Source organism: Collinsella sp. Sow4_D11 (assembly GCF_052116465.1).
GTDB lineage: Bacteria > Actinomycetota > Coriobacteriia > Coriobacteriales > Coriobacteriaceae > Collinsella.
Genome location: NZ_JBQKLA010000006.1, coordinates 1 through 115343, shown reverse-complemented (window position 1 = coordinate 115343; position 115343 = coordinate 1). Strand labels below are relative to the sequence as shown.

The 115343-nt window shown below is 58.3% G+C and carries 106 protein-coding genes and 2 tRNA genes (1 of these 108 running past the window's edge); 18 read left to right on the top strand and 90 right to left on the bottom strand.

The window, feature by feature from the left end; genetic code table 11:
- The 27 genes from ACTQ40_RS04400 to pyrR form a co-directional block, all read right to left on the bottom strand.
- Window positions 1-343: the 5' end (the start) of a polyribonucleotide nucleotidyltransferase gene (locus ACTQ40_RS04400; RefSeq protein WP_441563430.1), read on the bottom strand. 1904 nt of this gene lie to the left of the window's left edge; only the first 343 of its 2247 coding nucleotides appear in the window; the start codon lies at window positions 341-343; its stop codon lies off the left edge, out of view.
- 150 nt (window positions 344-493) lie between these two features.
- The gene (rpsO, locus tag ACTQ40_RS04395; RefSeq protein WP_154516313.1) at window positions 494-772 is read right to left on the bottom strand and encodes a 30S ribosomal protein S15; all 279 of its coding nucleotides are present in this window, start codon (window positions 770-772) and stop codon (window positions 494-496) included.
- Window positions 773-910: 138 nt separating this feature from the next.
- A complete protein-coding gene (recO, locus tag ACTQ40_RS04390; RefSeq protein WP_441563429.1) occupies window positions 911-1660 on the bottom strand; it encodes a DNA repair protein RecO in 750 nt (249 codons plus the stop codon).
- Window positions 1661-1675: 15 nt separating this feature from the next.
- Window positions 1676-2749: a GTPase Era gene (gene era, locus ACTQ40_RS04385; RefSeq protein WP_441563428.1), complete on the bottom strand. Its 1074-nt coding sequence runs from the start codon at window positions 2747-2749 to the stop codon at window positions 1676-1678.
- Between the two features lie 12 nt (window positions 2750-2761).
- A complete protein-coding gene (locus ACTQ40_RS04380; protein WP_441563427.1) occupies window positions 2762-3139 on the bottom strand; it encodes a diacylglycerol kinase family protein in 378 nt (125 codons plus the stop codon).
- A 9-nt stretch (window positions 3140-3148) separates the two neighbouring features.
- A complete protein-coding gene (ybeY, locus tag ACTQ40_RS04375) occupies window positions 3149-3658 on the bottom strand; it encodes an rRNA maturation RNase YbeY (protein ID WP_154516304.1) in 510 nt (169 codons plus the stop codon).
- On the bottom strand, window positions 3655-4641 hold the full coding sequence (locus ACTQ40_RS04370; protein ID WP_441015490.1) for a PhoH family protein: 987 nt from the start codon (window positions 4639-4641) through the stop codon (window positions 3655-3657). Before ACTQ40_RS04370 ends, ybeY begins: the two co-directional genes overlap by 4 nt.
- Window positions 4622-5914, bottom strand: a complete 1293-nt coding sequence (locus ACTQ40_RS04365) for a MiaB/RimO family radical SAM methylthiotransferase (RefSeq protein WP_370450600.1) — start codon at window positions 5912-5914, stop codon at window positions 4622-4624. Before ACTQ40_RS04365 ends, ACTQ40_RS04370 begins: the two co-directional genes overlap by 20 nt.
- A 9-nt stretch (window positions 5915-5923) precedes the next feature.
- On the bottom strand, window positions 5924-7072 hold the full coding sequence (gene dnaJ / locus ACTQ40_RS04360) for a molecular chaperone DnaJ (protein ID WP_441563426.1): 1149 nt from the start codon (window positions 7070-7072) through the stop codon (window positions 5924-5926).
- 81 nt (window positions 7073-7153) lie between these two features.
- Window positions 7154-8257 carry a DnaJ domain-containing protein gene (locus ACTQ40_RS04355; protein WP_441540763.1) on the bottom strand — a complete coding sequence of 368 codons (1104 nt, stop codon included), beginning with the start codon at window positions 8255-8257 and terminating at the stop codon, window positions 7154-7156.
- A gap of 58 nt (window positions 8258-8315) precedes the next feature.
- Entirely contained in the window at window positions 8316-9548 is a 1233-nt protein-coding gene (gene hemW, locus ACTQ40_RS04350) for a radical SAM family heme chaperone HemW (RefSeq protein ID WP_441563425.1), read from the bottom strand.
- 2 nt (window positions 9549-9550) lie between these two features.
- Complete coding sequence (gene dusB / locus ACTQ40_RS04345) at window positions 9551-10594, bottom strand: tRNA dihydrouridine synthase DusB (protein ID WP_441563424.1); 1044 nt, start codon at window positions 10592-10594, stop codon at window positions 9551-9553.
- A 4-nt stretch (window positions 10595-10598) separates the two neighbouring features.
- A complete protein-coding gene (gene lepA, locus ACTQ40_RS04340; RefSeq protein WP_154516289.1) occupies window positions 10599-12410 on the bottom strand; it encodes a translation elongation factor 4 in 1812 nt (603 codons plus the stop codon).
- A 96-nt stretch (window positions 12411-12506) separates the two neighbouring features.
- A complete protein-coding gene (rpsT, locus tag ACTQ40_RS04335; RefSeq protein WP_022094714.1) occupies window positions 12507-12773 on the bottom strand; it encodes a 30S ribosomal protein S20 in 267 nt (88 codons plus the stop codon).
- A gap of 133 nt (window positions 12774-12906) precedes the next feature.
- On the bottom strand, window positions 12907-13869 hold the full coding sequence (gene holA / locus ACTQ40_RS04330) for a DNA polymerase III subunit delta (protein WP_441563423.1): 963 nt from the start codon (window positions 13867-13869) through the stop codon (window positions 12907-12909).
- 78 nt (window positions 13870-13947) lie between these two features.
- The gene (locus ACTQ40_RS04325) at window positions 13948-16251 is read right to left on the bottom strand and encodes a DNA internalization-related competence protein ComEC/Rec2 (protein ID WP_441563422.1); all 2304 of its coding nucleotides are present in this window, start codon (window positions 16249-16251) and stop codon (window positions 13948-13950) included.
- A complete protein-coding gene (locus tag ACTQ40_RS04320) occupies window positions 16248-16958 on the bottom strand; it encodes a helix-hairpin-helix domain-containing protein (RefSeq protein WP_441563421.1) in 711 nt (236 codons plus the stop codon). The genes ACTQ40_RS04325 and ACTQ40_RS04320 overlap by 4 nt, the downstream gene beginning before the upstream one ends.
- Window positions 16959-17172: 214 nt before the next feature.
- On the bottom strand, window positions 17173-18417 hold the full coding sequence (gene thiI / locus ACTQ40_RS04315) for a tRNA uracil 4-sulfurtransferase ThiI (protein ID WP_427726849.1): 1245 nt from the start codon (window positions 18415-18417) through the stop codon (window positions 17173-17175).
- Complete coding sequence (locus ACTQ40_RS04310) at window positions 18418-18699, bottom strand: DNA-directed RNA polymerase subunit omega (protein ID WP_370450597.1); 282 nt, start codon at window positions 18697-18699, stop codon at window positions 18418-18420.
- A gap of 5 nt (window positions 18700-18704) precedes the next feature.
- Window positions 18705-19274, bottom strand: a complete 570-nt coding sequence (gmk, locus tag ACTQ40_RS04305; RefSeq protein ID WP_441563420.1) for a guanylate kinase — start codon at window positions 19272-19274, stop codon at window positions 18705-18707.
- Entirely contained in the window at window positions 19275-19583 is a 309-nt protein-coding gene (mihF, locus tag ACTQ40_RS04300) for an integration host factor, actinobacterial type (RefSeq protein WP_006236130.1), read from the bottom strand. It abuts the gene before it with no gap.
- 240 nt (window positions 19584-19823) lie between these two features.
- On the bottom strand, window positions 19824-20540 hold the full coding sequence (gene pyrF / locus ACTQ40_RS04295; protein ID WP_427747926.1) for an orotidine-5'-phosphate decarboxylase: 717 nt from the start codon (window positions 20538-20540) through the stop codon (window positions 19824-19826).
- The gene (locus tag ACTQ40_RS04290) at window positions 20534-21442 is read right to left on the bottom strand and encodes a dihydroorotate dehydrogenase (protein WP_427717595.1); all 909 of its coding nucleotides are present in this window, start codon (window positions 21440-21442) and stop codon (window positions 20534-20536) included. The genes pyrF and ACTQ40_RS04290 overlap by 7 nt, the downstream gene beginning before the upstream one ends.
- 14 nt (window positions 21443-21456) lie before the next feature.
- A complete protein-coding gene (locus ACTQ40_RS04285; RefSeq protein WP_154516544.1) occupies window positions 21457-22224 on the bottom strand; it encodes a dihydroorotate dehydrogenase electron transfer subunit in 768 nt (255 codons plus the stop codon).
- Between the two features lie 116 nt (window positions 22225-22340).
- On the bottom strand, window positions 22341-23630 hold the full coding sequence (locus ACTQ40_RS04280; protein ID WP_441563419.1) for a dihydroorotase: 1290 nt from the start codon (window positions 23628-23630) through the stop codon (window positions 22341-22343).
- Complete coding sequence (locus ACTQ40_RS04275) at window positions 23614-24558, bottom strand: aspartate carbamoyltransferase catalytic subunit (RefSeq protein ID WP_441563418.1); 945 nt, start codon at window positions 24556-24558, stop codon at window positions 23614-23616. The genes ACTQ40_RS04280 and ACTQ40_RS04275 overlap by 17 nt, the downstream gene beginning before the upstream one ends.
- A gap of 4 nt (window positions 24559-24562) precedes the next feature.
- Window positions 24563-25147 (bottom strand): bifunctional pyr operon transcriptional regulator/uracil phosphoribosyltransferase PyrR, encoded by a 585-nt coding sequence (gene pyrR / locus ACTQ40_RS04270; RefSeq protein WP_138374176.1) that lies wholly within the window; start codon window positions 25145-25147, stop codon window positions 24563-24565.
- 450 nt (window positions 25148-25597) lie between these two features.
- On the opposite strand from pyrR, the gene rpmB reads away from it, so the two are divergent.
- Window positions 25598-25786 carry a 50S ribosomal protein L28 gene (gene rpmB / locus ACTQ40_RS04265; RefSeq protein ID WP_022094725.1) on the top strand — a complete coding sequence of 63 codons (189 nt, stop codon included), beginning with the start codon at window positions 25598-25600 and terminating at the stop codon, window positions 25784-25786.
- Window positions 25787-26014: 228 nt separating this feature from the next.
- Here rpmB and ACTQ40_RS04260 read toward each other — a convergent pair whose 3' ends face one another.
- On the bottom strand, window positions 26015-26791 hold the full coding sequence (locus ACTQ40_RS04260; protein ID WP_441563417.1) for a transposase: 777 nt from the start codon (window positions 26789-26791) through the stop codon (window positions 26015-26017).
- Between the two features lie 425 nt (window positions 26792-27216).
- Between ACTQ40_RS04260 and adhE the strand changes: the two genes are divergently transcribed.
- Together adhE and ACTQ40_RS04250 are read left to right on the top strand one after the other, a co-directional pair.
- Window positions 27217-29865 (top strand): bifunctional acetaldehyde-CoA/alcohol dehydrogenase, encoded by a 2649-nt coding sequence (gene adhE / locus ACTQ40_RS04255; protein ID WP_441563416.1) that lies wholly within the window; start codon window positions 27217-27219, stop codon window positions 29863-29865.
- 87 nt (window positions 29866-29952) lie between these two features.
- A complete protein-coding gene (locus ACTQ40_RS04250; RefSeq protein ID WP_154516259.1) occupies window positions 29953-30717 on the top strand; it encodes an aminoglycoside phosphotransferase family protein in 765 nt (254 codons plus the stop codon).
- A 173-nt stretch (window positions 30718-30890) separates the two neighbouring features.
- Here the strand turns inward: ACTQ40_RS04250 and ACTQ40_RS04245 are convergent, their stop codons facing one another.
- The 26 genes from ACTQ40_RS04245 to rpsP form a co-directional block, all read right to left on the bottom strand.
- Entirely contained in the window at window positions 30891-32612 is a 1722-nt protein-coding gene (locus ACTQ40_RS04245; RefSeq protein ID WP_229770666.1) for a proline--tRNA ligase, read from the bottom strand.
- Window positions 32613-33695 carry a flavodoxin-dependent (E)-4-hydroxy-3-methylbut-2-enyl-diphosphate synthase gene (gene ispG, locus ACTQ40_RS04240; RefSeq protein ID WP_441563415.1) on the bottom strand — a complete coding sequence of 361 codons (1083 nt, stop codon included), beginning with the start codon at window positions 33693-33695 and terminating at the stop codon, window positions 32613-32615. It abuts the gene before it with no gap.
- A gap of 13 nt (window positions 33696-33708) precedes the next feature.
- Window positions 33709-35070 carry a M50 family metallopeptidase gene (locus ACTQ40_RS04235; RefSeq protein ID WP_441563414.1) on the bottom strand — a complete coding sequence of 454 codons (1362 nt, stop codon included), beginning with the start codon at window positions 35068-35070 and terminating at the stop codon, window positions 33709-33711.
- Window positions 35071-35095: 25 nt separating this feature from the next.
- Window positions 35096-36283 carry a 1-deoxy-D-xylulose-5-phosphate reductoisomerase gene (gene dxr, locus ACTQ40_RS04230; RefSeq protein ID WP_441563413.1) on the bottom strand — a complete coding sequence of 396 codons (1188 nt, stop codon included), beginning with the start codon at window positions 36281-36283 and terminating at the stop codon, window positions 35096-35098.
- Entirely contained in the window at window positions 36283-37182 is a 900-nt protein-coding gene (locus tag ACTQ40_RS04225) for a phosphatidate cytidylyltransferase (protein ID WP_427717552.1), read from the bottom strand. The genes dxr and ACTQ40_RS04225 overlap by 1 nt, the downstream gene beginning before the upstream one ends.
- A gap of 2 nt (window positions 37183-37184) precedes the next feature.
- A complete protein-coding gene (locus ACTQ40_RS04220; RefSeq protein WP_441041581.1) occupies window positions 37185-37979 on the bottom strand; it encodes an isoprenyl transferase in 795 nt (264 codons plus the stop codon).
- Between the two features lies 1 nt (window position 37980).
- On the bottom strand, window positions 37981-38517 hold the full coding sequence (frr, locus tag ACTQ40_RS04215; protein ID WP_006236112.1) for a ribosome recycling factor: 537 nt from the start codon (window positions 38515-38517) through the stop codon (window positions 37981-37983).
- 2 nt (window positions 38518-38519) lie between these two features.
- A complete protein-coding gene (gene pyrH / locus ACTQ40_RS04210) occupies window positions 38520-39242 on the bottom strand; it encodes a UMP kinase (RefSeq protein WP_427717558.1) in 723 nt (240 codons plus the stop codon).
- Window positions 39243-39359: 117 nt separating this feature from the next.
- The gene (gene tsf, locus ACTQ40_RS04205; protein WP_409064982.1) at window positions 39360-40229 is read right to left on the bottom strand and encodes a translation elongation factor Ts; all 870 of its coding nucleotides are present in this window, start codon (window positions 40227-40229) and stop codon (window positions 39360-39362) included.
- Between the two features lie 45 nt (window positions 40230-40274).
- Window positions 40275-41003 (bottom strand): 30S ribosomal protein S2, encoded by a 729-nt coding sequence (gene rpsB / locus ACTQ40_RS04200; RefSeq protein ID WP_055285135.1) that lies wholly within the window; start codon window positions 41001-41003, stop codon window positions 40275-40277.
- Window positions 41004-41233: 230 nt separating this feature from the next.
- On the bottom strand, window positions 41234-42142 hold the full coding sequence (locus tag ACTQ40_RS04195) for a tyrosine recombinase (RefSeq protein ID WP_441563433.1): 909 nt from the start codon (window positions 42140-42142) through the stop codon (window positions 41234-41236).
- A gap of 8 nt (window positions 42143-42150) precedes the next feature.
- Window positions 42151-43488, bottom strand: a complete 1338-nt coding sequence (gene trmFO, locus ACTQ40_RS04190) for a methylenetetrahydrofolate--tRNA-(uracil(54)-C(5))-methyltransferase (FADH(2)-oxidizing) TrmFO (protein WP_441563412.1) — start codon at window positions 43486-43488, stop codon at window positions 42151-42153.
- 14 nt (window positions 43489-43502) lie between these two features.
- A complete protein-coding gene (locus tag ACTQ40_RS04185; RefSeq protein ID WP_427793438.1) occupies window positions 43503-44435 on the bottom strand; it encodes a DNA-processing protein DprA in 933 nt (310 codons plus the stop codon).
- Complete coding sequence (locus ACTQ40_RS04180) at window positions 44435-45958, bottom strand: YifB family Mg chelatase-like AAA ATPase (RefSeq protein ID WP_441537005.1); 1524 nt, start codon at window positions 45956-45958, stop codon at window positions 44435-44437. The genes ACTQ40_RS04185 and ACTQ40_RS04180 overlap by 1 nt, the downstream gene beginning before the upstream one ends.
- Entirely contained in the window at window positions 45958-46443 is a 486-nt protein-coding gene (locus tag ACTQ40_RS04175; protein ID WP_441031093.1) for a YraN family protein, read from the bottom strand. The genes ACTQ40_RS04180 and ACTQ40_RS04175 overlap by 1 nt, the downstream gene beginning before the upstream one ends.
- 188 nt (window positions 46444-46631) lie before the next feature.
- Window positions 46632-47420, bottom strand: a complete 789-nt coding sequence (locus ACTQ40_RS04170) for a ribonuclease HII (RefSeq protein ID WP_441563411.1) — start codon at window positions 47418-47420, stop codon at window positions 46632-46634.
- A gap of 93 nt (window positions 47421-47513) precedes the next feature.
- On the bottom strand, window positions 47514-47855 hold the full coding sequence (rplS, locus tag ACTQ40_RS04165; RefSeq protein WP_117583231.1) for a 50S ribosomal protein L19: 342 nt from the start codon (window positions 47853-47855) through the stop codon (window positions 47514-47516).
- A 209-nt stretch (window positions 47856-48064) separates the two neighbouring features.
- Complete coding sequence (ppdK, locus tag ACTQ40_RS04160; RefSeq protein ID WP_441563410.1) at window positions 48065-50815, bottom strand: pyruvate, phosphate dikinase; 2751 nt, start codon at window positions 50813-50815, stop codon at window positions 48065-48067.
- A gap of 341 nt (window positions 50816-51156) precedes the next feature.
- Complete coding sequence (locus ACTQ40_RS04155) at window positions 51157-52032, bottom strand: pyruvate, water dikinase regulatory protein (RefSeq protein ID WP_154516238.1); 876 nt, start codon at window positions 52030-52032, stop codon at window positions 51157-51159.
- A gap of 34 nt (window positions 52033-52066) precedes the next feature.
- Window positions 52067-54163: a glycine--tRNA ligase subunit beta gene (gene glyS / locus ACTQ40_RS04150; protein ID WP_441563409.1), complete on the bottom strand. Its 2097-nt coding sequence runs from the start codon at window positions 54161-54163 to the stop codon at window positions 52067-52069.
- A 3-nt stretch (window positions 54164-54166) separates the two neighbouring features.
- Complete coding sequence (locus ACTQ40_RS04145) at window positions 54167-55078, bottom strand: glycine--tRNA ligase subunit alpha (RefSeq protein WP_006236091.1); 912 nt, start codon at window positions 55076-55078, stop codon at window positions 54167-54169.
- A gap of 59 nt (window positions 55079-55137) precedes the next feature.
- Window positions 55138-55701, bottom strand: a complete 564-nt coding sequence (gene lepB / locus ACTQ40_RS04140) for a signal peptidase I (protein ID WP_427795662.1) — start codon at window positions 55699-55701, stop codon at window positions 55138-55140.
- 2 nt (window positions 55702-55703) lie between these two features.
- A complete protein-coding gene (gene trmD, locus ACTQ40_RS04135) occupies window positions 55704-56462 on the bottom strand; it encodes a tRNA (guanosine(37)-N1)-methyltransferase TrmD (protein ID WP_441563408.1) in 759 nt (252 codons plus the stop codon).
- Window positions 56463-56472: 10 nt separating this feature from the next.
- Entirely contained in the window at window positions 56473-56964 is a 492-nt protein-coding gene (gene rimM / locus ACTQ40_RS04130; RefSeq protein WP_441563407.1) for a ribosome maturation factor RimM, read from the bottom strand.
- A 34-nt stretch (window positions 56965-56998) separates the two neighbouring features.
- Window positions 56999-57244 (bottom strand): KH domain-containing protein, encoded by a 246-nt coding sequence (locus tag ACTQ40_RS04125; RefSeq protein WP_441563432.1) that lies wholly within the window; start codon window positions 57242-57244, stop codon window positions 56999-57001.
- Window positions 57245-57286: 42 nt separating this feature from the next.
- Window positions 57287-57637 carry a 30S ribosomal protein S16 gene (gene rpsP, locus ACTQ40_RS04120; RefSeq protein WP_427717582.1) on the bottom strand — a complete coding sequence of 117 codons (351 nt, stop codon included), beginning with the start codon at window positions 57635-57637 and terminating at the stop codon, window positions 57287-57289.
- A 201-nt stretch (window positions 57638-57838) separates the two neighbouring features.
- On the opposite strand from rpsP, the gene dinB reads away from it, so the two are divergent.
- Window positions 57839-59095, top strand: coding sequence for a DNA polymerase IV (gene dinB / locus ACTQ40_RS04115; protein WP_427717584.1), 1257 nt, complete (start codon window positions 57839-57841; stop codon window positions 59093-59095).
- A gap of 171 nt (window positions 59096-59266) precedes the next feature.
- Here the strand turns inward: dinB and ACTQ40_RS04110 are convergent, their stop codons facing one another.
- The 20 genes from ACTQ40_RS04110 to ACTQ40_RS04015 all read right to left on the bottom strand — a co-directional run bounded on the left by ACTQ40_RS04110 (window position 59267) and on the right by ACTQ40_RS04015 (window position 80242).
- Window positions 59267-60016: a transposase gene (locus ACTQ40_RS04110; RefSeq protein WP_195838550.1), complete on the bottom strand. Its 750-nt coding sequence runs from the start codon at window positions 60014-60016 to the stop codon at window positions 59267-59269.
- A 230-nt stretch (window positions 60017-60246) separates the two neighbouring features.
- A complete protein-coding gene (gene rsfS, locus ACTQ40_RS04105) occupies window positions 60247-60702 on the bottom strand; it encodes a ribosome silencing factor (protein ID WP_427726898.1) in 456 nt (151 codons plus the stop codon).
- A gap of 27 nt (window positions 60703-60729) precedes the next feature.
- Window positions 60730-61263: a bis(5'-nucleosyl)-tetraphosphatase (symmetrical) YqeK gene (gene yqeK, locus ACTQ40_RS04100; RefSeq protein ID WP_195838562.1), complete on the bottom strand. Its 534-nt coding sequence runs from the start codon at window positions 61261-61263 to the stop codon at window positions 60730-60732.
- Window positions 61264-61350: 87 nt separating this feature from the next.
- A complete protein-coding gene (gene nadD / locus ACTQ40_RS04095) occupies window positions 61351-62028 on the bottom strand; it encodes a nicotinate-nucleotide adenylyltransferase (protein ID WP_427718693.1) in 678 nt (225 codons plus the stop codon).
- Window positions 62029-62031: 3 nt separating this feature from the next.
- Window positions 62032-63498, bottom strand: a complete 1467-nt coding sequence (gene obgE, locus ACTQ40_RS04090) for a GTPase ObgE (protein WP_195838549.1) — start codon at window positions 63496-63498, stop codon at window positions 62032-62034.
- A gap of 85 nt (window positions 63499-63583) precedes the next feature.
- Window positions 63584-63841: a 50S ribosomal protein L27 gene (gene rpmA, locus ACTQ40_RS04085; protein ID WP_154516202.1), complete on the bottom strand. Its 258-nt coding sequence runs from the start codon at window positions 63839-63841 to the stop codon at window positions 63584-63586.
- 33 nt (window positions 63842-63874) lie between these two features.
- Entirely contained in the window at window positions 63875-64249 is a 375-nt protein-coding gene (gene rplU / locus ACTQ40_RS04080) for a 50S ribosomal protein L21 (RefSeq protein ID WP_035138585.1), read from the bottom strand.
- A gap of 67 nt (window positions 64250-64316) precedes the next feature.
- Window positions 64317-65129, bottom strand: a complete 813-nt coding sequence (locus ACTQ40_RS04075) for a TIGR03936 family radical SAM-associated protein (RefSeq protein WP_441563406.1) — start codon at window positions 65127-65129, stop codon at window positions 64317-64319.
- A complete protein-coding gene (locus ACTQ40_RS04070) occupies window positions 65126-67003 on the bottom strand; it encodes a TIGR03960 family B12-binding radical SAM protein (protein ID WP_441563405.1) in 1878 nt (625 codons plus the stop codon). Before ACTQ40_RS04070 ends, ACTQ40_RS04075 begins: the two co-directional genes overlap by 4 nt.
- 9 nt (window positions 67004-67012) lie before the next feature.
- Window positions 67013-67942 carry a YcjF family protein gene (locus ACTQ40_RS04065; protein WP_441563404.1) on the bottom strand — a complete coding sequence of 310 codons (930 nt, stop codon included), beginning with the start codon at window positions 67940-67942 and terminating at the stop codon, window positions 67013-67015.
- Between the two features lie 18 nt (window positions 67943-67960).
- Entirely contained in the window at window positions 67961-69187 is a 1227-nt protein-coding gene (locus tag ACTQ40_RS04060) for an FtsW/RodA/SpoVE family cell cycle protein (RefSeq protein WP_441563403.1), read from the bottom strand.
- A gap of 9 nt (window positions 69188-69196) precedes the next feature.
- A complete protein-coding gene (mrdA, locus tag ACTQ40_RS04055) occupies window positions 69197-71266 on the bottom strand; it encodes a penicillin-binding protein 2 (RefSeq protein WP_441537884.1) in 2070 nt (689 codons plus the stop codon).
- 13 nt (window positions 71267-71279) lie between these two features.
- Complete coding sequence (locus ACTQ40_RS04050) at window positions 71280-71846, bottom strand: hypothetical protein (protein WP_441563402.1); 567 nt, start codon at window positions 71844-71846, stop codon at window positions 71280-71282.
- Between the two features lie 12 nt (window positions 71847-71858).
- The gene (mreC, locus tag ACTQ40_RS04045) at window positions 71859-72800 is read right to left on the bottom strand and encodes a rod shape-determining protein MreC (protein WP_427794828.1); all 942 of its coding nucleotides are present in this window, start codon (window positions 72798-72800) and stop codon (window positions 71859-71861) included.
- A 78-nt stretch (window positions 72801-72878) separates the two neighbouring features.
- On the bottom strand, window positions 72879-73910 hold the full coding sequence (locus ACTQ40_RS04040) for a rod shape-determining protein (RefSeq protein WP_006236061.1): 1032 nt from the start codon (window positions 73908-73910) through the stop codon (window positions 72879-72881).
- Window positions 73911-74037: 127 nt separating this feature from the next.
- Window positions 74038-75342, bottom strand: a complete 1305-nt coding sequence (locus ACTQ40_RS04035; protein ID WP_441563401.1) for a tetratricopeptide repeat protein — start codon at window positions 75340-75342, stop codon at window positions 74038-74040.
- A 12-nt stretch (window positions 75343-75354) separates the two neighbouring features.
- A complete protein-coding gene (locus ACTQ40_RS04030) occupies window positions 75355-75897 on the bottom strand; it encodes a peptidylprolyl isomerase (RefSeq protein ID WP_154516178.1) in 543 nt (180 codons plus the stop codon).
- 105 nt (window positions 75898-76002) lie between these two features.
- Window positions 76003-77157 (bottom strand): zinc ribbon domain-containing protein, encoded by a 1155-nt coding sequence (locus ACTQ40_RS04025; protein WP_441563400.1) that lies wholly within the window; start codon window positions 77155-77157, stop codon window positions 76003-76005.
- A 215-nt stretch (window positions 77158-77372) separates the two neighbouring features.
- Window positions 77373-80090 (bottom strand): HAD-IC family P-type ATPase, encoded by a 2718-nt coding sequence (locus ACTQ40_RS04020; protein ID WP_441563399.1) that lies wholly within the window; start codon window positions 80088-80090, stop codon window positions 77373-77375.
- A gap of 75 nt (window positions 80091-80165) precedes the next feature.
- A tRNA-Arg gene (locus ACTQ40_RS04015) sits at window positions 80166-80242 on the bottom strand.
- Between the two features lie 203 nt (window positions 80243-80445).
- On the opposite strand from ACTQ40_RS04015, the gene aroF reads away from it, so the two are divergent.
- The 10 genes from aroF (at window position 80446) to ACTQ40_RS03965 (ending at window position 91427) form a co-directional block, all read left to right on the top strand.
- Complete coding sequence (gene aroF, locus ACTQ40_RS04010; protein ID WP_441554372.1) at window positions 80446-81468, top strand: 3-deoxy-7-phosphoheptulonate synthase; 1023 nt, start codon at window positions 80446-80448, stop codon at window positions 81466-81468.
- A gap of 3 nt (window positions 81469-81471) precedes the next feature.
- Window positions 81472-82386, top strand: a complete 915-nt coding sequence (locus tag ACTQ40_RS04005; protein ID WP_441563398.1) for a prephenate dehydrogenase — start codon at window positions 81472-81474, stop codon at window positions 82384-82386.
- A gap of 36 nt (window positions 82387-82422) precedes the next feature.
- Window positions 82423-83529 (top strand): 3-dehydroquinate synthase, encoded by a 1107-nt coding sequence (gene aroB / locus ACTQ40_RS04000; protein ID WP_441563397.1) that lies wholly within the window; start codon window positions 82423-82425, stop codon window positions 83527-83529.
- Complete coding sequence (gene aroA, locus ACTQ40_RS03995) at window positions 83523-84842, top strand: 3-phosphoshikimate 1-carboxyvinyltransferase (RefSeq protein ID WP_441547805.1); 1320 nt, start codon at window positions 83523-83525, stop codon at window positions 84840-84842. Before aroB ends, aroA begins: the two co-directional genes overlap by 7 nt.
- A gap of 1 nt (window position 84843) precedes the next feature.
- Complete coding sequence (gene aroC, locus ACTQ40_RS03990; RefSeq protein ID WP_441563396.1) at window positions 84844-85941, top strand: chorismate synthase; 1098 nt, start codon at window positions 84844-84846, stop codon at window positions 85939-85941.
- A 169-nt stretch (window positions 85942-86110) separates the two neighbouring features.
- On the top strand, window positions 86111-87256 hold the full coding sequence (gene pheA / locus ACTQ40_RS03985; RefSeq protein WP_441563395.1) for a prephenate dehydratase: 1146 nt from the start codon (window positions 86111-86113) through the stop codon (window positions 87254-87256).
- The gene (locus tag ACTQ40_RS03980) at window positions 87257-88495 is read left to right on the top strand and encodes a shikimate kinase (protein ID WP_441563394.1); all 1239 of its coding nucleotides are present in this window, start codon (window positions 87257-87259) and stop codon (window positions 88493-88495) included.
- Between the two features lie 100 nt (window positions 88496-88595).
- Window positions 88596-89033 (top strand): type II 3-dehydroquinate dehydratase, encoded by a 438-nt coding sequence (aroQ, locus tag ACTQ40_RS03975; RefSeq protein WP_441063103.1) that lies wholly within the window; start codon window positions 88596-88598, stop codon window positions 89031-89033.
- 78 nt (window positions 89034-89111) lie between these two features.
- Complete coding sequence (glf, locus tag ACTQ40_RS03970) at window positions 89112-90236, top strand: UDP-galactopyranose mutase (protein WP_441560815.1); 1125 nt, start codon at window positions 89112-89114, stop codon at window positions 90234-90236.
- 255 nt (window positions 90237-90491) lie between these two features.
- On the top strand, window positions 90492-91427 hold the full coding sequence (locus ACTQ40_RS03965) for a glycosyltransferase family 2 protein (RefSeq protein WP_441560814.1): 936 nt from the start codon (window positions 90492-90494) through the stop codon (window positions 91425-91427).
- Between the two features lie 129 nt (window positions 91428-91556).
- On the opposite strand, the gene ACTQ40_RS03960 is transcribed toward ACTQ40_RS03965, so the two are convergent.
- The 3 genes from ACTQ40_RS03960 to ACTQ40_RS03950 form a co-directional block, all read right to left on the bottom strand.
- Window positions 91557-91633 (bottom strand) — tRNA-Arg (locus ACTQ40_RS03960).
- A 54-nt stretch (window positions 91634-91687) separates the two neighbouring features.
- Window positions 91688-92455, bottom strand: coding sequence for an ABC transporter ATP-binding protein (locus tag ACTQ40_RS03955; RefSeq protein ID WP_117639984.1), 768 nt, complete (start codon window positions 92453-92455; stop codon window positions 91688-91690).
- 12 nt (window positions 92456-92467) lie between these two features.
- Entirely contained in the window at window positions 92468-93313 is an 846-nt protein-coding gene (locus tag ACTQ40_RS03950) for an ABC transporter permease (protein WP_441560813.1), read from the bottom strand.
- A gap of 250 nt (window positions 93314-93563) precedes the next feature.
- Here ACTQ40_RS03950 and ACTQ40_RS03945 point away from each other — a divergent pair, with 250 nt between their 5' ends.
- Window positions 93564-96578 (top strand): DUF4422 domain-containing protein, encoded by a 3015-nt coding sequence (locus tag ACTQ40_RS03945; RefSeq protein ID WP_441560811.1) that lies wholly within the window; start codon window positions 93564-93566, stop codon window positions 96576-96578.
- 177 nt (window positions 96579-96755) lie between these two features.
- Here ACTQ40_RS03945 and ACTQ40_RS03940 read toward each other — a convergent pair whose 3' ends face one another.
- The 9 genes from ACTQ40_RS03940 to ACTQ40_RS03900 all read right to left on the bottom strand — a co-directional run bounded on the left by ACTQ40_RS03940 (window position 96756) and on the right by ACTQ40_RS03900 (window position 107341).
- Window positions 96756-97814 carry an acyltransferase gene (locus ACTQ40_RS03940; protein ID WP_441563393.1) on the bottom strand — a complete coding sequence of 353 codons (1059 nt, stop codon included), beginning with the start codon at window positions 97812-97814 and terminating at the stop codon, window positions 96756-96758.
- A gap of 39 nt (window positions 97815-97853) precedes the next feature.
- A complete protein-coding gene (locus ACTQ40_RS03935; protein ID WP_441560807.1) occupies window positions 97854-99917 on the bottom strand; it encodes a DUF6541 family protein in 2064 nt (687 codons plus the stop codon).
- Between the two features lie 512 nt (window positions 99918-100429).
- Window positions 100430-100897, bottom strand: a complete 468-nt coding sequence (locus ACTQ40_RS03930; RefSeq protein WP_441560806.1) for an ImmA/IrrE family metallo-endopeptidase — start codon at window positions 100895-100897, stop codon at window positions 100430-100432.
- Between the two features lie 709 nt (window positions 100898-101606).
- Window positions 101607-103061 carry a sugar nucleotide-binding protein gene (locus tag ACTQ40_RS03925; RefSeq protein ID WP_441560805.1) on the bottom strand — a complete coding sequence of 485 codons (1455 nt, stop codon included), beginning with the start codon at window positions 103059-103061 and terminating at the stop codon, window positions 101607-101609.
- A 120-nt stretch (window positions 103062-103181) separates the two neighbouring features.
- Window positions 103182-104204: a dTDP-glucose 4,6-dehydratase gene (gene rfbB / locus ACTQ40_RS03920; RefSeq protein ID WP_441560803.1), complete on the bottom strand. Its 1023-nt coding sequence runs from the start codon at window positions 104202-104204 to the stop codon at window positions 103182-103184.
- A 24-nt stretch (window positions 104205-104228) separates the two neighbouring features.
- Window positions 104229-105128 carry a glucose-1-phosphate thymidylyltransferase RfbA gene (gene rfbA / locus ACTQ40_RS03915; protein ID WP_441560801.1) on the bottom strand — a complete coding sequence of 300 codons (900 nt, stop codon included), beginning with the start codon at window positions 105126-105128 and terminating at the stop codon, window positions 104229-104231.
- A 3-nt stretch (window positions 105129-105131) separates the two neighbouring features.
- Complete coding sequence (locus ACTQ40_RS03910; protein WP_441563392.1) at window positions 105132-105497, bottom strand: DUF2304 domain-containing protein; 366 nt, start codon at window positions 105495-105497, stop codon at window positions 105132-105134.
- Complete coding sequence (locus ACTQ40_RS03905; protein ID WP_441560797.1) at window positions 105494-106195, bottom strand: glycosyltransferase family 2 protein; 702 nt, start codon at window positions 106193-106195, stop codon at window positions 105494-105496. Before ACTQ40_RS03905 ends, ACTQ40_RS03910 begins: the two co-directional genes overlap by 4 nt.
- Before the next feature lie 114 nt (window positions 106196-106309).
- Window positions 106310-107341 carry a glycosyltransferase family 2 protein gene (locus ACTQ40_RS03900; RefSeq protein WP_441560795.1) on the bottom strand — a complete coding sequence of 344 codons (1032 nt, stop codon included), beginning with the start codon at window positions 107339-107341 and terminating at the stop codon, window positions 106310-106312.
- A gap of 696 nt (window positions 107342-108037) precedes the next feature.
- Here ACTQ40_RS03900 and ACTQ40_RS03895 point away from each other — a divergent pair.
- Window positions 108038-108874, top strand: a complete 837-nt coding sequence (locus ACTQ40_RS03895) for a LicD family protein (RefSeq protein ID WP_441563391.1) — start codon at window positions 108038-108040, stop codon at window positions 108872-108874.
- On the opposite strand, the gene ACTQ40_RS03890 is transcribed toward ACTQ40_RS03895, so the two are convergent.
- The 3 genes from ACTQ40_RS03890 to ACTQ40_RS03880 are packed head-to-tail and all read right to left on the bottom strand — an operon-like array spanning window position 108871 to window position 111600.
- On the bottom strand, window positions 108871-109824 hold the full coding sequence (locus ACTQ40_RS03890) for a glycosyltransferase (protein WP_441560791.1): 954 nt from the start codon (window positions 109822-109824) through the stop codon (window positions 108871-108873). The genes ACTQ40_RS03895 and ACTQ40_RS03890 overlap by 4 nt on opposite strands.
- Window positions 109817-110860, bottom strand: coding sequence for an NAD-dependent epimerase/dehydratase family protein (locus ACTQ40_RS03885; protein WP_441560789.1), 1044 nt, complete (start codon window positions 110858-110860; stop codon window positions 109817-109819). The genes ACTQ40_RS03890 and ACTQ40_RS03885 overlap by 8 nt, the downstream gene beginning before the upstream one ends.
- Window positions 110848-111600 carry an IspD/TarI family cytidylyltransferase gene (locus ACTQ40_RS03880; RefSeq protein WP_441560787.1) on the bottom strand — a complete coding sequence of 251 codons (753 nt, stop codon included), beginning with the start codon at window positions 111598-111600 and terminating at the stop codon, window positions 110848-110850. The genes ACTQ40_RS03885 and ACTQ40_RS03880 overlap by 13 nt, the downstream gene beginning before the upstream one ends.
- A gap of 247 nt (window positions 111601-111847) precedes the next feature.
- Between ACTQ40_RS03880 and ACTQ40_RS03875 the strand changes: the two genes are divergently transcribed.
- Both ACTQ40_RS03875 and ACTQ40_RS03870 read left to right on the top strand, forming a co-directional pair.
- Entirely contained in the window at window positions 111848-112744 is an 897-nt protein-coding gene (locus tag ACTQ40_RS03875) for a hypothetical protein (protein WP_441563390.1), read from the top strand.
- On the top strand, window positions 112734-114179 hold the full coding sequence (locus ACTQ40_RS03870) for a lipopolysaccharide biosynthesis protein (protein WP_441560783.1): 1446 nt from the start codon (window positions 112734-112736) through the stop codon (window positions 114177-114179). The genes ACTQ40_RS03875 and ACTQ40_RS03870 overlap by 11 nt, the downstream gene beginning before the upstream one ends.
- A 1002-nt stretch (window positions 114180-115181) precedes the next feature.
- Here the strand turns inward: ACTQ40_RS03870 and ACTQ40_RS03865 are convergent.
- Complete coding sequence (locus ACTQ40_RS03865) at window positions 115182-115289, bottom strand: hypothetical protein (RefSeq protein WP_441563431.1); 108 nt, start codon at window positions 115287-115289, stop codon at window positions 115182-115184.
- Window positions 115290-115343: the final 54 nt, after the last annotated feature.

Here is a 115343-nt window from a genome sequence, read left to right as displayed (position 1 = left end):
AGGTGGCGACGATGTGCACCTCGTTGCGGAAGCCGTCCGGGAAGCTCGGGCGAATAGGACGGTCGATCATGCGGGCCGTGAGCGTGGCCTTCTCGCTGGGACGGCCCTCACGCTTGAGGTAGCCACCCGGGATGCGGCCGGCAGCGTACATCTTCTCGTTGAAGTCGACGGTCAGCGGAAAGAAGTCGTAGTTCTTGCGCTCCTTGGAGACGACCACGGTGTCGAGCATCGTGGTGTCGCCCTGCTTGACCAGACAAGCGCCGGTGGCCTGCTTGGCAAGCTCGCCCGACTCAAAGGTGTAGGTCTTGCCGTACAGCTCAAAGGTCTTGGATACGAGTGTCATTGTTCTCCTTTACCCCGCAGGCCCCTTGCCTGCAGGCTTCTCATGTGACGCGGGCCCCCTGCCCCCGCCACGCTTCAGAGCGTGATTGTTCACGCCCTTACACAAAAAGAGCGCCCCGCTGCGCAGGACGCTCTTAGCATGTACAAATCCTTACTGGATGTTGTCGCGGATGCCCAGAGCCTTGATGAGCTCACGATACTCGACGACGTCGTTCTTCTTGATGTAGGAGAGAAGACGACGACGGCGACCGACGAGCATGAGCAGACCACGACGGGTGTGGAAGTCCTTCTGGTGGGACTTCATGTGCTCGGTCAGCTCCTTGATGCGCTCAGTCAGGATGGCGACCTGAACCTTGGGGTTGCCGGTGTCGACCGGGGTGTTACCGAACTGGGCAGTCAGCTCCGCCTTGCGCTCTTTGGAAACAGTCATTGTTTCACCTTTCGTTTCGCGTCGCCCGCGGGCGACTCTATTCGCCTCGGACTGGGAAGCCGCCGGTGGAGCGAGCATCCAAGGTCGAGGTACCAACAGGTCGGTATGTTACCACAAGCGGACCGCGTATGCCCATCATCACCGACCCAACATGAATTCCATCGCGCGAAGACGCTGATCGGTGTGCGTCGCAGCCCAAACATGCGAAAGCCCCAGCAAAAAGGCGGCAGTATGGGGATCGACCCTCTCGGCCATGAGCGCATCGAAGGTCATGGACATGAGGACGCGCAGCCATGCGACCTCGCCGGTCGACACCAGCTCGGCACCCGGAACGCTCGACGCGCACGACCCGCACATGAGCCCGCCCGCCTGGGGCGAAAAATACGACAGCATGGGGTCTCCGCACAGTACGCAGGCCGAAAAATCGGGTCGATAGCCAACGTGCGACAGCAGCTTAAAGACATATGCCGCCACAAGCAGATCCATATGTGCCGTATCGAGCCTGCTGCCCACCAGGGCAAGTGCTCGCTGCGTAATGGCAAAGGTAAACGGGTCCTCGGCGTCCTCGAACGAGCACACGCGCGCGACCTCGGCGATCGCGCTTGCGGCGCAGGTCGTCTCGTAATCGGGCGCGGCGCCGAGCGGCGCCTCCATAAGCTCGGCCTGGGAAACCACGTCGAGCGACCGTCCGTGCGCGAGCAGCATATCGACGGTACAGAACAGCTCGCAGCGCGCCGCCAGGCGCCCGCCGGGTTTGCGCGCGCCCTTTGCCACGGCACGGACCTGCCGACCCCGCTCATCGAGCATCGTCAAGATCAGATCGGTCTCCTTGAGCTTGGTCTTATCGAGGACGAGTACCTTTGTGCGATATGTCCGTGAGCCTGCCATGAGCGCCGCGCGCCCTTAGTCCTCGGCGTTGTAGCCAAAACGGCGAATCTGGGCCTCGTCGTCACGCCAGCCGGCCTTTACCTTCACGTCCAGCTCCAAAAAAACGTGCGTGCCAAAGATGCGCTCAAGATCGCGACGGGCGTCGATGCCGATATGCTTGATCATCTCGCCGCCCTTACCGATGATGATGCCCTTTTGGCCCTCGCGCTCGACGTAAATGGTGGCATGCACGCGCAGCACCTTCTTGGTCTGCTCGAGCGCATCGCAGATTACGCCAACGGAGTGCGGAATCTCATCACGGGTGCGGCGCAAGACCTTCTCGCGCACAAACTCGGCAACGAGCGTCTCGTCGGAAGCGTCAGTACCCATATCCTCGGGAAACCAACGCGGGCCCTCGGGCAAAAAGTGCGCAACGGTCTCGATGAAGGCATCGACGTTAAAGTTCTTGACCGACGACGTCACGATCTCATCGTCATATTCCATGAGCTCGTGGGCGGCCTTAAGCTGCTCCATGACCTGTGCGGGATCGGCTTCATCGGCCTTGGTGAGCACCAGGACCTTCTTGGAACGGGCACATCTGACGCGCTCGGCAACCCAGGCGTCTCCCCTGCCGATCGGCTTGGTGGCATCAATCAAAAACGCGACGACATCGACATCGTTCAGCTCGAACAGCGCGCTCTTGTTGAGCTCGGACCCCAGACCGTCCTTGGGTTTGTGAATACCCGGGGTATCGACAAAAACCAGCTGGTAACCGGGGCGATTGACGACGGCGCGCATGCGACGGCGGGTCGTCTGGGCCACCGGCGAGGTGATGGCGACCTTTTTGCCATAGCAGGCGTTGAGCAGCGTGGACTTACCGGCGTTGGGGCGACCGACCAGGGCCACGAAGCCGCTGCGGAAACCGGGCTCAACGTCGCCAAAGCCCGCGAGGCTGTCGTCCTCGTCGCACAGGGCGTCGAGCTCCTCGTCACTCATGCCCTCAAACGGGTCGAACTCCTCGACCTCGCAAGCCTCAGTCGCTTCGGCATCCACAGCATCCAGGGGCTCGTCGTCCAGCGTTTCATCGATAGGCTGCATATTGTCGGACATGAAGATCCCTTTCTAAATAAAGCCGAGCGCGTGGGCAAATACCAACAAGCCCACAATCGCGGCGGTGATGGAAAGAACGTATACGGAGGCGGCGGCGATATCCTTTGCACGCTTTGCCAGCGGATGGAACTGCTGGGTCGCCAAATCGACAATCGCCTCCATGGCGGTGTTGCACAGCTCGCCGTGAATCACCAGGCCGCAGCAAATGATAATCGTAGCCCACTCGGCAATGTCGAGCCCCACGATGCAGCCGGCAATGACAGTGCACACACCCGCCACGAGCATGACCTTAATGTTACGCTCGGTCTTGACGGCGGTAACGAAGCCCTCCATGGCGTAGGAGAACGACTTTAAAAAGGACGGATGGTCTTTGTTCGATCCGGGAATCATAGACGGCTCCTAGTCGTGGGCATGGTTGGTGATGGGGCCGACGTGAACCAGCTTGGGGTCCTCGCCGCGCTCGAGCGCCAGATCGCGCAGGATGGCGTCCTCGCGGGCCTCCATGACCTCGGCCTCGTCGTCCTCGATATGATCGTAGCCCAGTAAATGCAACATGCCATGCACGAGCATCAGGCGGCACTCATCGGCAGGGCTATTGCCAAAGCCGGGGGCCTGACGGGCAATGACCTGCGGGGCCAAGATGATATCGCCGAGCTCGAGCGTCTCGTCGGCTGGGATATCCTCGTCAAAGGCCGAGTCGCATTCAAACGAGAGGACATCGGTGGTACGGTCGATACCGCGCCACTCGTGGTTGAGCTCGTGCATCTCATCCTCATCGACATACGAAAGGGAAATCTCGACTTTTCGCTCAACGCCCTCGGCAGCAAGCACGACCTCGCAGATGTGCTCTACCTCCTGCGCGACAAGCAGCGTATCGAGCTCGGCATCGTTGCTGATCAATACACTCAACGGGACTCCTTTCGGTCGCGCACGCGTTTCTCGCGCACGTCATCATAAGCATCATATGCCTCGACGATTCGCCCCACCAAGGCGTGACGCACCACGTCGGCACGCTCGAGGTGCGAAAACGCGACATCGTCGACACGACCCAAAATCTGCTCAACGTCGGCAAGACCACCGCGACGACCTACCAAGTCACGCTGGCTCAGGTCACCGGTAATCACAAACTTGGAGTTAAAGCCCAAGCGCGTCAGGAACATCTTCATCTGCTCGGGCGTGGTATTTTGAGCCTCGTCGAGCACCACGAAGGCATCGCTCAGCGTACGACCGCGCATGTAGGCAAGCGGGGCGATCTCGATCACGCCACGCTCCATAAGCTCATCGGTGCGCTCGCGATCCATCATGTCAAAAAGGGCGTCGTAGAGCGGACGCATGTAGGGATCGATCTTTTCCTCGAGGGTACCGGGCAAAAAACCCAAGTTCTCCCCCGCCTCGACAACCGGACGCGTCAAGATCAGACGGCCCACCTCGTGACGCTTGAGCGCGGCAACGGCAAGCGCCATGGCCAGATAGGTCTTACCGGTACCGGCAGGACCCAAGCCAAACGTGATGGTATGCGAGCGGATGGCATCCACATAGCGCTTTTGACCGAGCGTCTTGGGGCGAATGGCACGACCGCGATACGAAAGCAGCACATCATCGCGAAGCGACGTAGCCCCGTACTCACCGTCGCGCAAGACGGCCAGGCAGCGAGAGACATCGTCGACAGACAGCGTCCGTCCGGCGGCAGCCTCGCGAAAAGCATGCTCGAAAAAGCGCGCCACGAGCTCGACCTCGTCCGGGTCACCGCACACGGCGATACGGTCGCCACGGGCGACCACGTGGGCGCGAACCAAGCTCTCGAGCGCACGAAGGACGCCGTCGCCGGCACCCAAAACGCGCGAGGGATCAATTCCATCGGGAACGGTAAGTCTAATCTTCGAGGCTTCCATGAACCTCCCTGCGTGCATGGACCAAGCCGGAATCATCGACTCCGATGATAGCAACATCGAGCAGGCACGGGGCTGTGAGTCCGCAGGTATCGTCAAGACGGGCATGATGGAACGAACCGAGCGTCAGGTTGTCGCCATACTCGAGCACGGCACGCTCGACGGTGCCCACGCGACGGCGGGCGTCGGCAATGGCGAGTTCCTGCGCCGCGGCTCGCATACGACGGCTGCGCTCAGCCATAACCTCGGGCGGCACCTGGTCGGGCATATCGGCAGCAAGGGTACCGGGACGCTTGCTATAGCGGAAGACATGCATGCGCGAAAAGCCCACGCGACGGCACAACGCCAGCGACTCCTCAAATTCCGCGTCCGTCTCGCCGGGAAAACCGACGATGACGTCGCACGAAAGGGACGCCTGAGGCAAGTTGGCGCGGATCATGCGCACCGTCTCCTCAAATGCCTCGGCGCTATAGGGACGGCCCATGCGATGCAGGGTCGCCGTGCAGCCAGACTGCACGGGCAGGTGCAAAAACGGGGCGATGCGCTGCGGATAGCGCGCCATGACCTTAAGCAGGGGCTCGGAGATATCCATGGGCTCGACCGAGGAAATGCGCACATGCGGAATAGACGTACGCTCCATGATGGCCTCGAGCAGCTCATCGATCTCGACGTGTTCGTCAGTCGCACTCTTGCCATCGTAGGCGCCCAGGTTCACGCCCGTCAGCACCACCTCGGGCACGCCGGCCTCCTGAGCCTCACGAACTTGTTCGAGCACAGACTCGACCGGCACGGAGCGCTCGGGGCCGCGGGCCTTCCACACAATGCAATAGGTGCAACGATGGTTGCAGCCGTCCTGGATCTTCACACCCAGACGCGAGCGACCGAGCGCGTCGACCACATCGCCGTCGCTACAGGCGGCCACGCTATCGGACTCAACGCCCAGCACCTCGCAGACGCGTTCGGCGACATCGATCTTAGACGGCTCCGCGATCACGCGGTCCGAAAGCTCCAGAAGCTCCTCGGGGTGCAAATTGACAACGCACCCGGTCACGACCACATAGGGCTCTTTTGGATGAGCCAGCGCATGGCGGACGGCCTTACGGGTCTTGGCCTCGGCCTCGCCCGTAACGGCACAGGTGTTAATGACGATCAGCTCCGCATCCTGAGGCTCCACCATTGCAAAACCCAGGCGCATAAGATCGGCAGTGATACGGTCGGACTCAACCCGGTTGACACGGCAGCCGAGGTTGACAACAGAGATATGAGGTGCGAGCACGCGGGCTCCTTAATCGAGGATGTCGTCGAGAGCGCTCTTAATGCGATCGGTCACCGATTTCTTGCCGGAAGCGACATCGTCGCCCGACTCGGCGGCGAAAGCCTCGAGCAGCTCGCGCTGCTTGGCGGAAAGGTTCGTGGGGACGAGCACGCGCAGCTGAACGATCAAGCGTCCACGCGAGCCGCCACCGCCGATACGGGGCATACCGTAGTTGTTGACACTCACGGTGTCGCCGTACTGCGTACCGGCGGGGACGCACACCTTGACGACCTCGTCGGGCAAAATGCCCTCAACCTTAATCTCGCAGCCGAGCGCAGCCTGCGCAATCGAGATATCGCTCACGAGGTACAGGTCGTCGCCGTTGCGTTTAAAACGCTCGTGATCGGCGACGCGCACGTTGACGATCAGGTCGCCCGAGGGCTCACCACGAAGGCCTGCCTCGCCAAAGCCGCTCACGCGCAGCTGGCGACCGGTCGAGACGCCGGCAGGGATATCGATGTCGATCTTTTCGTGCGAAGGCGTGCGGCCCTGACCGTCGCAGGTCTCGCAGGGATGGTCGATGACCGTGCCCTCGCCATGGCAGTCGGGGCAGGGCGAAGAGGACTGAACCTGACCCAGGAACGAGCGCTGGACCGTCGTGACATAGCCCGTGCCGTGGCAACGGCTGCACTGCTTTTCGGCCGCACCCTCCGCCCTACCGGTGCCATTGCAATCATCACAGGGGGCAAGGCGGTCATAGCTGATCGTCTTTTTGCAACCGAGCGCCGCCTCCTCAAGGGTCACCGAAAGGGAGATGGCCATGTCGCGGCCGCGACGACGCTCGCGGCGATTTCGGGCGCCACCGCCGGCACCGCCGCCAAAGAACGACGAAAAGAGGTCGTCCATGCCCATGCCGCCAAAGATATCGTTAATGTCGACATAGCCGGAGCCACCGGGGCCGTCGGACGAACCGTAGCGATCGTAGTTTGCACGCTTCTGCTCGTCGGAAAGAACGGAATATGCCTCGTTGAGCTCTTTGAACTTGGCCTCGGCATCGGGGTCGTCCGAAACGTCCGGGTGTACGATACGGGCCTTCTTTAGAAACGCGCGCTTAATCGTCCGCGCGTCGGCATCCTTGTCGACGCCAAGTACCTCGTAGTAATCCCTATTTTCCGACACGACCGAATCCTTCCGACTTTCATTATTGTCACAGTGCGTCCTATACCCAAGCTGGGCCGACCGCAAACAAAGGGTTTGATGTTATTGCATTGCGTAGGGCGAAAGCATGGCACGTTGCGAGCAGCTCGCAAACCAAACCGACACGAGAGCAAACATAAATCCGTTGGCAAAACCGTTGGCAAACTGCATCGCGCCGCGCTTCCACCACAGCAGGCTGCGGTGAAGCACGCCGTCCGAGAGCACCATGAACAAGCCCATGGCAAACGGAACAAAGCACATCATGGCAAAGGCCGAGAACACGCCCGAGATGGCCGACAGCACCAAAAAAGGCGCCACGATGCCCATCAGGTAAAAACCGGTACGAGCCTTGCCCTCCAGGCGTTCGGCCTCGACATGGGCGCGCCCGACCAAATCGCCGCCCGAGGCACCGTTGGTGCCGGCGTGACCCATGCCGTCAATATGGACCTCGTCGCCATCATGCGTGCCGGCAGGAAACTCAATCGTCTGCTCGGAGGTCACACGGGTCCGCCCGCTGCCACCGCAATCGGGGCAGGGGTCGGCGACGACCTTACCGGAACCGCCGCACTCGGGGCAGACCGACTGGAACGTGCCGGCACCAAACAGGAAGGACAGGTCGACGTCGATGTGGCCGCGACCGCCGCAGCTCGGACAGGTATGTGCATGCTCGGACGAGACAGAGCCCGAGCCTCCGCAATGACCACAGGTATCGAAGCGCGTATAGCGGACGGTCTTGCGGGCACCGCCCTTGGCCTCCTTGGCGTCGAGCCTAATATCGACGACCACGTTGGCGCCGTTCTCGGGATTATAGGCAGCCTGGCTGCGACGCTGCTGGCCCCAGGCGCCACCAAAGGGAAAGCCGCCCTCAAAGGGATTGCCATAGCCTGCGCTGCCGGCGTAGCCGCCGCCATAGGGCGAAGCAGAAGGAGCGCCGGCGAAGGGATTGCCCGAGCGCATGGCATCATAGCGCGCACGCTTCTGCTCGTCCGAAAGCACGGCATAGGCCTCGGAAACCTCTTTAAACTTTTCCTCGGCATCCGGCTCTTTGTTGACGTCCGGATGGAGCTTGCGGGCCTTTTGCTGAAAGGCCTTCTGTATATCACGCGAGGTGGCGTCCTTGGAGACACCCAAGATCTCGTAGTAATCTTTTTCGTTCATCGTCGCCATGCGCGGCAACCTCCTGCTCACAGCAGCGTATATATTGCGGTAATTCTACCCGAGCGGCCTAAGCTAGACCCCAAAACAGCTCGAACAGCATATTTCCATCGAGCCAGCCCAAGTGGGTGGGCGCTAAACGGGCGCGGGCGCGACCTGCTACAACATCTTTTGAGGTGATGCGCCCCGCATGCCCCCCGACATCATCGGGTACCCAGGTGGCAAGGCCCAACTCGAGCGCACGGTCACAGGACGCCGCCAGCTCGTCTGCAGGAATCACGCTTGCCGAGCGAACCAACAGGTCGGGCCCAATGCCACGCGTCATGCGGCAGGCAAGCATCAAATCCTCCGCCGCCGCCTCGCGCTGCGACAGATACTCGGCATCAAACGTCGTCGCGGCATCGTCGCGTTGCACCAGACGCACGCGATACGCATCGCCGCGACCGGGCACGTCGGGATAAAGCCCGGCCAAGCGATCGAAATCCTCGGCGTCGAGCATACCGGCGGCAGAGCGACCCAGGCCCAGATAGCCCCGTCCGGTCCAATAGGCGATGTTATGCGAGCACTCATGTCCGTCGAGTGCATAGCTTGCCACCTCATACGGGTGATAGCCGGCCGCGCCCAGACGCTCGCGCGCCGCTTCCATGCACGCAGCCTGAAAATCCTCGTCGGGCTCGAGCGACTCGTCGCAGAACGCCATGCGGTAGAGCGGCGTGCCTTCCTCGAGCGTGAGCGGGTACACCGACACATGTTGCGGCGCCGCTGCCAACACGCCATCGAGCGTGCGCTTCCAACTCGCTGCGGTCTGCCCGGGAAGGCCGCACATAAGGTCGCACGACACATCGAGCCCAGCGTCCTTAACCGTCGTGATGGCAGCGAGCGCCCGATCGGCATCGTGAATGCGGCCGATGGCGGTAAGTTCGGCATTATCGAGCGTTTGCACGCCCAGAGAGACGCGTGTGACACCAACCTTGGCAAGCGCAGCGGCAAGCTCGGCGGTCAGCGACTCAGGATTAGCCTCGCAGGTAAACTCAACGGGCTTGCACCACATGCAAATACGCCGGGCAAGCTCCACCAGACGCTCTCCCGCCAGCGACGGTGTGCCGCCGCCAACATAGACGGTGCGGACCTGTGCTAACGCCCCGGTGTCTCCAAAGGCATCAAGGCGCGCATACAGCTGCTCAAAATAGGCATCGAGCGCAGCGCTCAGGTCGCAGGGAGCAAAACTGCGTGAGTCAAAGTCGCAGTACCGACACCTTTGAGCGCAAAACGGCACATGCACGTACAGCGCGCTAACGGCCACCGTTAGGCCTCCAGCGGATGGGCGGGCACCGACTCGCCAGCGGCAAGTGCGGCCTCGCAGGCCACCACATCGTGCTCGACATCATCGACCAACGCCATGAACTCCTCATATGTGGAGCAACGCACCACCTGGGCGCGCCAGGCGGCGGCATGGGGCATGCCCTTTAGATACCAGCTCGCGTACGTACGGGCACGCGACATGAGCGGCAGAAGCTCATGCGTCAGCGTGAGATGCTCGCGCAGGGCGTCCAGGCGCTCGACAGAGCTGCGCACCGGCACCGGTACGCCATTGAGCGCAAGGGCGCGAGCATCACCAAAGACCCAGGGATTACCGTAGATGCCGCGTGCGATAAACACCGCGCTGGCACCCGAGTTGCGCAGATGCTCCGCGGCATCCTCGGCCGAGAACACGTCGCCCGAACCGATGACGGGAATCTCGACAGCATCGGCCACCTCATCGACGACCGACCAATCGGCCTGACCCGTATAGAGCTGCGTGGCACAGCGACCATGCACCGCCACAGCAGCGGCGCCCGCCCCCTCGAGCATCTGGGCAAACGTCGCGGCATTGCGATCTTCGGCGTAAAAGCCTTTGCGGATCTTAACGGTCACGGGCACGTGCGCCGCGCCCACCGCCGCCTCGACGATCTTCTCGGCCAGCTCGGGCGTGCGCATGAGCGCCGAGCCCTCGCCTTTGGTAACGACCTTGCGAGCCGGGCAGGCCATGTTGATATCGATCAGCGATAGGCGATCGCCCACACGCTCCTCGACGGCAGCGACGGCGCTCGCAAATTGATCGGGCTTGGAGCCAAAGAGCTGTACGCAGATCTGCCGCTCCTCGTCGGCCGGCAGCACCAGGCGCCACGTCTTATTGCTGGCATAGGCAAGGCCCGCCACGCTCACCATCTCGCTATAGGCAAGATTGACGCCGCGGCGGCGGCACATGATGCGATAGGCGGGATCGGTCACGCCGGCCATGGGAGCCATAAGGAACGGCTGCTCGGCATAGGCACCCAGCAGCCGCGTACTGTATTCGGAAAGCGCCATGGAACTACTCGTCCACCTTGAGGATCGCCATAAAGGCCTCTTGCGGGACCTCGACCGAACCGATGGCCTTCATGCGCTTCTTGCCCTCTTTCTGCTTCTCGAGCAGCTTGCGCTTACGCGAGATATCGCCGCCATAGCACTTGGCCAAAACGTCCTTGCGGCGCGCCTTGACGGTCGAGCGGGCAATGATCTTGTTGCCGATGGCACCCTGAATGGGCACCTCGAACAGCTGGCGCGGAATTATTTCCTTAAGCTTGTCGCACAATCCGCGGGCCAGGCCATAGGCCTTGTCCTTGTGCACGATAAACGAAAGCGCGTCCACCTCGTCGCCCGAAAGCAGGATATCGAGCTTGACGAGCTCGGAGGGACGATACTCGTTGAACTCATAGTCGAGCGACGCATAGCCCTTGGTGCGGCTCTTGAGCTGGTCAAAGAAGTCCAGGATGAGTTCGGCGAGCGGCATGTCGAAGCGCATCTCGACCGATTTGCTCGTGAGGTGGATCATGTCGGTCGTAATGCCGCGGTGCTCGATAGCGAGCTGCATGACGGCTCCCGTATACTCGGGCGGGCAGATAATCTTGGCCTTGAGGTAGGGCTCCTCAATGCGCTCGATGCGCGTAGCCTCGGGCAGATCCTGCGGGCTGCGGACATCAATCATCTCGCCGTCGGTCTTGTAGACGTGGTAGTCCACCGAAGGGCTCGTGGCGATGAGGTCCAGGTTGAACTCACGCTCCAGGCGCTCCTTGACGACCTCCATATGCAGCAGGCCCAAGAAGCCAACGCGGAAGCCAAAGCCGAGCGCCACCGAGGTCTCGGGCTCCCACACCAACGAAGGGTCGTTGACATGCAGCTTATCGAGAGCGTCGCGCAGGTTCTCATAATCCTTGTTGTCGATCGGAAACAAGCCCGTATAGACCATGGGCTTGGCCTCACGGTAACCGGGAAGCGGCTCAGGGCAGGGATTCGACGCCCACGTGAGGGTATCGCCCACGCGAACGGCCTCAGGGTCCTTCAGGCCCGTGACCACGTAGCCCACCTCACCGACCGTCAGCGCGTCGACCGGAGTCTCGGCGGGACGCTTGACGCCCACGCCATCGACCAAAAAGTCGCCCTCGGCCTGCATCATGCGCAGGGTATCGCCCTTCTTGATGGAGCCGTCAAAGACGCGGACCGTGGCGACGACGCCGCGGTACTCGTCAAAATACGAATCCAGGATGAGCGCCTTGAGCGGAGCCGTCGCATCGCCCTTGGGCGGTGAGATCAAAAAGACGATGGACTCCAGCAGATCATGGATGCCCTCGCCGGTCTTGCCCGATACGCATACGGCATCGTCGGCAGGAATCGCAAGGTCATCCTCGATCTCGGTCTTAACCTCGTCGGGGTGTGCCGACGGCAGGTCGATCTTGTTGATAGCCGGCACGATATCCAGGTTGGCGTTCATGGCGAGCGTCGCGTTGGAGACGGTCTGCGCCTCTACGCCCTGCGTGGCGTCGACGACGAGCACCGCACCCTCGCAAGCGGCAAGCGAACGCGAGACCTCGTAGGTAAAGTCCACGTGGCCCGGCGTATCGATCAGGTTGAACTGATACGTCTCGCCATCGTCGGCGTCATAGGAAACGCGAACGGCATTGGACTTGATCGTGATGCCGCGCTCGCGCTCGATATCCATGGTGTCGAGCAGCTGCGATTCCATGTCGCGCTCGTCGACGGTATGGGTGAGCTCGAGGATGCGGTCACTGATCGTGGACTTGCCATGGTCGATGTGCGCAACGATCGAGAAGTTGCGGATGTGGGAAATGTCAATTGAAGTATTCATGCGGACTATCTTACCCGAGCGGTACAAAAAATGGAGCCTGTTCCATAAAACAGGCTCCATTTATGCGCGTAATCTGTGTGGTGTGAAATTTACAACTTAGGCGTTGATGCTGTTCACGAGCTTGGCAAGACCGGACTTGCGGTTGGAAGCCTGGTTCTTGTGGATAACATGCTTGGCGGCAGCCATGTCGAGACGCTTGGTGACGGTCTTGAGGGCAGCCTGGGCCTTCTCGGCGTCGCCCTCGGCGACGGCGGACTGGACGTGCTTGGTCAGCGTCTTGAGCTCGGACTTGACAGCCTTGTTACGCATGCGAGCTGCCTCATTGGTGCGGATACGCTTCTTCTGAGACTTGATGTTTGCCACTTCTGGAGTTCCTTTCGAGTTCCTTGCAAAAAATGTATGACACCTCTGAGACACGGTGAGGTCATGCAAGCGCCTACTATAGCACGCTCCCCCTCAAAGGGATAGAACGAATTTGTCAAATAGACAGGTATCATCACGATTTTCTCAAGATGTTCGTAATCCAGAGCAAAAGCGCGTTCTGAGAATCGGCCGAACCCTTAAGAGCGAGCTCAACATCGACCGCGCCCTCGAGCGCCGCGACGAGCTCCGCCATCGAAAAGCGGCGTGCCCAGGTCAGGTGATTCTTAACCTGCCAGGGTTGAAGCTTGAGCGTCGCGGCAAGCTCGCGACCCTGCCCACGCGCATCGAGCGCCTTGGCGACGATAAGCTCGCGAATGCGTCCGCACAGCAGCGTGTAGGTCCACACATAGCTCTTGGCGGGTAGCAGCCCAAAGAGCTCAAGAGAGCGGCGCATATCACGTGCCGAGACCGCGTTGAGAAAATCCCAGGGCTGAACTTCGGCCGTGCGCACGATCCAGCGTTCCACATCGGCAAGCTCAATTTGCGGCGCATCGACCATCTGGGCAAGCTTGGCCAAGTCGTTATCGAGCATGCGAGTGTTTTCACCCGAACGCGAGACGAGTTCCTCGGCGGCCGCCGTCGAGATCGACTTGCCGTGCTGCGTCGCCATCTGCTGCACGCGGCGCGGTAGCTCCCAGCGCTTGGTGCCGGAGCAATCGATCACGGCCTTCTTGTCGATCTTGGCGATCGCCTTATACAGGCGCGTGTTCTTGGCAAGCGAGTCGGCGATGATGAGACAGACCGTTGTGGGGCTTGGACTCGCTAAATACTCGACAAGCGGCTCCGAGACCGCCTTGGCGAGCTTTGAGCAGCCGTCAAGGATTACCAAGCGAAACTCGCTGCCCATGGGAAAAGTGTTGAGCGATCCGATAACGGACTCGATATCGGGGTCCTTGGTCATGTCGCGCTCGTCGAGGTTGAACTCGACCATACCCGACTTTTCCAGACGTGCTTTCATACGCGAGACGGCGTGGTCGCGCTTGACTCCGTCGGTACCGACGATCAGATATGCCGGCAGCAGACCGGTTTCAGACATCGCGCTCCCCTCCCGCAGGCTCTCCTGTTCGTACCGTGCCATTCTATCCCACGGGTTGGTCCCGCGCCAACGGCAGCATCACGGTCGCTGACATCGCATGGCAAAACCGGCCGCAGTCGGCGAGACGGTAATGTCGCCTCTCTCGATAGTGCATGCGAACGCGCCGCCCGCATCGCTAACGGCATCGATGCAGGCATCGGATGGATGGCCGTAGCGGTTGCCCTCGCCCGCGCTCGCAATAGAGAGCTCGGGCTTAAGGGTTTCCAGCAGGTCTGTATCGACAGAATCTTTTGAGCCGTGATGCCCCAGCTTGAGCACATCGATATCACCCACCTCCTGTACAAACTCGCGCTCCTGATCGAGCTCGGCATCACCAGTGAGGAGCATACGCAGGCTTTTGCCTTCCTGAGCATAGGAGAGCAGCAAGACAAGCGAGTCCTCATTGCCCTCACCGTCAACCGTATCAAACGGCCACATCACGCGAGCCCGAAATGCGCCGATATCGACTGTGTCTCCGCGAGCCACCTGCCGATACGTGACGCTTGGGCGATTCAGGACCTCAGCAGGCGCACTGCCCAGCGCATCCGCCGCAACCGCAATGGTTCCTACCGAAAACCGATCGAGTACGTCGGGAAGACCGCCCCAATGGTCTTCATCCCAATGCGTCACGAAGACGGCGTCGATATGGTGGACGTTATTGCGAACCAACGCCGACACCACGCGCGCGTCGAGCCCACAGTCGACGAGCGCCACGGCGCCACCCTGACGAACAAGAATCGCATCGGCCTGGCCAACATCAAGGACTGTCACCGAAGGCGGCGCACATCGATCCCAATAGACATACGGAACGCCCGCCGCAAGCATCAAACACAGCAGCCCCACTGCCATGGGCCGCGCGCGGGGGCGTGGCCACAAGACCAAGAGGACCACCAGCGAAAAAGGCACCACGTATACCAAGGGCGTATCGGGCGGCACGCTTACGGATGCGCCCGGAACGGCAGCAAAGAGCTGCTCAAAGAACAGGGCACAGCGAGCGATAGCCATGGGCACCACAAGCGCCCCGTGGCGCAAGAGCGGCACAAGCGAGCAAGGCACCAGCACAACCGAAGATGCGAGCAGAACGCTTATCACCGGACCGATCACGGCATTGGCAAGCGGGGCAATGAGCGAAAACATCCCAAATGCGGGAATGGTTACGGGAAGTGTCGCGAGCTGCGAGCACAGCGTGACGGACAAAATACTGGCAACCCCCGATGGCACGCCCAGCTCGCCCAAGGCGTAGGTAGCGTAGGGGCAAAAACAAAGGATGGCAAAAACACTGGCGCACGATAGCTGAAAACCCATCTCGAACAATACTGTCGGCCGCAGCAACATAAAGATTGTCATGGTCAAAAATAGAGCCGAAAGGCCATGCCGACGACGTCCGGCACCGTTGACGACAAGCGTCACCGCCACCATACAGCACGCGCGCACGGCCGAGGGCGAAGCGCCCGTAAAGACGGCATAGGCAGCGAGGGCCAGCACCAACAGCCCCCTCTGCAGCCCACGAGAGAGGCGAGTCTTTTGCAGGGCGCTCTCAATCACAAACCCAACGATGGCAAGATGGCTGCCCGAGACGGCGATAAGATGTGCGGTGCCCGTTACCGAAAACAAATCGCCCGCCGGCTGAGCACGCAGCTCGGAGGAGCGTCCGCAGACAACGCCGGCAATGAGCGAGCGCGCCGGATCGGTCTCGGGCGCGATAGCGGCAAGGAGCTCGTTTCGCAGCCAGGGCAACGGCCCCGGAAAGCCCTCGTCAACCGATACCAACCGGATGACCTTAACTTTTCGAAGCTCGCCCCGAAGCACGCGTGAGCGCCCATACGCATCATTCTCAAAACGCGAAATTCGACCGACAGCATGCACACGCGAACCGGCGCTGAGCTCACGGTCACACGACAGCCGTATCTCGCCCAAGCGCTTTCCACCCGCATATGAATCACAGGTATAGGAGTACGTCCCGTCATTGATGGATGGGTCACCCTGTACAACAAACTCGAGACTGCTCGCAGCTCGATTATCCAGTGCCGTCGAAGCACGCAGCGCCCCTATCGCCCAACCCGCGGACACGACCGCTCCCGCCAGGAGGCCGAGGGACGCGGCATACAGCCATCGCCTCCACCGCACAAGACGCATACAAAACCGAGCCAATACGATGCACGCGGCAGCCGCAACGGGAATGGCCATAAGCAATGTGACGGGCGCTGCCCGCTCCCCCAGCAGCAAATCGGCTGCCACGTTAAGCACCAGGCCGCAGCTCGCACACAAGCCAGAACAAAGGGCCATCGTCCACGGCATCAGGGGCCGCGGCGGCATCACATGCTCGCACTCGGACACACTCATACGCAGATGCAATCTTTAATTTTGGCGAGCTTTTTCTCACCGATCCCCGATACGCGCATGAGGTCATCGACCGAGGCAAAGGCCCCGTTTTGAGTCCGCTCATCGACAATCGACTGGGCCGTAGAAGGCCCGATGCCCGAAAGCGTCTGCAGTTCCGCCGCACTTGCCGTATTGATATTCACAAGCCCCGACGAAGACCCCGCACCAGCAGTCATGGCAGCACCGCTTTCGACCCCGCCGACCGCCGCAGCCGCTTGTTGCTCCCCCACCATCGGAACATAGATTTTTTGACCATCTGTGATCTTGGACGCACGATTAAGCCCTGTCACATCCGCCTCAGCCGTAAGCCCTCCGGCGGCATCGATCGCTTGGGACACCCGCGCTCCGTCTTTGAGCCGGTACACGCCAGGCCTCGCAACGGCGCCATCGACATCGACGTACACCTCAGCAGCAGAAGAACTCTTGGCAGACGACTCATCGGCATCATCAGGTAACCCATCCCCGGCCCCGCGCACATCCGAGGCGCCCGCCTCATCACCACGCTCAAACGACACGCCGCTGGAGCGGCTACTAAAACTTGCCATCGCCAAGCCGCTCGCGGCGGCAATGACAATCAGAATCGCCACGACCATCGCCTTATGGCCGAGCAGCTTTTCTGCCCAGCGGTCCATCCGTTTAACCCGTTCGTGTTGCTCGCGTTGCGCCATAGCAAACACCTCCCAACACCATCGTGTCAGGAAACGAGCGCCGTAGCCTCCGCACGCCCACACCGGTTATCGAAGTCAAACCAAAAGCTGACCAAAACCTTGCAGGATAGTGTCCATTTATTCAGATACACGTCGACAAATGAACCGTTTATCGCCTAATGCCCAGATAGAGATAGACCGACGATGCAAATGCACCGCCGGTCTATACACAACATTATTCGTGATCTTGGTAAATCTCACGTGGAGCAAGCTGAGGATGTTTACGTTTTAAGGTCTTAGGGGCCTTGTACGTGTTGCTCTCGAAGTCGATGTACTCGGTCTGTTTGAGCAAGCGCTCAATCATCTCCTCGTGATCGAACAGCTCCCACGCCTCATGCACGGCATCGAGTTTTGCGTGCGTCTCGGGGCGGCGCGGCATAAAGAGCGTGCAGCAATCGGGAGCAGCCTCGGTCGAGATATCGAAGGTACCGATTTCCTCGGCACGCGCGATGATCTCCTGCTTGTCCGAACCGATCAGCGGGCGGAACACGGGGATCTTGACGGCCTCGTTGACGGCCATAATGTTCTCGAGCGTCTGGGAGGCAACCTGACCGAGCGATTCACCGGTCACGATAGCCTTGGCGCCCTCGATATGCGCAATGCGCTCGGCAACCGAATACATAATGCGGCGATACATGATCACGCGCAGGTTGCTGGGGCAGGCCACGGAAATCTCACGCTGGCAATCGCCAAACGGCACCACGTACAGGCGGCCGATCTGGACGCCCGGCGCAAGCGCACGGATAATGTCCTGCACCAAATACTCGCTCGTATCGGGTGTCTGCGGACGACCGGAGAAATGCACCGGCACGCACACCGCGCCGCGACGCGCGAGCATCCAGGTCGCCACCGGAGAATCGATGCCCGACGACAGAAGCGTCACAACCTTGCCGGCGGAACCCACCGGCAGACCGCCCACGCCGCGCTCGGAGCGCGCATACACGTAAACGCTACCCTGGACCACCAGTACGTGCACCATCGCGTCGGGGTCGTGCATCTGGACCTTTTTATCGGGGAAGGCCTCGCACAGTACCTCGCCAACCTGACGATTGATATCAATCGAGGTGAGCTCGTAGTCGGTGTTAGAGCGTTTGGCATGCACCTTAAACGAATCGAAAGGACCAAACTCGCGCAGCGCCTTCACGGCGGCGGCGCAGTACTCCTGCGGGTCGCGGTTGGTGTGATATGCCAGGGACACGCGGGCAACGCCGGGGACGGTGCGAATGACACGCGCCGCCTCGTCGGCCTGATGCTCGTTAAAGGTCACGAGGATATAACCGGAAATTCGAGACACGGCATTCACGGAAAAGGCGGCCAAGGCCGCCTTGATGTTATCCATGAGGATATGCTCAAAATGTGCGCGGTTCTTGCCCTTCAGTCCAACCTCGTGATAGTGGACCAGGCAGACGCGAGCTGCCATTTAGGCTTCAGCAACCTTGTGGCCGAGCGCCTTCTTGTAACGAGCCTCGTCGTAGGAGATATCGCCGTCGACAATCTCGTCCATAGCCATCGAGATGGTATCGGCGCCGGAGAGGCCAATGGTAATGTCATCGACATCCTGAACGGCAAGCACGCGGTTGTGCTGGCCGCGCAGCATGCTGTTAATGTCGCAGGCGCGCTTGGAGGCGAGCGAGGCGAGCAGGAAGCGGTTGTGATCGGTCTTCTCCAGAAGATCGTCAATACAAGGCTTTACAACGGACACGGACCTCAGATCCTTTCATGCATATCGAGAACGCGAACGAGCTCATCGGTCGCGCGGTCGAGATCGTCATTCACCACGACGTCGTCGTAGCGGTCGGCAAGGGCAAGTTCATCGGCGGCGTTTGCCATACGCAGCTCGATCGTCTCGGGCGTCTCGGTACCGCGACCGACCAGGCGATCGCGTAACACCTCAAGCGAAGGCGGCTTGATAAAGATCAACACGGCATCGGGGAAACGCTCCTTGACCTGCAGGGCACCCTGGACATCAATCTCCAAAATCAGAGACGAGCCAGAGGCGAGCTTGGATGCGACCTCGCTCACCAACGTACCGTAGCAGTTACCGTGGACCTCGGCCCACTCAACAAACTCACCGTTTGCCACGCGGCGGTCGAACTCCTCGCGCGTCAGGAAAAAGTAGTTGACGCCGTCGACCTCACCTTTACGTGGCGCTCGCGTGGTAGCCGAAACCGTCAGGCCCAGGTTCGAGCGGCGCTCGCGCACACGAGTGACGAGCGTCCCCTTGCCTGCACCTGACGGTCCAGAAATCACAAAGAGCTTTGAATCCTGAGCGCTCACTTATTTGGTCAGCTGCTCGAGGAGCTGCTCGCGCTGACGGACGCCGAGGCCCTGGACGCGACGGGTAGCGGAGATGCCGAGCTCCTCCATGATCTTGGCGGCCTTGGCCTTGCCATAACCGGGCAGAGACTCGATGAGGGTGGAAACCTTCATGCGGGAAGCGATGGGGTCATCGGAGTTGAGCACGGACTCGAGAGACTTCTCGCCCTTCTTGATCTGCTCGCGAAGCTCAGCGCGGGCGTGACGTGCGGCGGCAGCCTTCTCAAGAGCCTGCTTACGCTGCTCGTCGGTAAGCTGAGGGAGTGCCATTCGAACCTCCAAATAGTTGGGTTATATCTGATGCAATAATTGGCATTTTAGCACGTCAAACGCACTAAATGCCCAATCGACGGCTCCATAGGTTAGACGATACCTGCGAAAAGTGCAATATACGGAGGTCAAAGTTGAGCCCCTGACCTGTGATTCCACACAAAGGATGGGAAAGTTTTCGCAGGCACAAGGGCTAATTTGTGCTAATAAGACCCAAAAGTGGTGACTTGAGGGAATCTTTTACGCGACGTTTTCGACCAGCTCGGCGACGATGGCGTCAAAGGCCGCAACCGGATCGTCGGAGCCGGTAATAGGACGGCCCACCACGATGTGGCTCGCACCGCGCTCGATAGCCTGGGAAGGTGTCGCCACACGGGATTGATCGCCCAGGGCGGCACCCACCGGACGCACACCCGGAGTCACGATCAGCGCGTCGGGGCCGAGCAGCTCACGCATGTCGTGAGCCTCCATCGGCGAGCACACGATACCGTCGATGCCGTTGGCCTGAGCGAGCTTTGCCAGGCGAGCGGCCTCCTCGGCCACGGGCGACTCGACGCCGATCTCCGCCAGCGCATCCTGATTCATGCTCGTAAGTACGGTGATGGCGACGAGCTTGGCGCGGTCCTCGCGCGCCTCCTCGGCACCCTCGCGGCAGGCAGCGAGCATGGCGCCCGAACCCAAGCCGTGGACCGAGAGCAGGTCGGCACCGGCAAGCGAGGCCGAGCGAGCGGCACCGCGCACCTGATGCGGAATGTCATGGAACTTGAGGTCGAGGAAGACCTTAAAGCCCAAATCCTTGAACGTCTTGACGATCTCGGGACCCTCGGCGTAATAGAGCGTCATGCCCACCTTGAGCCAGGCGGCATGGCCCGAAAGCTCGTGGGCGAGCTCGAGTGCGCGCTCACGGTCGCAGTCGAGGGCGACGATAACACGGTCGCGGGCATCGGTCTCTAGCATTCGAACGCACCTACCAGCTCGTTGATGTCCTTTACGCCCTGGGACTCCGCCCAGGCCTCGAGCTCGTGCGCGATCTTAAGCGAAGCACACGGGTCGACGAAGTTGGCCATGCCGACCGACACGCAGGTGGCGCCGGCCAGGATAAACTCGGCCGCATCCTCGCCGGTCATGACACCGCCGACACCGTTGATGGGGATATCGACGGCCTGGGCGACCTCCCAGACCATGCGCACGGCGATGTGGTGGCACAGCGGGCCCGAAAGGCCGCCCTTGGGCTTGGCCACACGGGACTTGCGGGTGTGCACGTCAATGGCCATGCCCTGGATGGAGTTGATGACCGAAAGGCCGTCGGCGCCGGCAGCCTCGAGGGCGCGGGCGATCTCGGCGACGTTGACCGGAGCCATCTTAACGAACAGTGGCTTATCGGTCACCTTGCGGCAGGCAGCCATAACGGAAGAGGCGCCCTCGGGCGTGGAGCCCATGGCGGCACCGCCGGCGGCAATGTTGGGGCAGCTCACGTTGATCTCATAGCCGGCAGCCCAGGGGCACAGCTCGACATACATCTCGAGCGCGCGCACGAACTCATCAACGGAGTGACCGGCAACCTGGCAGATGACCTGGCAACCGTCCTTGGAGAGCTGCTCGAGCCACGGACCGGACTCGCGGGCGAAAGCGGCCACACCGGGGTTCTGCAGGCCCACGGAATTGATCATGCCGCCGGGGATCTCGGCCATGCGGGGTGCGGGATTGCCGGGCCAGGGCTCGGCAGCGCAACCCTTGGTGGTGATGGCACCCAGCTGGGAGACATCAAAGAAGTTCTGGAACTGCCAACCGTAGCCAAAGGTACCGGCTGCGGTGTTGATGGGGTTCTGCATCTTGACGCCGCCGAAATCGACGGACATGTTCACGGTACCCACTAGAAGACCACCACCTTGGAAGCATCGAACACGGGGCCGCACATGCAGGCACCCTTCATACCGTCGACCGTCTCGACATTGCAGGTGTTGCAGGCGCCAAAGCCGCAGCTCATCATGCGCTCGAGCGACACCTCGCAGTACGCGCCGGCCTCGGCGGCAGCGGCGGCGACTTTCTTCATCATAACGGCGGGCCCACAGCTGGCGACATAGTCGTAACCGCCCTTGCCGAGCAGCTCAGCGGCAGGGTCGGTGCATAAGCCGTGCGTACCCAACGAGCCGTCGTCGGTGCACACGTTGACCGTGGCTCCCAGCGCGCGGAACTCATCGACGCCCACGACCTTGGACGCGGTGCCAAAACCCAGGCACACGTCAACGGCCACGCCCTGCTCGGCAAGCATGCCAGCGAGGCACAGCACGGGCGGAACACCGATGCCGCCCGCCACGAGCAGCGCCTTCCTGGTGCCCTCGGGTACCAGCCAGCCGCGGCCGCCAGGGCCCAACAGGTTGGACTTGGAGCCGGGGCCCATCTGCGACAGACGACGGGTGTCGTCGCCCACGACGGCGTACCACAGCTCGACGGTACCGGCCTCGGCGTCAGAGCGATAGAAGCTCAAGGGCACGCGAAGCAGCGAAGAGGCATCGCCGGGCACGGCGATGTTCACAAACTGACCGGGCTTGAGCGCACTTGCAAGCTTGGGGGCCGAAATAACGAGCGAGAAGATGCCGTCGGCGATCTCCTGGTTCGAGACGACCTCGAAGTCGTGCATGCGTGCAGTGGAAGGTGTGGGCATAGACGCTCCAATCCCCCATGCAGTTGCATGGACCAAACGAACAGAAAGCGCGGCACCGCAAGGGCACCGCGCACAAAAGCGATAAGGCTATGCTAGCAGATGCAGCCGTCGGCAAGCGTCTGTTTACCGCCGACAAACACATCGGTGGCACGACCGGTGAGCGTGCGGCCGGCAAAACCGGAGTTCTCGGCGCGCGACTCGTAACCGTCCTCGCCGACCGTCCAGGTGACAGACGCGTCGAAGACGGTCAGGTCGGCAACAGAGCCCGCCTTGACCTGAACCTGGTCGAGGCCCAGGATCTCACGCGGCTTAATAGCCATGAGCTCGACCATGCGGCCCATACCCATCTTGCCCGTGTTGACCAGCTCGGTGAGCACGAGCGACAGCGAGGTCTCGAGGCCGATCATGCCAAAGGGCGCGAGCTCGAACTCACGGGCTTTCTCCCACGGCGTGTGGGGAGCGTGATCGGTGACGATGACGTCGACGGTGCCGTCGATGACACCCTGGCGGATGGCCTCGGCATCCTCGTCGGTACGCAGCGGCGGGTTAACCTTGAGCGAGGTGTTGTAGGTCTCGTCCAGGTCGTTCTCGGTCAGGAACATGTGATGCGGGGTGGCCTCGCAGGTAACCTGAACGCCAGCGGCCTTGCCGGCACGCACGAGCTCCAGGCCATGGGCGGTGGAGATGTGCTGGATGTGCAGCTTGGCACCGGTCAGTTTGGCGATCTCGATGTCGCGGGCGATCTGGAGCTCCTCGCCGGCAGCCGGCCAGCCCTCGAGGGCCAGACGAGTCGAAACCTTGCCCTCGTTGATCTGGCCGTGGCCGACCAGGTCCTCGTCCTGACAATGGCTCATGAAGACCTTGCCGAACATCTTGCCGTAGTCCATGCAGCGACGGAGCATGCCTGCACCCTGCACGCCGTGACCGTCGTCGGTGAAGGCGACGGCGCCGTGGGCGACCATATCGCCCATCTCGGACATAGCCTCGCCCTTAAGACCGCGGGTCATGGCGCCAGAAGGATAGACGCGGCAGTGGCCGACCTCGGCAGCGCGGGACTTGATGAACTCAACAACGGTACCGTTATCGGTAACGGGGTCGGTGTTGGGCATGGCGCACACGCCAGTGAAGCCGCCCTTGGCAGCTGCGCGGGTGCCGCTCTCGATGTCCTCTTTGACCTCGTAGCCGGGCTCGCGCAGGTGGACGTGCATGTCCACCAGGCCAGGGACAAGGTACTTACCGGAAAGGTCGCGGACCTCGGCTCCCTCGGCGGCGAGGTTCTCGCCGACCTCGGCGATCTTGTCGCCGTCGATCAGGACGTCAACGACCCCGTCAAGCTCGACGGACGGATCGACGACGTGGGCATTCTTAAGAAGCAAGGCCATTATCGGCACCTCCAAGCAGCAGATACAGGATAGCCATACGCACGCAGATACCGGCGTAGACCTGCTCCAGGATGACGGAGCGTTGCGGGTGGTCGGCCATATAGGAGTCGAACTCGACGCCGCGGTTGATGGGGCCCGGGTGGCAAATGATTGCGTCGGGCTTCATGAGCTTCTCACGGTCCTTGGTCAGGCCGAAGAGCTTGTGGTACTCGCGAATGGTCGGGAACGGGGCACCCTCGAGGCGCTCCTGCTGTACGCGCAGCATGTAGACGACGTCCAGCTCGGGCAGGACGGAATCGAGGTCGCTCGTCACGTGGTCGCAGCCCAGAACCTCGGGCGCCGGCGGCAGCAGCGTGCCGGGGGCGACGGCGTAGGTCTCGCAGCCCATGATCTTCAACGCGGGGATCAGCGAGCCGCAGACGCGGGAGTGGGCGATGTCGCCGACGACGGCGACTTTCAGACCGTGGAAGTCACCCTTGTGCTCCCAGATGGTGTACAGGTCGAGCAGAGCCTGCGTGGGGTGGTTGTGCTTACCGTCACCGGCGCAGATAACACTCGCGGGCGAATTCTGCGTGACGATGTAGGGGGCACCGGCATGTTTGTCGCGCACGACGATGCAATCGATCTTGTAGGCGTTGAGCGTCTCGACGGTATCGACGAGGCTCTCGCCCTTGACCGTGGAGGTCGAGGAGCCGCCAAAGTTGAGGCTGTCGGCCGAAAGACGCTTCTCGGCGAGCTCGAAGGAGCTGCGGGTACGCGTCGAGGGCTCGTTGAACATATTGACGATGGTCTTGCCCTTGAGCGTGGGGACCTTCTTGATGGCACGCTCGTTGACCTCGGAGAACGCCTTGGCGGTCTCGAGGATGAGGTTGATGTCCTCTTCGGAGTACTCGGTAATGTCGATCAGGTGCTTATGATTGAACGCCACGGTACTACTCACCTCCCAGCGGCGCGGAGCCCACGTGGGAACCCGGCGCGACGTCGTTGATCTCGACAGCGGTACGGCCGTCAACTTCCTTCATATATAGGTGCACGTTCTCCTCGTGCGACGAGGGAACGTTCTTGCCGACAAAGTCCGGCGAGATAGGGAGCTCGCGGTGACCGCGGTCAACGAGAACTGCCAGCTCGATGCGGCTCGGACGGCCCAGGTCCATAACGGCGTCCAGAGCGGCGCGGATGGTGCGACCCGTGTACAGGATGTCGTCCACCAAAACGACGCGCTTGCCGTCGACGCTGAAGGGAATGTTGGTAGCGTGGATCGCGGGAGCGAAGTTAGTCGCATAGTCATCGCGATAGAAGCTGATGTCCAGGCTGCCGAGCGGAACGTCAACACCCTCGATCTCCTTGATCGCCTCGGCGAGCTTCTTTGCCAGAAGGTCGCCGCGCGTGACGATGCCGACCAGAGCGAGGTCTTCACAGCCCTCGTTGCGCTCGAGAATCTCGTGCGCGATGCGGGTCATCGCTCGGTTGACGGCGGTCTCGTCCATGATGACCGCCTTGGGGGAAGTCGTGCCCATCGATCTCCTTCCTCACATGTCTTGACTGCTGATACAGTCAAAAAAATAGATGCCCGACCGCTCAAAGCGGACCAGACACCCACAGGAAGGACTGCTCTATGGCAGCAATATAAATCCATGTGGGTATCTCGTACCCCTTTAATGGTCAAGGGATAGTGTAGCCAACCCCGAGCTTAATTGCGAGCATTAATACGGAGCAATCCGCAAACGGACTCAACGCTCCATAAACCTATATATATTTGCGGGACAAGCTTGAAAACGTCGATGCGAGCTGGCATAATCCCCTCTGCTACACGCAAAACGGATCTACGTCCAGGGCCGTAGCGTGGGCACTATCGCCATAAGAGAAATATCTCTGTGTAGATTACGCACAGGGAGCTGCTTCTGTGCTATAGTTCAGGCTTGTTTGTTAACGCGACATGTTCGTTTGTCGCCCAAGGAGGGTCAGTTATGTCCAAAGTTTGCGAAGTTTGCGGTAAGCACCCCGTTGCCGGTCGCTCCATCAGCCACTCTCACCGCGTCACCAACCGTAAGTTCCGCCCCAACATCCAGCGTGTCTACGTCGTCGTCGATGGTCACCGTCGCAAGATGAACGTTTGCTCCACCTGCCTTAAGTCTGGCAAGGTTGCGCGCTCCTAAATAAGGTCTTACCAACAAGTACCTCGGACTCTCCGGGTCAAAGACCTCGCGTTCACATAGAACTTACCAAAGGCGTCCTCTCTTGTGGAGGGCGCCTTTTTGCACTCATTGGGGACAGACTTACATGGGTGTTTTCACTCATTGGGGACAGACTTACATGGGTGTTTTCACTCATTGGGGACAGACATGATGCGTGTCTGCGCGCCCCGACTAGCTCCGGCCCCTGCCTCACGCAGCTTCCTTCCAGCCCGCAGTGGCCTTGGTCACACTTGTAGCGCCGATACCGGTGATACGGGCAATTTGCTTGACCGTGAGATGTGCCTGCCTGAGCCTCAGCAGGCAGGCATCGCGTTCGGGGCGTGGCAGGGCCTTAAGCAGCGTAGGATCTATGCTCGGCAGGACTTCGCGCGCAACGGAAAGGGCCTCCTCATCGGGGATCCGACGGCGTGGAAGAACCTCCACCGACCAGATGCGCCCGGCAGCTTCCTTGAGATGTTCGCAATAGCAACGGGAGCCTCCGACAATATCGAGCATAGGGGCCGCATCACAAATGTCAAAGGGATCGTAGCCCAGCTGATATGCCTTGAAGCTTGACCATCGGTACGCCTCGAGTGAGTCGAGCGAACCTTTCACAGGATTGAGATGGATATAATCGAGCAGCTGCACCGCCTGCGTGTCCGACTCAACCGCAACCCGCGAATAGCGATTGTCAAACAGATGGCCCGTTCTTCCCGTTTTCCCATTGAAATACTTAGCATACGCCGTCAATGCGCACTGCATCGCCTTTGAAAGGTTGTCATAAGGGTCATCAACCATCAAATGGAAGTGGTTGTCCATAAGGCACCAAGCCAACACCGCCACTTTATGGCGCGCAAACCTGTCCGAGATATCCGACAAGAAACGATAGCGGTCGGAGTCATCTTCAAAAATAATCTGCTTGGAGTTGCCGCGGTCATAAACATGGTAATAGCCGGTGATCGAAACGGCGCGGGCACATCGGGGCATAATCTCTCCTTTCAAAACTGTACAGGCAACACCTAAAAGGAGAGAAGCAACGCGAAATGCTGAGCCTGTGATCTATTTATATCCAATAAGCGGCAATAACAGGTCCAGAACAGCGAAATGGCAAAACTATGTCTGTCCCAAATGAGTGAAAGCACTCATATAAGTCTGTCCCCAATGGGCGGGCCGATGCCAGGCTGATACAGAACAGCGAAATGGCAAAACGATGTCTGTCCCAAATGAGTGAAAGCACCCATATAAGTCTGTCCCCAATGAGCAGGCCGGTGCCAGGCTGATATTTTTAATTAAAACGATTCAACTAGTTGAAGCGTTTTAGTGTGCCTTTTACGGGAATCTTACCGTTCGCCGAATAATTTCTTGCTATCATGCAACACGTAGGGTAAATCTCCGATCGCAAGGAGACACAAATGGTGAAAAAGTCACCGGAAAACACTACTCCCGCAATTGTGGACAACGTAGAGGCGCTTGAGGCTAAGCTCGCTCAGATGCGAGAGGCCCAGGCGCTTTTTGCTACGTACACGCAGGAGCAGGTCGACAAGATCTTCTACGAGGCCGCCATGGCCGCCAACAAGGCTCGTATCCCGCTGGCGAAGATGGCCATCGAGGAGACCGGTCGCGGCGTTCTTGAGGACAAGGTCATCAAGAACCACTACGCCGCAGAGTACATCTACAACGCTTACAAGAACACCAAGACCTGTGGTGTCATTGAGCGCGACGAGGCCTACGGCATCACCAAGATCGCTGAGCCCATCGGCATCGTGGGCGCCGTCATCCCGACGACCAACCCCACCTCCACCGCGATCTTCAAGACGCTGATCAGCCTGAAGACCCGCAACGCCATCATCATCTCCCCGCACCCGGCTGCCGCCAAGTGCACCATCGCCGCCGCCAAGCTCGTGCTTGACGCCGCCGTCAAGGCCGGCGCCCCCGAGGGCATCATCGGCTGGGTCGATGTCCCCTCCATCGAGCTGACCAACATGGTCATGCGCGATGTCGACATCATCCTCGCCACCGGTGGCCCGGGCATGGTCAAGGCCGCCTACTCCTCGGGCAAGCCCGCCCTGGGCGTTGGCGCCGGTAACACCCCGGTCATCATCGACGACACCGCCGACGTGCTGCTCGCCGTCAACTCCATCATCCACTCCAAGACCTTCGACAACGGCATGATCTGCGCCTCCGAGCAGTCCGTGACCGTCATCGACACCATCTATGACCAGGTTAAGGCCGAATTCCAGAAGCGCGGCTGCTACTTCGTCAAGCAGGGTGCCGAGATGGAGGCCCTGCGCGGCGCCATGTTCAAGAACGGCGCTCTCGATCACCGCATCCCCGGCATGGCTGCCGCCAAGATCGCGGAACTCGCCGGTATCGAGGTTCCCGTCAAGACCAAGATCCTGATCGCCGAGGTCACCTCCACCGACCCCGCCAAGGAGGAGTTCTCCCACGAGAAGCTCTCCCCTGTCCTGGCCATGTATCACGCCAAGGACTTCCAGGAGGCCGTCGACAAGGCCGAGCACCTGGTACTCGCCGGTGGCCCGGGCCACACCGCCTCTCTGTACGTGCATCCCGCCCAGGCCGAGAAGATCAGCCTGTTCGAGCATGTCATGAAGGCCTGCCGTATCGTCATCAACACCCCGTCCTCGCACGGCGGCATCGGTGACCTGTACAACTTTGGCATGAAGCCGTCTCTGACCCTGGGCTGCGGCTCCTGGGGCGGCAACTCCGTCTCCGAGAACGTTGGGGTGAAGCACTTGATCAACGTTAAGACTGTGGCCGAGCGCCGTGAGAACATGCTGTGGTTCCGCGCTCCCGAGAAGGTCTACTTCAAGAAGGGTTCCACGCCCGTCGCTCTCGACGAGCTGGGCAGCGTCATGGGCAAGAAGCGCGCCTTTATCGTCACCGACCAGTTCCTCTTCAAGAATGGCAACACCCGCGCCATCGAAGCCAAGCTCGACGAGATGGGCATCGCCCACGACTGCTTCTACGACGTCGAGCCCGATCCGTCGCTGCAGTGCGCACGTCGCGGCGCCAAGCAGATGGCTCTCTTTGAGCCGGACGTCATCATCGCCGTCGGCGGTGGCTCCGCTATGGACGCCGGCAAGATCATGTGGATGATGTACGAGCACCCCGAGTGCAAGTTTGAGGACATGGCCATGGACTTCATGGACATCCGCAAGCGTATCTTCACCTTCCCCGAGATGGGCAAGAAGGCCTACTTCGTCGCCGTCCCGACCTCTTCGGGCACCGGTTCCGAGTGCACGCCGTTCGCCATCATCACCGACAAGGAGACCGGCATCAAGTGGCCGCTCGCCGACTACGCGCTGCTCCCCAACATGGCTATCGTTGACGCCGACAACTGCATGACCGCCCCGCGCGGCCTGACCGCCGCCTCCGGCATCGACGTCATGACCCACGCCATCGAGTCCTATGTCTCCATCATGGCCTCCGACTACACCAAGGGCCTCTCCGAGCGCGCTGCCAAGCTCGTCTTCGAGAACCTGCCCTCCAGCTTCGAAAACGGCGCCAAGGACCCGCATGCCCGCGAGGAGATGCACAACGCCTCCTGCATGGCCGGTATGGCCTTCGCCAACGCCTTCCTGGGCCTCAACCACTCCATGGCCCACAAGCTCGGTGCCTTCCATCACCTGCCCCACGGCATCGCCAACGCCATCATCCTGACTCGCGTCATGCGCTACAACGCCGCCGAGGCCCCCGTCAAGATGGGCACGTTCTCCCAGTATCCTTACCCCAACGCGCTGCACAACTACGCCGAGATGGCCAAGTACTGCGGTATCGAGGGCAAGGACGACAAGGAGGTCTTCGAGAACTTCATCACGAAGCTCGAGGAGCTCAAGGACTTCATCGGTGTCAAGAAGACCATCGCCGACTACGGTGTTGACGAGCAGTACTTCCTCGACACCCTCGACGAGATGACCGAGCAGGCATTCAACGACCAGTGCACCGGCGCTAACCCGCGCTACCCGCTCATGAGCGAGATCAAGGAGCTCTACCTGGACGCCTACTATGGCCGCGAGCCCCAGGACTACGCCGTCTGCTAGTTTTTAGCACGGTTATTTCGGCGGGGGTGAACGGGCGCACGCACGCCCCCGCCGCTGCTTCTATCGCATCGTTGAAAGGATGCAATCATGCTGCTCCCCGAATCCAAGACCGAGCTCGTCCGTCGCGGCAACAAAGTCGTTTACGACCTGGGCGACAAGATCGTCAAGGTCTTTAACGAGACCAAGCCCGTCTCCGACGTGTTCAACGAGGCTTTGAATCTTGCCCGCATCAATGAGTGCGGCATCCGCAGCCCCAAGGCTCTCGAGGTTTCTCAGCTCGAGAACGCCAACGGCTGGGCGCTCGTGACCGAGAAGGTTCCGGGCACCACCCTTGCCGAGAAGATGACTGCCGAGCCCCAGCGCTTTGGTGAGTACCTCGAGATGTTCGTCGACCTCCAGATCGAGATCCACGGCTACACCTCCCCGCTGCTCAACCGTCAGCGCGACAAGTTCGCCCGCATGATCGACAGCCTCGATCAGCTCAATGCCACCACGCGCTACAACCTTCAGGAGCGTCTGGACGGCATGACCAAGGAGTTCAAGGTCTGCCACGGCGACTTCAACCCCTCCAACGTCATCGTTGGCGACGACGGCCAGCTGTACGTCTGCGACTGGGCACACGCCACCCAGGGCTCCCCTGCTGCCGACGTTGCCACCACCTACCTGCTCTTTGCCCTCAACAGCAAGGACCAGGCCGAGGCCTACCTGGAGCTCTACTGCGATCGCGCCGACATGCCCATGCAGGTCGTGCGTCAGTGGACGAGCATCGTCGCCGCTTCCGAGCTCGCTCGTAAGCGCAACGTGAACGATGAGTTCCTTAAGAACTGGATCGACGTCGTCGATTATCAGTAATATCTGAGCGAGTTATTTCGCATCGGAGGCACAAAGGAAAACCCCGCAGCTCGCATGGGCTGCGGGGTTTTCCTTTTAGCAACAACTGTCCCTTAGACGCAAAAGCGGCCCTGCATCTCTACCTCGAGAGACGCAGGGCCGCTTAACAAGTGCACTAAACGCAGCGGGCTCGATTAACGGCGTGCTGCTTTCACAAGCTCAGCGACCTTGGCGACAACCTCATCGATCGCCACATCCTCGCGCTCGCCCGTGGCACGATCCTTGAGCTCGACGGTGCCGTTCTTAAGGCCGCGCTTGCCGAGCACCACCTGATAAGGGAAGCCCATAAGGTCGTTGTCGGCAAACTTAAAGCCGGGACGCTCGTCACGGTCGTCTACGACAACCTCGATACCCTCGGCGCACAGACCCTCGACGATTTGATCGCAAACAGAAGCGCACTCCTCCTTCTTGGGGTCGAGCGGAATCACCGCAACCTCGTACGGGGCAACGGAGACCGGCCAAACGATACCGTGCTCGTCGTTGTGCTGCTCCACGACGGCAGCGAGCGAGCGGGAAACGCCCACGCCGTAGCAACCCATGATAAGCGGCTTCTCCTTGCCGTCCTCGTCCATAAAGGTGGCACCCATGGCCTCGGAGTACTTGGTGCCCAGCTGGAAGACCTGGGAAACCTCGATGCCGCGAGCAGCGGAGAGCGGCTTGCCGCAGTGCGGGCAAGGGTCGCCGGCAACGACGGTAACCAGGTCGGCCCACTCGTCGACGGTAAAGTCGCGCTCGGGGCAGGCACCGGTAAAGTGATAGTCGACTTCGTTGGCACCGCAGGCCCACTGCTTGGACTCGCGCAGGCTTTCGTCGCAGACCAGACGAATGCCCTCGGGCAGGTTAACCGGTCCGATAAAGCCCTTATGCAGACCGTAGGTCTGGAGCTCCTCGTCGGTCATCATGCGATAGCCCTTGCCAAAGACATGCTCGGCCTTGCAGTCGTTGAGCTCATGGTCGCCCGGAACGATGGCCACAACCGGCTTGCCCTCGGCGTCGATGAGAGCCAGCGACTTGCGCGTACCGTTCTCGGGGAAGCCGAAGAACTTGGCGACGGCCTCGATGGTGCCCATACCCGGAGTCTCGACCTTGGTGAGTGTGCCGTCGCCGGGGCCCTCGGTCACAACGACCTTGGTGCTTGCCGCCTCGTCATCGGCAGCAAAGCCACAATCGTCGCAGTAGACCAGCGAAGCCTCGCCGGCATCTGCCAGCGCCATGAACTCGACGGAGGTGTCGCCACCGATCTCGCCGGAATCGGCGACGACGGGCAGGGCCTTAATGTAGCAGCGCTCGCAGATATTGGCGTACGCCTGCTTCATCTTGTCGTACTCCTCCTGCAGGCTCTCCTGCGTGGCAGAAAAGCTGTAGGCGTCTTTCATGATGAACTCGCGACCGCGCATCAGGCCAAAGCGGGGACGGAACTCGTCGCGGAACTTATCCTGGATGTGATAGAGATTCACCGGCAGTTGCTTGTATGAACGCAGCTCGTTGCGCACCAGGGCAGTCACGGTCTCCTCGTGCGTAGGGCCGAGCACGAACTCGCGGCCGTGGCGGTCATCAAAGCGCACGAGCTCCTTGCCATAGGCATCGATACGGCCGGACTCACGCCACAGCTCGGCATCGACCATGATGGGCATCATGAGCTCCTGGGCGCCGGCGGCGTCCATCTCGTCGCGCACGATGTTCTCAATCTTGCGAATCGAGCGCCACGCGAGCGGCAGATAGGAATAGAGACCGGCGGCCTCCTTGCGGATCATACCGGCACGGAGCAGCAGGCGATGGCTCGCAAGCTCAGCGTCGGCCGGATCCTCTTTGAGCGTCGGAGCATACAGCTTAGACATATACATTGCTCGGGTCATTTAATTCTCCTCAATAAGCTTGTCGACCTCGGCCATAAGCGCGTCGACAATTTGGTCCTCCGCTACTTTACCAATGATCTGGCCGTGCGAAAAGAGCAGGCCCTGACCACGTCCGCAAGCAACGCCCAGGTCGGCATCAGAAGCCTCACCGGGGCCATTGACGGCGCATCCCATGACGGCAATCGAAAGCGGCGCGGCATAGTTCTTAAGCCGCTCGGTTACTTCCTCGGCGATTGCGATCAGGTTAACCTGACAGCGGGCGCACGTGGGGCACGAGACGATCTCGGGGCCGCGGCGACGCAGGCCCAGCGACTGCAAAATTCCCCAGGCGACCGGCGGCTCCTCAACCGGATCGGCCGTGAGCGAAACGCGCATGGTGTCACCGATTCCCTCGGACAGCAGGATGCCAAGGCCCACCGAGCTCTTGATGGTGCCCTGCAGCTTGGTACCCGCCTCGGTTACGCCCAGGTGGAGCGGAACGTGGGGAATCTCACGCGACAGGGCACGATAGGTGTCGAGCGTCGTTTGCACGCTATGGGCCTTGGCCGAAAGCACAATGTTCGTAAAGCCGCGGTCTTCAAAATGCTTGACGAAACGTTCGCTCGACATCACGAGCTTTTCGGGCTGCGTGAGGTCGTCGCGCTCAGCGATATCCTGCTCAAGCGAACCAGCATTGACGCCGATACGAATCGCACAGCCCGCGGCACCCGCAGCATCGATCACCGCGTCAACCTTGGCCCAATCGCCGATATTTCCGGGATTGATGCGCAGCTTGGCAGCACCGGCCTCAACGGCACCAATGGCGAGCTTATGGTTAAAGTGGATATCGGCAACGATCGGCACCGGAGACTCGGCGCAGATGGTGCGGAAACCCTCAAGCGCGGCCTCGGTGGGCACGCTCACGCGCACGATATCGCAGCCAGCCTGCGCCAACGCGCACACTTGCGCAAGCGTTGCCTGGGCATCAGCGGTATCGGTGCAGGTCATAGATTGGACCGCCACCGGCGCGCCTCCACCGATCTGCACGCCGCCCACATGCACGGGGCGCGTCAACTCGCGAGGCAAAGGATGGGATAAAGACAATCCAAACACTCCCCTACAGAATAAATCGAAGGATGTCGGAACGAAGCATATAGACAAACAGCAGCGCAAAGAGCGCGATGCCCACATAGCTCACAATCGTCTGGACCTTGAGCGGAAGCTCGCGGCCCGCAATCTTTTGAATGATCTCGATGACCAACTTGCCGCCATCGAGTGGCGGGATGGGCAGCAGGTTCATAAAGCCAAGCGAGAACGAAATGAGGGCGGCAAACGAAAGGAACGTGGCAGGGCCGGCAGCAGCAGCTTGCGAGGACATAACGCTAATACCCACGATCGAAGAGGACTGATCGAGAATCTCCATCGTATGCTGAGGCTGGAGCAGGCGCATCACGCCCTTCGCTGTCTGCACGACATAGGAGAACGACAGGCGAGCCGACGTGATGGGGTCTAAACGGACCACCTGCGTAGAAACATACACACCTAGGCGTTCGTCCTCTTTGAGCGCAACCGTGGTCGAATGCTTCTTGCCGTCACGCTCGTACTCAATGGCGATATCGTCCTTACCGGCAGCCTTGCCAATGGCATCGTAAACGTCCATCCAGGTAGAGCACGATACTCCGTCGACCGAAAGAATCGCGTCGCCATCCTCGATTCCCGCCGCGGAGGCAATCGAGCCTTCATCAACCTGGCCGATCACATTGGTGTCCACCGGCACCGTGACACCCGCGATGGAATAGATGCTCATAAGGAGCAAAAAGCCCGTCAGGATATTGACGATAATGCCCGCAAGCAGCATAAAGGCACGCTTGACAAAGCCCTGACCCAAATAGGTGTGCGAGCGCTCGCGTGCAAGGAATTCGGCCTCGCCGCACGGCAGTTCCCATACATCGCCCTCGGCAGTCGCGTGCTCGCGATCGAACCGACGGCCGTCAAAGGTGGTATAACCCGCCGCGTCACGCGGCAGGGTCTGGTACTTGGTGGGATAGTAACCAGGCGAAGGGTTTTCCCCTTCTTCATACCAAGGAGCTATGGATCCCCAACCCAGCAGCAAAGCACAGGCCTCGAGCACATCCTCCTCGGACAGCTCAAGCTCGACGGCAAGATCGGCCACCGTCACACGGCCGTGGCGATAGATGGCGGCAAGCACGCGATCGGCATACGAGACATCGGTCGGATCCATGCCACAGATGGCAGCATACCCACCCAGCAACAGCGGGGTCACGCCAAACTTGGTGCCGATCCGACGAGACGTATGGTGGATATCAAAGCGACACGGCAGGCCCAAAAAGAACTCAGTCACCCGGACGCCGCAGGCACGCGCCGCCAAAAAGTGGCCGCCCTCGTGCAAAAACACGAGGACGGAAAGCATCAGCAGGCCCCAAAAGACCGATGAGAGAACGCTCAGAACAGTTTCCATAAAACGAAAAAGCAATCCTTATGGGTTAAGAACGGGTTGCGACGAGCACTTGCGCGGCCTTTTCACGCGCCCACGCATCGATACCGCGAAGCTGTTCAAACGAATCGACCGTCTGCGCATCATGCGCATCCATACAGGATTCCACAATGCGATCGATATCGGTAAAACTGCAGCCATCATGCAGGAAGGCATCGACGGCGACCTCGTTGGCGGCATTGAGCACGCACGGCATGGTGCCGCCCGTCTTGCCCGCACGCTCGGCCAGCGCCAGGCAGCGGAACGTATCCATGTCGGCCGCATCAAAGGTAAGCTGACCCAACTCGCGGAAATCGATGCGCGGAGCCGGAGTATCCCAGCGCTCGGGATACGAGAAGGCAAACTGGATGGGAATGCGCATGTCAGATGCCCCGAGATGCGCCATCACGGCGCCGTCGGCAAACTCGACCATAGAATGAATCTTTGACTGGCGCTGAACGACCACGTTGATAAAGTCGAGGTCGCAACCAAACAAGTGCATCGCCTCGATACGCTCCAGGCCCTTGTTCATGAGGGTAGCGGAGTCAATCGTGATCTTGGCACCCATAGCCCACGTAGGGTGCGCCAGGGCATCGGCGCGCGTCACACGGTCGAGTTCCTCGCGCGAACGGCCAAAGAACGGACCGCCCGAGCAGGTAAGCCAAATACAGTGGGCCTCGCGCGGATTCTCACCCAGATAGCATTGGTAAATTGCAGAGTGCTCGGAATCGACCGGGATAAGCTGACCGGGCTGAGCCAACGGCATCAGCAGGTCACCGCCAACAACGAGCGACTCCTTATTGGCAAGGGCAAGACGCTTATTCGAGGTCAAGGCCGCATGGCTCGCCTCGAGACCGGCGGCGCCCACAATAGCGACAAGCACGCAATCGACATCGTCGCGACGCGCGAGCTCGCAAACCGCCTGCGCACCAACGCCGAGCTCCGTTCCCTCGGGCAACTCCTGCAGCACGGCGTCATCGCCATGAGCGACATCGGCCACGGCAACCGCCGGAACCGAGAACTCGCGGGCAGCTGCAACGAGCTCGGAGGTGCTGGAATTAACGGAAAGCGCCGTCACCTGCAGACGATCGGCATGCTGACGGCAAACATCGAGCGCCTGAGTGCCGATAGAGCCCGTACAGCCCAGGATGGCAACACGAAGGCGTCCATCGGAGCCATACGTCGTCTGGAAGGACATTACAGCACGCCTCCGATCATCAGCATCAGCTGCGCGGTGATGCAGCCGAAGATAAGCGAATCGCTACGATCGAGCATGCCGCCGTGGCCCGGGATAAGGTTACCGGAATCCTTGACGCCCACACCGCGCTTGATGCGCGACTCGATAAGGTCGCCGATAACGCCCAGGATGGACACAACCACGCCACAAAGCAGCGCATAGGGCAAGCTCAGCTTATAGAGATGCGTCACCCACAAAATGAGCCAGATGAGAACCGAGCCCAAGATGCCTCCAACAAAGCCCTCCCAGCTCTTGTTGGGAGAGATCTTGGGGACCATCTTGTGTTTTCCGATACGGCTGCCCACGATGTAAGCAAACGAATCGGAGACCCAAAGGGACGCGCAAACACCCACTGAAAGCAGGGCGCCGGCAAAACCGGGCACGGCATCGCGCAGCAGCACAATAGCCGACAGCATAAAGCCTGTGTAGATGGGACCCATGAGCGTCACGGCCACATCAGAGATGCGGGTACGCGGCGACCAAACATACCAAATGCCCACCGCGAGCATCAGTGCAAAAAGCAGGGCGTTCAGCAAAAGCGAATCGCCAAGCGCCGATAACGGAAAGAGCACGGCGGCAATAATGCCCAGATGCTCGTTGGCGACCTTGCCATCGAGCCTCGTCATACGGAAAAACTCAAAGCAGCAAAGCCCGCTCATGACAGAGACAAAAATGGCGGTGGGCACGATACCCAAAACCAGGCACAGGATAAAGACGACGGCGTAGACGATACCGGCGGCGGCACGGGTAATAAAGCCCGCAAGCCACGAACCGGTGCCGCTCTTCGCTGCAGGCGCTCCCGCAGTGGCAGCTTTGCGCGCAGGCGTCTTGGGAGCAGATGCCTTGGGACGATCGGACACGATTAAGCCTCCTCGGTCTTGCTCAGTCCACCAAACCTACGGTCACGGCCCTGATAGGCCAAAATGGCGTCAACAAGGCCCCAACGATCAAAGTCAGGCCAATAGGTATCGGTGACATAGAACTCGGAATAAGCCACCTGCCACAGCAGATAGTTCGAAAGGCGAAGCTCACCAGAGGTGCGAATGACCAGCTCGGGATCGGGAAGACCGGCGGTGTACAGGTGCGAAGCAACCATATCATCGTCGATAGCAGCAGGGTCGATCTTGCCGGCGGCGGCATCGAGCGCAAGCTGACGGGCGGCACGGGTAATCTCGGCACGAGCGCCGTAGTTGACGGCGAGCGCCAGCGTCATACCGGTGTGATCAGCGCACTCGGCAAGACCGCATTCAAAAACGTCGCGGGTCTTCTTGGGCAGCGCGGAAATATCACCCAAAAAGACAACACGGACGTTTTCGCGCTTCAGAAGCGGCAGCTCATCGATAAACGTCTTGGCAAACAGATGCATCAAGACGTTGACCTCATGCTGCGGGCGGTTCCAGTTTTCGGTTGAAAACGCATAGGCGGAAAGCACGTCGACACCCAGACGCACGCAGGCGGTAATGATCTCACGAAGGGAGACGATACCCGCCTTGTGACCCTCGGTACGGGCAAGACCTCGCGCCGTAGCCCAGCGACCGTTACCGTCCATGATGCACGAGATATGGCGCGGAATGTTATTGAGGTCAAGGTCGGAAAAACCGACGCCCGCAGGGGCGTCGGCAAAGTACTCGACCAGTTTGTTCTCGTCGTATTGCACCTTAGATCTCCATGACCTCGGCTTCTTTTTCCTTCAGAAGCTCCTCGACCTTGGCGACATACTCGTCGGTATGCTTCTGCACCTTGGCCTGTTCGCGACGGACATCGTCCTCGGTAAGCTCTTCATCGCGCTCGAGCTTGTTGTTAAAGTCGCGGCGGATGTTACGGATAGACACCTTGGCCTGCTCGGCGTACTCGCGGCACTCCTTGACGAGCTCGCGACGGCGCTCCTCGGTGGGAGCCGGGAACGGAAGACGAACAACGGTGCCATCGGAGTTGGGGGTAATACCCAGATCGGAAGCGCCGATGGCCTTGACGATGGCGTTGATAAGCGCCTTATCCCACGGCTCGATGAGCAGCATGTGGGCCTCGGGGGTCTTTACGGCGGCAACCTGCGTGACCGGCGTGGGAACACCGTAATAATCGACGGTGATGTCGGACAGAATGTTAGCGTTGGCTCGGCCGGTACGGACCTTGGAGAAGTTATGCTTGAGGGACTCGAGCGACTTGTCCATGTGGGCGGTGATGTTCTCTGCCATGCTTAATCCTCCTGATAGACGAGCGTGCCGACGGGCTCACCCGAAAGCGCGCGCTTGACGTTGTCCTCGCCATCGATGTTGAGGACCAAAATGGGCATACGGTTATCCTGGCACAGGGCCGTAGCCGTGGAATCCATAACCTGCAGGCCGCGGACGAGCACCTCGTGATAGGTGATCTTGTCAAAGCGGACGGCATCGGCGCACTTGACGGGATCCTTGTCGTAGATACCGTCGACCTTGGTGGCCTTAATCAGAATCTCCGCACCGATCTCGCAGGCGCGAAGGGCCGCGGCGGTGTCAGTCGTAAAGTACGGATTGCCCGAGCCGGCTGCGAAGATAACGACATTGCCCTTGGAGAGGTGATTGATGGCGCGACGACGAATATAGGGCTCGCAAATCTCGTTCATCTGGATGGCACTCATAACGCGGCAAGGAACATCGTTATGCTCGAAGGCATCCTGCAGGGCGAGCGCGTTCATAACGGTTGCAAGCATGCCCATGTAATCGGCCTGAGCACGCTCCATACCGCCGGCAGCTCCAGCCATGCCGCGGAAAATATTGCCGCCGCCGACAACGATGCCGACCTCATGGCCAACGGCGAGCAGCTCCTTGACCTGCTTGGCAAGATGGTCGGTAACCTTGGGGTCGATGCCATAGTGGCCATCGCCCATCAGTGCTTCGCCGGAAAGCTTCAGAAGCACGCGTTTATATCGGATGTCGGACAAAGCGATCCTCCTTTAATTAGACTCTCAATATGATAGCAAAGGCTCTGCTTGGAGCCATGAAAAAGCAGGCTGTGAGTAAAACCCACAGCCTGCTCATTACCAGCTACAAGAGCTTATTTACTCGCCACGGACCAGACGGTCGAAGGCAACGACGGTAATGGTATCGCCGAGCTCCTTGGAGACCTGCTCGGCGTACTTCTTGATGGTGAGGGAGCTGTCCTTGATGAACTCCTGCTCGGTGAGCACGGACTGCTTGTAGAACTTCTCCAGACGGCCAACAGCCATCTTCTCCTGGATGGCCTCGGGCTTGCCGGACTCGGCAGCCTGAGCCATGTAAATCTGCTTCTCATGCTCGACGGTCTCGGCCGGAACCTGATCGCGGGTAGCGCAGATCGGAGCGACAGCGGCAACCTGAAGAGCAACGTCGTGGGCAAAGGTCTTGAAGGACTCAGCCTGAGCGGTCTCAGCCTTCTCGAAAGCAAACTCGACGAGGACGCCGATCTTACCACCCATGTGGATGTAAGAAGCGAGAGCGCCGTTCTCGACCTTGCGGGCGGCGAAGCGGGAGATCTTCATGTTCTCGCCCATGATGTGAATCATCTCGGTGAGCTCGGAGGAAACGGTCTCCTCGCCCATCGGCTTCTCGAGCAGAGCGTCGACATCGGCCGGCTCGGTGGTGGCGACAACCTCGGCGACCTTGGAAGCAAAGCCGGTGAACTTGGCGTTGGAGCCGACGAAGTCGGTCTCGCAGGAGAGCTCGAGCAGAGCGCCGGTCTTGCCATCCTCGGAGACGAACGCGGCGACAGCGCCCTCGTTGGTCTCGCGGCCAGCCTTCTTGGCAGCCTTAGCGAGGCCGTTCTTGCGCAGAACGTCAACAGCGGCGTCCATGTCACCGTCAGCCTCGACGAGAGCCTTCTTGCACTCCATCATCGGGGAGTCGGTCATCTCGCGGAGCTGCTTGACCATAGCGGCGGTAATCTGGGCCATTGTGGTTCCTTTCAAAGAGATGAAAAAGACTTAATTAGGACTGATTTACTCGGCCTTGGGCTCAGCGGCCATCTCGGCCTCGGAGACCTGCTCCTTGCCGGAGCCAGCGAGGCAAGCGTCGGCCATGAGCTCGCACATAAGGGTGACAGCGGAGATGGCGTCATCGTTGCAGGGGATGCCGTACTCGACCTCGTCGGGATCGGAGTTGGTATCGATCAGAGCGACGACGGGGATGTTCAGGCGCTGGGCCTCCTTGATGGCGTTCTCCTCGCGCTTAGTGTCGATGACGAAGAGAGCCTGGGGCAGACCCTTCATGTCGCGGGCGCCACCGAGGTTGGTCTGGAGCTTAGCGAGCTCCTTACCCAGAACAGCCTGCTCCTTCTTGGGAAGAACAGCCATGCGGCCGTCCTCGACCATGGCCTCGAGCTCCTCCATGCGGTTGATGCGGGAGCGGATGGTGACGAAGTTGGTCAGCATGCCGCCGAGCCAACGCTGGTTGATGTAAGGCATGTTGGCGCGCTCAGCGGCGTTCTTGACGGCCTCCTGAGCCTGCTTCTTGGTGCCGACGAACAGCACGTTGCCACCCTTGGCAACGTTCTTGACGAAGGTGTAAGCCTGGTCGGCGTCAAGAATGGTCTGCTTGAGGTCGAGGATGTAGATGCCGTTGCGCTCACCGAAGATGAACGGCTTCATCTTGGGGTTCCAGCGACGGGTCTGGTGACCGAAGTGGCAGCCGGCCTCGAGCAGGGTGCGGATATTAATCTTGGTAGCCATGTTAAACCTCCTGTGGTTTGCCTCCGCGCGGGGTCATCCTCCAAAACCAACCCGGACATGTGCTACCAAAGCCCGGGCACCACGGTATGAAGTAGCCGCGCGTGCGTGATAAAAACCTGTTGCCGTGAAGCAACCCGATGAATGATAGCAGGATTACATCTTTCTGCCAACACGAAATCAAAACCACACACACGGACGCGCGATCGATTGGATAGAACCCCTCTCCTGCCTTATTCGCCGCGCGGAAGAGCTTGGGTAACGGCGCGTTTGAGCCGATCGGGCGTGAGATGCGTATAAATCTGCGTGGTGGACAAGCTTGCATGCCCCAGTAACTCCTGGACAGAGCGCAAGTCCGCTCCGCCCTCGAGCAAATCGGTCGCAAAAGTATGGCGCATCGCATGCGGGGCGATATCGGAAGGGATACCCGCAAGCGACGCCAACATATGAAACCGTCGCCTAAGCATGGCGGCGCTCATACGGTTGCCGCGTGCCGAGATAAACAGCGGATGCACACCGTTCGTACCGTCGCCACGCTTTGCCTGAGCAAGAAGCTCCGGTCTTCCTTCCTCAATATAGCGGTGGGTCACATCGAGAGCACGCCGATACAGGGGCACGATACGCTCCTTGCTCCCCTTACCCCAAAGCCGCAGCGTTCGCTCGGACCAAGCAATGGACTCAACATTGAGTGCCGCAAGCTCAGAGATGCGAGCCCCAGATGCATAGAGCAATTCGAGCATCGCCGCATCGCGCAGTCCCGCAGGCGTTGAAACGTCTGGCGATGCAAGCAGTGCCTTAACCTGCTGGGTGGTCAGCACTCCGGGCAAATCGCGTGGAAGCTTGGGCGAGGCAATCGCAGAGACAGCGTCTCCATCGATAAGACCCTCGGCAGCCATCCATCGATAGAACGAACGAATGGCAGACAGGTGCGCCGCAATCGTCCTGGGCGCCACCTGCTCGCGCGACAGCTCTGCCAGATACATGCGAACGGTACGTACGTCCGCCGTGCGTGCATCGATATCCCCACGCTCGCACCAAGCGGCAAAACGCTCCAGACGAGAGCCGTAAGCGATAACAGTGTTAGAAGAAAGCCCCTCGACGCGCGCAATATAGGCTATGAACGAGTCGACGGTATCGTACAGGTCAAAGACTATGACCGATCGCCCCCAAACAGGTCGGAGCGCGATTCCAGATAGGAATCCAAGGCCTTAAGGGCGCGATCCGCATAGGCCTGATAGCGATCACGTTTGCTGCGGCGTTTACCGTCCTCGAGGGGAGGCACCAGGCCAAAATTAACATGCATGGGCTGATATCCGACCGTAGCAGGATCGGTCGCATAGCCCACGAGCGCGCCGAGAGCGCCCACGCGCGGCAGCTCGACAGGAGCAACCTCGATAGCCTCGGCATAGGTATTGAGCGCAGCGAGGAGACCCGTGGCGACCGCTTCCATGTAACCCTCCGTACCGGTAATCTGTCCGGCAAGGCGCACGCCCGTGCCGGGCACGGCGAAGGTCCCATCGAGCACATGGGGAGCATCGACAAAGGTATTGCGATGCATGACGCCATAGCGGAAGAACTCGGCATTCTCCAGACCGGGAACCATATGAAAAACGCGCTTCTGCTCGCCGAAGGTCAGGTTGGTCTGAAAACCAACCAGGTTATAGGCGGTCTTCTCCTTGTTCTCGGCGCGCAGCTGAATCGCCGCCCAGGGACGGCGACCGGTGCGCGGGTCGGTGAGCCCGACGGGCTTCATAGCGCCAAAGCGGATGGCATCCTTGCCCGTGCGCGCAACCTCCTCGGCTGGCTGACAGGCCTGGAAGAGGTCCCCGCCCTCAAAGTCCTTGAGCACCACGCGATCGGCCGTGGTAAGTGCCTCGATAAAGGCCTCGTACTCCTCCTTGTTGAGCGGGGCATTGAGATAGTCGCCACTCCCCTGCTCCTCGTAGCGCGACTGCGAGAACAGCACATCCATATCGAGCGTCGAGGCATCGACAATCGGGGCCGCGGCGTCAAAGAACGCCAGGGAATCACCACCGACGAGCTTCATGACCTCCCCGCTCAACGCCGGCGAGCACAAGGGACCCGCGGCGATAACCACATGGCCCTCGGGAATCTGGGTGACCTCGCCGTGAACGACCTCGATATTGGGACGGGCGGCAACCTCGGCCTCGACGAGCTCGGAGAATTTAACACGGTCGACCGCCAAGGCGCCACCAGCGGGAACGGCAGCGCGATGAGCGCAGTCGAGCAGCACCGAACCCATACGCTCGAGTTCGGCCTTCAACAGGCCGGCGGCGGAATCGGGTCGGGTCGACTTAAACGAATTGGAGCAGACGAGCTCCGCCAAGTGATCGGTATGGTGGGCAGGAGAGGTCACCAGCGGCCGCATCTCGCACAGCTTTACGGCAAACCCGCGATCTGCCAGCTGAATCGCGCATTCCGATCCCGCCAGACCGCCACCGATAACCGTCACTTGATCAAACAGCATCTGCAAACACCTTTCTAATTGACACGCTTTCCATTGTGACCGAAGGGCGTCTGAGCGTGAAGCGCAAACTTTGAGGGCGCATACCTTCCATCCATCATGCGCTCGATGAGTCCCTCGAGCTCGAGTGAGCCCAGGAGTTTGAGCACGCCGACGGCATCGAGGGAGACGAGCGCGGCAATGTCATCGACCTTGAGCGGCGAGGCAATGAGCGCGTGCATCACGGCCTGCTGCGTGGGGTCCAGATCGGCGATACCGGGCGCATCGGGACGCGAATAGCGCAGGGTGCCGTATATTCGCGAGATGGCCATCTCAATAGACTCCTCGTCAACAATGCAGCATGCCCCGTTGGCGATGAGGTAGTTGGTCCCACGCGACTCTGGTGACAAAATGGAGCCCGGTACCGCGAGCAGTTCGCGCCCCAGGTCCATGGCGGCCTCCGCTGTCGAGAACGTGCCCGAGGGCATGCCGGCCTCCGACACGAACAGCGCCTGCGAAAGCGCGGCAATCACCCGGTTACGCCGCGGAAAGGCAAACTTGCGTGGCCCCATACCCCAAGGCGAGATGGACACGACCGCGCCGCCCGTATCGATCGTGCGCGCGATGAGCCCAGCACTCGAACGCGGGTAAACCACGTCGGCGCCCGTACCCAACACCACGACGTGCCTGCCACCAGCGTTGACCGCGGCCCAACCCGAGGCCTGGTCGCAGCCGACCGCACCGCCCGAGACCACCGTCACCCCCGCCTCGACCGCAACTTTCGCGGCCAGCTCTGCCACGGCAAGGCCGTACGGCGAGGCCTTGCGAGCGCCGATGATGGAGAGCGAGGGCGTCGACAGTGCGGCGGGGTCGCCACGCACATAAAGCGTCTGGGGTACATCAGAGAGCTCCAAAACGGTATCTGGATACAACGCATCACCGGGATGCAGCTCAAAAGTCTCCTCGGGCATTACTGGTCCCTCCTCCCCTGGTACATCGCCGCCTCGAGCACGTGGTCTTGGGTTACCCGCTCACTTTCGGCAACATCGGCAATCGTGCGCGCGATACGCACCAAGCGCACGATGCCGCGCCCTGTGAGATGTGTGCGCCTCGACAGGCCGAGCACGCACTTTTCCGCTGCCCCATCGAGTGCAAAGGTCGAAACGACGCCGTCGATGGAACGTGACTCATCGTCCTCGGCCTCGGCATCTGCATCGTCCATACGGGACTCGCGCCAGGCACGAAATGCCCGACCCCGCACAACATAGTCACGTAGTTCAGCTGACGACATACCCTCGGCGCCCTCGATAATTACCTGCGGGTCGGGTCGGGTCACGTCAATCATAAGGTCAATACGATCGGCCAAGGGACCACGTAGCTTAGACCGATAGCGCTCAACCATCGAAGCCGAGCAGCGGCACGGTACCTCGCGATCGCCCAAAAAGCCGCAGGGACAGGGATTGCTCGCGGCAAGCAGCTGGAACCTCGAGGGAAACGTGAAAGCCCCATCGACGCGTACGATCTTGACGTAGCCGCGCTCTATGGGCTGACGGAGTGTCTGCAGCACGCTGTTGGGAAACTCGGCAAGCTCGTCTAAAAAGAGCACGCCGCCGTGCGCTAGGCTAATCTCGCCCGGGTGCACCGGCCGTCCGCCGCCAATAAGGCCCGCAGTCGAAATGCTGTGGTGGGGGCTACGGAACGGCCGGTGTCCCGCCAGCAAACCATCGATGCTCTCGCCCAAGACCGAATGGATGCACAGCGCCTCTTGCTGATCCTCGAGAGAAAGCTCGGGCAAGATACCCGTCATGCGGCGTGCGAGCATGGTCTTGCCCGAACCCGGCGAGCCAATCATAAGCAGGCCGAGCTCCCCCGCCGCCGCAAGCGCAATGCCGCGCTTGGCAACCTCCTGCCCCAGCACATCGGCATAATCAAGTTCTGGCTCAAACGACGCCTCGACACCCTCGGAATCCAGATAATGCCGAGCCGCCTCGCCCATACCGCGGGCGAGCTGAGACAGATGGTCGATAAAGCCACAGTCCACACCGGCAAGCGGCACATGTTGATCCGACCTTCCCGCAATAAAGGACAGGCCCATATCACGCGCCAACAACTGAAACGCAACCTCGCCTTTTACGGGCAGCACGCTACCATCCAGCCCGAGCTCACCGGCAATAAGGCAATGGTCTAGATGGTCGCGGGGAATCTGCCCATCGGCCGCCAGTACCGCGATGGCAATCGGCAGGTCAAAACCACTGCCCGTTTTACGGATGTCGCCCGGAGCCAAGTTGACGGTAATGCCCGCCCGTGGAATCTCAAATCCCGCCGAGCGCATTGCGCAGCGTATGCGGCCACGCGACTCCATCACCTCCATACTTGGAATGCCAAGCATTTGGATACCCGGAATACCGCCGGCAAGCGAGACCTCGACCGTGACGGGAATCGCCTCGACGCCACGAATGCATGCAGCGTGGACGGCAAAGGTGTCAAACGCCATCACGATACCTGCCAATCGAATGCGTTGTATTGATGCTCAATCTCCGCAATATGACCGCCGCGGATAGTAACGCCCACCGCGTCGAAGCGAATCGCCTTAAGGGGATAGTGATCCATAAGGTAACAACTCGCGATACGGCGGTAGCGACGCTGCTTTTGGGCGTCCACCGCCTCCTCGGGAAAGACCCGCGTGTTGCAATCTAGGGCGACGCGCCTTGTCTTGATCTCAGCCATCACCACGACATCATCAAGTTCATCAAGAAGTACCAGATCGGCCTCACCCTCGGGACACCGGTAGCCCTGTTCCAAGAGGGCATAACCGCGCTCGCGAAAGTAATCGATTGCAATAAGCTCACCCAGCATGCCCAGTTCTCGAGGACTGAGGCCCTTAATGAACCCAGGCGTAATCGACGCGCAATCAATCTCCCCGTTCTCCCAAAGCTCTTTGAGCTGTTGCGTCTTGCTCTTTGCACTTGCGGCGCACATGGGGTCTCCTTTCCCGCGCACGATATTGACCCGATCATGGGGCCGCCTTTCTTGCGGGTAAGTACCAAAAGAAAACCAAAGTCCAACCAAAAACAAACAAAAAAGGGACCGCATGCAACAATTGCGTTGCATGCGGTCCCCACCAGCTGGTTTATAAAATCCCAGAAGTCCCTGTCTCCATATTTGCCTTAAAAAAGACGCTCCGTCTGCAAAAAATTTCCGCAGAAGCTCACACGATGCAACGGAGAAAGGCCATGTTTACGAATAGCCTCAATGTGCTCGGGGCTCGCATAGCCCTTTGACTCAGCAAGATGATATTCGGGATACTCGGCATCGTACTCGACCATCATCTCGTCACGCGTGACCTTGGCCATAATGGAAGCAGCGGCGATGCAGGCGATTTTGGCATCTCCCTTCACCACATCGCGCTCGTTAGGGACGGCGCCCAAGGGGTTGCCGTCCATAAGCACGCAATCGGGCTCGAGCCCCGTATCGGCCACGGCGCCCGCGACGGCAGTGCGGATGGCGCGGGCCATGCCCATCTCATCGATATCCGCAGGAGCGATATGGCAAAAACCAATGGCCGTAGCCACCTCGGCAATCTGCACCGAGAGCAGCTCACGACGGGCAGGCGTGAGCTTTTTGGAATCGTTAATGCCCCAAACGCGCGGCTCCATGGGAAGGCAGACAGCGCAGACCGTCAACGGGCCGGCGACAGAGCCGCGCCCCACCTCGTCAACACCAACGACCACGCCATTGCCGCCGAGCTCATGCATAAGCTCGTACATGCCGTTGACGCGCTCGCGCTCGGAAAGTTCCTTGGCATGGCGCTTAAGTGCGCGTTCGCAAGCCTTGATCACCTGCTGGCGCGGATCCTCGCGATAGTGCTCCACGAGGGCGGGAATCTCCTCGAACGTGGCACTCGCCAGCTCGCCGGCAACCTGCGATGCCGAAATCGAGCTCGTCATATTGGCCATACCAGGCCCTCCTTGCATGGAAATCAGATAAAAAGAAGGGCCACCCGAAGGTGACCCTTGTGTCCAAACGAGTGGACAGACGCTGCGATCTTCTTAGCGCTTCTCGGGGATGCGAGCAGCCTTGCCCACCTTGTCGCGGAGGTAGTACAGCTTGGCGCGACGGACGCGACCATGACGGACGACCTCGAGCTTGGCGATCTTGGGGCTGTGAAGCGGGAAGGTACGCTCAACACCGACACCGAAGGAAATCTTGCGGACGGTGAAGGTCTCACGGGCACCGGCGCCGGCCATGCGGATGACGTCACCCTGGAAAACCTGGATGCGCTCGCGGTCGCCTTCCTTAATGCGGTAGTGAACCTTGACGTTGTCGGCAACGCGGACCTGCGGGATGTCCTCGCGGATCTGCTGACGCTCGATTGCGCGGATGTAATCCATGTGCAATTCCTTACTCTTCTAGAGGTGCCGTACCACCTTGGCCGGCACGTAGTTGAACAAACGTATTCGAGTATACACGCGCGGGTTTCTGCTGCAAGAACAATTTTTTTCGCAGACAAAAAGACAAAACCCGCACATGATAACCGCCCGCCTCACAAATGAGACGGGCGGCATGAAGGGGGCTACGCTAGGGGTCTATACACTAAACGCTAGGCGGAACGCTTGGCATCGAGCTTGGCCTGGGCGGCAGCCAGTCGTGCGAGGGGCACGCGATAGGGCGAGCAGGACACGTAGTCCACATCGGCCACGTTGAACAGGTCCTTGATGGACTTGGGGTCGCCGCCGTGCTCGCCGCACACGCCAAAGTGCATGTCGGGGTTGGCGGCGCGACCCTTCTCGACTGCCATACGCACCAGCTCGAGCACCGCCGCGTCGATGGTCTCGAAGGGATTATCCTTCAGGATCTTCTTGTGCATGTACAGCGGGATGAACTTGGCCTCGGCGTCGTCGCGCGAGAAGCCGAAGGTTGTCTGGGTGAGGTCGTTGGTGCCAAAGCAGAAGAAGTCGGCATGGTGGGCGATCTCGTCGGCGACCATGCAGGCGCGCGGCAGCTCGAGCATCGTGCCCACGGGAATATTGAGCTCGACGCCCTCCTCGGCGGATACCTCGGCGATCACGCGCTCGATGACCTCGCGGGTCTGGACATGCTCGGCTGTGATGGAAACGAGCGGGACCATGATCTCGGGGCGCGGGTCGACGCCCTCCTTGATAAGGCGGGCAGCAGCCGTGGCGACGGCGCGAACCTGCATGAGCGGCAGATCGCCAAAGACAACGGACAGGCGCACACCACGCAAGCCGAGCATCGGGTTGGACTCAACCATGCCGTCGATTCGACGCAGGCGGGCACGCAGGGTGGCAAGCTCTTCCTCGCTGGCGCCGGCGGCTTCCTTCTTGGTGATGGCGACCTCGAGCTCGCGAGGATTATCCAGGAACTCATGCAGCGGCGGATCGAGCAGGCGAACGACCACATCGCGACCGGACATGGTCTTAAACATCGCCAGAAAGTCCTCGGTCTGAACCTTGAGCAGGTCGTCCAGGGCCTGCTGCTTCACGGCCTCGTCGTCGGACAGGATAAAGCTCTGGATAATGTTCTTGCGGTCGCCCAGGAACATGTGCTCGGTACGGCACAGGCCGATGGCCTCGGCGCCAAACTCGAGTGCGAGCGCGGCATCCTCGGGGTTGTCGGCGTTGACGCGCACGTGGTTGGCGTGACCGTCGGTCTCGTCCAGGCGAATCTCGTCTGCCCAGGACAGAATGGTGTCCAGATCGCCGGTGAGCTCGGCGGAGACCAGATCGACGGCGCCGTCGACGACAATGCCCTGAGTGCCGTCGATGGAGATGATGTCGCCCTCGTGAAGCACACGATCGCTGCCCTCGATGCGCACGACCTTCTCGGCGGCGTCAATATGGAAGCGCTCAACGCCGCAGACGCAGGGCGTACCCATACCGCGGGCGATAACGGCGGCATGGCTCGTCTTGCCGCCGTGGCTGGTAAGGATGCCCTCGGCAGCGACCATGCCTTTCAAGTCGTCGGGGTTGGTCTCCCAGCGGACCAGAATGACCTTATGGCCCTCGTTGGCGCGCGCGACGGCATCATCGCTCGAGAACACGACCTCGCCTACGGCGGCGCCGGGGCTGGCGTTGAGGCCGCAGGCCAGGGCCTCGTACTTCTTGGAGGAGTCGAACTGCGGATGCAGAAGCTGGTCGAGCTGCGCCGGATCGATGCGACTCACGGCCTCCTCGCGGGTGATGAGGCCCTCCTCGACCATCTCGATAGCGATGCGCAGCGCGGCGGTAGCGGTGCGCTTGCCCACGCGGGTCTGAAGCATCCAGAGCTTACCCTGCTCGATGGTGAATTCGATATCGCACATATCGCGGTAATGATCCTCGAGCGTCAGGAAAACGCGCTCGAGCTCCTCGCCAGCGGACTCGAGGCCCGGGGTGGTCTTGAGGTCGGCGATGGGCTCAGTGTTGCGAATGCCGGCGACGACGTCCTCACCCTGGGCGTTAACCAAAAAGTCACCGTAAAACTCCTTGGTGCCATCGGCCGGATTGCGCGTAAAGGCGACGCCGGTCGCAGAGGTCTCGCCTTTGTTGCCAAAAGCCATGGCCTGGACGTTGACGGCGGTACCGAGCTCGTCGGAAATGCCATGCTGTTTGCGGTAGATGCAGGCGCGCTCGTTCATCCAGCTGCCAAAGACGGCCTGGATGGCAAGGCGCAGCTGGAGCTCCGGATCGTGCGGGAAGACGGGCTTGCCGTCGACAACCTCGAGCTCGGGATACAGGGCAGCCTCGACGTTCTCGGAGAAGATGCCCTTGAAGGTCTCGACGAGCTCCTGCAGGTCCTCGGCCGAAAGCTCGGAATCGACGCGAACGCCGGCGACCAAGCGAGCCTGGGTCAGGGCGTTCTCAAACAAGTCGGCATCGACACCCATAACGACGTTGGAGAACATCTGGATAAAGCGGCGGTAGCTATCCCAGGCAAAACGCGGGTTTTGCGTCTGGGCAATGAGGCCCAGAACGGAGTCGTCGTTAAGGCCCAAGTTGAGGACCGTGTCCATCATGCCGGGCATGGAGAACGGAGCACCCGAGCGAACCGACACGAGCAGCGGGTCGGATGCGTCACCAAGCTTCTTGCCGCAGCGGGCCTCGAGATCGGCCTCGGCGGCAACGATCTCATCGAGTGCGCCTTCGGGCCACACGTTGCCGGCACCGGAGTACTCGACACAGGTTTGGCAGGTAATGGTAAAGCCACCGGGAACCGGCAGGCCGATGCGGCTCATCTCGGCAAGATTTGCACCCTTGCCGCCAAGCACGAAGTTCATGGACTTGTCGCCCTCAGTGACACAGGTGCCCTGGGCGTCGGTTCCAAAACGGTAAACCCTCTTGCAATCGCTCACGATACTCCCCTTCCATGCGCTGTCGCGCACGACCGTGGTAACGAATCGACCCGCCGGATGCGAGCCGTGAGGGTACTATACGGCGGGTATTGGAAGTGCTTGCGTAGAGGGTGCGAGGTTTGGTAAACGTGGTAAAACTGACGGTAAACGGTAGATAAAGGTGGTTACCTTATGAAGATACCTGTGAACGAGACTTGCAGGTTAACTGCAAGAACTTTGCTAAATCGCTTTACCATAAGTAGCTAATTTGGGACGGGGCTTTTTTAGCTACCCCGTCGGCAATCGGCCAAAAAGCTCGCGGCCTCAGCCGGGGTAGCTAAAAAAGCCCCGTCCCAAATTAGCTACTTTTGTTGAGCGCGGCGAGCGGCACGACGGGCTCGAGCTTCTTGGATTTCCTCCAAATGACCGATGATCTCGGATGCACTCTCCTCAATCGCCTTACCGTCGGTACGCACCACAAAACAGCCTAGGCGCTTCATGAGGGCACGGGCTTCCTCAAGCTCGCTGCGCACACTCTCGGGCTCGGCATAGGAGCCGGCGACGGCGCGGGCGTAGTCATCGCCCAAGCGGCTGTCGCGAATCTCAGAAATGACGTCAACGGTCGAAATCAGGCCGAACAGGCGCATCGGGTCGACCTCGTAAATCGACTTCGGCGGCTCCATGCCGTGCGCCAGCGGAACGTTTGCGACCTTGTAACCCTGATAGGCCAAATACATCGACAGCGGCGTTTTGGACGTACGCGACACGCCCAGCAGCACGATATCGGCCCCCGAAAGGTCGTCGCAACCGCGCCCGTCATCGTGCTCAACGAAATACTCCATAGCCTCAATGCGGTGGAAATAGCGGTCATCCGTTTTGTGAATAACGCCCGCAACGCCCTTGGGCGGCACACCGATGAGCGACGACAGCACGGCAAGGGTCGGACCGATCAGGTCGACAGAGCGAATATGCAGCATACCCAGGTAATCGAGCACGCGGGCGCGAAGCGCCGGATCGACGATAGTGTGGAACACGGCGATATCACGATGGTCCGCATCGACGCGCGGGCCCACAAACGACTTGACCTGCTCCACCGAGTTCACTTTGGGCAAGCGCAAGAGACGAAAAGCCCCTTCATCAAATTGCCCGGACGCCGCAAGCACCACCTCACAAGCGGTATCACCGAGCGAGTCGGAGATAACGATAACGGTGGGACGTGCGGTGACCGGGCAATCCATGCGGGGCTCCTTTTGCGCTTATGCGCAGGCTGGCTTACTTTTTGCGGGCAAGCTCACCGATGTTGGCGATGCCAGAGAAAACGGCCTCGAAGCGGTTGAGCAGCTTAAGGCGATTATCGCGGAGCTGCTCGTCCTTGTCCATGACCATAACCTCGTCGAAGAAGCGGTCGATGGGGGCACGCAGGGCGGCAAGGGCGGCAAATGCGGCCGGATAATCCTCGGCAGCAAGGGCGCCATCGACAGCGATCTGAGCAGCCTCGGAGGCATCGGCGAGCGCGAGCTCGGCCTCACCCATCAGACTGCGATCGCACTCCATGCCCAGCTCGGGCTTGGAGATGTGCGCGGCGCGGGCATAGGCAGTAGCCAGGTTGTCGAAGGTCTCGGCATCGTTCTTGCGGGCCTCGTCGAGCGCGGCGCAGCGGGCGAAGAAGACGGACGGAGCGATGATGTGCACCGCGGAGACGGCGGCGACGGTATCCGCCGGAATCTTCTCGTCGCGGGCCATGCTCACCAGACGGCCGTGGAAGAAGTCACGGACCTGCTGGGCGACCTCGGCGGCGTCGAACTCGATGCCCTGCTCGCTATAGAGCTCAAGGGCAAAGTCGATGAGCGTCGTGGGGTCGATCGGCAGACGATCGCGCAGGATGTTGATAATGCCGATAGCGGCGCGACGCAGCGCGTAGGGGTCGGAAGAGCCGGTCGGGGGCTCGCCGATGGCAAAGATACCGGCAATGGTATCGAGCTTGTCGGCACAGGCCACGATGCAGCCAGCGGTGCCCTCGGGCAGCTCATCGCCGGCAAAGCGGGGACGATAGTGATCGCGAATGGCGTGGGCGACCTCGTCGTTCTCCCCCATCGCAGTTGCGTAATAGCCACCCATCACGCCCTGCTGGCTCGTGAACTCGACGACGGCGTTGGAAACCAGGTCGGCCTTGCACAGGTGCGCGGCACGAGCGGCATCGGCAGCGAGGTGGGCGCCCAGATGGGCCTCGCGGGCAATAGCGAGCGCGAGCTGCTCAATGCGCTCGGACTTGGCGAGCACGCTGCCGAGCTTCTCCTGGAAGGCAACCTTGGCCAGACGCTCACGGAACTCGTCGAGGGAGATCTTCAGGTCCTCCTCGTAGAAGAACTTGGCATCGTCCAGACGGGCGCGCACGACGCGCTCGTTGCCGTCGATCACACGCTCGGCATTCTCGGGCTTGCTGTTGGAGACGACCACGAACTCACGCGTGAGCTTACCCTCGCCGTCATAGATCGGGAAGTAGCGCTGGTTGGTGAGCATGGACTCGCAGATGATCTCGTGCGGGACCTTGAGGAACTCCTCGTCGAAGGTACCGACGAGCACCGTCGGCCACTCGCAGAGGTTAATGACCTCCTCGAAGACCTTCTTGGGCGTATCGACATGGCAGCCAGGGCGCGCAGCCTCGACCTCGGCAATACCGGCAAGGATGGCCTCACGACGACGCTCGGCAGAGAGCACGCCGGCGTCCTCGAGCACCTGCTCGTAGACGGCGGGGCTGGCGACAACATGGTCACCGGCGCCCAGCACGCGATGTCCGCGCGTGGTGTTGCCGCTCGTCACATCGGCAAACGTCACGGGCACAACGTCCTCGCCCAGAAGGCAGCAGATCCAACGGACCGGACGCACAAACGTCGCGTGCTCGTGGCCCCAGCGCTGGCTGCGGTAGTTGGGCCACTGCAGGCCGGCGATCGTCTTCTCGCACAGGGCCGTCAGAATAGGGGTAGCCGGCGCGGAGGGAATGTTCTTCTCGGCGAACACGTACTCGCGGCCGTCGGTATCCTCACGACGGATCAGGTCCTCGGCGGCCACACCGCACTTGCGGGCGAAGCCCTGAGCGGCCTTGGTGGCGTTGCCGTCGGCATCGAAGGCAATGTTTGCCGCAGGGCCGCGCTTGACCTCGTGGACCTCATCGGTCGCGGTGGCGACGTTGGTCACGAGCGCAGCCAGACGACGCGGGCTCGAGATCACGCGGACCTCGCCATGGGCCAGGCCGGCCTCGTCGAGGCCCTTGGCGATCATATCGCCAAGCTGCTTGACGGCATTGTTCAGCGGTGCGGAGGGCATTTCCTCCGTACCGATCTCAAACAGGAAATCCTTAGCGTCTGCCATGGCTTACGCCACCTCGCCTTCCTGGTCGGCATTCTCGTTAACTCCGGCAACCTCGGCCATATAGGCCTCGCAGCACGCCTTGGCGACCGCGCGGACGCGCAGGATGTAGTTGGCGCGCTCGACTGCGGACAGGGCGCCGCGGGCATCGAGCAGGTTGAAGGCATGGCTGCACTTCATGACGCAGTCGTATGCGGGCAGCGGCAGCTTGCGCTCCAGACAGGAGTGGCACTCGGCCTCGTAGTCGTCAAACTTCTGACGCATCATCTCGACGTTAGCGACCTCAAAGTTGTAGGCGCTAAACTCGCGCTCGTTCTCCAGGAACACGTCGCCATAGGTCATGGGCGTGCCGTCGGGCAAATAGCTCCACACCAGGTCATAGACGGAGTTGACGCCCTGGGCGTACATGGCGATGCGCTCCAGGCCGTAGGTGATCTCGACGGGCACGGGGTCGACCTCGATGCCGCCCACCTGCTGGAAGTACGTAAACTGCGTGACCTCCATGCCATTGAGCCAGACCTCCCAGCCAAGGCCCCAGGCGCCGAGCGTCGGGCTCTCCCAGTCGTCCTCGACAAAGCGGACGTCATGGTCGTTGGGATCCAGGCCAATGGCGGCAAGAGACCCCAGGTAAAGCTCCTGAGCGTTGACCGGCGAGGGCTTAATGAGCACCTGGAACTGATAGTAGTGCTGCATGCGGTTGGGGTTCTCGCCGTAGCGGCCGTCGGCGGGACGGCGGCAGGGCTGCGCATAGCAGGTGCGCCACTCAGCAGGACCGAGCGAGCGCAGCGTGGTCGCGGTATGGAAGGTACCGGCACCGACCTCGGAGTCATAGGGCTGCATAATGACGCAGCCCTGCTCGCCCCAGTACTGCTGGAGGCGCAGGATGATGTCTTGGAAGGAAAGCGATGAAGCGTTCATGCCTCTAATATCCCCTCGTCGAAACGATTACACGGTTAGGTACTGTACTATAGCGGTTTTTAGTCGATAGCGCCCAGACGGTTGAGCGGCCAGTAACGCACGAGCGCCACGGCGATCAGGTCCGAACGGTCGACCGGGCCAAAGTAGCGTGAGTCGGCTGAGTTCTCGCGGTTGTCGCCCATCACCCACACGCACCCGTCAGGGACGGTGTAGGGATAGCTCACCTGAGCACCAGGCGCCTGGACCGACAGTGGCCAGCTCATGCCCGTCGTATAGTCCTCGTCGAGCGCTTGGCCGTCGACGACCACCTTGCCGTCCTGCAGGTCGACCGTCTGGCCGGCCGTAGCGATGACCCGCTTGACGAGCACATCGTGCTCAGAGGTGCCATCGGGGTTGTGGAACACCACAATATCGCCCTGTTTGACAGGCTGGCCGAGCTCAAGCGTCACCTTTTGCGCCAGGATCTGGTCGCCAATCTCAATCGTGGACTCCATGGAACCGGTGGGAACCACAAAGGGCTCGACCACAAAGGTGCGAATCAAGAAGGTGGCCACGAGCGCGATTGCGACGACCACGACCCACTCAAACGCGCCCTTTAGCATGGAATGCTGCGACGGAACCATTCTCACTCCTCGCTCTGCGAATACGAAGCGTCCAAAATCTTCTGCGCATACGCGCGTTCCTTAGGCGTAAGCCGCGCCGTCTCAATTAAGTCGGGACGCCAGCGACAGGTGCGCTCGATGGCGTTCTTGCGGCGCCAAGCGTCAACCTTGGCGTGGTCACCACTTACAAGCACGGGAGGCACGCCCTCGCCGTTAAACTCGGCAGGACGGGTGTACTGCGCGTACTCGAGCAGCCCACCGTCCTCGGCGGTCGAGAATGATTCGTCAACGCTGCTCATCTCGTCACCAAGCGCGCCGGGAATCAGACGCACGACGGCGTCAGCAACGACCATAGCAGGCAGCTCGCCGCCCGTGAGCACATAATCGCCGATCGACAGGCGCTCGTCGGCATAGGCATACGCGCGCTCATCGACACCCTCGTAGCGGCTGCACACAAACAGCAGGCGCTCGCTTTGGAGCAGGCGCTCGGCTACATGCTGCGTAAAAGGCTCACCGCAGGGCGTAAAGAACACCACGGTGGGCTTGGGGCCCTCAGAGCTAATGGCCTCGATGGCCTCAGCGATGGGCTCGACCTTCATGAGCATGCCCTGACCGCCGCCGTACGGCTCGTCATCGACGGTACGATGGCGATCGTGCGTCCAGTCGCGCAGGTTATACGCCTTAAAATCAAAAAGGCCGGCCTTGCGGGCACGGCCCAAGATCGATGTGGACATGACGGGCTCAAACATCTCGGGAAAGACCGAAAGGGTCTCGATCAGCATGTTGTCCTCCCTACTTGTCCATATCGATCAAGCCGTCCATAACGTGGACGGATATTGCTCCCCGATCGGGAAGATCGAGCACAACTTGCTCGATCACGGGAATCAGCACCTCGCCGTACCGATTGCCCTCGACAACCCAAACGTCGTTGGCAGGCGTCGACATAATCTCAACGATCGTTCCGAGCGACCCAAAGCGCTCGTCAACCACCTCGCGACCCATAAGGTCGGTATAGGCGGCATCGAGTGAATCGAGCTCAAAGTCATCACGGTTCGCCAGAACGAAACAACCCGTGATGCCCTCGGCGGCCGTCAAGTCGTCAATGCCCTCAAACGAAACCAGATCGCCATCGCCCGTATCGGTAACGGATGTAACCGTGCAAAAGCGGTCACGCTTGAGCGCCGGTGGCGTCAGGGCGACACGCATACCCGGCTCCAATACAGAAGGAAGCCCCCGCAGCGGCTGCGCGAGGACCTCCCCCTTCCTTCCATGCGGCTTAACCACACGGGCGATGTTTTTGTACTGGGACCTCAAGGTCCTAGCCCAGAACCTCTACCTCGACGGAAGTGTCGAGGCGAGCGGCCAGTGCACGGGCGAGCGTGCGAATGGCCTTGATGGTACGGCCGCGACGGCCAATGACCTTAGCTACGTCATACTCGGCGACCGAAACCTCAATAGTTGAGGCATCGTCGCCATCGATAACTTCCAGGCTCACGGAATCCGGGTCGTCGACGATCTGAACAACGAGATATTCGACGAGATCGGCGATGCGATCTGAGAGCATTGCCTCACCCTCGAGCTGTGCAGCGTCAACCTCAGGCACGATTTACTCCTCGGCGCCCTCAGCGGCCTCAGCGGCCTCAGCGGCAGCCTTAGCGGCCTCGGCCTCTTTGGCGAGCTGCTTCTTGGACTTCTTGACGACGGTCTCGGTCTTCTCGCCCTCGTTGGCGGCCTTGACCAGGGCGGCGACAGCGTCGGTGAGCTGAGCGCCCTTGGACTGCCAGTCAGCAATCTTCTCGAGATCGAGGTTGATGGTCTTGGGGGCGGTCATCGGATTGTAGCGGCCAACCTCCTCGATGATACGACCGTCACGCGGGGCGCGGGAATCGGCGACGACGACACGGTAGTACGGACGCTTCTTAGCGCCGTGACGAGCAAGGCGAATCTTGACTGCCAAAGGAAACTCCTCCAACCAAGCAGCTTTAGGCTGCAACTACAAACAAACAGTTGAACATAATACGCCATCGACGCGGGCAGGTGAAGTCCGTGAGACCAACTTCTTCGGTGTAGTCGAAGGCAAATCCATATCTTAGACAAGAATTCGCGATTTGCAAGCACATCCACGCACCCCACATGAGCTGCGCGGTATACTCATGCCATGAAAAGATGCGAACATACATACGGTTATGAGGATACTGCGGGCGTCACGCCGCCGCCCTGGACGGGTCCGGCGGTGGGCCTGATGGATCTCGATGCGTTTTTTGCGAGTGTGGAGATGCTCGATCATCCCGAGTGGCGCGGCAAGCCGCTTATCGTGGGCGGAGACGCCGAATCGCGCGGCGTCGTCTCCACCTGCTCATACGAGGCACGCCGCTTTGGCGTGCACTCCGCCATGCCCTCGGCCGAGGCGCGCCGCCTCTGTCCGCAGGCCATTTGGACACACGGGCATTTCGATCGCTACCACGAGGTCAGCGCACAGGTCATGAATATTCTTGCCGACGAGACACCACGCGTTGAGCGCGTGTCCATCGACGAGGCCTTTATCGACATCACGCCGGGCCGCTTTGCGCCCGAGGACCCACTGCTCGTCGTACGACGCATCAGCGATCGCGTGGCGGCACTGGGGGTGACCTGCTCCATCGGCGTCGGTTGCAACAAAACGGTAGCCAAGATTGCAAGCGAGCGAGACAAGCCGTTTGGGCTTACGGTCGTACGCCCGGGAACTGAGCAGCGTTTTCTGGCACCGTTACCTGTTTCTGCCATGAGCGGTATCGGGCGCTCGGCCGAGGAGCGGCTGCGCCGCATGCGGATTTACACGCTGGGCGAGCTGTCGCGCGCACCGGAATCCACACTGTCTGCGATTTTTGGCGTTAACGGCGAGCGCATGCGCCAGCGTGCATTGGGGCTCGAGGTTTCCGAAGTCACGAGCCTCGATGAAGAGCGTGAGGTCAAGTCGGTAAGCAATGAGCGCACCTTTGCGAAAGATTTGACCGAGCGCGGGGACATCGAAGCGGCGATTGCACTATTGGGCGAATCCGTCGGACGTCGCCTGCGCCGCCAGGGGCTTACCGGCGCCACGGTGACGCTCAAACTTAAGTACTCGTACGGCAGCGGTCGCTCGGCACAGCGACGACTCCCCCATCCCACCGACGACGAGAACATCTTTGTGGCGGTAGCGATCGAGTTGCTCGACAACATCTGGCAGGAAGGAATGCATGTACGCCTTGCCGGCATAGGCATGAGTGACTTCAATCATCAAGGCGGCATACAGACCGACCTGTTTTGCGAAGTCGACGACCGCGGAGCCCAATCCAGCGACCGCCGTGACCTCTCCGTCGCCATCGACGCAGTCCGAGACAAGTTCGGCGACACCGCCCTATCCTTCGGCCGCCAATCACGCTTCTCCTCCCACTAAGTAGTCAATTTGGGACGGGGCTTTTTTAGCTACCCTTCAGCTGGCAGCGAATCACCCGGGGCCGAAATAAAACTCAACCGATTTGTAGGGTTAGCTAAAATAGCCCCGTCCCAAATTAGCTACCCAACCCATACCTGACGCGGTCGCAACACAGACCTCGTCCAAAATGAGCTATTTTTTGACTTTGACCTTTTGTATGGTGCAGTGTCCAATGCCCGTAAGACGGACGATCTGTTTAATCGAAAAGCCCTCGCTCTTCAAAGTACGAATGCAGGCATCGCGCGCCCCCTTTGGCAAAGCCTTAAGGTGATGAGGCTCGTACGGCTTAAGAAGCGCCTGCGCAAACTCCAGCGCATCTGTGTCGCTCACATGAGCGCCGTCACGGAAGCAATAGCGATTGGGCTCACCCGAGGTGCTGAAGGCAAAAAATCTCTGAGAGTCACCGAGCAACCCGAGAACGCAATCCGTTTTACAGATACCCGGATATCCCATATACTCGCGAAAGCTGCTCCATCGATACAGCGAAGCGGTCCCAATCCTCGCCTTCGCGGGATTGTCGTGAATGTATCTCACGCAGTTGAGCAGCTGATCATCATCGAGGATCGGCACACTCTTAAATCGATCCTGGAAAACAGGCCCCTTCCTGCCTGTCTTTGAGTTGAAATACATGGCATACGCCGTCGTAATCGAATGCATGCAATCGCTCAGATGAACATGCTCGTCGTCAAGCAGAAGATGAATATGGTTATCCATAAGGCACCACGCGATGACATCCACTTTAAACTTCTGGCATTTCGAAGCAATCAGCCGAATCAGATAGAGCCGATCTTCGTCATCCTCAAATATGAGTTGGTCGGCACATCCCTTTTGGACGACATGGTAAAAACCATATACAGAGATTTCTCGCGCAGTCCGAGTCATACGCATCCCCTCCTCTACAGATGACAATTACGTTACCCGAGCCAGAGTAGAAAAAAACGTACGGGGAGCTATAAATCGCGATGTTCGGCGAACGGTAGGTAGTAGCTAAAAAAGCCCCGTCCCAAATTAGCTACTTTTGGGCAAAAAGAAAGCCGGGCGGCCGCGGAAAAACGCAACTGCCCGGCGAAACACTTGAGGGTAGCTAAAAAAGCCCCGTCCCAAATGAGCTACTAGAGGAGGTCCAGGGAGAGCTGGGGAGCATCGCCCCAGAGCTTTTCGAGGCGGTAGAACTCACGTGCCTCGGGAGTGAAAACGTGGACGACAACCGAACCGTAGTCCATGAGCATCCAGGTCTTCTGCTCGCGGCCCTCAATGGAAAACGGGTGCTCGCCGCAAGCCTCGGCGACTTTCTCCTCAATCTCGTCGACGATGGAATCAACCTGGCGGTTGTTGGTGCCGGTAGCAAGGACAAAGTAGTCGCACACATCGGAAAGCTCAGTCAGGTCGAGCACCTGAACGTCCTCGCCTTTCTTGTCGTAGGCGGCCTGCGCGGCAGCGCGGGCGACATCCTCGGCGGCGACACCGCTGGCGGAGAGCGTCGCGGCGGTGCGGTCGGACGTGGCCACGAAACTCTTGTGCTCCGCACCTTCAAGAATCTGCTCGTCGGTCATGGTCTCATCGGCCATGGAATACCTCTTTCTAGACAGCCCGAACTAGCGCAGCTGGGCGTAATGGTTGTAAATCGTAATAGCCGTGGGATAAAGATAACGCCCGGACTGGATCACATAGACCAGACCCTGCGCAAAACAGGAGAAGAACAACTCGTCGAGCGAGGACTTCCCCACCATCTTGCGCAGCGCATGGGCATAATCGCCATGGCGGTTGGGTTCGATGGCATCGGCCACAAAGACCACCATATCGAGTGGCGTCATGTCGCAAGCGCCCACGGTGTGACGGTCGACAGCCTGAAAGACCGCCGGCGACAGCTCGGGAAAAAGCTGCGGAAGCTCATAGGCGGCAACCGGGCCATGCAAAAGCGGCGTCGCGGCAGACGGAGAGCCGGCAATCTTAATGCCATAATGCAGAGCGCGCGTGACCAGCTCGTCGTCGGAGAGTACTTTGTCCCAGTCATGGATCAGGCCGGCGGCAGCGGCATCAAAGCGGTCGACATCGTATACCTCGGCTAGGTGCAGCGCCGTCTCGGCAACCCCGAGCGAATGCACGTAGCGCTTACGCTTATCCTTCATGCGCACATCGAGCAACTCGTGGATACGCGTCAAGAGCGCGCGCTCGTCGCCCTCAAACTGATCTTCTACCGACAACGTTTCCCCCCGTCAATCAAAATCGTCTTGCCCAAGATCGGCATACAGGCCGCGTTTACGGATATAGCCGAGCACGGACTCGCTCGTAAGATAGCGCACGCTCATGCCGCGGGCAACCCGCTTGCGAATGTTGGTCGAGCTAATCGCCAGCGCCGGAATCTGAATATAGCGCACATCGAAGGGCAGCCCCGATTCCTTAATCCTCGACCGGGCCGTATCGATGTCAAAGCCGGGACGCGTCGCAGCGATAAAGGTTGCCAGTTCGGCAATCTCGTGAGCATTGTGCCAGGTCACAATATCGATAATCGCATCGGCACCCGTAATAAAGTAAAGCTTCACCTGTGGCGGGTAAAACTCGCGAAGGGCACGCAGCGTATCGGCTGTATAGGTGACACCGGCACGATCGATCTCGAAGCGGCTTGCCAAAAAGGCCGGGTTCGCGGCAGTCGCGAGGACCGTCATGGCATAACGGTCCTCGGCAGGCGTCACCGGTTTGTCGAGCTTAAAGGCAGGAGAGCCGGCCGGCATAAAAAGCACAGCGTCCAAGTCGAGCGACTCGCGAGCCTGCTCGGCAGTCACCAAGTGCCCGTAATGAATCGGGTCAAAGGTGCCGCCCATAATGCCAAGCCGAAACTCGTGCCCATCCTTGATGGGCAGCTCTGGCAATCCGATTCCACCGCGCAGCGACATGGCTTACTCGCCCTCCGGGGTCTCAATAACGTCGACTTCGGTAGCGCCTTCGGAGCCCTCGGTGACATGAGCCACGTCCGCACCCTCGGCCGCTACGTCAATAACCTCAACGCCTGCATCCTCGAGCTCGTCCTCGTATTCCGAGAAGTCCTCGGCGCCCTCAAAGTCAAAGGCGCGCTGGCAAATGCGAACCTCGTCGCCCGCACGGCAGCCGGCCTTCTCGAGCGCGTCGTCGACACCCATGCGGGCAAACTTATGCTGCAGGTAGATGACGGCTTCCTCGTTTTCCCAGTCGGTTTGGATAACCATACGCTCGATCGCGCGACCAACCACGCGGAAAGCACCGGGCTCTTCCTCAACAATGCGGAAGCGCTTCTCGCGCTGCAGGCGGCGACGCTCCCACTCCTCGTCGCGCAAATCGACCGGCTCATCGGAAACCGCAAGCTCCGCGCGGAGCTTAGCCACCTGCTCGCCCACGGCAAGCATCAGCGTGTTGAGGCCGGCACCCGTAACGGCGGAAACGGCAAAAAACATGTGGCCGTCGTCGAGCGCCGCGCGCTTAAGGTCGGCAATCTTGTCAGCCGTGCCCGGCGCATCGCACTTGTTGGCGACGACGATCTGCGGGCGCTCCGAGAGCTCGGCACCATACTGCTCGAGCTCACGGTTAATGATGCGATAGTCCTCGACCGGATCGCGATCCTCAAAACCGCCCGTCATATCGACAACGTGCATAATCAAAGCAGTGCGCTCAATATGGCGCAGGAACTGGTGACCCAGGCCCTTGCCTTCACTCGCACCCTCGATGAGACCGGGGACGTCGGCAACGACGTAAGAATATTCGCCGGCACGCACCATGCCCAGATTGGGCACGAGCGTGGTAAACGGGTAGTCGGCGATCTTAGGACGGGCGGCACTCATACGCGCGATGAGCGAGGACTTGCCCACCGAGGGAAAGCCCACGAGCGCGGCATCGGCCATAAGTTTCATCTCGAGCTCGATCCAGTGCTCCTCGGCAGGCTCACCCAGCTGGGCAAACGCGGGCGCGCGGCGCACCGACGTCACAAAGTGGGTGTTGCCCAGACCGCCGGCCCCACCGGGTGCCACGACAACGCGCTCGCCATCGTGCACCAGGTCGGCAATCTCGAACATCGGGGTCTGCGTCTCGGGATCGAGCTCGCGGACTACGGTGCCCATGGGAACTTTCAAAATCAGGTCCTCGCCGCTCTTGCCATTGCGACGGGCGCCCTGGCCGTGCGTGCCGCGCTCGGCACGGAAGTGATGCTTAAAGCGGTAATCGATCAGCGAAGACAGCTGAGCATCGGCCTGGATGACGACATTGCCGCCACGACCGCCGTCGCCGCCATCGGGGCCGCCCTTGGGAACAAATGCCTCGCGCCTAAACGACATGCATCCGGCTCCGCCGTCGCCGCCGCAAACGTTAATGCGGCTGATATCGGTGAACTGTGACAACAGAATCGCCTCCTACAAAAAAGAGGGAGACCCTTGAATCCTAAAACTCAAGTGCCTCCCACATATGTGCTCTATGAAGGGTGAATTACGCGTTCGCGAGCGGGCGTACGCTGACCCTGTGCTTGATACCCTTGTGGAACTCAACGGTACCGTCGACCAGCGCGAACAGCGTGTCGTCCTTGCCACGGCCAACGTTCGCACCCGGGTGGATGTGCGTGCCATGCTGACGGACGAGAATCGTGCCCGTGGTTACCGTCTGGCCGGCGAAGCGCTTCGTGCCAAGGCGCTGACCGCGGGAGTCACGGCCATTACGGGAGGAACCGAGTCCTTTTTTGTGTGCCATTGTGTATACCTACTCTTTCGTTACGAGTGTAATCTACTCGGCGACGGGAGCCTCGGCAACAGCCTCAGCCTCTGCCTTGACAGCCTTCTTGGCGCGGGAGGTAGCCTGAACCTTCACGATCTTCAGCTTGGTGAGCTGCTGACGGTGACCCTTCAGACGACGATAGCGCTTACGCTTGTGGAACTTGAAGACCAGCTGCTTCTCGCCCTTGAACTGCTCAACGATCTGAGCGGTAACCTTGGCCTTGGCCAGCTTGTCGGGATCGGTGACGATCTTCTTACCATCGTTGAGGAAGATGACCGGCAGGGTGACCTTGTCGCCCTCATTGCCCTCGATCTTCTCGACGGTGATGACATCGTCGGTGGCGACCTTGTACTGCTTGCCGCCCGTGTTAACGATTGCGTACATGTTTACTTGCCCTTCATGCATCAGTTAGTGCAACAGCCGAATATAGTAGCAGGCGATAATACCCCCGTCAACGAGTATGTGGAGCAAATCCACAAGTTCGCACAGGTATGGGGCTGACGAGTCGGCCCTCGTCGTCTTCGCATGCTTGATTCTGACGCTCGACATCGTAGGAGCAGATGGTCACGAGGTCTTGCATACCGGTGGAAACAATAGGTGCATCGACGCCCGGGGTCAAGCCCTGCAACAAAACATCAGCAGCAGAAAGCAAAATTTCCGGACGCATGGAGCCCTCGTTGTCGGCATGGGTGTCGAGTATGAGTACCAGATGCTCCGGGCGCTCCCCCGCCTTAAGCTCGTAGCCCACGAGCGTATGGTCCAAGTCCAGGCGCTTGCTCTTTTTGCCGCGCGCATAGTCGATGCCGTGGGCCGCACGCAACGTGTCAATCGCGGCGCGCACCTCATCGGCGCTCACGGGTGACTCAGGGTCCAGGTGCAGGTCGATGCGGTACGACAGGCGCGTGAGCTGGGCCGTCAGCGCCGGCGTGCGCACGTCGATGTATGCGGCCTCGATGGGCGCCAAATCGGCCGGAGATGCCGCGGCCAGTCGCCCAAAGGCCTCGTCGAGCGCGACGAACTCGGTCATAAACAGGTCATACCACTCGCAGGTCGACGACGTGCCCACGGGCAACGCCGACGAAAAGCCCACACGCATATGCGGCGAGAAACCCTGCGTCACAGCATAGGGCAGCCCCGCGCGACGCACGATACGCTCAATGGTATGGATTAGTTCCAAATGGCCAAGGTACTTAAGGCGGTCGCGCTTGCCGTAGCGAACGCGCAGCCTAAAGAGCGTGGAGTTGTCGGTCAAGCGCTCACTCATGCGCGATCACCCACCAATACGTTCTTGGCGTGGAGCGTGGGGCAGATTCCGCAGCCGGTGCACGACGTGCGGGTGCAGTCGGGCGTCGTGACACCCTCCAGCGAGCGACGGTATTCGCGCTCGAGGAAGCCACGCGAGCAGCCGGGGCTCACGTGCTCCCAGGGCAGATGCCAGTCCAGCTCGTAGGGCAGGTGCACGAGCTCGTTGAGGTCGATGCCGTTTTTGGCCGCGGCCTCCTTCCAGTTATCGAGCGAGAAATGCTCCACCCAGGCGTCAAAACGCGAACCGGCACGCCAGGCATCGATGATGACCGGCGTCATGTCGCGGCCTGCACGAGACAGCGCCGCCTCGATAAGCGAGGTCTCGGCATCGTGGTAGTGCACGCGGACCGCACGGTTGCGAACACTCGTAATGAGGAGCTTCTGACGGCGTTTGACGTCGTCGTAATCGAGCTGCGGGCACCATTGGAAAGGCGTGGCGGCCTTGGGAATAAACACCGACACCGAGATGGACACCGAGATGGAGCCGCGGCGCGCCTTGGGCACCACGGAGCGGCCGAGTTCCAGCACGTGATCGGCCAGGTTAGCGATGGCCACGATATCCTCATCGCGCTCGCCGGGAAGACCCATCATAAAGTAGAGCTTCATACGGTTCCAGCCGGCCTCGAAGGCCGCCTTGGCCGCGCGGTCCACGTCCTCCTCGGTCACGTTCTTGTTGATGATGTCGCGCATGCGCTGGCTACCGGCCTCGGGGGCAAACGTCAGGCCGCCCTTCTTTTCGCCGGCGACCGACTCGGCCATATCCACGCCAAACGAATCCAGGCGCTGCGAGGGGATGGACACGCGAATGCCCGTATCCTCCAAGCGGCGGTTGAGCCTGCCAAGCACGTCGCGGATGCAGGAGTGATCGGTGGTCGAAAGCGACGTGAGCGACACCTCGTCATAGCCGGTCTTTTCCAGACCCTGGATCACCGAGGACACAATCTGGTCGGCCGAGCGCTCGCGCACCGGGCGATACGTCATGCCGGCCTGGCAAAAACGGCAACCGCGAGCGCAGCCGCGCAGGATCTCGATAGACAGGCGATCGTGAACGAGCTGCGCATAGGGCACGCACGACTGCGACAATGGATTGGTAGCGCCAAAGTCCTCAACGACACGCTTGTAGACCACCGGCGGGACGTCCTTACCCTCGCGCGGCACGGTATAGCCGTGCGGTGAGCAGGGTTCGTCATAGCGCACCTCGTACAGCGAGGGCACATAGGTACCGGAGACGGTCGCGAGCCGCTCGACAATCTGGGCGCGCGGGACGCCCTCGTCACGCAGGCGGCGATGCAACTGGCAGATCTCGAGCAGCGACTCCTCACCCTCGCCAATCAGGATGGCATCGAAGAAGGCCGCATACGGCTCGGGGTTATAAACCGAAGGTCCGCCGGCGACGACGATGGGATCGTCCTCGGTGCGGTCGGCCGCCAGCAGCGGAATGCCGGCGAGGTCGAGCGCCTCGAGAAAGTTTGTCACGGCCATCTCGTGCGGCACGTGCATACCGACGATATCAAACGAGGCCACGGGCGCTGCGCCCTCGAGCGACAGCAGCGGGATACCGGCCTCGCGCATGGCATCGGCCATATCGGGCCACGGCACATAACCGCGCTCACAGGAGATGCCCTCGGCCTGGTTAAGGATGTTGTACAGGATGGCGATACCCTGGTTGGGCAGGCCGACCTCGTACACGTCCGGGTAAATCATGCAGCAACGATAGTCGGCATCGGCCTTGGAGAGCGTACCCCACTCGTGGTCGATATAGCGACTCGGCTTTTCGACCTTCGCGAGCAGCGGCTCGATCAAATGAAAACAGTCTTGGTATGGAACGCGCAAAAGAAACCCCTAAGCAGCAAGATCGGATGCATCCTCAAAAGGATTCATGGGACGGGTAGCGCCGGCAACCGTGGTCACCAGGTCGCGGACGCGCGAGAACGTGGCGCCAACCACCTCGTTGGCACGGCTGTAGTCGATATCGCGCTCGTAGAGAGACACGAGCGCACGACCCATGCCATAGGTGCCGGCGGCGGCGGTCAGTGCCTTGACGGCAAAGCCGATATGCGGCGTCTGCTTTACCAGGGCGCGAGTGACGGCGCGCATTACCAAGCCGCCGGCAAGCACGCCCGCGACCTCGTAGCCGCGCTCGGGCTTAATGCCGCGTCCAAAGATGGCCGCAAGCTCAAAGAGCATGCCAACCTGCGCCAGCGCCATAACGGGATAATCGGCCCCCGGCAAAAACACCAGCGCGCCCGTCGCCATATTGGTAAGCGCGCACGAGGTGATGATGCGGTTGGCGGCGGCGATGCGCATAAAGGCAAAGTTCGCCGCAAAGGCCGTCTCCTTTTCCGTACGGTCCAGGATCCAGCGGGCGAGCGTCTCGAGCAGATACGTCTTATCGGTGGCCGCTACCACGCCGAGCATGGGCGTGGACTCCTGGATAAAAGGCACCTCGACAGCGGACTCGGCCAGCACGCACACGGGCGCGCCGGCAATGACGAGCTCCTGCACGGAGCTCTCAAGGCGGTCGGAACCGCACGAAAGCACCAGCACCACGTCGGTATCGGTCTTGGGGACGATTCGCTCCTCACCCAGGCGCTCAACGCGCACAATGCCCGAGGTCGTCTGCGGCACAAAGGCATCGCGCACCGTCTCGACCAAAAAACGCGAGGCAGTCGAATCCAGGTAGACCGAAACGCGCACCGGCGTATCGGAATCCCTCTTGGTGGTCGCGCCCATTTTAAAAGCGCGGGTCAGCTTTTCCACGGGAATCTTCATGGCAAACCCCTCCAGCGGTTATGCGGCGCCCGAACGATGCCGCCATATGGATTGTACGATACCCACCGTCAGCAACTGGATCATCATCGACGACGAACCAAAGCTAATGAACGGCAGCGGAATACCGGTAATCGGCATCATGCCAATGCACATGCCGATGTTCTCGAACGTCTGAAATGCCCACATGCCGACAATACCCACGCATGACAAGCGTAGAAACAGAGACTCGCACTTAAAGGCGACGCGGATCGTCGAGAAGATGAGCAGCACATACAGGCACAGCAACAAAAAGGAACCGCAGAAGCCGAACGTCTCTGACAAAAAGGCGAAGACGAAGTCGGTATGGAACTCGGGCAGAAAGCCGCCGGCCGACTGCGTCGCATGCCCCAGCCCCTTACCAAAGAAACCGCCCGAGCCGACCGCGATCAACGACTGCTGCAGGTTGTACGCATCGTCCGAATCGGCGTTGTCGGGGTCGATAAAGACCGTCAGACGATTCATCTGGTACTGCTTAATGAGCACATCGTGACCGAGCAGCGAATCGAAGACCGAATCGAGCGCCAGGACGAGCGCCACGAAACCCACGAGCAGAGCCAAAGTCGACAGCACCCATTCGCGGCGCGCACCGCTCATGCAGATGACGATGGCGCCCGACACCAGCACGACCAGACCCGAGCCCAAATCGCCCATGGCGACGACGGCCAAAAACGGAACGGACAGCATGCCGCAGAGCTTAATGTAGTCGCGAGCGGTATCGATGCGCCCGTTGTACTGCGAGCCAAGCGTGGCCATAAAGAAGATGGTGATGAGCTTGGCAAGCTCAACGGGCTGGAATGTTAAACCGATACCGGGAATCTTGATCCAACCCGTCATTCCCAAGCCGCCCGTGTAGGACAGGCCCGGAATCTTAGGCGAGAAGATCACGATGAGGTCGATGACGAGCAGGGCCGTCGAAAAATTGGAAATGCCGCGCAGGTCGGTGCGCCAGACGAGCACCGCCAGCACCGCGCCAATACCGATACCCAGCAGGTGACGCGAGAACGAGGCGTCGGCTTTAAACTGCGAGGCGGACCAGATAATAATGGCGCCATAGGTGACGAGCGCCACAGTCGCCAACAGCACGCCGACGTGCACCTTTTGGCGAAACGTTCCGCGCGATGCGGAAATCTGCTTGTTGACGCGGTCCAGGCTGCTGCGAGAGCCGGTTTTGGTTGAGCGGAACAGGTCCGCCGGCGAAAAGTCCATCGCAACCTCCTATCGAACCGAGGAATCGCCCGTGGCCGTCGACGTGTCGGGCTCGTCATAAATCGCACCGAGGACATCGCGCACAACGTGCAGCGCGGTATCGGAGCCGCCACCGCCCTGTTCCAAGACAGTGGCGATCACGTACTTGGGGTCATCGGCCGGCGCGTAGGCGCAAAACCACGCGTAATCGTCCTCGCCGCTCTTCTCGCCCGTGCCGGACTTGCCGTAGACCGTAGGGGTCAGGGAGTTAAAGTGCGCGGCGGTCGAAGTCGACGCCGAGTAAATCACATCGTGCATGCCGTTGCGGACCAGCGCAAGATCGGCGTCGTTGTTAATTTGGGCCTCAAGGCGCTTCTTTTTGCCCTTGCCGTTGTACTTGTAGGCATCGCCGTCGCCATCACGCGAGACAGCAGACAAGAACACATGCGGCACATACTGTTTGCCGCCGTTGGCAATACCCATGTAGGCGCAGGCCATCTGCAGCGGTGTCACCAGAATGTCGCCCTGGCCGATGGCGATGTTGGTCATATCGCCGGCATTCCACTTGCGGTCCTCGGCCGAGGCGTCGGTAAAGTACGACTCTTTCCACTCTGCATCGGGAATGCGGCCCGCACCCTCACTCGGCAGGTCGATGCCGCAGGTCTTGCCCAGGCCCCAACGGCGAAAGACCTCTTGCAGGCCTTCGGGATGCTGGTCGTTGTAGAAAAAGGCCTTGCCCATATCGTAGAACACGGGGTCGCAGGAGTTGGCGATACCGGACTGCAGCGTCATCGTGCCGTGGCCGGAGTGCAGCCAGCAGTACTTTCCCCAAGATTTGCCCAAGCCGGTCCAATATCCCGTGCAGTTGGTCGTTTGACTCGAAGTGTACGTGCCAAATTCGAGGCCAGCCAACGCCGAGAGGGGTTTGATGGTCGAGGCGGACATGTACTGGCCGCTAATGGCGCGGTTGAGCAGCGGATGCGAGCCCTCGTCATCGTTAAGCTCGGTCCACACGTCATTGGAAACACCGCCGATAAAGACAGAAGGATCAAACTTGGGTTCGCTTGCCATGCCCAAGATCTCGCCGTTGTTGGGGTCGAGGCACACCACGGCTCCGTTGCCGGCATTGCTATGGCCCGCAGTCTTGGCAAGCTCAATGGCATTCGCCAGAGCCGTCTCGCAGGCCTGTTGAATCTTAAGATCGAGCGTAAGCTTAATGTCAGAACCGGCCTTGGCGGGAACGGCGCCGGCTTGACCGGTAACGTTACCCGAGGCGTCAACTTTCACGGTCTGCTCACCGCGAATGCCCTGCAGCAGATTTTCGTAGTAAATCTCTACGCCCGCCTGACCCACAATATCGCCCGATTGATACGAGATCTGGCCAGCCGCGCTTTCGTTGCCGTCCGACGACTTCTTGTTCTGCGCCTCGAGCTGCTCGGAGGTAATGGTGCCGGTATAGCCCAAAATATGGCAGGCGGTCTCGCCATACGGGTACTGGCGCTCGGTGCGCTCGGCGATCTTCACGCCGGGAAACTCACCGGCGTGCTCCTGAATGTAGGCGACGGTAGAGCGGCGCACGTCAGTCGCGATCGTATGCAGGCTCTGCGCGCCCTCGGAATTGTCCTGGATGTTGCGCAGCACCGCGACATACGGCATGCCGAGCACGTTGGCAAGATGACGCACCAGCACCTTGTCGTCGGCAAGATCGCGATAGGCGACGACGGCGAGCGAGGGGCGGTTTTGCACCAGTGCGACGCCGTTGCGGTCCAAGATGCGGCCACGCACGGCCGGCGTGGTAACGGTACGGGTCTGATTGCTCTTGGCCTGCTTGTCGTAGTAGTCCGACGAGACCATCTGCATGCCCCACAGCTTAACGGCAAGCGCGGCAAACATGGCACCCACGCCCGTGGTGAGGATGGAAAAACGGCCCTTGAAGGCCGTGGCGGCCGTATTGCCCTCGCCCTCGGTGGCGCGCGGGGCCGTTCCGTGCTGTGTGTCGTAGGTAAAGCGGGAGTCGCCGCGGCGCATGATGACCAGCGCGACCACAATGGCCACGACCAGCGCGATACCGGCGACAACAACCGTCAACTGGGAAGACATCTTGAGGCCTCCCCTATTTGAGCTTACGGGTCTTGGGCTTAAAGCGCATGCCCGTCTGACGCCCACCGCGCGCGGAGAACCCATAGCCAGACTGCGGAGCGGCGCCGGACATCAAAAACGGAATGGCAATCAAGCCCGTCAGGATCGAGGACGGCAGAGCGTGCCCAAAGATGGCCACCACAAAGCTCGTCTCCAGACCCATAAACAGCAAGATGATGCTGTAGACCACGTTGATGGCAAGCGCAAAGGCGCCCACGGTAATGCCGCGCGCGCCCGGCGAGCCGCCCGTCTGACCAGCCGCGCTGTGCACCAAAGCAAAACTGCCCACGGTCAGCAGCAGCGACATAACGCCCACCGGAACGGCGGCGGAAAGGTCGTAAAACAGACCGCTGCAAAAGCCGCACACGACGGCACGCGTAGGGTCGCCCGAAAACACGCTCAGGCACACCAAGATGATCATAAAGTTGACGCGACCGCCCGCGATAGAGATTTGCGGTGCCAGTCCCGCCTGCAGCAGCACGCAGACGATAGCGGCGATTGCAAAGGCGCGGGAGCCAGTCCCCTGCTCGTGTAGATCCATGGACATGCCTCCCTATTCGCTCGATCCAGAATCGGACGCTTCGGCCGTGTCGGAATCATCATCCGATTTCTCGTCCTTAGACTGAGTCGCAGCATCGCGCGACGTGCCCTGCGGGGCACTATTGGCCGAGCTCACATCATCGTCCGAAGCCGACTGCTCGTCGGTGAGCGAGGTAATGACGAGCACTTCCTCATTGTTCTCGGCCGTGGTCTGCGCACGTACCACAATGGTGTAGTACACGTCGTTAGCCGACTTCTCGACCGAAGACACGGTGCCGAGCGGCAGTCCCTTGGGAAACACGCCACCGATGCCCGAGGTCACGATGATATCGCCCACCTTAACATCGGAGTCGACGCTCACGTACTCAAGACGCAGCGTGCCATCGGGCTGGCCCTGTAGCATGCCTTGTGCGCGCGTGTCCTGCACCATGGCGGACACACCAGAGTTCTCGTCGCCAATCAGGCGCACGGTCGATGTCTTGGCCGAAACCTCGATAATCTGGCCGATGACGCCGGCCGAGCTCGTCACGGGCATGTTGATGGTAAGCCCGTCGGCAGAACCCTTATCGATGGTGACGGTCGACGTCCAAGCGTCACCCGAGGCTCCGACAATACGAGCCGCAGTGGACTTGAGGTTATAGGTCGACTGCAGGCCCACCAGACCCTCAAGGCGCTCAGCGGTCTTTTGGGCCTCGGAAAGCTCCGCGACCTTGGAAGTGAGGACCTCGTTTTGCTTCTTAAGGTCGTCGAGCGACTCCTGCGAAGCGGTGAGGTTGGAGAACACGTTGCCGATGGCATTGAATGGCGCCGCCACCGCCGAGCCAACGAAACGCACCGGAGAGGTGATTGTCGTGACGCCCGAGCGCACGGCATGTATCGGCCCGGCCTCGCCCTCTCGAATGTAAAACGTGAGCAGCAACACAGAAATCAGGCTGAAAACAATCAACGGGCGCATACCCGTTGATTGTCGCTTGGTATTCAGATTTGAAGAGAAACCCGAAGATCGTGCCAAATGGAATCCACCTTTTGGAAATTAAGCATTGGTCTGGACGAAACCGCCGTCAAACGCGTTGGCCTCGAGCACGCGGGCGCAACCGTTTACGACGTTGTCGAGCGCCGTGGGGCTCACGTTGACCGAAACGCCTGTCTCATCGCGCAAGCGGACGTCGAGGCCGCGCAGCAGCGCACCGCCGCCGGTCAACAGAATGCCGTAGTACATAAGATCCGAGGCAAGATCGGGCGGCGTGGCGTCGAGTGCGTCCTTGACGGCCTTGGCCATCTCGTCGAGCGGCTTATTGAGCGCACGACGAATCTCCTCGCTCTCGATGCGCACGGTCTTGGGCAGGCCCGTGATCACGTCGCGGCCATTGACCTCGACGTCGAGCTCGTCCTTGAGCGGCACGGCAGAGCCGACCTTAATCTTAATGTCCTCGGCCGTACGCTCGCCGATGGCCAAATTGTAGGCATCGCGAACATGCGTGAGGATAGCCTGATCGAACTCGTCGCCGGCAATACGGATGGACTGCGACACGACGATACCGCCCATGGCGATAACGGCGACCTCGGTGGTGCCGCCACCGATATCGATGACCATGGAGCCGGTCGGCTCTTCGACAGGCAAGTCAGCACCGATAGCCGCGGCCATAGGCTCCTCGATCAGATAGGCCTGGCGAGCGCCAGCCTGAATCGTAGCCTCGAACACGGCGCGCTTCTCGACCGACGTGACACCAGAGGGAACGCATACGACGACGCGCGGACGAGGGGTCCACGGATAGCGCTTCTCGGAAGCCTTATCAATGAAGTAGCGAAGCATGGCCTCGGTGACATCGAAGTCGGCAATAACGCCATCCTTGAGAGGACGCACGGCCACAATGTTGCCGGGCGTACGGCCAAGCATACGCTTGGCCTCGATACCGACTGCAAGAATGCGCTCATCGTTTTTGTCGATGGCGACGACGGAAGGCTCGCGAATGACGATGCCCTTGCCGCGCACAGAGACAAGCGTATTGGCGGTGCCGAGGTCGATGGCTAGATCGCCCGCATAGCTACCGAAGAACATGTCCATCAAAGAAAACAACGCAACTCCTGATGTGTTGGATGATTGCTGGAAAACTACTAGCCCATCATACTAGCGCAAGCCCGGCACCTCACTTGCGGTGAAGCACCGGGCAGCGCCAAATCTCATAAGGTCACTACTGGTTGTCAGCGGCCGAGAAATCGATGTCGAGCGAAGATACCGCCCAGCCGATATGGTTATCGGAGCGCACGAATTTGACGGTATATTCCTGCTCGCCGCCCTTGGACAGGGAAGCCTTCACCTTCGCGGTGGTCTCGGTCATGGACTGATCCATGCCCTCGATGGAGACGGTGGCGCCCTGCGGGATCGAGGAGATAATCATCGCCTTGGCGTCCTCGGACAGGCTGGAGGCCAGGCAGGACTCGGCCTTGGCGGTATCACCGTCGCCGGCAGCCTGGAACAGATCGGTGATGACGGACTCCTGCGAGGGGATACCCATGCCGCGCGTGTAGGCAAAGCCCAAACCGCCCGCGGCAAGAACAATCAGCAGAAGCAAAACCAGGAAGACCTTGAGGCCCGTATGGCGATGGCGACGACGGACCTTGGCCTGCTTGCGGTCCTGACGATCCTGCTGGACCATCTCGGACTCGGACAGCGTAAAGAAGCCCGTGTCGGATGGATCGGGCATAAACTGGCCAGTGGCACCCGTGGGATCGAGCGAATCGACATCAGTCGTATCCATGGCGGGCGCCGGGGCCGTGGCCATGGCGGTCTGGGCCGAAAGCGCGGCAAGTGAATCGTGCACGCGGGCAAGCTCATCGGCCTGCTCGGGTGTGAGCTGATAGATGCCGTCGGCGGTGGCGGCATTAAAGGCATCGAGCGCCTCGGAAGGACGACCCGCGGCAGAAAGCGCCTCGCCCATACCCGCGTTAAGCGCACGCGTGTCATCGCGCGGACCGGCAAAGTCGATGGCCGTGCGATAGGTCTCCACGGCGTCCGCCGGTCGGCCAAGTTTGATGAAGCAGCGGCCGAGTTCGCCAAGGGCGGCCGCGGGGGCTGGATTGGCGCCATCGATGGCGGCCTGGCGGAAGGCAGTGCCTGCATTGGCGAAATCGCCCGACTGGAACAGCGCGTTGCCAAGACCCAGATAGGCCTTAAACGGCGTGGCATAGGAAGCATCCTGCGTTGCGGCGGAGAACGCCTGGGCTGCGGTCACATAGTCACCCACGGCAGCGAGCGCCTTGCCGCGGTTGGTGAGCAGCGCGCCGCGCTTTCCATAGGTGCCGTCGTTGAGAGCAGCCGCGTACGCCTCGGCAGCCTCGGCATACATACCCAGGTGCATCAGAGCGTTGCCACGCAGATGGTCGGCCTCGCCCATGATCTCGCTGGGGGTCTTTGCCGCACCGAGCATCTGAGCGGCTGCAGAAAAGTCGCCCGCACGATAAGCGGCTCGACCCTGTTGAATCAGCTGGCTATTCAAGGAAGTCCCCTTTTACTCGTGAACGATCTCGACATGGACGATCTCGTCGCCGGCACGCAGCTGCGAAATCACGTCGAGGCCCTCGACCGTGGTGCCAAAGACGGTGTAACCGGAATCCAGATTGTGCTGGGCACCCAGACAGAAGTAGAACTGGGAGCCCGCAGAGTCGGGGTCCATGGAACGTGCCATGGCAAGCGCACCGTCCACATGGCTGTTGCGCGGGTTGGTGGCAAACTCTCCCTTGATGCAGTAGCCGGGGCCACCGGTGCCGGGCATACCGTCGGGGCCCTCAAGGCCGGCGGCGACGTCAGCGCCGGACATATCGCGGGTATTGGGGTCGCCGCCCTGGATCACAAAGCCGGGCACATAGCGGTGAAACTTAAGGCCGTCATAAAAGCCCATGGTGGAAAGCTCGCAGAAGTTCGCCACATGGATGGGAGCGCCCTCGCCGTCAAATTTGACCTTGATCGTGCCCTTCGACGTCTCGATGATCGCGCACTCGTCACCAGCGAGCTGGTACTCGGGCGTATAAAGCTCTTTCTTAAAACCAAACATGTGGTTCCTTCCTCGTGCGTTTAAAGCATATTTGTACGAATTGTAGCAATAAGCACGGGCTTCCATCAATTGCGCACGCAGGTTATGCCGTCGGAGGGCAACAAATTACGAACGCGGCTGCGGCTTCCAGGCGCTCACATTGGCATCGTACTGGTTAAGGGCGCTGTTGCCGCCCTGTGCGATGGGAGCCAAGATTTCACTCTGGCGTGCACTCAGCGACTCGCCATCGGGAATGGACAGCGAGATATCCCAGCTCTGGCAGATCATGTCGACGCGCTCGTACATCCACTCGGCAAGCTGCTTGAGGTGCTCGATATCCTCCGCGTAGACGGTATCATCTTGCACCTTAAGGTTGTTGAGCTCGTCTTGGGTCTTTTTGATCTGGTCGCGCAGGGCATAAGCGCTCTGCGACAGCTCCTGACGCGTGGAGAGCGGCGTGCGCAGGTACCCGCTGTTAAACGAGTCGACAACCTCACCGATCTGATCATCGTCGCCATACGACACGATGGTCTGATACAGACCGTCGAGCTTGGTATAGAGCTGGTCGTCGGAAAGGACGGTCTCCTCCTGGACCACCTCGGCGGTATTGTCGGACTTGGTCTCTTCCTCGGTAGCCTCGCCCTTCTGGCGCGAGGGGAACGTCGTCTTGGCGGCCTGGCCAAACTGGTCGTAAAAGCCCGGCATAACGCCCATGGGGTCCGACGTCACAAACCAATAGGCACTGCCGCACACGACAGCGAGCAACGCGATGACGATGAGCGGCTTGGGAATACGGCGCTTGTGCTTGTGGTAGGCATCCTCGTCCGGATGCACCTTGCGCTTGGGTTTTTGATTTTTGGACTGAGCGTCGTCACGAAGGGACACCGGCAGCGGGATATCGACCTTGGGAATGCCAAAATCCCTGTCGAAAGCCGGCAGCACGCAGGTCTCATTGGGATCGGCGGCATCGGAAAGTACCGCGGCGGCAGAGGCCGGCGCATGGGGCACCTCGGTATCGATCTGCTCCTGCGTCAGGCGGGGAAAACCAGCCGTGCGCCCAGCAGCCAGGTCGGATGCGGCCGCATCCTCGGATAGAATGCCCGGGGCAGGGCGCCCGCACTTGGAACAGGTACGGTCATGAGGCGACAGACGGGCACCGCAGCCTTCGCAGAACACAAACTCGGTGTGCTCGGGGCCATCGCCCGGGCCAACATAGGTATTGCAATAGGGGCAGAACGAGGAGCCGTCCTCTATGGTCTTGAGACAATGCGGGCAAATCACGGCATCCTCTTTTCGGAATCATTCGAACCATCGAGGTTAGAGCATAACATCGCTACGCCCCTAAAGGCACAGGGCACCAATTCAACATCGCAGGGTAGCTAATTTGGGACGGGGCTTTTTTAGCTGCCCTGGCCGCCAATCGGCCAAATAGATCGCGTCATCAGCCGGGTAGCTAAAAAAGCCCCGTCCCAAATTAGCTACCCTGTGAGGTGCGGTTACTTCTTCTTTTTGCTCGGCATCGAAACCTTAATGCCCTGGGCGGACTTGGTCACACGCGAGCGCTTGGCGCCCGCGCCCTTCTTTTTCTTAGGCTGGGTCTTTTCCACGCCCTCGAGCGCTCGGGCCTCGGCCTCACGAGTCGTACGCTCCTCGCGGCGCTGCGCCATGTCGGCGGCGACGCGCTTGGCAAAACGCTCGGCCGTCGAGCCCGTCGAGCTCACCTTGCCGCCACCGCGGCCCAAGCGAACGCGCACGCCGCGGCCAAAGCCAGTGGCGGCATGGCGGCGACGCGGCTTAAGCGAATCCATCATCGTGGCGAGTTTAAAGAACACGCTGCAAGTAAAGACCACAATCACCAAAAGGATAATTGCCTCGCCCATCGACAAGTTGGCGATAGACAGCAGCTCGGGGAATCCGATAACGCCCACCAAGATGCCGGCGACGACAAATACAAAGAGCATCACGCGCAAGGGTGTGAGCGGCTGCGAGATACGCCAGATCAGGCTCACGCTTGCCGCGCACGACGTGAGAAGGCACATCGTCGACAGCGTGAGCTGGCTAAAGCCAAACACGCGCGCCACAAAGATATCGAGCGCCGCGGCCAAAATGACTGCAACCGATGCCGGCAGCGCGCGCTTGAGCACGTTGGTCAAGAACGACCCCTTCACGCGTGCATTGTTGGGCTCAAGGCCCAGCACAAAGCCCGGCGCGCCGATGCAGAAGAAGTTGATGAGCGTCATCTGGATTGGCTCAAAGGGATACGGCGGCAGCGCGATGCACAGCGCCGCCAGGCCCATCGAGAACAGCGTCTTGGTCAGGAACAGCGAGGCCGAACGCTGCAGGTTGTTGATGGAGCGACGGCCCTCGGCCACCACGGCGGGCATCGAGGCAAAGTCGTTATCGACCAGCACGATCTCGGCCACGTTGCGTGCGGCGTCGGAACCGGCGGCCATGGCCACGGAGCAGTCCGCCTCCTTGAGTGCCAGCACATCGTTGACGCCGTCACCCGTCATGGCAACGGTATGGCCACGACGCTTGAGCGCCTGCACGAGCTCGCGCTTCTGCTGCGGGGTCACGCGGCCAAAGACGTGATAGCGGTCCACCGCCGCATCAATCTTGGACGGCGTATCGAGCGTCGTGGCGTCCACATAAGCGTCCGCCCCCGGCACGCCCACCACGCGTGCGATCGACGACACCGTGCGCGGGTCGTCGCCACTGATCACGTTAAGGGTCACACCCTGCTCGTTAAAGTAGCCGATGGTCTCGGCGGCCGAAGTGCGAATCTCATCGCGAATGGTCACAAAGCCCACGGGCTCGGCCTCGCCCACCATATCGCCATCGGGCGTAAAGCCGTCCACACGGGCCACCACGAGCACGCGGCAGGTGTCGGCAAGCTCGGCCACACGATTTTCGACCTGCGCAAAGATACGCTCCGAAAGCACAAATTGCGCCGCGCCCATCACATAAGAGCCCTGCGCAAACGAGGCGCCGCTCCACTTTTTGGAGGACGAAAACGGAATGACCGACAGCGGCTCGGACACCTCGACCGGGCGGTCGGCGTAGTAGTTGAGCAGCGCCTGGCAGGTCTCATTGGCATCGGCCGAGGTCGCGCGCGCGACATTGGCAAGCGCAAAATCGAGCACGGTAGTATCGACGGGGACAGGTGCCTCGTCCGGGGCCAAGCCCACACCCTCAACGGGCAACGGATAGGTGCCCTCGACCTCCATGCGACCCGACGTGATAGTGCCCGTCTTGTCCAGGCACAGCACGTCGACGCGCGCGAGCGTCTCGATGCAATAGAGCTGTTGCGCGAGTACCTTGCGGCGCGCCAGGCGCACCGTCGCGATGGCAAGCACCGATGAGGTCAGCAGCACCAGGCCCTGCGGAATCATGCCCAAAAGAGCGCCCACCGTGGACAGCAGCGCCGACGAAGGCACGCGACCGGCCAGCAGCTCGGAAAAGCACCACGAAAGCGCGCTATCGCCCGGCGTACCGGCGGCATCCCATAGCCCGCTCACACTCGCGGCAAACAAGGCCAGACCGAGCGGAATCATGATGATGCTCGCAAAGCGCACGATGGCGTTGAGCGCGTTCATGATCTCGGAATTGACCTTTTTGACGTACTTGGCCTCGTTGTTGATCTTGGCCACATAGTTATCCGCACCAACATGGACCACGCGGGCACGCAACAGGCCCGAGTCGATAAAGCTGCCGCTCATGAGCTCGGAGCCAGGCTGCTTTTTGATGAGGTCGCTCTCGCCCGTCAGCAGACTTTCGTTAACGAGCGCCTCGCCCGATACCACCACGGCGTCGGCAGGTATCTGGTCCCCGCGCCCCAGACGAATGATGTCGTCGAGCACGATCTGGTCCAAGTCGAGCTCCACCTCGGCGCCGTCGCGCACCGCGATGGCCTTCTTAGAAGTGAGGAGCGTGAGCTTGTCGACCATCTTCTTGGAGCGCATGGACTGGATGACGCCAATGGCGGTATTGAGGAACACCACGAACAGGAACGTCAGGTTCTTAAACGATCCGGTCATAATGACCAAAATCGCTAAAATCACGTTGATCAGATTGAACAGCGTGCAGAGATTTTCGATGATAAGCTCACGAACCGATTTGGTCTTGAGCTCCATGTTGCGGTTGATCTTGCCGGCGGCAATGCGCTCCTCGACCTCGGCGGTCGAAAGTCCGCGCTCGATATCTGTAGCTGCCATACCACGTCCCATCACGTCGCATCGGTATAAGAAAACCGCCCGGACCATACGAGGTTCGGACGGCCTTACGTTCGATGGTGCCCCATGTTGGATTCGAACCAACGGCCTTCTGCTCCGGAGGCAGACGCTCTAATCCCCTGAGCTAATAGGGCCAACGGTTGGCATTATACCCAAGTGCGCCACGAGCTAACAACATAATAGAAAAAGCTCTGCAATTACGTGGGAGACGAAGCGCAACGGCTCACTTTAGGACGCAAAAGTGAAATAATTAGTATAAACTCTCATGCACCATATGATACGGCTCGCACTGCGGGCCGTTTTTGCACGGGTTATCCATCGAGGTGAGAGGCACACCATGATTGCAATTTTAAAGCAGAGCGCCAGCGATGAGGCCATCGGCCACATCGTCAGCTGGATTGAGAAGAAGGGTCTCAAAACCGACGTGTCGCGGGGCGAGAACGAGACCATCATCGGCCTGGTGGGCGATACAACCAAGATCGACCCGTTCCTGCTCGAGTCCATGGACGTCGTCGAGCGTGTGCAGCGCGTCTCCGAACCGTTCAAGCGTGCCAACCGCAAGTTCCACCCCGAGGACTCCGTCATCGACTGCGGCCACGGCATCAAGATCGGCGGCGACCAGTTCCAGGTCATCGCCGGACCCTGCTCCGTCGAGGGCGAAAACCTCATTCGCATCGCACGCCGCGTAAAGGCCGCCGGCGCCACCATGCTGCGTGGCGGTGCCTACAAGCCCCGCACCTCCCCTTACGCCTACCAGGGCATGGGCCCCGCCGGCCTGGACCTGCTATGCGAGGCATCGGCCGAGCTCGACATGCCGATCGTCACCGAGATCATGGACCCGCGCGACGTGCAGGTCTTCTTGGATAAGAAGATTGACGTCATGCAGATTGGCGCCCGCAACGCCCAGAACTTCCCCCTGCTCAAGGAGGTCGGCAAGACCCAGACCCCGGTCCTGCTCAAGCGCGGCATGTCCGGCACGATCGACGAGCTGCTCATGGCTGCCGAGTACATCATGAGCGAGGGCAACGACAACGTTATCCTGTGCGAGCGCGGCATTCGCACCTTCGAGACCCGCACCCGTAACACCTTCGACCTCAACGCCGTGCCGGTGCTGCACCACCTGTCGCACCTGCCCGTCGTGGCCGACCCCAGCCACGCCACCGGCTACACCCGCTACGTTGAACCCATGGCGCTCGCCGCGACCGCCTGCGGCGCCAACGGTCTGGAGATCGAGGTCCACGACGAGCCCAGCCGCGCGTGGTCCGACGGCGCCCAGGCCCTCACCCCCGACCAGTTCGACGACACCATGCGCCGCATCCGCGCCATCCGCGAGGTTGTCTGCCAAGAGACCATGGAGTAGCCCATGGGTACGGTAAGAAACGCACGCGTTAACCAGGGCGGCCCCAAATGCGCCGGCGTTGTGGGCCTGGGCCTGATCGGCGGCAGCTTTGCCCGCGGCTATGCGCAGGCGGGCGTCCGTGTGCTGGCCTGGGACCCCGACGATGACGTCATGACGGCCGCCAGCATGGGCACCGTCGCCGGCGAGCTCAACGACGAGACGCTCGGCGAGTGCGACATCATCGTGCTGGCCTGTTACCCCGAGGCCTGCATCGAGTGGCTCGAGACGCACGCCCAAGCGCTCGCCGACGCCACCGATACCGAGGCCATCATGGGACCCGTGGTGATTGACACCGTGGGCGTGAAGGGCATCGTGTGCGAGCGTGCCTTTCAGCTTGCCCGCGAGTACGGGTTTTACTTTGTGGGCGCGCACCCCATGGCGGGCACCCAGTACTCGGGCTACGCTCACTCCCGTGCCGACCTGTTCCAGGGCGCGCCACTCGTGCTCGTGCCGCCTGCAGTGGACGATGCGCTCAAACTGGAGCTTTTAGGCCAGGTGCGCGAAATGGTGCGCCCCTTAGGCTTTGGCAAGTTCAGCGTGACCACCGCCGCCGAGCACGACCGCGTGATCGCCTTTACGAGCCAGCTCGCGCACGTCGTCTCAAACGCCTACGTCAAAAGCCCGACTGCCCAGGTTCACCACGGTTTTTCGGCCGGAAGCTACCGCGACCTTACCCGCGTGGCGCACCTCAACCCCCAGATGTGGTCGGAGCTCATGATCGACGACGCCGACGCGCTCGCCTTTGAGATCGACCATCTGATCGACTCGCTTAGCGCCTACAGCCGTGCGCTCAAGGACCGCGACCAGCGCTATCTTGAGAATCTCCTTGCCGAGGGCGACCGCATTAAGCGCGCGCTCGACGACGAGGCCGCCCACTAGACCACCTATCACGCCAGGTCGAAAGGACCAAAGCTTATGGCGATTACCATCGATATCGACACCGCACGCCCCTACCAGGTGCACGTCGGCACGTTTTTGCTGGAGCAGGCGGGCCCGCTCGTCCGCGCCAACGCCGGCGGATCGCGCGCCGTCATCGTGACGGACACCAACGTAGGCCCGCTCTACCAGATGCCCGTTAAGCAGAGCCTGGAGGCTGCGGGCTATACGGTGAGTGTCTGCACCTTCGAGGCCGGCGAGGCCCACAAGCGCGCCGATACCTACATCAACATCTTGGAGTTTGTGGCCGAGCACGAGCTTTCGCGCTCCGACGTGATCGTGGCACTCGGCGGCGGCGTCGTAGGCGACGTGGCTGGCTTTGTGGCCGCCACCTACATGCGCGGCTGTAAATTTGTGCAGATCCCCACGAGCCTGCTCGCCATGGTGGACTCGTCGGTGGGCGGCAAGACGGCCATCGACCTAGCTGCCGGCAAAAACCTGGCCGGCGCCTTTTGGCAGCCGAGTGTGGTTATTGCCGACGTGGGGTGTCTCGCCACCCTCACGCCCGAGCAGTTCGCCGATGGCTGCGGAGAGGTCGTCAAACACGCCGTGATCGCCGACCCCGAGCTTTTCACCGAGTTGGAGAAGACCCCGCTCACGCTGGAGCTCCTCAACCGCGACGTTGCCCGCGTGGCGCTCATCATCGCCCGCAATATCGACATCAAGCGCGCCGTGGTCGTTGCCGACGAGCGCGAGTCCAACCAGCGCAAGCTCCTCAACTTTGGACACAGCGCTGGACACGCTGTCGAGGCCTGCGAGCACTTTGAGCTGGGACATGGCAACTGCGTGTCGATCGGCATGGGCATCATCACGCGCGCCGCAGCCCTGCACGGCATTTGCGACGCCGAGCTGCCCGGCCGCATCGAGGAGCTCTGCGCCCGCCACGGCCTCAAGACCCGCTGCGAGCTTTCCGCCGACGCCGTCTTTGCCGAGGCACTGCACGACAAAAAACGAGCCGGTGACACCATCGACCTGGTGATTCCACACGACATTGGCCGCTGCAGCATCGACCGCACGCCGCTTTCCACCTTCCATGATTTAATTGCCGAGGGCCTCGGCCAGAAGGGAGACGCCTCCGCATGCTAGCCCGCATCACTCCGTCCCCACTCAAGGGCACCGTCCCCGCCATCGCATCCAAGTCGATGGCGCACCGCCTCATCATCTGCGCCGCCCTTGCCAACGGAGAGACGCATGTGACCTGCAACACCACCTGCGCCGATATCGAGGCCACGGTGCGCTGCCTCACGGCGCTCGGCGCCCGCATCGAGACCGTCGAGGATGGCTTCCAAGTCCATCCCACTATGAAAAGTATTGAGTTTGGCCTGCTCAAAGCACTTGCCGGCAGCACGCTCGACTGCGGCGAGAGCGGCTCCACGCTCCGCTTTATGCTGCCCGTCGCCTGCGCGCTGGGAGCAGAGGCCACGTTTGTGGGCCAGGGCCGCCTGGGCGCCCGCCCGCTCTCCCCGCTCTCCGACGAGATCATCGCCGCCGGCTGCGACCTGCAGGGCCTGGGCGGCTTTCCGCTCAAGACAAGTGGCCGCATGCGCCCGGGCACGTTTATCCTGCCGGGCAACGTGAGCTCGCAGTACATTTCCGGCTTGCTGCTGGCGGCCCCGCTGCTGGCCCAGCCCTCCTGCGTGCAGGTGACCGGCCTTATCGAGAGCCGTCCCTATATCAACCTGACCATCCAGGCCATGAAGGCCTTCGGCGTCGAGGTCAACGTCGAGCGCATCCCCGCCAAGAATGGCAAGCCCGAGGTCACGAACTTCCGCGTGAGCAGCGGCTCGTACCGCACGCCCGGCAACGTAGCCGTCGAGGGCGACTGGTCCAATGCGGCCTTTTGGCTGTGTGCCGGCGCCATCGGCTCCGACCCCATCACCGTCGAGGGTGTGTCACTCAGCTCGGCCCAGGGTGATCGCAACGTGCTTGCCGCGCTCTCGCGCTTTGGCGCCCGCATCGTGCGCTCCACCAACGCCGCCACCGTGCAGTCCGACAAGCTCGCAGGCTTTGAGATGAGCGCGCACGACATCCCCGACCTGGTGCCCGTTATCTCGGCCGTAGCATCGCTGGCGCAGGGCCGCACGTTCATCCGCGATTGTGCCCGCCTACGCATCAAAGAATCCGATCGCTTGGCCACCACCACACGCGAGCTCACTGCACTGGGCGCGCAGGTGCGCATTGCCGGCGACGATCTCATCATCAAGGGCGTCGACGCCTTTACCGGCGGCGAGGTCGATTCGCACAACGACCATCGTATCGCCATGATGGCCGCCATCGCCGCGAGCCGTGCTACCGGCGAAGTTGTGATCCACGGCGCCGAGGCCGTCAACAAGTCCTATCCCGATTTCTTCGACCACTACCGCCTGCTGGGCGGCAAGGTCACGCTCGAGGAGGAGTAGCATGTCCTCGACCTTTGGCAACGTTTTGCACTTAAGCATCTTCGGCCAGTCGCACTCCCCCGCCATCGGCTGCTCGCTCGACGGCATTCCGGCAGGTATCGCCGTTGACCAGGAGCAGCTGCAGGCGTTTTTGGACCGTCGCGCCCCCGGTCGCGACGAGACCGCGACCAAGCGCCGCGAGGCCGACGCCGCGCACATCATTGCCGGCGTGGTCGATGGACACACCACCGGCGCGCCCATCGCTGCGATCATTGAGAACACCAACACGCGCTCCAAGGACTACTCCGAGCTGCGCCGCAAGCCCCGCCCCGGGCACGCAGACTTTCCGGCGCGCGTGAAGTACCACAACATGCACGACGTCGCCGGCGGCGGGCATTTCTCTGGACGTCTTACGGCCCCCTTATGCATCGCCGGCGGCATCGCGCTGCAGGCACTCGAGGCCCGCGGCATTCAGGTGATGGCGCACGTCGCGCAGATCGGCGGCATCTCCGACCTGCCCATGGACGACATGGTCTATCGCGAGGCCGACCGCAAGGCGATCCTTTCGAACGACCTACCGTGCATCGACGCTGCTGCTGCCGGCCGTATGCGCGAGGAAATACTCGCCGCGCGCAATGAACTCGATAGCATCGGCGGCATCGTGGAGTGCGGCATCTATGGGCTCCCCGCGGGTATCGGTGACCCCATGTTCGATGGCATCGAGAACCGCATCGCGCAAATCGCCTTTGGCATTCCCGCCGTAAAGGGCGTGGAGTTTGGCATGGGCTTTGCCGTGGCCGCCATGCGCGGCAGCGAGAACAACGACCCGTACCGCGTTGATGCCGAGACCGGCGAGATTGCGGTCGAGTCCAACAACGCCGGCGGCATTCTGGGCGGCATCTCCACCGGCGCGCCCGTCATGTGGCGCATGGCCGTAAAGCCGACGCCCTCCATCGGTCGCGAGCAGCAGACCGTGGACATGGACGCCATGGAAAATGCGGAGCTCTCGGTCCACGGCCGCCACGATCCCTGCATCGTCCCGCGCGCCGTCCCCGTAGCCGAGGCAGCCGCAGCGCTCGCCATCTGGGACGCCCTCCTCGAGGACGCCGCCCAGCTTTAGCCCACCCACCCCGAGGGTAGCTAATTTGGGACGGGGCTTTTTTAGCTACCCCCATATGCCAGTGAGTATTTGCCCCGGCACCCATCGATTCGCCACCAGTCAAAGGGTAGCTAAAAAAGCCCCGTCCCAAATTAACTACCCTAGGCAACGATTCACGAAAGGGGTCTCCATGGACCTTGCCGATATTCGCCAAGCCATCGACGGCATCGATACCACGCTCCTCAATAGCTTTGTCGAGCGCATGGACATTGCCACCGAGGTCGCCAAGTCAAAGATCGAGATGGGCAAGGCCGTCTTCGACCCCGCCCGCGAGCGCTCCAAACTCAACAACCTCGCCGGCCGCGCGCCCGAGCGCTACGAGGCCCAGACCATCACCCTGTTCCGCCTTCTCATGAGCATGAGCAAGGCCGAGCAGCAGCGCTACATCAACGAGCTCAAGGGCATCACGGTGTCGCAAAAGGCCCATGCCACGGCAGCAGCATTTGACACACCTTTCCCTCAGACGGCCACCGTCGCCTGCCAGGGCGTCGAGGGCGCCTACAGCCAAATCGCCGCGTGCAAGCTCTTCGACGTGCCCGATATTACGTTCTTTGAGACCTTTGAAGGCGTTATGCGCGCCGTGCGCGACGGCTTTTGCGAGTTTGGCGTGTTGCCCATCGAAAACTCAACTGCCGGATCGGTCAACGCCGTCTACGATCTTCTCGCCCAGTTCGACTTCCACATCGTGCGCTCGCTGCGCCTCAAGATCGATCACAACCTGCTCGTCAAGCCCGGCACCAAGCTCGCCGACGTGCGCGAGGTCTACAGCCATGGCCAGGCCATCGCCCAGTGCGCCGGCTTTATCGAGGCCCACGGCCTGCACGCCACCAAGTACCCCAACACGGCTATGTCAGCCGAGATGGTCGCCAACTCCGGTCGCACCGATGTCGCCGCTATCGCCTCGCGCAGCTGTGCCGCGCTCTACGGTCTGGAGGTGCTGGAGCCCAACATCCAGGACTCGGACAACAACTACACGCGCTTTGTCGTCATCAGCCGTGAGCCGCGCGTCTATCCCGGTGCCAACCGCACCTCGCTCATGATCACTACGGCAAACGAGCCGGGTGCCCTCTACCGCGTGCTCGAGCGCTTCTACGCACTCAACATCAACCTCATCAAGCTTGAGAGCCGCCCCATCCCCGGGCACGACTTTGAGTTTATGTTCTACTTTGACCTGGACTGCCCCTTTGGCAGCAAGGCCCTCGACGACTTGCTCGATTCCATCGACGACGTGTGCGAGAGTTTCACCTACTTTGGCAGCTACACGGAGGTGCTTTAGATGACCGATACCGCCGCAACCCGTCCCTACGGCGTGCTGGGACGCGTGCTGGGCCACAGCTACACCCCGACCATCTACAAGGAGCTCGCAGGGCTGGAGTATGTGCGCTTTGAGCGTGAGCCCGAGGAACTTGAGGCCTTTATGACGGGCGACGAGTGGGAGGGCACCAACGTGACCATCCCCTACAAGCGCGCCGTCATGGACTACCTGGACGAGCTGAGTCCCCTGGCCAAGCGCATGGGTAACGTCAACACCATCACGCGCCTACCCGACGGCCGCCTGCGCGGCGACAACACCGACTACTTTGGCTTCCAATGCCTGGTCGAGGAGCTGGGCGTTGAGGTTGCCGGAAAGAAGGTCCTCGTGCTCGGCGCCACCGGTGGTGCCGGCACCACAGCAAGCATGGTGCTCGGCGACCTGGGCGCCGTCGTTGTGCCTGTCGGCCGCACAAGTAAAGTCAACTACGACAACATCGCGCAGCAGTCCGACGCGGCGCTGCTCGTCAACTGCACGCCCGCCGGCATGTTCCCCCACTGCCCCGACGCCCCCTGCACGCTCGAAGGACTCGATGCGCTCGAGGGCGTCATCGACATTGTCTACAACCCCGCCCGCACGGGACTCATGCTCGAGGCCGAGCGCCGCGGCATCCCCTGCATCGGCGGCCTGCTGATGCTCGTGGCCCAAGCGGCACAGGCTGTCGAGCGCTACACCGGCCAAGTCACCCCGCGCGAGCGCATCCTGGACGTAACGGAGCGCTTGTCTCGCCGTGAGCAGAACATCGCGCTCATCGGCATGCCGGGCTCGGGCAAGACCCGCGTGGGCGAGCAGATCGCCCAGCTCACGGGCCGCGAGCACATCGACTTGGACCGCGCGCTCGAGGAGCGTTTGGGCATGTCCTGCGCCGACTTTATCGTCGAGCGCGGCGAGGCAGCCTTCCGCGAGCAGGAGACGGCGGCGCTGGCCGACATTTCCAAGCGCAGCGGCCTGGTGCTCTCCACCGGCGGCGGCGTGGTCACGCGTGACGAGAACTATCCCCTGTTGCACCAGAACAGCCAGATCGTGATGCTCAACCGCAAGCTCGACGAGCTCGCCCACAAGGGTCGCCCCATCACCGCCCGCGATGGCATCGATAAGCTCGCCGAGCAGCGCATGCCGCGCTACCGCGCCTGGGCCGACTACATCATCGACTCACGCGACTGCGCCGCCAACACCGCACGCGCCCTCCTCGACACCCTCTAAAACCTACCAAAAAGGGACAGGTTTATTTTGGCAGGTTTTATCTGGGCAAACGCCGCAGACAGCAAGCCCCGCCACCAACCAGACCGCAAAGGAAGCAACCATGAAAGCACTCGTCATCAACGGACCCAACCTCAACATGCTCGGCATTCGCGAGCCGGGCATCTACGGCAGCGACAACTACGACCGCCTGGTACAGATCTGCCAGGAGGCAGGTGCCGCACAGGGCTTTGACGAGGTCGAGGTCTTCCAGTCCAACCACGAGGGCAGCATCGTCGACAAGATCCAGGAGGCCTACGGCAAGGTCGACGGCATCGTCATCAACCCGGCGGCCTACACGCACACCAGCGTAGCCATCCTGGACGCCCTCAAGGCCGTCGCCATCCCCGCCGTGGAGGTCCACATTAGCGCCGTCGAGACGCGCGAGGACTTCCGCCAGGTGAGCTATGCGCGCCTGGCTTGCTTCGCCACCATCACCGGCGAGGGCCTGCAAGGCTACGCCCACGCGCTGGAGCTGCTGAGGGAGCGTCTGCTAGACTAATCTTTGAGACAAATGAGCCAGTGGCGTTTGCCCTGAATCATTTGTAACCGTCCAATTGACATACAAAGGAGCATATCCATGTCCCAGTACGATTACCTCGTCGTCGGCGCCGGCCTTTCGGGCGCGGTCTTTGCCAATGCCGCCAAGCGCGCCGGCAAGTCGGTCCTGGTCATCGACCGCCGCGACCACATCGCCGGCAACATCTACACCGAGGACGTCGAGGGCATCCAGGTCCACCGCTACGGAGCGCACATCTTCCACACCTCCATGAGGGACGTGTGGGACTACGTTAACCGCTTCGCCGAGTTCAACAACTACGTCAACTCGCCGGTCGCCAACTTCCACGGCAACATGTACAACATGCCCTTTAACATGAACACCTTCGCCAAGATGTGGCCGGGTGTCGTTACGCCGGCAGACGCCAAGGCCAAGATCGCCGAGCAGGTGGCCGCCGAGAACATCGGCGAGCCGCAGAACCTGGAGGAGCAGGCGCTGTCGCTCGTCGGCCGCGACATCTTCGAGACGCTCGTGAAGGGCTACACCGAGAAGCAGTGGGGCCGCGACTGCCGCGACCTGCCCGCGAGCATCATCAAGCGTCTCCCCTGCCGCTTCACCTACGACAACAACTACTTCAACGATCGCTACCAGGGCATCCCCATGGGCGGCTACACCAAGATGGTCGCCAACATGCTCGAGGGCATAGAGGTGCGCTGCGGCGTGGAGTACAAGGAGCTGATCGCCGCAGAGCCCGATATCGCCGCCAAGACGATCTACTGCGGCCCCATCGACGCGTTCTACGACTTTAAGCTGGGCACGCTCGAGTACCGCAGCCTGCGCTTTGAGACCGAGACACTCGACGAGCAGGACCACCAGGGCGTGGCCGTGGTCAACTACACCGAGCGCGAGATCCCCTACACGCGCATCATCGAGCACAAGCACTTTGAGTTCGGCACGCAGGACAAGACCGTCATCACGCGCGAGTACCCGGCCGACTGGAAGCCCGGCGACGAGCCCTACTACCCCATCAACGACGCCAAGAACGAGGCCCTCTACAAGCAATACGAGGAGCTGGCGGCGCAGGAGGGCGACGTGATCTTCGCCGGTCGCCTGGGCGGCTACAAGTACTACGACATGGACAAGGCCATCGCCGCCGCCTTCGAGCTCGTCCGCAACGAGCTGGGCGTGGAGCCGACTGAGGCGTAAACAAGGCGGTCATAAACACACAAGCAGGAAGCCCGGCACAGTTCATTGCTGTGCCGGGCCTATTTATGGAGCGATCGAAACGCACCATTTCCATTTGAGAAAAAAGGCTGTAAGTCATCCCCATGTCGTACAGCCCGTGTTTAAACAATACCACGGCAGACGCATGTGTCCCCTCTGGTTTTCAGCCCTTTAAAACCAATGCAAAAATGTATCGACTATACTTCTAACGGCAACAACCAAACTCTGGAGATCAACGTGAACTCAAACAATATTGCCGTAATCATCCCCTGCTACAACGAAGCGTTAACCATTGCAAAGGTAGTAGACGATTATCACCGCGAGCTGCCCGAAGCCACTGTCTATGTATATGACAACAACTCTAGCGACGGCACCGCCCAAATTGCACGCGAGCATGGGGCAACCGTTAAATTCGAACCCCGTCAGGGCAAGGGCAACGTTTGCCGTCAAATGTTCCGTGATATCGAGGCTGATTGTTATCTCATGGTCGATGGAGACGACACCTATCCGGCTGAGTCAGCGCGCGCACTGTGCGACCCCATCCTTGCCGGCGAAGCGGATATGACCGTAGGCGATAGACTTTCCAACGGTACATACGCCGAAGAGAACAAGCGAGCCTTCCACGGCTTTGGCAATAACCTGGTTCGCAGCATGATTAAATGGATCTACGGCTACAGCTTTGACGACGTCATGACTGGCTACCGCGCCATGAGCAAGCCCTTCGTCAAGACGTTCCCGGTACTCTCTGAAGGCTTCCAAATCGAGACGGAGCTATCCATTCACGCCGTAGACCATCGCTGGCGCATTAAAGATGTACCAATCGAGTATCGAGACCGTCCAGCCGGTTCGGAGTCCAAGCTCAATACCGTAAGCGACGGCATTCGAGTGATTGCCATGATTGGCACCCTCTTTAAGGACTACCGCCCGCTTAAGTTCTTCTCACTTGTTGCGCTCGTCTTTGCGGCGATCGGCCTCGCATTGGGAATCCCCATCGTTACGGAGTACTTTGCCACCGGTCTCGTACCGCGCTTCCCCACGGCTATGCTCGCCGCGGCGTTCATGTTCCTGTGCGGGCTTTCGCTCGCTACGGGCTTTATCCTGGACTCCGTAGCCAAGGTGGAGCGTAAGCAGTGGGAGTTGAAGGTGTACAAGGAAATAAAGAACCACGATTAAGTTAAAGCATATTTGAGATGGACGGCCCAAAAGGTGCATAGAACCATGCTCTGCGAGAAGTCATGCGCTCACGAGCGAACCCGGCTTTTATAAAAATGGCCGGGTACATGGCCCGGCCAGCTGTTTCTCTGGTGCTCCATGGCGGATTCGAACCGTCGACCTTGGGATTAGAAGTCCCCTGCTCTATCCAACTGAGCTAATGGAGCATAAAAGCCGCACGTCCAAGCGGGTACAAGTTCACACGGCTAATAAATTATAACCTACTTGAACTGGTCGTGGTACGCCTTGCAAACCTCATCCACGGGGCCATCCATGCGTAGATCGCCTTTCTCGATCCATACGGCACGCTGACAAATACGCTCAACCTGCTCCATGGAGTGAGAAACAAATAAGACCGTGACGTCGCCGCTCTCGATAAAGTGCTGAATACGACGCTCGCACTTCTGCTGGAAAAAGACATCGCCAACAGAAAGAGTCTCATCGACGATGAGGATATCGGGCTCGGTAATCGTGGCGATAGCAAAGGCGATACGCGCGACCATACCCGAAGAGAAGTTCTTCAGCGGCATGTCAACGAAGTCTTTAAGCTCAGCGAACTCAATGATATCGTCAAAGCTAGCGTCGATAAACTCCTTGGTATAGCCAAGTAGTGCACCGTTCAGATAGATGTTCTCACGCGCAGTAAGCTCCGGATCAAAGCCGGCGCCGAGCTCAATCAGCGGCGCGATATTGCCGTGGACCTTAACCTCACCTTCGCTGGGTTCCAAAACGCCAGCGATAATCTTGAGCATCGTAGACTTACCGGAACCGTTAGTACCAACAAGGCCAACAACCTCGCCGCGATGCACATCAAACGAAATGTGCTTAAGCGCACGGAATTCCTCAAAGAACAGCTCGTGCTTGGCGAGCTTAATAAAGTATTCCTTGAGGTTTGTAAGCGACTCAGACGCCATGTTAAAGATCATGGTGACGTCTTTAACCTCGACAGCAAGGGGCTGCTTGCTGTAATCAATAGCAGATTCAGTCATGAACAGCACTCCTTAGATGTAGAGAATAAACTTGTGCTCGGTCTTGTGGAACACGGTATAGCCAGCAGCAAGGGCGATAACAGCCCAAGCAACACACAGGCCAAGCGTAAGCGCAGAGGGTACGGTGTTGAACAGGAAAATATCACGCATAAACTGCAGATAGTTGTACATGGGATTCACCACAACAAGCACCTGAATCCAATGAGCCATTTGACCAATGAAGTCAGTCGTCCAGAAAATCGGCGTCAGATACATCCAGGCAGTAATGACAACACTCCACAGATGCATGACATCGCGGAAGAAGACTGCCAACGCCGAAAGCATCAGACCCAAGCCCATGCAGAAGCACATGAGCAAAAGGAGGCAAACCGGCAACAGGATTAAATGCCAAGTAGGAACCACATGGAACCAAAGCATAACCAAGGCAACAGCAACCAAAGAGAAGGCGAAGTTAACGAGCGAGAACAGCACCTTCTGCACCGGGAATACCCAGCGATGCACCTTGACCTTCTTTAGCAGTGAGGAAGCCCAAATGATGGACATAAGCGCTTGGTTCGTAGACTCGGACATGACGGAAAACGTCACGTTACCGACGATCAAATAAAGTGGATACATCTCAGGCGTGATGGAGCCATTACGACCTTGGGCAAAGATAGTCGAAAACACGATCGACATGACAATCATCATCAACAAAGGATTAAGCACGGACCAAGCTACGCCCAAAACGCTGCGACGATACTTAATCTTAAAATCCTTGGTAACCAACTGCCTGAGGATAAATTTATCCTTCTCATAATCATTTTTAGCGTGAGAGGCCGGTTTAGCCACCGCTTTTTGACTCTCTACGTTGTCAGCCACAAACCAACTCCTTATCTCGTAAAACACAACTGTGGAAAGTATAGCCCTCCCTCGTGTCGGTAAAACCAGCCTATGCAAAACTGGAAAAGTACCCATATCAGCTATGGCCAATCAACGAATTTGCTACGAGGCAAGAAAAGAACTGAGCTATTTCTGCTGTGTTTGTACTCCCAACCTATCCATGGCCCCAGTGCCCTGCCACGAGATTATCATGGTCAAGTTAAGACATGTACCCTGTAAGGAGAACGACATGCCGCGTTTTTCCATCTGCGTTTCATCATATAAAGATGAAAAATATCTGCCCGCTTGCATCGACAGCGTCCTGGCTCAATCGTTTACCGATTTTGAGCTCATCGTAGTTGACGACGGAAGTCCCGACTCCACCGCCTCGATACTTGAGCAATACGCTCAAAAGGACAGCCGTGTCATACCGCTCATCCAAGATACGAACCGCGGGCTTCACATCGGGCGAAAAATTGCCGTTGCAAAAAGCACCGGCGACTACATCATTCTCCTGGATTCAGATGACGAGCTCGGCGACGACTGCCTTGCCAAGTTCGACTCTTATCTCAACGCCACCCCCTGTGATGTCCTTCACTTTGGCATCGATGTCATTAATGCTGGCGTAAGCGATAACGAGGCTTCCAACTTCCAGAACTACATCAATGCACCCGTTGATCCCCTGTTCAATAAAGACATATTTGAAGCCGTCTTCAGTGCACGCAAGGGTTATCTTCAGGACTGGCGTATCACTCAGCGAGTCTATGCGGGAGGCTTCTTCCGCAGAATGTTTGCGGCGATGACCAACGACAGGCTTGAGCGAGCTGAGGACGCATACGAGTCTTTTGTCACACTCGCGAACGCGCGCTCGCAATACACCGCCAACGACATTGTCGGTGTACGCTATTACCTTGGTCGAGGCGTCAATTCCGACTCCTCACTCTCGGTATCGGCCTTCTTCAAAAGCGCTTCCGATTTTCAAGCTAACGTCGATCACATGAGAACATTTGCAGTCGCTTTCGATGCCTTCGACATAAAGAAGACCTGCTCGGAAGCCGCTGTAAAAATGTACGAGTTGCTTTTCAACGATTGGCTTGTTCGCGTACCAGAAGATCAAAAACTCGATGCTGCCGACGAAGCGGCAAAGGTAATGGGCAAAATGCCCGTTGCCGAAGAGCTCATGCGTCTTTCTCGCGACAGAGCGTATGGCCTTCTACAGACAAATAACACCCCCGCAAATGACATGGCCCTCGATTGGTACGAACATGCAAAGAAGCTTGCATCAACTGGCGCTGCAACTTCTCCACGTTTTATGGCGTTCTACACAGCCGCTCGCGACCACGTAAACGATCTGGTTAACATGGCAAAGCGCAAAAGCTATGAAAACCGAAACATTCGTATCTTTGTCTCAGCCCACAAACCTGTCGAGCTATTTGACAGTTCAATACTCCAGCCAGTGCAAGTTGGCTGCAGCCTTCGTAATGAAAGGTTCCCTTGGGCATTCCACGACGATAAGGGCAATAACATTTCGGGCCTCAATCCAATGTACTGCGAACTAACAACCCAGTATTGGGCTTGGAAAAACACCTCGAGCGAGTATGTCGGTTTTTGCCATTACCGTCGCTATTTTGATTTCTCGGGCACGCGCCACGATGAGAACATCTACGGCGAGATCATGGACGATTTCATCGATGCGGCATCTCAAAAGAAATACGCATTGGACGACAAGAGTATCGAGAAGTTTGTGACTCAGTACGACGTCATCACTACCGAACGCAAGGACATTCGCACCTATGCTGGACGAAATGCCACTCTGCGCTCTCAATACGATGCCGCAGATAAACTATTCGTTAAAGACCTGGACAAGATCGTTTCCATCCTCAAAAAGCAGCATCCGGAATATGGGCAGGACGCCGACAAGTTCCTCAGTGGCCACATGGGGCGCTTCTGCAACATGTTTATCATGAAGCGTGAGATTTTTAACGATTACTGCGCATGGCTCTTCCCCCTGCTAGAAGAGTTCGTTTCCATAACCGATATGTCTCGTTATTCAAAAGAAGGCGTACGTACACCCGGGCATCTTGCCGAGAGGCTACTTAATATCTACCTCATTCATCATGAACGCATAGGAGCAGGCTGGAAGATGGCCGAGCTGCAGTGTGTTCACTTTAGAAGACCGGATCGCCGCGCGTCGTTTACGGCTCCTTACGGAAAAGCAAACAGCAAGCAGATTATCCCGGTCGTTTTCGCCGCAGACAATAACTATGTCCCCATGCTTACCACCACGGTTTATTCCACGCTACTCAACGCCTCCAAAGAGTACTTCTACGATGTGGTTGTTCTCCATAGGGATATTGCTGGAGATAATCAATCGACCATGCAGCGCTTCTTTGGACAGTTTGACAACATGTCGTTGCGTTTTTGTGATGTAAGCGAATACGTGCTTCGCCATGATTTGAGCACCAACAACCCTCATATCAGCGTTGAAACGTATTACCGTTTCTTGATTCAAGAGATTTTGCCTGACTACGACAAGGTTCTATACCTTGATAGCGACCTGATTGTCCAGGGTGATATTTCTGAACTCTATGGCGTGGACTTGGGCAATAACCTCCTCGCCGCTGCCCACGATATCGATTTTTTGGGCAACCTTAACATGAAAAACGGCAAGCGGCTTACCTACGCCAAAAAGGTCTTGGGCATGAGAAACCCCTACAATTACTTTCAGGCAGGCGTTCTTGTACTCAATACCGCTGAGATGCGCGAGCTCTATTCAATTGAGACGTGGCTCGATTACGCTTCCGATGATCGCTTTATCTACAACGATCAAGATGTTCTGAACGCGCACTGCGAAGGCCGTGTAACTTGGCTCGACTACGACTGGAACGTCATGATCGACTGCAATAATCGCATTGCAAACGTCTTCTCTTTTGCACCTGCTTCTGCATTTGACGCCTTCAACGATTCACGCAATCACGAAAAAATAATTCACTATGCAGGATTCGAAAAGCCTTGGAAGTTCTCCTCGTGTGACCGAAGCGCTGCCTATTGGGCTTATGCGCGCCAGACTCCCTTTTATGAATCCCTTATGAGCATGTTGGCGGGACCGGGGAGAACGGCTTCCTCCTCCCCTCTCAAAATACACGAACATGCGATATCACCCGATAATCCGCTTCGCAAATTCATCGATCCCATCGCACCGGTCGGTAGCGCGCGGCGAGAGATGATGAAATCAGCAGTGAGGGCACTTAGGAAAAAGAAGTAGGCCATCGAAATCTAGCAAGCGACAATAAGGCTGCACATTAATGGACCCTGCTCCTTCCAAAATCCAACCGGAAGGAACAGGGTCCATCTCCTGTTCTATTTTCACACCCAGCCTCAAGATCAGCGGCGGTACGTTTTATGAACGCCAACTGAACCAAATAACGCTGTGCTTACAGCCTTAGACTTTTGCAGTTCGCTTTATTTGACAGAACTTCTTAAGGAACTCCAGCACAAATGCAAACAAAAGAGAGAGTACAAAGACTACGAACGGGCGAATAACCGCATCCCAAAAAATATTATGCAGAACATAGACATCCAAAGCCCAAATAAACACCATATGTATGGCGTAGACATCAAAACTAAGGGAAGACAGTTTAGAAAATACAGTCATGAACGGATGCTTATCAGATTGGAAAAGCGGCTCTAAAGATCTGAACAACATGAAAAGTGAGACTGAGTACACCAAAACCGGAAGGTTTAGGTAATTGTTGTAAAAATTATCGTAATCCGAATACGCCCCGGACAGCACCGTGTGCGGTACGTTGGTCTTAATTGTCATAAGTGCCATAAAAACAACGGAGCAAATCGCGACGATCAGCAAAGCGGGACGCATTCTATCGGCACAGTCTTCAAAAGGGGAATACGTAACGATGTAGTAGCCAATTAAGTAGTACATTATCGCACCCGTCAAATAGGGTACGGCAAACACTGAGAATAGATCATGGTTTGATACAAAACGATTTGCAAAAGGAATTACTGCAGTAGAGACAACGCAGAGGCAAATTGCATACTCCAGCAAACGCTTATTCGACGCAAAACAAGCCAATAGCGGAGTAATCAAATACAGAATCAAAATCGAATACATAAACCAATAAACATCGCAAATTTGATTGGTTAGAAACAGATTAATGAACTCAAAAAGGGAGAAAGATCTCGATGGAAGACCAAGTTGGGCCGGAACAAAGCAGCTAAGGACATAAATAAAAAAACTAAAGCTGACGAGCGTCATCAGAACACGCTTGAGCCTCTTTTGGAAAAAGACTTTGGTAGAGTACCGAGAACGGTATCCAACAAGATTTGCTCCGCTGATCATAAAGAAGACCGGCACGGCAAACATAAATAATGACTGCAGTACAACTGAAACAAACCACTGCATGTTGCCTTGATTAACGTATACGACAGTCGTGCAGTGGAGGACAACAACGGCAAAACAAGAAAGAACATTGAGAACGTCCATATAGTGGCGGCGTATTGTCATTAGAGAACCTTAAACTCGTTATTTAATCAGATACAGTCTCATTGACCCCGACGATAGTATCGGTTCAAAACCAGGAGTCTCATCGTTTATTTCAGTAATCCCCTTCCAGTCTTTTTTCTTGTATTGAAGATCGCGAGAATAGCGTACATGCTTGTCCTCCGCCGTATAGTCGCTACGATCAAGCAAGAGAACATACTTTGCTCCAATGTTCGCGACAGCATCTTTGACTGTAGAATCAGTTGAGATATTACAAAGACATTTGCGAATAGCGTGACTGTCCTCAGATTCTACCGAACCGAGCTTGGCATGATAGTACAGATTAAGATCGTCGACAGACCAAGCAAATGAGCTGCCATCAACAGGAAGATTAATTATGAGGCTGCCTTTTGGAACCTCTTCCTTGACTTGTTGAATAAAATCCCGTTCGGCAGCAGTGTAGGCTTGGACACGGTAGCGCGAATAGCCATTATATAGATCGTAAGAATTAAGCGTGAAAGCATTGGTCAAATCACCTCTAGAATGATCTTCCCACGCGTACGCATAATTGAATGGATAGCAATTAAGGAAAAAGAACAGTAGGGATATCAGCGCTGCAGATAGATTGAAGCCAAAGTTTCCTGGAAAAAACTTTGGATGCCTAATGGCACTGTATATAACTAGGGCAACACAGTGCAAACCAAAATACAGAAGCGGTACAAGCGAGATCACAACCATAGCGGCAACTCGCTCGGGATCCGTGTACCAAAAACCTGAAAAAAAAGAACGGGCCTCAGGTGAAAACGCCCCGGCGCCGATATATATCAGCAATATGATGGCGATACTGAAGAAAATCCATCGTTGTTCTTTTTCACGGATAACAACATAGATGGAACCTATTACAAATAGTGGAAATAGGATGACCTGAGGAATCCCAAAGAAGAAAGAGCCACTAACGATTGACTGAAGAATACACTCAAGCGACATGCCCCATTCCCAGGTGAAAGAAACGATTCCCCGCATAAACGGTAGATTATAGACAATCACCCATAATAGTGCGCAGAGAATGCAAAAGATCACCTGAGCGCATCTAGTTCTAAGAATCGAACTATTTGAGGAGGTTTTCTCACACCTAGACATAATCCCAAGCGGAATGATCCTCAGCAAAATAAATGGTGCAATCAAAAGGCAGGTGAAGATGGCAGCATTTGGATGAACACCAGCTACGCCAACAAGCGCCAAGACAAAAGAGTAGAACCTTGCCCCGCAAAAGCAAAAACGCTCACCAAAAGAGAGGGAGCGAACTAAGAAGGTAACAGCAGCGGGCACCAAACAAAATGCGGCAATATTCGGAAACGGGCCGTGAACGGCAAGCATGCGCATAGGAAATGCAACAGAGGCAAAAGAAGAGATCGCAACGATAAAGGGAGACACTTTGGTGTTCCTACAGATGGAATCTAAAAATGCCAAGATACCTAACGGATATGCAAACGCTATAAAACAAAAAATAGAAGCATTTTCCGCCACAGACGTTTGAACCCCCGTAAGGGAAACAAGCAGAGCTGCAGGTACATGCCAGACAATCGGATAATACGACCCGCTGCCCAAGAAAGCAGAAGGAGAGACAGCCGGATCGTAAAACGTCACACGTATTGTTGAGAAATTGCCCGAATCAGCGATCGATTTAATCCAGGCGAGATGCGATAGGTTGTCATCGTACTGAATGAAGGAAGAAAACCCGTCGATATTACTCAAAAACAATGCGGCAACGAGAGTAGCGCCAGCAGCTGCGCATATCCCCACCGCCGGCCATGTCAGTCGACTGACATTAGAAAAACCATCGTCTGATAGACGCGACCTTGAGTTAATCGAACGAATCGGAAGGGCAAGAAAAACGGTAAAACAAATCGTCAGCAAGACAAAAAATGCCGCCCCAGTAAGGCCCAAACCCGTTCCGATAACGCCTGCAACTAGAAAAAAGAATGCCGACAGTGCCGGAGCAAAGCAGACGAATTGAGGGTTAACCTTTTTGAAGCCAAGGCGTAAAAACAGGGTTCCGGGGAAAAACAAAATGAACACGATGATCAAAACAGAAGTAGTAAACATCCGCATTAATAACCTCTCGTTAAAAGTGCCGCTGGTTAATCGAATGCTAAAGAGCAGCGTACCGGCAAATGAAGCAACCGAATTGAAAACAGTCTAAAGCCTCCCATTGCTTACGGATTTCATCCACTCCACAATCAAGGTAACAAAAAAGAGCGCTTATTGTATTGGAAACCTCATAATTGAGTTCAAAAGGCTAAGTCTTAGCTTCTTAGCGCAACTTCCTGAATAAGTCCCCTACTTAATGAATATCAACACCCAAGTAAAGCTCTCCACAATCTTGATGACGATTGCTGTAGTCAATTCCCGGCAATCACTCGAAGCGCTGCTTAACGAACCTCAACAAACGTAGATACATTCGCAATAATTGCATCCCTCACCCATAATGAACGTTTTCCACTTCCGTTAATCAGCAATGACCCTGTAGCGCGTTCGCAAAGACACCAAACGACGGTCATCGTGGCGAACCAAACCATCATTTTGCAGACGACCTAGCACGATGCCGGGATCACGGTTTATTTCATTGGCAAAAGAAATAACGGCCGACAAACTAAAACCCCACGATCAACAAAGTCGGAGTATTTTACCGGATCAATAAGCGCATCGGCTGCAAAGCGATCGGCACGCTCCTCCTTCTCTCCAGAATCTTGATCAAAAGAAATGCCAAGATCGTCATTGAGAATATGACCAGCCTCATGAAAGAGCGTGAACCAAAAAGAATCAGCGTATAGCCTACGATCATTCACCATAAGCATAATTTTAGAGCCTATCTTTTTAGTGGCCCCATTTGTCTTAGATCCAGACAAATTTGGAAGTACAACAAGGACCACGCTAGAATCAAGAAATGCTTGACAAATTAGGGGATAAAAACTGCCATGATTCGTCGACTGTTTCAAAGCGCCATTGACCGCAAGTTCGAATTTTGATTTGTCAAACGGAGGGGCATCGACTTTCCGGGCCAAATTAATAGCAATCTGGGTCATCGCATTCGCCTTGACAACGGTCCTCTTGTCAACGTTTTCCATCGAGCTTCTAAAACTAATCGAAAGGTCTGATTTTGTTAGAACCGTAAGCGAGGCGACACCCAAGAATGAACGAACTGCTGCAACCTGTTCGGACAATCTTCTCGGGAGATCCGGTAACCCAAAGTTATTTCTGAAATAACTGTAACCGATATCCTTTAACAATCCTAGACCAAAGGAAGACCAAGATTTCCACAGTAGCCCCTCGAATCACTTCTCAGTTAACATAAACAGAATCTCCCCTATGTCGTTCCGGATTTGGTTGTAGTTACTTTGTGCCTACACCTCGGCGTGAACACGATGTGACACCTGCTCATCCACCTTGTGCGAGAGAAGCTGCAAGCCTTCTGGGCCACAGTGGCCACCCCTTCGACTCGAATACCGACGGGCTGAACAATCGTCAATATCGGTCGGAAGGGTGGCTTTCTAAAGCCGTTAGGCCCCATCCGTAAAGCGGGTGGCTCAAAGCTGGCCGCTGTATGCCCGGTAGACAAAAGCCACGAATTAGACATCTAAACATTTAACGGCTAATGCAATAAAGTGATATGAATCGTTCGAAAATGCACCCTTTCCCCGGATGACCAACAAATGCATTAATCCTTCAACTAAAAATAGTCCGTTGAAGATTCAACTCACTGTAAAAACAGACAGGCCATACAACACAACGGATCTAGAGCGCCTTAAGGTACTCCCCCAACTCTTCTTCCCAATCAGGCATATGGAATCCAGCTGCCTCAAGCTTGGACAGGTCAAGCACGGAATGGACCGGGCGCGGGGCGACGGGGCCCTCGGCGACGGCGTAGTAGTCGTCGGTCGAAACCGGCACGACCCTGTCGCCGTTGCCGTTGGCGGCCTCGAAGACGGCGCAGGCGATGTCGGCCCAGGACTTGACGGCGCCGGAGCCGGTGCAGTTATAGGTGCCGTAGGGGGAGTGTGAGCCCAGCACATGAAAGATGGCCTCGGCCATGTCGCGCGTGAAGGTCAGGCGTCCCAGCTGGTCGTCGACCACGGTGACCTGCTCGAGCCCGTCCACGGGGTCGGCGACGCGGTCGGACAGGCACTTCATGGTCTTGACGAAGTTGTGGCCCTCGCCGATGACCCAGCTGGAGCGCATGATGTAGTGGCGCGGGCAGCCGGCCACTGCGATGTCGCCGGCGGCCTTGGTCTGGCCGTAGACGGAAAGCGGGCTGAACGGCTCGTCCTCCGTGTGGACCTCGGCGGTGCCGTCGAAGACGTAGTCGGAGGAAACGTGGACGAGGGTGATCCCGTGCTCGGCGCAGATGCGGGCGAGCAGCGCCGGCCCCGTCGCGTTCGCCTTCCAGGCGGTCACGCGGCCCTCGGGGGTCTCGGCCCTGTCGACCGCCGTGTAGGCGCCGCAGTTGATCACGGTGCCGTAGAGCGACCAGTCGTACTGTGAATAGGCGTCCGGGTCGGACATATCGAAGGTGTCGATGTCGCAGAAGTCGAAGTCCTTGGCGAAGCCGCGCTCCTCGGCCAGCGCGCGGACCGCACGGCCCAGCTGGCCGTTGCAGCCGGTAACGAGGGTACGCCTGGGCGCCATGGGGACGACGTCGGCGAGCATCGGGTGGTTGAGGTCGGCCTCGGATACGGTGGCCTGATCCAGCGGGATGGGCCACTCGATGGCGAGCTCAGGGTCGGCGAGGTTCACGAAGGTGTAGGTCTTCTTGAGCTCCAGCGACCAGTGGGCGTCCACCAGGTAGGTGTAGGCGGTACCGTCCTCCAGGGCCTGGAAGCTGTTGCCCACGCCGCGCGGGACATAGATGGCCTTGCTCGAGTTCAGGGTGCAGGTGAATACCTTGCCGTAGGTGGCGCTGCCCTCGCGCAGATCCACCCAGGCGCCGAAGACGCTGCCGCGGGCCACGGAGATGAACTTGTCCCAGGGCTCGGCGTGGATGCCGCGGGTGACGCCCCGGCTGTCGTTGTAGGAGATGTTGTTCTGGACGACGCGGAGGTCCGGGATGCCCAGGGCAGTCATCTTGGCGCGCTGCCAGTTCTCCTTGAACCAGCCGCGCGAGTCGCCGTGGACGGCCAGGTCGACGACCTTCAGGCCCTCGATGCCGGTCTCCGCCACGGAGAGGTCCTTCTCGAATGCGATGTCTGCCATGTGGGAAAAGCTCCTATCGAAGAGGTTGGGGGGCCGGGGCGCCCGTACGGGGACGCAGGATCATCGCCATGCCCTGTGGCCCCGCGCGGTGCCCCGCGGTGCGGTTCGCCGGGGTTCGGTCTACTGGCCCTGGGCCATATACCTGGCCTCGGTGGCCTCCTTGGCCGGACGCCACCAGGACTCGTTCTCCACGTACCAGTCGATGGTCTGCTTCAGGCCCTCGGCGAAGTCGGTGTGGGCCGGCCTCCAGCCGAGCTCGCGCTGGAGCTTGGTGGAGTCGATGGCGTAGCGGCGGTCGTGGCCGGGGCGGTCGGCGACCCAGTCGAAGTCCTCGGGGTCGCGGCCCATGGCCGTAAGTATCATGCGCAGGACCGTGATGTTGTTCTTCTCGCCATTAGCTCCGATGAGGTAGGTCTCCCCCATGCGGCCCTTTGTCAGGATGTCCCAGACGGCCGAGGAGTGGTCCTCGGTGTGGATCCAGTCGCGCACGTTCTCGCCCTTTCCGTAGAGCTTGGGGCGCACGCCGTCGATTATGTTGGTGATCTGCCTGGGGATGAACTTCTCCACGTGCTGGTAGGGGCCGTAGTTGTTGGAGCAGTTGGAGATCGTGGCGCGAAGCCCGTAGGTGCGGGTCCAGGCGCGCACGAGCATGTCGGAGGACGCCTTGGTGCTCGAGTACGGGCTGCTCGGGTGGTACGGAGACTCCTCGGTGAACTTGGCCGGGTCGTCGAGCGCCAGGTCGCCGTAGACCTCGTCGGTGGAGACGTGGTGGTAGCGGATGCCGTGCTTGCGGACGGCCTCCAGCAGGCGGAAGGTGCCCTCGACGTTGGTGCGCAGGAAGGGCTCCGGGTCGGCGATGGAGTTGTCGTTATGGCTCTCGGCGGCGTAGTGCACGATGGCGTCGTGGCCCGGGACGATCTTCTCGAGAAGCTCGGCATCGCAGATGTCGCCCACGACGAGCTCCACGCGGTCGGAGGGCAGCCCGGCGATGTTCTCGGGGTTGCCGGCGTAGGTCAGCTTATCCAGGACGGTGACGTGGACGCTCGGGTGGTTGTCCACCACGTAGTGGACGAAGTTGCTGCCGATGAAGCCGCAGCCGCCCGTGACGATGATGTTCCTGGGCTCGAAGAGCTCTTCAGACATATTCCTATCTCCCATTGGATCGGATTAGTACTCGCGCGGGCTGTTGACAATCTCGCCGGCGGCGACCTTCTTGAGGTGCTGGCCGTAGACCGACTTGCCGTAGGCCTTCGCGGCCTCGAGAAGTTGATCGGTTGTAATCCAGCCGTTCTCCCAGGCAATCTCCTCGGGAACCGAAACGGGCAGGTCTTGGCTATGCTCCACAGCACGGACGAACTCCGCAGCCTCGTGGAGGCTCTCCATGGTGCCGGTGTCGAGCCACGCGTAGCCGCGGCCGAGGGTGACGACGGACAGCGTCCCCTCCTCCAGGTACATCCGGTTGAGGTCGGTGATCTCAAGCTCGCCGCGGGCCGACGGCTCGACCTCGTGGGCCTTGGCGGCCACGTCGCCCGGGTAGAAGTACAGGCCGGTGACGGCGTAGGAGCTCTTGGGCTCGGCGGGCTTCTCCTCGATGGAGACGGCTCTGCCCTCGCGATCAAACTCCACGACACCGAAGCGCTCCGGGTCGTCGACGTGATAACCGAACACGGTGGCGCGGCCCGACTCTGCGTTCTGCACGGCGCGTGTCAGGTGGCGCGACAGGCCGTTGCCGTAGAAGATGTTGTCGCCGAGCACCAGGGCGCACGGCTCGCCGGCGATGAAGTCCTCGCCGATGGTAAAGGCCTGCGCCAGGCCGTCGGGGCTCGGCTGCTCGGCGTAGGACAGGTTCACGCCGTAGCGCGAGCCGTCCCCGAGCAGGCGCTCGAAGTTGGGGAGGTCCGTCGGCGTGGAGATGACCAGGATGTCACGGATGCCCGCCAGCATGAGGGTGGACAGCGAGTAGTAGATCATGGGCTTGTCGTAGACCGGCAAAAGCTGCTTGGAGGTCACGAGCGTGAGCGGGTACAGGCGCGTGCCGGACCCGCCGGCGAGGATGATGCCTTTCATGAATTAGCCTCTTTTCGCATGACGCTCGTCATTTTGATGGCGCTCAAGCTTTTCGATCGCCAACTGCTGGGTAAGCTCGCGAAGCTTCGTATCGAGCTGAGAAAGACGAACGCTCAACCTAAAGCAAACAATAAGCAAGATGAAGATGAAGAACAGAAACACGAAGTTCGAAGGCGACATGGTGCCAACGAGATTCGAAAGCCAGAAAAACACCTGTGGAAAAATACTGACAAGCAGCAAAAGCGCCGAAAAGCAAAACCAGAACAGAGAGTCCTCAAGACGCATTTTTGAATCGCGAATCTTGACGGTCATATAACCAAAGGTGAGCAGAGACGCGGCAAACAATGTAATGCGAAGCGGAAGCGTCATGCGGCATCGCCCTCCAGGCTTTTACGGAAGAACTGGATAAACAGAATAGACAGAGTCATGCGAAGCATGTACTTAACGGAAGATTTCCAGTTAAGATAGCTCTCCCCCGCCTCGCGCTCTGCCATAGTTACTGGAACTTCAACAACCTTGGCGTTGGCCGATCGAATGAGATACGAAACGGTATCGGGCTCAGGACCCATATTGAGACCGAGAGCAAGCAGCTTAATCATGCGCTTGTTAAAAGCACGCATGCCCGAGGTGGGATCATGGATGACTTGACCTGTCGTGACTTTAATAGCTCCTTGAATGATATTGCTGCCAAACATACGCAGCGAGCTGCCCTTGGGCTGATCGACGAATCGAGAACCAATCGCGATATCACATGTCTGGAGCGCTTGTTCCAAGTCATGGATATACTGAGGCAAGTGCTGACCGTCGGCATCAAACTGAATGGCGCAGTCGTACCCATGCCGATAGGCATATTTAATACCCGCCTGGAATGCACCAGCAAGACCTAGGTTGCAGGGCAGATCCAAAAACGGATAGCCATTGTCACGGCAAATTTGGGCAGTTCCATCAATGGAACCGTCATTAACGACCAGGTAGTCAACATCGGGAACGGTAGCGGTCAGCCTGCTGACCGTAGACCCGAGAGACTCCTCTTCGTTATAAGCAGGGATAATAATTAGTGTATTCACAATAATCTCTCATGATGTTTGGCCGACACTTGTAGTATCTAAACTAATTGCTGACCATACCTAAGCCAACGTAAATGCGGTAATTTCTCAAGGCTAAATAATCCCGATTAGTTGCTACCATTTAATATCAACCCCAAGCTTGTCAATCATAAAACGATAAATTGAAAGCGAGGGACGTAATAAATGAAGCTTATAAATGAGACGAGAAAAAGCGACCTTACGCATTGCCTTGTCGCTCATCGGAATCGCTGCTGTTCTCCACAATGGAAAACTATTATCAAGAAACTCACGATTCTCAAATTCAAGCTCCCTCAAATTAGCCGTTGGATCATACGCAAGCCTAAACATGAGAGAGATTCCCAGATGGAGAAGCGCTGCTAAATCCAGAAACTCTTCAAGGGATGGAGGGACGAGCTTCTTTCTATATAACTCTTTAATTTCTTTCATGCAGGCATATGTCGACTCAACTTTTTCCTTTCCGATAGTCGTCATAATGGAATCATTACGAATACCGTAGTAAATAAGCGCCTTGGGCACAAAACACACTCTATCAGCATCTGGATATACAAGAAGATGCATCATCATGTCGTCGAATATTTTAGGAGGATTATTAAAGTCAAACATCCCTTTTAATAGTGAAGCTTTGAATAACTTGTTCCACGGAGCTCCGTTGAGCTGCAATAGCTTCTTGGGGTCTTCAACGATTGAAAAACAAGAACGGATGTCAGACATCTCTTCCGTAAGTTGCTTGCCCGTTAAAGCGTCAACCCGATAAAAACCACAGACACTAATATCAGCAGAGTTATTCTTTGCGGCAGTATAAAGATCTTCGATCATTGTTGGCGCAGCATAGTCATCGCTATCCAGAAAACCGATGTACTCGCCCTTCGCAATAGAAATCGCATCCTGACGACCGCGCCATACACCCTCGTTTTCTTTGTCTATAACGACAATCTTTCCGGGAAAACGCGCCTCGTATTGACGTAGGATATCGATGCAATGATCAGGAGAACCGTCATTTATACAAATAATTTCAATGTCATCAAGCGTTTGACTCACCAAGGAATCTAAGCATCGAGGAAGATATTTCTCAACTTTGTAGCATGGAACAATGATACTAACTTTTTTCGTTTTTGAAGTTTCCACAGAAGCATGTCCTTAAATCAAAACTCAAGCAGGCAAATATATTCACTTTAATAGAATAGCTTAGCTGAAGCGCCAATACGATTTATGGCGTTATTTTCACGCAATTCCAAGCCATACAAAAGTATCTCAAAAAGGATGAAGGCGTTTTCTTTTTTGCCATTCGATGTCAAATTTGCGTTGATGCGATTATCGAATAGACTGTAAAGCATATAACACTCAATTAACGAATCTAATTACGAAACAATAGAGAGCCGCATTTCGAGCCGATATGGCTCATTCGAATATCAGATCATTGCCGACTCGAGTTTTTTCATGCGAAAAATTCAATTAAAGCAAGTTAAAGGGGCACATTAATAGAACCACGTCGATTTAACCGCACAGCAATTAATGTCAGTTCGCTATATGGTGCGCTTAAATAACGCCGTGTTAAATCAATAGCAATTAGCACTGACCTGTTAAATGACTTGAATCAATACGGTACGAAAGCAATAACCAGCCTTTAAATGAACCCTATATTAAAACTAATGATTTATTGAATATAAGTTAACAGCAGTCATTAAGTGTCACGTTTTTAAGGCTCGACTTAATACAAACCATCTAATTTAAAATAATAATTAGATGAGATATCTTGAATTTCTTACTTCATTTAATTTGAATCAAGTTATTACCCACGCAAATCAACCATAAGAAGGGCAAATGGACATTACACACGATCAACTATGTCAACTGAAACTCATCGAGCTTGAAATGCTCGATGAGTTTGTCCGCATTTGCGATGCAAACGGAATCGACTATTTTCTCTCGGGCGGAACCTGTTTGGGCGCCGCACGCCATAAGGGATTCATTCCGTGGGACGACGACATTGATGTTGGCATGCTCCGCGAAGACTACGACCGCTTTGCACAAGCTTGTAAAACCGAACTGAGCGATGGCTTTATATTCCAAGACATGAACACCGAGCCTAATTGCGGCCTTGTTTTTGGCAAGATCCGTAAAAAGGGAACGGTGTATTCAGAAACCTACTCTTCTCATATCGACATGTCGCAGGGTGTATGGATAGATATTTTCCCCTATGATCGAGTTTCGAACGATTCGACCGAACGCAGTAAACAATATCGTAAGGTTTCGTTCCTCAAGAACCTATATATCGTCAAATGCGGATATAAGTTTCCTCAAAATAAGGGCGGAATACAAAAAGCTGCCTATTATGTGGCAAAGGCGTTGTGTCTCTTCATTCCCCAACACTGGATTATCAGTAAAATTGACAAAGCAATGCGCACTTACGATCAAGACGACTCGTGCCACTATGCTATGCCATTTGGCGGAGCTTACAGCATTGAAGTTGAGACCGAGGAACTCGCAAGACTGCACGACCTTGCCCCCATTGAGTTTGAGAGCAAGAAATACAAAACGTTTGCCGACTGGGATGGTTATCTAACAAAGCATTACGGCAACTATATGCAGCTCCCGCCCAAAGAAAAGCGTCGAGCGGGAGTGCACTACGTAAAAGAACTAAAATTGTCACAGGATTAATAGACGTTTAGAAGCATCTTGCCTTTAAACATAATGTTTTCAAGCGGAAATGGTTGCGCAAAAGCTGGATTAAACATCATACCCAAGCGCTTCACAATGCTATGACGTCCATCAACGAAGCAAGATACGAGTTCTTTGTCCTCAGAACTCATGCTATCGGCATAGCCATCAAGCAAAAGCGAAGCTGCTTCAGTAAGACCATGCTCCGAGGGCGACAGAAGCGAACTAGCAATACTCTTTATACGCTTGCCGCTCAAACTGTTTAGCCCACGCTCGCCAACCTGATTTTGGCCCGAGATGCGGCGCTTAATGTAAGCATGCTCAAGATCGGGAACTTGAGCATTAAGCACTCTAGCGACTAAGTGAACCCAGCCATCGTGAATACGAGGCCAATCCCGCGGCACATAACGTTGAAGGACAGACGCAAAAGCCGAATTGAACACCATCGTGCATCCGGACGCCCAATTTACAGTCAGTAACAACCCTAAAGAGTTTGCATGCGAAGCAAAGGCGCCGTATTCTCTAGACCCGCCATTTAGATGCTCATCAACATTGCACACGTCACTGTAATACAGGCGAGGGCCCTCGCCAGCTGAACTAATTGCCTCAATTGCCTTTCCAAGCTTATTGGGCATCCAATAGTCGTCTTGATCTGAGAACGAAAAAAATTCGAAGGACATTGCATCAGCACCGTAAAGCATGTCCATAAAGTTTCGAGCGAGACCCTTGTTTTTCTCATTGACGCCAAATTGAACATTAGGCATATCTTGGGCATAACGGCTACAAATCGAAGGCGTACTATCGCTCGAACCATCATCCGATATCAAAAGCGTGACATTCACGCCTTCTTGAGCAAGGATGCTATCGATCTGTTCAGCGACATACTTCTCGCCGTTGTAAGTAGCCATCATCACAAGGACGGACGGCTTTCGCGCTATCTCGTTAGTCATGAACACTCCAGCAGTCAATCATGGCACGATACATATCAGAGAGCGAATCGTAAGGCTTCCAGCCTAATGCCTTGAGCTTGGACGAGTCGAGCATAAGGTCAGAAGCCTTCCTAAACGTTGCCTCACGCTCAGGATCAAACTCCCTGCGGACCTGTGCGCCTTCAGCGCCAAACTGGTCCAAAACCAACTGCGCCATTTCCCTGATGCTGCAATACGCATCCTCGTTAACTGCGTTATAAGCCTCGCCAGGTTTACCCTTAACTAGCGCAATTAGGATAGCGCGCACGGAATCGTCGACCGAAAGGTAACCATTGCGCTTAAGCCCGTCGCTCAACAGAACGATATCCTTGCCTTCGATAGCATGACGGCCGAAGTCGGCAAACACTCGCATGTCGTCGGGATGGACACCCTCGCCAAACGTCTGAGCCAAACGCATAACAACCGAAGGGACACCGTGCTCAGTGGCATACGAAGCACACAGGCATTCGACAAGACGCTTGGCCTCGGGATAGCTGTTGCGAACGACCATGGGGTCCAGTTTACCAAGGTTATCCTCAGTAGCCACACCTTCGACCTCGCCGTAAACCTCCATGGTAGAGAGGAACAGCACCTTCTTCGCATCTACAGAGCAAGCGTACCTCAGTACAGCCTCCCCACCATGAACAATCTGCATAATCGTCGTGGCGGGAGTCTCGAGGAAGCTCTTACTTGATGTTCCGCAGGCAGCATGGGCTACATAATCCACGTGCTCGGAACCAACAAGCTCATCGCCAAGCGACCACTCCAGAACAGAAACGTCACTTCGGTCGCCAAACAGAGCCTGCGCTTTTTTAGTATTTCGAACGGGCAGAACCACGTTGATGCCGGCATCAACGCGATCGTTTCTAGAGAGCAGAGTCCTCACGATCTGAGATCCTATGAGACCCGTTGATCCTGTCACCAAAACGGTCTTACCGTCCAACTCAGCCCAGGGAAGATCGACCTCAGCGGCAATCTTCGCAGCTCGATCAAACAAATACCCATCTACAGCGGCCATAGCTGCTCCATTTCCTTGTAGTCGACAAACCCCTTAAACGCAAAGAAATCGCGCTGCGTGGTCACCTTAATATTGTCCGCAGGTCCTTCAACCGTATGCGCCTTGTGTCCATAGTGCGCCATGAGCGAGATTGAATCGATGAAATCATGTCTGCCCTCTTTGCGTGCGCGGAGATGCTCGGCATAAATATCATTAAACTTAAAGCCCTGGGGAGCACGTGCAAGCTTACAGCGCGAGCGGTCGACGACGCGCTCTACCACGCCATTCTCCTCCTCGATAATCGTTTCGGGCGAAGGAGCAACCGTTGCGGTAGGACCATACTGGGAAACAGATTCGATACAGGCAGTGACAGTCTGCTCGTCAATTAGCGGTCGAACGCCATCATGGATCAAAACAATGGAATCCTCATCCGTTACGCCAAGTCGTTTAAGCTCAGAAAGACCATTAAAGATGGAATCCTGACCCGTCTCGCCACCTGGAACAATCGAAAGTACTTTCTGGTAATGGGCTTTGTCAACGATCTCACGCATGTGCTCCATGCCAGACTCAACGCATACGATAACAATGCCATCTATCATGCTGTGCTGCTCAAAATGATCAACGGTATGCGCGATAATGGGCTTTCCGCCGAGTTCGAGAAATTGCTTGGGAACTCTAGCCCCACGCATCCTTGAGCCGACACCGCCAGCAAAAATGACGACAAAAATTGATTGAGCGTTATTCTCTGAAAAGCAATTCATGTTTTTCCCAAATAGACATTAGTCGTTTAAGGTTCAAGCAAAGACGGTGAAAATACTATCGCCACGCTTTATTTCTATTAACATAATCTCACAACCTAGCAAGAGAAAGCGAATTGAATTGTTTTACATAATTGCGCCCGCAAATGTCACAACCGGCGGCCCGGAACTGCTCCATCAGCTTGTATACGAGCTTAATCAAATGGGCTTAGACGCTGTAATCGCCTACGACCGATGCTCTAAAAACAACATGGAGCCCTCCATACCTCAACAATACAAAAGATATGTAAGCGAATTTATTACCGCAGATTTAATCCCCGATACCAAAGACAGCTATGTCGTAATTCCAGAAACTCGACCCTTTTATGTAAAACAATTCAAAAACGCAACTACCATTTTTTGGTGGCTATCAGTAGACTTTTTCAAAATCCAGTGCGATCCAAAGTACAAATTTGAAAATCAGGGCATTCCACAAGCAATCAAAGCCCTTATGCTTCAAACAAAAAAGAGGGCATTTGCTTCGATAAAAAAAGCTCCTATTCATCTATACCAATCAGAATATGCGCGTCAGTATGCCATTTCCCACGGCATAGCACCATCTGCTCTTATAAAACTATCTGATTACGTGAACGATGACTATCGAACTGGAATCGATTATTTATCCTTCTCCAATCGAAGGCAAAACGTACTCTATAACCCCAAGAAGGGGCGCCGTTACACCGAACAGCTCATTAAATTAGCCCCAAACCTTCATTGGATTCCCCTGCAGGGCTACTCAAACCAGCAATTAGTATCCTTAATGAAGGAAAGCATGCTTTACATCGATTTCGGTTTCCATCCGGGGAAAGATCGTCTCCCCAGAGAAGCGGCTGCATGTGGAACGTGTGTCATAACTGGAAAACAAGGTGCAGCAGCGTTTGAAAACGACTATCCGATTCCCGAATGGGCAAGCATTAACCAAGCAGATGTCAGCCCCATTGAAGTCGTGCAAACCATCCAGTACGTACTTAATAACTACGAACAGCTCATCGAGGAATTTTCACCCTATAGATCGATGATTAAAGGTGAAAAAGAAGTCTTCAAAGCCGATTTACAAACCTTTGTTCATTCCATAAATGGATTAGAAAAGAATGCAGATGTCCAATAGTCCTTCCGCAAAAAAGCGGTCCATTGATACGCGATCCCTTTTATCAAATACAGCAATGGCATTCGCGTCGCAATTTGTAGCGATGCTTGCAAGCTGCATGACATCACTTATTGTTCCTAAACTTCTATCCGTAAGCAATTTCGGATATTGGCAGCTCTTCATATTCTACTCATCCTACGTGGGGTTTTTCGCACTGGGTGCAATCGATGGTGTCTACCTGATCAATGGCGGCAAGACTCGAGAATCGATTAACAAACGCAGCATCAATTCACAGTTTTGGATTTCTACCGGCTATGTAGCTTTATTCTCCTTTCTATTTGCTCTCACCGCATCGCGTTTTGTTAGCGAAGCAGCGCGTGTTGAAGTGCTCTATTTAACAGCACTGTATTCTGTGCTTAGCCAAATGTCGGCAGGCCTTGGTTACATTTTGCAGACAATAAATGAAACCAAATCATACTCAAAATCAGTAATTTTAGACAGAGGATCCTTTGCAGCCTTCTTGGTTATACTCATAGCACTGAAATGCACGTCATTTGAGCCTTATATAATCTTCTTTATCGTAAGTAAGCTAGTTTGCTTCATCTACTGCGCCAATCAATTGCGCGACTTTCTTGCTTCGGGCTTTTTACCTCTAGGACCGGCTATTCAAGAAACACTCGCAAGCATAAAAGTCGGCATAAAACTGATGTTTGCGGGAATTGCAAGTATGCTTATAACTGGAATAGCTCGCCAAGCTATTGATTCAAACTGGGGCATAAACGTATTTGCCAAAGTATCTATGGCGCTTTCATTAGTTAACTTCTTCAGCATGTTTGTGAACCAAGCATCGATGGTTCTCTTTCCAGCATTGCGCAGAGGAACAAAAGAAGAGCAGGTTGGCCTTTACATTAACCTCAGAGATTCACTCGAGCTTTTTATGCCCTACATATACCTTTGCTATTTCCCAGCTGTAATTATTCTCGGCAGTTGGCTGCCGCAATACATTGACAGCCTGACCTATTTTGCAGTACTGCTTCCCATCTGTGCATATGACGCAAAAATGAGTATTTGTGGCACAACTTACTTCAAAGTTCTGCGATTAGAAAGAAAGCTATTACTGATTAATTTGAGCACTGTCGCCATGAGCGCCATATTCACAATGATAAGCTTGGCATTTAATTCGCTCAATTGCATACTGTATTCCATGGTGCTTAGCATCGCGTTACGCGCAAATATTTCCGAGTTCATTTTAAACAAACGACAAGAAATCGCTCACAGCAGACTAGCTATTGGAGAAGCAGGCTTTACTCTTGTCTTTTTAATTGCCTGCGCCACGCTTGATATCAAGCTTGCATTTGCCATTATCCTTTTTGCGTTAACCATCCATACGATAGCAAACAAACGATTGATTAAAGATATTCTCAAGAAAACGTGCGGAGTATTTAGCGCTCAGTAACCGGAAAAATTCTTTCGAGACAAGCCAGCCTTCAAGACAAAAGATGCATCCGTTTCAAGGATATCGACACAAGTCGATATCCTTTTCGTTTAATTATATTTCGCGACAGCTTTATCGAATTAGGCAGAATGCATACCGCATTTATACAGGCATAACCATTTAAAACTGCTTTAAACGAATACAAAAACGAGGCACCTTTCATCACATGAAGAAGGAAAGACAATAATCCAGCTATTTGACAGCAATGACAATCCCTGAATTGCGTACTCTATCAAGAGGAAATGGATACGGGTGCAAAAGGCCCATCTCAAGATTCCACAACTGCACTAGATGGAATGACGTAATAGAACTGTTCGCTGACAGGCCAAACCCTGACGCTCCACCTTATGTAAAGGCATCTAACAGCAAAACGCTGCACCATCGAAGCAATATCGAGGATGGTGCAGCGCCATATCGAATCAAAAAAGGTTTTAAAACTGATATTCTCTTAGCAGCTTTTGATGCATATGAGCATAAAAAGAAATCGGATATAAGCCACCCTTTAGCATCGAAAACGTTCCTGCAGAATTCTCAGCAATAAAAACTCTATCCCAAACGAGAGGACTACAAAAATGGCCTAAGGACGCCTCTAATATTTCCACTGCTATAAACGCTGGAAATTCGAACTCTCGGTGGATATGCCTCGATAATCGTATCGTTTCCAAGATAAATCGCTGTATGACCCGGATAGCAAATCAAATCGACACGGCGCCCCTGAGAAAACGAGAGGTGCTTAAATCTTGGATCGCCCCACACGTTATTAGCATAAATAATCCCATCGAAATGGAGTACCCAAATAATCGTATGCACGACTAATAGCAGCTTCTATACAGTCGTTTCTCGTAGCATAAAGACTAATGCGCGAAGGGGGGGGGTTCTGTAGCCAAATATCCCCTGCCCCTGGTGAGGAATAGAAACTGATCGGTTGCTTACCTGATAAAAGTAAGCAGGGTTCTGAAATCCCTAATAATTAGTGTTAACCGACACAGAACCAGTATTGCTAACAGAAATCACGCCGCCCTGGAAGCGCTGGCGGGACCCGCCTCCATCGAGCTGCTCGGCCTCGGCCACGGGCCAGCCGAGGGCCCCGGCCTGGTAGCCGCGCCTCACGTACTCGGTGCGGAT

Coding starts and splice junctions, on each gene's coding strand:
- rpsO (WP_154516313.1), bottom strand. CDS start 772: ATGACTGTTTCCAAAGAGCGCAAGGCGGAGCTGACTGCCCAGTTCGGT.
- recO (WP_441563429.1), bottom strand. CDS start 1,660: ATGGCAGGCTCACGGACATATCGCACAAAGGTACTCGTCCTCGATAAG.
- era (WP_441563428.1), bottom strand. CDS start 2,749: ATGTCCGACAATATGCAGCCTATCGATGAAACGCTGGACGACGAGCCC.
- ACTQ40_RS04380 (WP_441563427.1), bottom strand. CDS start 3,139: ATGATTCCCGGATCGAACAAAGACCATCCGTCCTTTTTAAAGTCGTTC.
- ACTQ40_RS04370 (WP_441015490.1), bottom strand. CDS start 4,641: ATGGAAGCCTCGAAGATTAGACTTACCGTTCCCGATGGAATTGATCCC.
- ACTQ40_RS04355 (WP_441540763.1), bottom strand. CDS start 8,257: ATGGCGACGATGAACGAAAAAGATTACTACGAGATCTTGGGTGTCTCC.
- dusB (WP_441563424.1), bottom strand. CDS start 10,594: ATGGCGCTTTCCGAATACAGTACGCGGCTGCTGGGTGCCTATGCCGAG.
- lepA (WP_154516289.1), bottom strand. CDS start 12,410: ATGAATACTTCAATTGACATTTCCCACATCCGCAACTTCTCGATCGTT.
- holA (WP_441563423.1), bottom strand. CDS start 13,869: ATGTCTGAAACCGGTCTGCTGCCGGCATATCTGATCGTCGGTACCGAC.
- ACTQ40_RS04325 (WP_441563422.1), bottom strand. CDS start 16,251: ATGAGTGTGTCCGAGTGCGAGCATGTGATGCCGCCGCGGCCCCTGATG.
- ACTQ40_RS04320 (WP_441563421.1), bottom strand. CDS start 16,958: ATGGCGCAACGCGAGCAACACGAACGGGTTAAACGGATGGACCGCTGG.
- thiI (WP_427726849.1), bottom strand. CDS start 18,417: ATGGCAGCTCGCGTCTGCCTGGTCCACTATCACGAGGTTGGACTGAAG.
- mihF (WP_006236130.1), bottom strand. CDS start 19,583: ATGGCACTCCCTCAGCTTACCGACGAGCAGCGTAAGCAGGCTCTTGAG.
- pyrF (WP_427747926.1), bottom strand. CDS start 20,540: ATGCTAGAGACCGATGCCCGCGACCGTGTTATCGTCGCCCTCGACTGC.
- ACTQ40_RS04290 (WP_427717595.1), bottom strand. CDS start 21,442: ATGTCCGTCGATTTCGGCGGCGTCAAGATGCAGAACCCCATCAACACC.
- ACTQ40_RS04285 (WP_154516544.1), bottom strand. CDS start 22,224: ATGCACGACTTCGAGGTCGTCTCGAACCAGGAGATCGCCGACGGCATC.
- ACTQ40_RS04280 (WP_441563419.1), bottom strand. CDS start 23,630: ATGGCCTTGCTTCTTAAGAATGCCCACGTCGTCGATCCGTCCGTCGAG.
- pyrR (WP_138374176.1), bottom strand. CDS start 25,147: ATGGGCACGACTTCCCCCAAGGCGGTCATCATGGACGAGACCGCCGTC.
- rpmB (WP_022094725.1), top strand. CDS start 25,598: ATGTCCAAAGTTTGCGAAGTTTGCGGTAAGCACCCCGTTGCCGGTCGC.
- ACTQ40_RS04260 (WP_441563417.1), bottom strand. CDS start 26,791: ATGCCCCGATGTGCCCGCGCCGTTTCGATCACCGGCTATTACCATGTT.
- adhE (WP_441563416.1), top strand. CDS start 27,217: ATGGTGAAAAAGTCACCGGAAAACACTACTCCCGCAATTGTGGACAAC.
- ACTQ40_RS04250 (WP_154516259.1), top strand. CDS start 29,953: ATGCTGCTCCCCGAATCCAAGACCGAGCTCGTCCGTCGCGGCAACAAA.
- ACTQ40_RS04245 (WP_229770666.1), bottom strand. CDS start 32,612: ATGACCCGAGCAATGTATATGTCTAAGCTGTATGCTCCGACGCTCAAA.
- ACTQ40_RS04235 (WP_441563414.1), bottom strand. CDS start 35,070: ATGGAAACTGTTCTGAGCGTTCTCTCATCGGTCTTTTGGGGCCTGCTG.
- dxr (WP_441563413.1), bottom strand. CDS start 36,283: ATGTCCTTCCAGACGACGTATGGCTCCGATGGACGCCTTCGTGTTGCC.
- frr (WP_006236112.1), bottom strand. CDS start 38,517: ATGGCAGAGAACATCACCGCCCACATGGACAAGTCGCTCGAGTCCCTC.
- tsf (WP_409064982.1), bottom strand. CDS start 40,229: ATGGCCCAGATTACCGCCGCTATGGTCAAGCAGCTCCGCGAGATGACC.
- rpsB (WP_055285135.1), bottom strand. CDS start 41,003: ATGGCTACCAAGATTAATATCCGCACCCTGCTCGAGGCCGGCTGCCAC.
- trmFO (WP_441563412.1), bottom strand. CDS start 43,488: ATGCTGTTTGATCAAGTGACGGTTATCGGTGGCGGTCTGGCGGGATCG.
- ACTQ40_RS04185 (WP_427793438.1), bottom strand. CDS start 44,435: ATGCCCGAGGAGACTTTTGAGCTGCATCCCGGTGATGCGTTGTATCCA.
- ACTQ40_RS04180 (WP_441537005.1), bottom strand. CDS start 45,958: ATGGCGTTTGACACCTTTGCCGTCCACGCTGCATGCATTCGTGGCGTC.
- ACTQ40_RS04175 (WP_441031093.1), bottom strand. CDS start 46,443: ATGTGCGCCGCAAGTGCAAAGAGCAAGACGCAACAGCTCAAAGAGCTT.
- ACTQ40_RS04170 (WP_441563411.1), bottom strand. CDS start 47,420: ATGGCCAATATGACGAGCTCGATTTCGGCATCGCAGGTTGCCGGCGAG.
- rplS (WP_117583231.1), bottom strand. CDS start 47,855: ATGGATTACATCCGCGCAATCGAGCGTCAGCAGATCCGCGAGGACATC.
- ACTQ40_RS04155 (WP_154516238.1), bottom strand. CDS start 52,032: ATGGATTGCCCGGTCACCGCACGTCCCACCGTTATCGTTATCTCCGAC.
- glyS (WP_441563409.1), bottom strand. CDS start 54,163: ATGGCAGACGCTAAGGATTTCCTGTTTGAGATCGGTACGGAGGAAATG.
- ACTQ40_RS04145 (WP_006236091.1), bottom strand. CDS start 55,078: ATGAACGCTTCATCGCTTTCCTTCCAAGACATCATCCTGCGCCTCCAG.
- lepB (WP_427795662.1), bottom strand. CDS start 55,701: ATGGTTCCGTCGCAGCATTCCATGCTAAAGGGCGCGTTTGAGTGGGTC.
- trmD (WP_441563408.1), bottom strand. CDS start 56,462: ATGCTGATCGAGACCCTTTCGGTCTTTCCCGAGATGTTTGAGCCCGTC.
- ACTQ40_RS04125 (WP_441563432.1), bottom strand. CDS start 57,244: ATGCTCTCAGATCGCATCGCCGATCTCGTCGAATATCTCGTTGTTCAG.
- dinB (WP_427717584.1), top strand. CDS start 57,839: ATGAAAAGATGCGAACATACATACGGTTATGAGGATACTGCGGGCGTC.
- ACTQ40_RS04110 (WP_195838550.1), bottom strand. CDS start 60,016: ATGACTCGGACTGCGCGAGAAATCTCTGTATATGGTTTTTACCATGTC.
- rsfS (WP_427726898.1), bottom strand. CDS start 60,702: ATGGCCGATGAGACCATGACCGACGAGCAGATTCTTGAAGGTGCGGAG.
- yqeK (WP_195838562.1), bottom strand. CDS start 61,263: ATGAAGGATAAGCGTAAGCGCTACGTGCATTCGCTCGGGGTTGCCGAG.
- nadD (WP_427718693.1), bottom strand. CDS start 62,028: ATGTCGCTGCGCGGTGGAATCGGATTGCCAGAGCTGCCCATCAAGGAT.
- rpmA (WP_154516202.1), bottom strand. CDS start 63,841: ATGGCACACAAAAAAGGACTCGGTTCCTCCCGTAATGGCCGTGACTCC.
- rplU (WP_035138585.1), bottom strand. CDS start 64,249: ATGTACGCAATCGTTAACACGGGCGGCAAGCAGTACAAGGTCGCCACC.
- ACTQ40_RS04075 (WP_441563406.1), bottom strand. CDS start 65,129: ATGAGTGAGCGCTTGACCGACAACTCCACGCTCTTTAGGCTGCGCGTT.
- ACTQ40_RS04065 (WP_441563404.1), bottom strand. CDS start 67,942: ATGAAGATTCCCGTGGAAAAGCTGACCCGCGCTTTTAAAATGGGCGCG.
- ACTQ40_RS04060 (WP_441563403.1), bottom strand. CDS start 69,187: ATGGACTTTTCGCCGGCGGACCTGTTCCGCTCAACCAAAACCGGCTCT.
- mrdA (WP_441537884.1), bottom strand. CDS start 71,266: ATGTCTTCCCAGTTGACGGTTGTTGTCGCCGGTATCGCGCTGGTCGTG.
- ACTQ40_RS04050 (WP_441563402.1), bottom strand. CDS start 71,846: ATGGATCTACACGAGCAGGGGACTGGCTCCCGCGCCTTTGCAATCGCC.
- mreC (WP_427794828.1), bottom strand. CDS start 72,800: ATGCGCCCGTTGATTGTTTTCAGCCTGATTTCTGTGTTGCTGCTCACG.
- ACTQ40_RS04040 (WP_006236061.1), bottom strand. CDS start 73,910: ATGGACATGTTCTTCGGTAGCTATGCGGGCGATCTAGCCATCGACCTC.
- ACTQ40_RS04030 (WP_154516178.1), bottom strand. CDS start 75,897: ATGTTTGGTTTTAAGAAAGAGCTTTATACGCCCGAGTACCAGCTCGCT.
- ACTQ40_RS04020 (WP_441563399.1), bottom strand. CDS start 80,090: ATGGCAGCTACAGATATCGAGCGCGGACTTTCGACCGCCGAGGTCGAG.
- aroF (WP_441554372.1), top strand. CDS start 80,446: ATGATTGCAATTTTAAAGCAGAGCGCCAGCGATGAGGCCATCGGCCAC.
- ACTQ40_RS04005 (WP_441563398.1), top strand. CDS start 81,472: ATGGGTACGGTAAGAAACGCACGCGTTAACCAGGGCGGCCCCAAATGC.
- aroB (WP_441563397.1), top strand. CDS start 82,423: ATGGCGATTACCATCGATATCGACACCGCACGCCCCTACCAGGTGCAC.
- aroA (WP_441547805.1), top strand. CDS start 83,523: ATGCTAGCCCGCATCACTCCGTCCCCACTCAAGGGCACCGTCCCCGCC.
- aroC (WP_441563396.1), top strand. CDS start 84,844: ATGTCCTCGACCTTTGGCAACGTTTTGCACTTAAGCATCTTCGGCCAG.
- pheA (WP_441563395.1), top strand. CDS start 86,111: ATGGACCTTGCCGATATTCGCCAAGCCATCGACGGCATCGATACCACG.
- ACTQ40_RS03980 (WP_441563394.1), top strand. CDS start 87,257: ATGACCGATACCGCCGCAACCCGTCCCTACGGCGTGCTGGGACGCGTG.
- aroQ (WP_441063103.1), top strand. CDS start 88,596: ATGAAAGCACTCGTCATCAACGGACCCAACCTCAACATGCTCGGCATT.
- glf (WP_441560815.1), top strand. CDS start 89,112: ATGTCCCAGTACGATTACCTCGTCGTCGGCGCCGGCCTTTCGGGCGCG.
- ACTQ40_RS03955 (WP_117639984.1), bottom strand. CDS start 92,455: ATGACTGAATCTGCTATTGATTACAGCAAGCAGCCCCTTGCTGTCGAG.
- ACTQ40_RS03945 (WP_441560811.1), top strand. CDS start 93,564: ATGCCGCGTTTTTCCATCTGCGTTTCATCATATAAAGATGAAAAATAT.
- ACTQ40_RS03940 (WP_441563393.1), bottom strand. CDS start 97,814: ATGGACGTTCTCAATGTTCTTTCTTGTTTTGCCGTTGTTGTCCTCCAC.
- ACTQ40_RS03935 (WP_441560807.1), bottom strand. CDS start 99,917: ATGTTTACTACTTCTGTTTTGATCATCGTGTTCATTTTGTTTTTCCCC.
- ACTQ40_RS03930 (WP_441560806.1), bottom strand. CDS start 100,897: ATGACCCAGATTGCTATTAATTTGGCCCGGAAAGTCGATGCCCCTCCG.
- ACTQ40_RS03925 (WP_441560805.1), bottom strand. CDS start 103,061: ATGGCAGACATCGCATTCGAGAAGGACCTCTCCGTGGCGGAGACCGGC.
- rfbB (WP_441560803.1), bottom strand. CDS start 104,204: ATGTCTGAAGAGCTCTTCGAGCCCAGGAACATCATCGTCACGGGCGGC.
- rfbA (WP_441560801.1), bottom strand. CDS start 105,128: ATGAAAGGCATCATCCTCGCCGGCGGGTCCGGCACGCGCCTGTACCCG.
- ACTQ40_RS03910 (WP_441563392.1), bottom strand. CDS start 105,497: ATGACGCTTCCGCTTCGCATTACATTGTTTGCCGCGTCTCTGCTCACC.
- ACTQ40_RS03895 (WP_441563391.1), top strand. CDS start 108,038: ATGGACATTACACACGATCAACTATGTCAACTGAAACTCATCGAGCTT.
- ACTQ40_RS03890 (WP_441560791.1), bottom strand. CDS start 109,824: ATGACTAACGAGATAGCGCGAAAGCCGTCCGTCCTTGTGATGATGGCT.
- ACTQ40_RS03885 (WP_441560789.1), bottom strand. CDS start 110,860: ATGGCCGCTGTAGATGGGTATTTGTTTGATCGAGCTGCGAAGATTGCC.
- ACTQ40_RS03880 (WP_441560787.1), bottom strand. CDS start 111,600: ATGAATTGCTTTTCAGAGAATAACGCTCAATCAATTTTTGTCGTCATT.
- ACTQ40_RS03875 (WP_441563390.1), top strand. CDS start 111,848: ATGGAGCCCTCCATACCTCAACAATACAAAAGATATGTAAGCGAATTT.
- ACTQ40_RS03870 (WP_441560783.1), top strand. CDS start 112,734: ATGTCCAATAGTCCTTCCGCAAAAAAGCGGTCCATTGATACGCGATCC.